Raw genomic sequence first — 107,376 nt, 5'->3', positions numbered from 1 at the left:
AGCTGGATGTGGTGTTCACCTTCTTCATCCACTTCGCCCTGATTATCGAGGCCTTATTAAGCGTTAACAGGCCCTAGGGAACGGCTGATCCGCCGCCCAGCGCGCCGCCGAGATTCAGGGGCCGGCCGTTGATGGTGAGGGTGCCCCGGTTCCAGGCCACCTTGGAAATGAACCGCTCTCCTTCGGCCTCCAGGAAGCCGAAGGCCTGCATCATGCCGAGGCGCTGGCTAACCGAGCGCTCCACCGCCCGCTCCATCTGTACCGGATTGGAGCGCGGCCCGGCCTCCTTCCGCAGCTGCTCCCGCGCCCGGTCCTCCAGGACCCCGATGACCAGGGATTTCCCTGCCCGTATCTCGGCCTCGGCCTCCAGCTCCTGGAGTAGTACGGCGGGGTCGTCCAGCGCCCGCTGGGCCTTACGGCCATCCCCCGTGTAGCGGGCGCGGGCGGTGCCGCGGAAGTCGCCGCCCGGCGCCTTGAAAGACAGCTCGGTGAGGGCGAGCTCCGGGGAGGAATCCAGGAAGCGGGGCAGCATCTCGCGGAATATGGCGAGCCCCTCGGCGGCCATGGCTTCCTCGGAGAGATTCCCCGTGTCCAGCGCGCGAAAGCGCCGGCTGATCTCCTGATAGGCGGCGGCGTCCAGCCGCCGAAGCTCCACGCCGAGTCGGGCGTCCCGAAGCTTGCGGTCGTCGGTCCGGGCCTGTTCGGCACGCAGCTCGCCGGCCAGGGTCAGGGAGTCGCCGTCCTCCGACAGCTCTGCCTGCTGGGTATAGTCCAGCTCGGCCAGCTCCAGGTGGTGGAGGGCGTCCGCGTCGGCATCGGGGAGCGCCATCTCGAAATGCGCCGCGGAGAGGGTGCTGTCCCCGAGCCACAGATCCGGGGCATGGCGCCGGAAATCGGAGCGCAAGGCCACGTCCTGGAGGCGCAGCCGGCCCTTGTCGTCCGAGACGCGCAGCTCCGGGACCTTCAGCCGCAGGGAGCCCTCCCCGCCATGGAACCGGCCCTCGCCGCTGAGACCGCCCCACTGGACCCGGGTGTCCGGGGCGCCGCGCGGGCTGCCCTTGAAGGCGGGCGAGGAAAGCACCAGGCGCTGGTTGCCGCCGAGGCCGATGGTCAGGTCCGCCGTAAGCGGGGCCCGCTCCCCGAAGTAGTGCGCGGCCGCTTTCCGGGCCTCGCCCTCGAGCGCGGGGGTGGTGGTTACCCGGGCCAGCGCCGGATTGGTCGGGGTGGGGCCATGGACGATCTGGTGGCCCAGGTGCATGGTAATCCGTTCACCGCCCGATTCCACGGTCAGCTCCGATTCCGCCTCCGCCCCGAGCCAATGGCGCTCGTAGCGTACCAGCCGCAGATCCACCTGGGGGTGCTCCGACACCGACCGCAGGTTTTCCCGGAAGGCCTGCTCCGCCCGCATCCCCGTAAAGTACGGGACGGCCGCCCCCGCCCCGCCGAGCACCACCAGGGCACCCGCAACCAGAGACTTTCTCATTTGCCGCTCCTTGCTTCGCGGAAGATTCCCGCCCACGAATCCCCTTTTCGGGCGGAATGTTGGCCACATAGTAGGCCGGGCCGGCCCCCGGAGCAACGCGCGTCCTTTCCCTTCGAGGAAAAATCCCCCATTCTTGGGGCCTGACCGTACGGTCAGCCCTGAAACCCCTGATTTATCGGGAGCCCCCGGATGCCCCTGCCGAAATTGCCGCGCTCCGTGCTCGTGGCCACGCTCATTGCCGTTGCCCTGGTGCTCTGGATGGCCAGCGGCCTGATTCTACCCGGCAAGGCGGATCGGAATGGCGAGAATGATCCGGGAGCGGATATCCGGGGCGCCCTGACCGTCCAGGTGCGCGGCCAGACCGCCCGTCCCGTGACCCGCTACATAATCAACCAGGGCCAGACGGAGACGGAACGGCTGGTGACGGTACGGGCCGAGACGTCGGGGCGGGTCGCCGAGGTGGCGGCACCCGAGGGAAGCCGGGTGGCGGACGGCCAGGTGCTCGTCCGCCTCGCCATGGACGACCGCGAGGCCAGGCTCCGCCAGGCGCAGGCGCTGGTCGACCAGCGGGAAACGGAATTCGAGGCCGCCAAGCGGCTGGGAAGCGGCGGCTTCCAGGCGCGCTCCCGGGTGGAGGAGGCCGAGGCCGCCCTGGAGCAAGCCCGCGCCCAGCTCGCCCAGGTGCGCGAGGACATCGCCAATACCGAAATCCGGGTGCCGTTCGCCGGCGTCCTGGAGCAGCGCGCCGTGGAAGTGGGCGATTACCTGCGACCCGGCGATCAGGTGGCGCAGGTGGCCGACCTCGATCCCCTGATCGTCTCGGTACGGGTCGCCCAGCAGCGCATTGGCGAGGTGCGCCGGGGCCGGCCGGCGGAGGTTCGGCTGGTGAACGGGCGCACGGTGAAGGGCACCATCCGCTATGTGGCCCGGACGGCGGACGAGGGCACCCGCACCTTCCGGGTGGAGGTGGCCGTGCCCAACGCGGAGGCGGCCAGCCCGGCCGGCATGTCCGCGGAGGTGCGCATCCCCGTGGGGCGCGTGGACGCGCACTTCCTGTCCCCGGCGCTGCTGACCCTGAACGACGAGGGGGAGCTGGGCGTGAAGACCGTGGAGGGCGAGAGCCGGGTCGCCTTCTATGCGGTTTCCCTGGTTCGCTCCACCGCCGACGGCGTCTGGGTCAGCGGGCTGCCCGAGAAGGCGCAGGTGATAACGGTGGGCCAGGGCTTCGCCCGGGAGGGAGAAACGGTCCGCCCGGTTCCCGCGCCCCGTTCCGGGGTGCCCATTCCGGAGAAGGCCCCCGAAGGCGGGCCGTTCCTGCCCGAGGTCCCGGGGGCGCGCCCGCAATGAACGCCCTGATCGCCGCGGTTTTCCAGCGTTCCCGCACGGTACTGCTCGGTTTCCTGCTCCTGCTCGGGTTCGGGGTGGTGGCCTACCAGTCCATTCCCAAGGAGGCGGAGCCGGACGTGGCCATTCCGGTGGTGTTCGTCTCCCTCCTCCACGAGGGCATCTCCCCGGAGGACGCCGAGCGGCTGCTGCTCAAGCCCATGGAGAAGGAGCTGCAGTCGGTGGAGGGTCTGGACGAGATGCGGGCCGTGGCCATGGAAGGCTACGCCTACCTGCGTCTGGATTTCGAGGCCGGGCTCGATCCGGACGCGGCGGTGCGCGAGGTGCGGGAGCAGGTGGACCAGGCGCGGCCGGAGCTGCCCCCGGAAACCGAGGAGCCGGTGGTCCAGGAGGTGGATACCAGCCTCTTCCCGGTACTGACCGTGGGCCTGTCCGGCCCGGTGGCCGAGCGCACCCTGGTTTCCTTGGCCCGCACCCTGCGCGACGAGCTGGAGTCCCTGGGCGGGGTTCTTGAGGTGAACATCGCCGGCATGCGCGAGGATGTGCTGGAGGTCCTCGTGGATCCGCTGGTGATGGAGACCTACAACCTTTCCTACGAGCAGCTCTACCAGCTCATCCAGCGCAACAACCAGCTCGTGGCCGCCGGCGCCATGGACACCGGCGCGGGGCGGCTGGTGGTCAAGGTGCCGGGGGTGCTGGAGACCTTCGAGGACGTCATGCGCCTGCCGGTGAAGTCCCTGGGCGGAACCACGGTGGCCTTCGAGGACGTGGCCACGGTGCGGCGCACCTTCAAGGACCCCGATTCCTACGCCCGGCTCGGCGGGCAGCCGGCCCTGGCCCTGGAGATCCGCAAGCGCAGCGACGCCAACATCATCGAGACCGTGGCCGCCGCGCGCTCCGTGATCGCCCGCCAGAGCGCCGGCTGGCCCGGGACGGTGCAGGTGGATTATCTCCAGGACAAGGCCGAGGACGTGCGCGGCCTGCTAGGCGACCTGCAGAACAACGTGCTCTCCGCCGTGGTGCTGGTGATGATCGTGGTGATCGGGGTGCTGGGCGTGCGCTCGGGAATCCTTACCGGGCTGGCCATCCCCGGCGCCTTCCTGACCGGGGTTCTGGGCCTGTGGCTGCTGGGCTCGGACATGAACATCGTGGTGCTGTTCACGCTGATCATGGTGGTGGGGATGCTGGTGGACGGTGCCATCGTGGTCACCGAGCTCGCCGACCGCAACCTGGGCGCGGGCATGGCGCCGCCGGTGGCCTATCGCGCCGCGGCGCAGCGCATGGCATGGCCGGTGACCTCCTCCGTGGCCACCACCATGGCGGTGTTCGTGCCGCTGCTGTTCTGGCCGGGGGTGGTGGGCGAGTTCATGCGCTACCTGCCCATCACGGTGCTGCTGACGCTGGCCGCCTCGTGGCTCATGGCCCTGGTGGTGCTGCCGGTGCTGGGCGGGGTGCTGGGTCGTGGAGGCGGCGGCAGCGGCGCCGGCCTGGGTCCGGCGGGCGAAGGGGCGGTGGGCCGCTCCTACCGCCGTCTGCTGGCGCACGCGGTGGTCCGTCCCGGCCTGGCCCTGGCCGCGTCCCTGGCGGTCCTGGCGGCCGCTTTCGCCGGCTACGCCTTCCTCGGCAAGGGGGTCACCTTCTTCGCCGACGTCGAGCCGGATATGGTCCAGGTCCAGGTCCGGGCGCGCGGCGACCGCTCCCTGGAGGAGAAGGACGTCCTGGTACGTCAGGTCGAGGAGCGCGTGCGCCAGGCCGCGGGCATCGATTCGGTCTACACGCGCACCCTCAATGCCTCCGAGGCCCGTCAGGATCCCAACCTCACCGAGGACGTGATCGGCGTGCTCAGCGTGGAGCTGGCGGAGTGGAGCGCCCGGCCGCCGGCCGCCGCCATCATCGGCGAGCTGCGTGGCCGCACTCGGGACCTGCCGGGCCTGCGCATCGAGGTGCGCAAGGAGGAGCAGGGCCCCAGCCAGGGCAAGCCGGTGCAGCTCGAGCTGCGTGCCGAGGAACCGGAATACCTGGAGCCCGCGGTGGAGCGGGTGCGCGTGGCCATGGCGGAAACGGGCGGCTTCGCCGACGTGGAGGACAGCCGCCCCGTGCCCGGCGTGGAGTGGCGGCTGGAGGTGGACCGCCAGAAGGCGGTGCTGTACGGCGCGGACGTGGCCCTGCTGGGCGCGGCGGTGCAGATGGTCACCAACGGCTACCGCGTGGGTGCCTACCGCCCCGAGGATACCGACGAGGAGGTGGACATCCGGGTGCGCTTCCCCTTCGGCGAGCGCAATCTGGAACGGCTGCAGCAGCTCCGGGTGCCCACGGAGCGGGGCATGGTGCCCATCGGCAACTTCGTGGATCTCCACCCGGGGCCCAAGGTGGGCACCATCGAGCGTAAGGACGGCCAGCGCATGCGCACCGTGTCCGCCGACCTGGAGCCGGGGCGGCTGGTGGCGGAGCGAGTGGCGGCCCTTCAGCGCACCCTCGGCGAGGACGGCCTGCCGGGCCCGGTGAAGATGCGCGTCGCCGGCGAGGACGAGGACCGCCGGGAGGCGGCGGGCTTCCTCTCCACGGCCTTCGTCACCGCCGTCTTCCTGATGACCCTGATCCTGGTGACCCAGTTCAACAGCCTCTACCAGGCGGCGCTGGTGCTGTCCGCCATCGTGCTGTCCTCGGCGGGCGTGCTCCTGGGCCTGCTGATCCGGGGGGAGCCCTTCTCCGTGGTGATGAGCGGCGTGGGCATGATCGCGCTCGCCGGGGTGGTGGTGAACGACAATATCGTGCTCATCGATACCTACAACGCGCTCCGGGCGGAGGGGCAGCCCCCGGTGGAGGCGGCACTGGGCGCCGGCACCCTCCGCTTCCGCCCGGTGGTGCTCACCTCCGTGACCACGGTGCTCGGCCTGCTGCCCATGGTCTTCGAGGTGAACCTGGACATCCTCCATCGCAACCTGGAGATCGGCTCGCCCTCCACCCAGTGGTGGGTGCAGCTCGCCACTTCCATCGCGGGCGGACTCACCTTCGCCACCCTCCTTACCCTGGTGGTGACCCCCGCCCTGCTGGTACTCGGGGCCCGGCTCGGCGCCCGGTTCGGAAGGGCCGGAGACTGAGGTTCCGGGCTGCCTCTCCGGTGCTCCAGCGGATGGTGGCGAGCATGCGCACCATGCCCCCATACCGCCCGCCCACTCGGTGACGGTGCGCCGCCATTGCAGGTGGTGCGGTAGCTTACCGGGATCCGGGACCATGCCGAGGCCGGTGGAGGGGAACCCGGCCCCTTCCCCAAAGAGCAGCAGATGCCCAGGGAGGCCAGGGCCATCAGGGCGGGCAGGTGCATGAGCGCTCCCGCTGCGTCCTATTCTGCACCGTAGACCCGGCCGCACCACCGTCGAAATGGGGAGGCTCCCAACCGTGGGCTGCCGCTCGGTTCGGTGTTTTGCACGCTTCCTTGTCGGTCCCTGTCCGCCCATCCCCCGCGGCATCCGCCTGTCCGGGGACTGTTCATTTTCCCGACGCGATTCCGCCATTCGCCCGCACCCCCGTCCGGAGAACCCCTAACCGGCTTTTGTCCCGCGCAGCCGGATAGTTGTAGCCCCGCACCGCCGGGATGGGCCCGGGCCGCTGGGGGAGAGCCGGCGGAGGCTAGGGGGCCGCCCTGTCTTGTCGCTCTACACAGACCGCCTACCTTGGAAATCAAGGAGCGGACACCGGGGGGCGCCGGGACAACCGCTCCCCGCCACGCGCCCGGGGCCTGTCCGGGCGCCCGCGCCGCCATCCGGCCAATACGGCAGAGACCGAACCACCATGGGAATGATCAAGAGAAAAGGTGTGGCAACCATGAATGTCACCTTCCGGGAACCACGGTTCGACGGCTCCGGGGGGTGGAGACTGGAGTTTCTGGCCGGAAAGGGAGCGCCGGAAGGAGTGGTCCCCTGGGATCCGGAGGGCGGAACGCCACCCGAGGCCTTCGTCCATTGCGTGCTCGACCAATGGGTGCCGGGGTTCCCGGTGCGCGGCTACATCCCGCGCGCGAAGGCGCTGATGCAGAAGGCCTCCCGGACCGGAGCGGATCCCCTTCCCGATTTTCAGGCGCTGGCGGACGATCTGCTGGCCAACGGCGAGGTGGAGGGCGAGCCGTTGTGGCAGATCCTGCCCCGGGACCTGATCGCCCACCTGCCCACCCGGAAGGTGTCCGGGCGGGCTCCCCTGAACTATCTGCGCTCCAAGCTGGGCCACGGCGCGGTGCGCTCCATGCTGGTGGTCCATTTCATCGATCTGGGCCGCGACGCGCTGGCGCCGGGCCGGGCCACCTGGTACGCGCGCGGCATGGATTACGAGCGGCGCGGGGCCATCGGTGAGGCCATGCGGGAGCTGTTCACCTGGATGGAAGGCACGGTGCACGAGCAGGGCTGGCGGGTGGCGCAGGGGGAGCTGGCGCTGGCCAACGACGTGGTGCGATTCCGGTTCGATTGCCCGGTGGTGCGGGAATGGGCGCGAGCCGTGGAGCCGGCCCGGACGCCGGAGGTGGTCTGAGATCGCTTCCGGGCGGGGCTATACCTCGGCCCCGCCAGCCGGTCCCGCTACCCGGGTCTCCACCTCCGGCGGCATCTCCAGGGTGTGGTGGAGGGTGCACTGCGCGGCGGCGCGCTCGGCGGCCTTGCGCCGGTTTTCCGGAAGCTCCGGCCACCGGATGTCCATGGTGATGCGGCCGATGCGCTTGGGGGATTCGCCGTACTCCCAGCGCATGCGTACCGCCAGCCCCTCCAGGCCGGCATCGATCCGCTCGGCGTAGGCGGTCAGCACCGAGGCGGTGCACAGGGCCAGGGAAGTGTTGAACATCTCCATGGCGCTGAAGTGGACGTCCTCGCCCCCGGCGCTGATCTGCAGGCCCTCCTCGGCGAGGTCGGAAAGGGTCAGGTCCTGGGGTGCGTGCAGGGTGATCCGCATGGCGTATCTCCGCGCATACCCGGGGTTTACTGGCTGACCCCCTGCAGGACCCGCATGGGGCCGGTAACCCGCAGGTGCTCCAGATCCTGGTGGTTACGGACCAGGAAGCCGCCGGCAAAGCCCAGGGCGTTGATCATGATCCCCTCGAAGCGCTCCCGGACGCGCGGCACCAGCATCATCCAGTGCCGGGTCGCCAGGAAGTTGTACGGGGTGCTCTCCTCCCAGATCCCCAGCGTTTGCCGAAGGGCGTAGTAGATCTCCTCCAGCTCCCCCGAGCTCCGATTGCGGACATCCACGCGGCACGCGGCATGCGGGAAGGGCAGCCGGGTATCCGTGGTGGGTGTCTCCGGGAGCTGTTCCGGCTCCAGCAGAGCGTCCACGGGCAAACGCGGTCCGGCGTCGTTGAAAGGCAGCGGCACCAGCTGCAGATGCTTGTGGGGCTGGCTGGCCCCCGCCGGGGGGCCGGCGTTGTAGAGGATGAGGCCGTCGATCTCCGAGAGTGCTACGTCCAGGGCCGTGAAATCGGGATGGGTCAGCAGGGTCTGCTGGTCCTCGTACCCCCATGTCACGATCAGCAGATGGTGCTCCAGGACCGGGAACTTGTTGAGCAGGGCGAAGTGGGCGGGCGTCAGGCTGCCCAGGTACAAATCCGGCTCTGGATCGGCGAAGGGGTCGGTCTTCTCTCCCGCCGCCTCCCGCTTCCGCTGATCGCGCACTTCGGCGATCTTCTGCTCCAGACTAGGTGCGATCCGGACCTGGAAGTCGATCCCTCCGTCCCGGAGGGTTTCGCATTCGGTGGGAATGGGCTGCAGGGCCCCGGTTGCCAGGGCATGCTCGGTACGCCCACGAATGCTGTCCCAGAGCGTGCCGGGCAGAAGTAGGTCGGTATGCTCGGTCATTGCGGTTGTCCGATCTTCTCCCCGCGGGGGTGCCCCCGGGGAGGGATGGTTATTCCATGGTCAGGACGGCCTTGCCCTGCATGTGCCCTTCCTCCAGAAGCCGATGGGCCTCGGCCGCCTCGGCGAGGGGAAAGGTCCGGTGAAGGTGGATGCGCAGCTCGCCGGCGTCGAACAGGCGGGCGCATTCCCCGAGGATCTTCGCCTGGTGCGCGCGGGCCTCGGCCAGACCGAAGAACAGGGGCGAGAGCATGAGCTCCAGGAAGACCCCCAGGTTGCGCAGCCGCGCCTGCTTGAGGCTAATGCCCTTGGGGTCCAGCAGGGTCACGGCGCGCCCGTAGAAGCGCACGGCGGGAAAGCTCGCCTCCAGCACCTCCGGGCCCACCGTGTCCAGGGCCAGGTCCACGCCGCGCTGGTCGGAGCAGGCCAGCACCGCGTCGACGAAATCCACCTCCTTGTATGGGATCGTCTTGTCCGCGCCCAGTTCGCGGACGAAGGCGGCCTTCTCCTCCGAGCCCACGGTAGTGCAGATCTCCGCGCCGGCGCGGCGGGCGAGCTGGATGGCCATGTGGCCCACGCCGCCCGCCCCGGCGTGGACCAGCACGTTCTCCCCGGACTGGAGGTTCCCCCGGTCGAACAGGGACTCCCAGGCCGTGATGGCCACCAGCGGCACGGCTGCTGCCTCGGCGAAGGAGAGCGCGGCCGGCTTGGCGGCCACGAAGCGCTCGTCCACCACGGTGTATTCGGCGTAGTTCCCGGGCTCGGTTCCGATCCCCCCGTTGAAGAAGTAGACCGCGTCCCCGGGCTGGAAGCGCTGGCAGCCGGGGCCGGCCTCCTCCACCACGCCGGCGCCGTCGCAGCCGAGAATCACCGGGGCGCCGCCGCTTCCATAGGACCCGCCACCGCGCATCTTGGTGTCCACGGGGTTGATTCCGGCGGCCTTCAGGCGGATCAGCAGATCCCGCTCGTCGGAGCGGACCGGATCGGCGACCTCCCGTTCCTCCAGGACCTCGGGTCCACCCGGCGTGGGCATTACCACGGCTTTCATCGCTTCCCTCTCGTCTCGGCTGGCTGTTGGTTCATGGCGCGGCGGCCCGCCGGATGATCAATCGGAGGGCGGCTCCTCCCCCTGGGCGGCCTTCCATTCCTCGTAGCCATCGTAAAGGCGGTTGAGGAGGTCTTTCCAGAGCGCCTCGTGGTGCTCCATCAAGGCCACGAGGTCGTCCCGGAGCCGATGGAACTCTTCCCGGAACCGCTCCAGGTCGGCGCCGCCGGTCAGGCCCTCCACCTCCTTTTCGGTGGCCTGGAGCTTGTCGCGGACATCGAGGCTGGCGGTGAGGATGCTCTTGATCTGGTCCCGGGGCTGGGGAATCCAGGAGCGGTCGTTGAACAGGGAGCGGATCTTCTCGCCATACTCGAGCAACCGCTTGCGGAGCTTGGGCAGGGCGCCCACTTCGCGCGCCTTCAGATCCCCCCACACCGCCAGCTCCATGAGCACGGACCAGCGGCGCCGGAATTCGGCCACCCGATCCACGTCAAAGGTCATCGATTCCTGTACTTCCCGGGGGTCGAGCTTCGCTTCCATGATCCGTTTCTCTGCAAGGGGTGGCGGCGGGACCCCTGAAGAACGGGCCCGGCTAAGGTAGAATCCTGCGGGAATCGTAACCAATCGGCTCCCCACCAGGATAGCCCGGGGCATGAATTTCGACCTCTTCTTCGAGCTGGCGGTCCCCGAGCACGGCGGACGCGGAGAATCCCAGGTCTTCGCCGAGACCCTGGAGGAGGTCGCCCTCGCGGACAGGCTCGGCTTCTCCACCGCCTGGCTGGTGGAGCACCATTTCATGCGCGAGTATTCCCACTCCTCGGCCCCGGAGCTGTTCCTTGCCGCCGCCAGCCAGCGGACCCGTGCCCTGCGCCTGGGACACGGGGTGGTGGTGCTCCCCTACAACCACGCCGTGCGCGTGGCGGAGCGTGCCGCCACCCTGGACCTGCTTTCGGGAGGGCGCCTGGAGCTCGGCGTGGGACGGGGCTTCTCGCCCAAGGAGTACGCGGTTTTCGGTTCCGACATGGCCGCCAGCCGTGCGATCGTCGACGAGTCGCTGGCGGTGGTCCGGCGGGCCTTTTCCGGGGAGCCGGTAACCTTCCGGGGCGACCATTACGCCCTGGAGAATATCGAGGTGCTGCCCGGCGTGGTGCAGGATCCGCATCCGCCCCTGTGGACGGCGGCCGTCTCCCCGGAGACCTTCACCTGGGCGGCGGGAGAAGGTCTGGGGGCGCTGGCCGGACCGTTCAAGCCCTGGTTCCTGGTCAAGCAGGACCTCAAGGAGTACCGGCGGGCCTGGCGGGAGGCCTGGCCCCAAGGGGCCCCGCCGGGAAGCAACCCGCGCTTCGGCATGACGGTGGGCGTGCTCTGCCTGGAGGATGGAGACCGTGCCAGAAAGCTTGCGCGCGAACCGTTCACTTGGTATTACGAGCGCCTGTTGGGTCAAACCCGGCCGGTCCTGGAGAAATTCCGGGAAAGCTACGATTACTATCAGAAGCTGGGGCGCCTGCAGCCCCTGCTCAAGCGCGCAGTCCGGCTATCCCTCCTGGAGGCCATGGGCATGGTGGTGGTCGGATCGCCCGAGGCGTGCATCGAGAAGCTGGAGAAATATCGGGCGGCCGGGGTGGACCATCTGCTGTGCGCCGTCGGCGCGGGCGCCCTGCCCACCGAGGTGGTGCAGGAATCCATGCATACCCTGGCGGAGCGCGTTATGCCCCATTTCCGGGAGCGTCGCTCCTGACCCCCGGTCGCCACCATGCCGAGGGCCGACCGGGCCAGGCCCTCCCCAGACGTCTGCCGAGCTGATATGCGAATCCTGGTAACCGGCGCCAATTCCCATCTGGCCCAGCCCCTCCTTCCCCGTCTGCTGGAGCGGCCGGGGGTGGAGGAGGTCATCGGGCTCGACTGGTTCCCGCTCACCTTTCCCCACCCGCGCTTCCGCTCCGTTCGCAGCGATATCCGGGCGCCCGAGCTCCGCGAGCATCTGGAAGGGGTGGACGCGGTGGTCCACCTCGCCTTCATCGTCATGGGCGCCTCCCTCGGGCGCCGGTGGAAGGAGCGCAACCTCATGCGCTCCATCAACCTGGAGGGCAGCCGAAACCTCTTCAGCGCGGCCCGCGAGGCGGGCGTCCGGCACGTGGTCTATCCGTCGAGCGCCGCGGTTTACGGTGCCTGGCCCGACAATCCGGTACCCATGGACGAGGAGTCGCCGCGCCGGCCCATGCCGGGGTTCGGATACAGCGAGGACAAGGCCGCCGTGGAATTCTGGCTGGACAGCTTCGAGCGGGAGCCGGATGCCCCGGTGGTCACGCGCCTGCGCATGCACGCGGTGGTGGGTCCCGACTCCCAGCCGCTCCTCAACCGGATCGCCCGCACTCGCCTCTATATCCGGGCTGCCGAGCCGCCCCCGGTGCAGTGCCTGTGGGAGAACGATGCCGTGGACGCCATTCTGCGCGCCCTGGCGACCCGCGCCCCCGGGGCCTTCAACATCGCCGGGGCGAAGCCGGAGCCGCTTCCCGACCTGATCGAGCGCCATCACCGGCGGGCCTGGGGGCTGCCCTATGGCCCGGCCGCCGCGGCGCACCGCCTGGTATGGCGGTTCTCCTCCGGATTCGGGGATCCGGGGTGGCTGGCCGGGCTGCGCTATCCCCTGGTGCTGGATTGCAGCCGGGCTGCCCGGACCCTCAATTGGCGGCCCAACTATTCTGTGGCAAACTGCATCGATCTATGCTGGGGTGAGCCCTTTCCAACGGACCCAGGCGGTGAAGCCGAGGCATGAGCCGAATCGCGACGATATCCTCCCTGCCGGAGCGGCTCAGCAGAAGCAGCTCGGACTACCGGGACCCGCTGGCCCAGGTGGCCTGGGAGACCCTGGATCCGGGCCTGCCCTGGATGCCGGAGGAGATGGTCTCGCTCTATGGTACGTCGGAATGGGCGGCTCTGAGTCCGGAGCGCCGGCGGCTGCTCGGCCAATACGAGCTCATCGCCTTCCTGGAGCTCGGGCTGTGGCTGGAGGCCCTGTTCATGCAGCGCATCGCGGCCCGGGCCAGCCGGGGTTCGGCGGCCGGCCTGGAGGATTTCACCTACCAGCTTCATGAGCTCCGCGAGGAGGCCGGCCACAGCCTCATGTTCGTGGAGCTCATCCGGCGCAGCGGTATGCCGCCCCTGTCCGGGGCGCTGCCCCGGCCCCGCATGGCCTCCGCCTTCGCCCGGCTCGCCCCGTTCGATTCCGCCGGCTTCTGGACCACTATCCTCATGGGCGAGGCGGTACCCGATCAGGTGAACCGCGCCCTCTATCGCGACGAGCGCCTTCCGGCTGCCGTGCGGGACGTGGTGGCGGTCCACATGCGCGAGGAGGCCCGGCATATCGCCTACGCCCGCGAGCGGGTGGGGGAAAAGCTGGACCACATGTCGGCCCTGCACCGGCGGGCTATGGTGCCGCTGCTGCGCCAGGTGTTCCGGCAGTTCATCGATCAGTGCTTCTATCCGCCGCCCGGGCTCTATGCCCGGGCCGGGCTGGAGGCGCCGCGCACCCTGGCCCGCAGGGTCCGTTCCAGTCCCCACCGGGGGCGGGTGGTGGAGCGGTGCGTGGCGCCGACCGTGAAATTCCTGGCCGAGCACGGCCTGCCCCTGTGCCGATTCGCGGCCTCGGAGCCCTGCTTCGCCCGGCAGGTCGATTGACACCCCCCGACCCCTTGCCTAGGGTCCAAAAAGAATACGCTGCCCGAGAAACCGTTCCGATTCCTCCCCTGAAGGGCCGATCCCATGGGTGAAAAAGTCGCTGCGCGCGCCGAATCCTCGGAGGCTACCCGACAACGGATCCTGGAAGCTGCGCGCCATCTCTTCACCGAGCGCGGCTACTTCAATACCTCCCTGCAGGACATCCGGCGGGAGAGCGGGCTTTCCATCGGCTCCATCTATCACCATTTCAGCGGCAAGGAAGAGCTCGCCCGGGAGCTCTTCTACGATACCCTCGCTTTCGTGGAGTCCGATATCCGGCAGATCTACGCGGGCTACGCCGCCGCCCGGGAGCGCTGTTACCAGGTGGTCCGGCATCTGTTCGAGACCACGGAGAGCTTCCCCGAGGTCATGGAGTACGTCCTGTACTTCAAGCATCGGGAGGTGCTGCCCAACGAGAAGCCCATCTGCGCTTCCCAGCCGTTCGAGCTCATCAAGATCATCATCGCCGAAGGGGTCGCGGCGGGCGAGATCCGGCCCATGGACGAGGTTCTGGCCTCGGCGACCCTGCTCGGGGGACCCATCCGGCTGGTCCAGCTGCGCCTCGAAGGGGTGCTGGACCGGCCGCTGACCGACTATCTGGAAGAAACCTGGGAGTGCGCCTGGCGCGGTCTGGCGTGCTGACCGACGGCAGGGCGGGGCGCTTCGGCCCCGGAGGCGCGTTGGCGAAGCGGCGGGCGCTGCCGTAAGGTGTGGGGCCGGTGAATCCTTCCCGGACCCGGGGAGGGGCCAAGCGAGCGACAAGGAGGCGTCCGCGCATGCAGCTCGGCAGGGCGGTGGTACGGTTTCTGGCGGGATGCGGCTTGCTGCTGGCCGGTGCGGCGGCGGCCCTGCCCACGGATATGAGCCTCATGGGGAATCTGCCCCGGGCTCCGAAGCTCCAGCTGACCGAGCTGGACGGCACCACCCACGCCCTTTCCCGGATGCGGGGCAAGGTGGTGCTGGTGAACTTCTGGGCGACCTGGTGCCCGCCCTGCCGGGAGGAGATGCCTTCCATGCAGCGCCTGTACGAGGCACTACGGAATCGGGATTTCGAGATTCTCGCCGTGAACGTGGGGGAGCGGGAGTCCGAGGTGTTCTCCTATCTTCACGGCGAGCTGGAAACGGAGATCACGTTCCCGGTGCTGCTGGACCCCGAGGCCAAGGCCATGGAGCGGTTTCCGGTGAAGGGCCTGCCCACCACCTTCCTGGTGGACCGGAAGGGACGTCTCGCCTACAAGGCCGTGGGTGGCCGCGCCATGGACAAACCGGCTTTCAAGCAGCGCATCCTGGACCTGCTCGAGGAGGGGTCGTAGCGCGCTATTCCGGAGTCGCGGCCGGGTACACGGCGTCCCGGCCGCCCTCCTTGGCCGCCAGCAAGGCGTGGTCCGCGCGCTGGAAGGCCGATTTCAGTGGCTCCTGCGGCGCGAGCTCCGCCACGCCGGCGGACAGGGTGATACGGAACCGCTCCCCCTGGGCGGTGAAGCTGGCTTCGGCCAGACGCGCCCGCATGCGGTCCACCGCGGCCATGGCCCGCTCGCTGTCCAATCCGGGCAGGACCACCACGAATTCCTCCCCCCCGTAGCGCGCCAGGGTGCACTCGGCATTGGGCAGCAGATCGCCCAGCAGCGCGCCGATGGTCCTCAGGGCCTTGTCCCCCACCTGGTGCCCGAAGCGGTCATTGAGCTCCTTGAAGCGGTCCACGTCCAGCACCGCCATGCTCAGGGACCCGCCCTCCGCCTGGTGTTGGGCCAGTACCCGGCGCGCCTCTTCCTCATAGCCCAGACGGTTGAGGAGCCCCGTCAGCGGATCGGTCTGGGCGCGCCGGTGCTCGGCCTGCAGGCGCTTGCGCAGGAACTGGGACTCCTGCTCCACCTCCGCCAGACGGGCGCGCAGCGTGTCGATCTCCGATTCGAGCTGATGGTCCCGTTCCTCCTCGGCGTGCTGATGGGCCTCGATGCGCTCGCGGACCGCCTCCAGGCGGCTCCGGACCACCCGCTTCAAGGACTCCAGCTCTTCGCTGTCCATGATCTCGCTTTCCAAGCCCTCCATCTGGGCCCGAAGATCATCGCTGTGCTGGCGGGCGGTGGAGCGAAGCATGGCCGCGCTCTGAAAGCGTTCTTCCAGATCCACCAGGTTCTGGAGGAGATGCTGCAGGAACGCTTCCAGATCGGCGCGTTCTTCTTCGAAGCGGTCCCGGACGCGGGCGGACAGGTCGGCGGCGTCGGTGAGGATGCCCGGCAGGTCACCGGCGCGGGGGCCGTCCGTGATCCGGGTCTGTAGCTCCTGCACGATCTCCTCGGTGTCCCCGTCCTCCACGCCCAGCGCTTCCACCAGGCGGGTTAGGGGACGGCGAAGCGCCTTGGAGGGCGGTGGGGCATCGGTGAGGTGGTCATTCAGCAGCCGGGCGATCTCCTCGGCGGCCCGTGCGGCGGTTTCCTCCCGGCCGTCGGCCAACTGCTCGGAAAGCCGACCCTGCGCTTCCTGGAGCGGCTCGGGCAGGATCAGCTCGTCGAGCAGCACGCGCAAGGGCCGCCCGGGGCTGGGGCCGGTTCCGCCGAGCAGATTGCGCAGGCCCCGCCGCGGCTCCGCCGCGCCCCCGGCCTCCTCAAGGAGCCGGGCCAGCTCGTCGATGCGCTCGGCGGGCAGGGTGGCGCTCGGGGCCCTGCGGAGACGGCCACGGAGGTCGTCCAGGTCCGGGGTCAGGTGGCGGGGAAGATGCAGCTTGGCGAGCAGCTGGAGGAGGGCTTCGCCGGGGGAGGTGATCGCCTCGCCGGGCTCGGCAGGCTGGTCGAGCTCCCGGATGGCGCTGTCCACGCTGCGCGCCAGCTCGGCGATCCGTTCGGCGGGCTGCTTGTTGCGGATGGCGGTGCGAAGCTCGGTCAGCAGGGCGTCGAGTCGGGAGTCCTGATCGAATGCCAGGAGGGCGATACGCGCCAGCGCCTGCTCCAGGTCATTCCGAACCGAGGCCGAATCTTGCTCCTGCTCCCGGAGCGCCTTCTGCAGCTCTTCGGCACTTCTTTCCGTTCGTTCCCTGGATCCCCGGTCGTTGGCGGCCATGCTGTTCCCCTGCCTTCTCGAAGGAGTTGACCCGCTTGCCGGAATGGTACCCCACGCGGGAACGGGAGCAACGGGTCAGGGGGCCTCGTCGGCCATGCGCAAGATATTCTGCACGATATCGCTCATGGAGATCAGGCCTTCCAGCCGATTGTTGTCCACCACCAGAAGCCGCTTGACGTTCTGCTGGATCATCATCCGCGCCACGTACTTGACGTTGAGCCCGCCGGATACGCTCAGGGCGGGCTTTACATGGAGATCGTAGACATTGGTTAGATCAATGTCGCCCTCCTCGGCGACGATCTCCCGGAGGATGCCCGTGTAGGTCAGGATGCCGTAGGCATCGTCTTCCTCCAGCTTTTCCACCACCAGGGACTTCACCGCGTTCTCGTGCATGCGGGTTAGCGCCTCGCGCACCGAGGCCAGCGGGGAGATGGTCTTCACGTCCGTTCGCATCAGGTCTTTAACCAGCATGGCCGCCCTCAGAGCTCTTCCTTGACGCTCTCCTCGAAATGGGAGAGCTCCTTGAAATTGATCCCGGCCAGATGCTCCACCGGGAAGGAAAAGGCATAGCCGTCCGAATGCTGCAGATCCAGGTCCGTGTGGAGGTTCTTGAGGACCCGCACCGACAGGCGGCGCTCGAGCACGAACAGCAGCACCGATTCCGCCCCTTCATAGGTCAGGCCGAAGAAGGTCTTTTGCTCCTCCAGTCCCTGACCACGCCCCTTCAGGACGGTGACGCTTCCCGCCCCCGCCTCCTTGGCCGAGGCCAGGGCCTTGTCCTCGTCCGCCTCCGGGACCACTGCCACGAGTACCGAGAATCTCATGTCGCTTGTTCCTTGCGCCGACGTAAAAGGGTTTCCTGGAGCCAGCCATACCCCAATACGGTAATCATGGGGAACAGGGAGGCGAAAGCGATCAGTCCGAAGCCGTCGATCAGCGGGTCGCGCCCCTCGATGTTCTTCGCCAGTCCCAGCCCCAGGGCCGCCACCAGGGGCACGGTGACCGTGGATGTGGTGACGCCCCCGGAATCGTAGGCGATGGGCACCAGGTAGCGGGGGGCGAAGAAGGTGAGACCGATGACGGCCGCGTAGCCGGCCATGATGTAGTAGTGGATGGGATCACCCGCCATGATGCGGTGGCAGCCCAGCGTGATCCCCGCACCGACGCCGATGGCCACCGCCACCCTGAGTACCAGCTGGCGGATGCCGCCCTGGCTCACCTCCTCCGCCTTCTCGGCGATGGCGATGAGCGAGGGCTCGGCCATGGTGGTGGCGAAGCCCACCAGGAAGGCGAACAGGTAAATGGCGGTGCGTCCGGCGGATTCCGTGAGCTGGAGGGCCATGGACTCGCCCAGCGGGAAGAGGCCCAGGTCCAGCCCCAGGATGAAGGCGTACAGACCGAGGATCACCATGCCGAAGCCGCCGGTCACCTTGCGCAGACGGGCCAGGGGATGGCGGATCACCAGGTATTGGGCGCCCAGGATGACCAGGATGATCGGCAGCGTGTCCCGGAAAACGCCGAGCAGGCCCTGGAGCACCACCATGACCCCCAGGTGGCTCAGGGCGGCGGGGCTCCCCCCGGGGGCGGGATCCGCCGCCGCGAGCCCCGCGGAAGCGGGCTCGGCCAGGGCATAGACGAGTATCCCGTACACTTGCACGAAGATCATGGGCAGCAGGGAAGCGAAGGCGATGAGCCCGAAACCGTCGATCAGCGGGCTCCGTCCCTTGATGCTGGAGGCCAGGCCCACCCCGAGGGCCGCCACCAGGGGAACGGTAACGGTGGAGGTGGTGACGCCGCCGGAGTCATAGGCCAGGCCGACGATCTCCTGGGGGGCGAAGTAGGTTGCCACCAGCACCAGGAGGTACCCGGTAATGATGTAGTAGTGGATCGGGTGCCCCAGCAGAATGCGCAGGATGCCGATCCCCAGGGCCGCCCCCACGGAAAGGGCCACGGTCATGCGAAGCCCCAGGGCATCCAGCCGGCCCTCGCTGATGACCTCCGCCCGGTCGGCGATGGCGATCAGGGACGGTTCGGCGGCGGTGGTGGCGAAGCCCACCAGGAAGCCGAACAGGAGCAGCCAGAATACGGAGCCCTTGCGGGCGAATTGGTCGGCCAGGCTCTCCCCCAGGGGAAAGATCCCCACCTCCAGCCCTTGCAGGAACAGCGCCAATCCGACTGCGACGATGACCAGGCCCGCAAGGATGGCCATCATGTCGGGCGGGGTGCGCTGGAGCACGCCGAACTGGAAGATGGCCACCACGGCCATGATCGGTGCCAGGTCCCGGCCGGCATCGCGCAGACGGCCCAGGAAGGAGAGGAAGGCTTGCATGGATGGGCTCTGGGCCTAAGGGGTTGGGGGCGTCGAGGCGGACAGATGGTAGGGAAAGCGGACGGCAATGTCCATACGCCGAAAGCGGGTATGCGGGGATGTTAGGCTCGGGCCTCCGGTCATCTGGAGGGTCTCCCGTGCTCCGTTTCGTCTCCCGCAATCTCGCCCCGCTCACGCTCGTCGCCTCCGTAGCGGCCTATGCGCACCCGCCGGCCTTCATGGTCTTCGAAGGGGTCTTCCTATGGCTGTTCGCTGCCACCATGCTCTGCCTGGGTCTGGTGCTGGATCCTGGGGACGTGCGGGATGCGCTGGGCCGACCGCTACAGATCGCCCTGGGCGTGCTCACCCAGTATCTGGTCATGCCCGTCCTGGGGCTCGGCGCCGCCTTGCTCGTCCAGCGGGCGGGTGGATCGCCGGCGCTGGCGCTGGGCTTCATCGTGGTGGGATCGGCCCCGGGCGCCATGGCCAGCAACGTGCTGGTCTATCTGGCCGGGGGCGCGGTGGCCTTCTCGGTGGCCATGACCACCGCGGCGACCTTCCTGGCACCGTTGCTGACGCCTTGGCTGGTGGAGGGGCTGGGAGGCCGGTTCCTGCCCGTTCCCTTCTGGCCCATGATGCAGACCATTCTCATGACGGTGGTGGTACCGCTGACGGCGGGGATGGCAGTCCGGCCGTGGCTCGGGCGAGTCCGGGCCGGGGTGGAGCGGGCGGCCCCCGCGGTGGCCTCCCTGGCGATCGTGGTGATCTGCAGCTACGCCATGGCCGCCAACGCGGACCGCATAGCCGAGGTGGGAATGGGTACGCTGGCGGTGGTGGCGATCCTGAACGGGCTGGGCTACCTGGCGGGCTGGGGCCTCGGCCGGCTGTACCGGTTCGATGGGCGCCACCGCCTCACTCTGGCCATCGAGATCGGCATGCAGAACGCCGGCCTGGGGGTCGCGCTGGCTCTGGAGCATTTCGCGCCGGAAACCGCCTTGCCGGGCGCCCTGTTCGCAGTATGGTGCATTCTGACTGCCGCCGGGGCCACGGGGTACCTGCGGAGGAAGGGGCGGCTGCCCGTCCGGGCCGGAGCGGCCTGAGAAAGGGTGCCCGCCGAGTCAGGCCTTCCGTGACGGAAGGTTAGGAGACCACCCGGGGCCGGGTGCCGAGCACGGGGTGGCCCAGGGCGAACAGCAGGGTCTGGATGGCGGTGCGACTGGCCTTGATGTCCCGCTCGATGAAGGCCGGGACCAGAGAGGGGCAGGTGGGCTCCTGATTGATTACTTCGTGATTCTGCGCCCGGACGGCGCCGCGGTGGCAATGGAGCTGTACGAGCTTGTTCAGCTCCTTGTGGAATCGGGGGACCCGTGGGGCGGCGAGGGGGAAGGCCACCGCCCGGTGCCAGGGAAAGGGGCTCTGCCGTTCGTTCCAGTGGAGGAGCTGGTGGGCCAGGTCGCTGGCGCTGCCGATGAAGACCCGGGGCTTGTCCTCCGGGCGGTGCCCCGGGCCGAGCAGGAAGTAGACGCCGCCGTCGGAGAGCTCCGGCAGGGCATTGGCCGGCTCCAGCGCCTTCCGTGGAATGCAGAGGGCCTTGAAGGGTCTCCCGGTGAGCTCCACCAGCGCGACTTCCTCCGGGGCTCCCTCGGGATGATGAGTTCGGATCTCCCCGAGCATCATGGCCGCACTCCTCCTGATAGAGATGAAAGGCGACACCGCCTCTCGACTATAGCCCAGGAAGAGAAGGGCAGGGAATCCCGAAAGCGGGGGTAGCCCTTAGGCCGGAACCCGCTCCCGCCGTGCGCGCACCTTGCCCGCCAGCTCCGCCAGGAGCTCCAGCGTCATGTCCCAGCCCATGCAGGCGTCGGTGATGCTCTGGCCGTATGTCAGGTTCGCTTCCGGAGTGAGGTCCTGGCGGCCGCCCACCAAGTGGCTCTCCATCATGAGGCCGATCAGGCGACGGTCGCCACCGGCAACGCGCTCGCCCAGGTCGCGGCAGACGTCGGCCTGCCGAGCGGGGTCCTTGCCGCTGTTGGCGTGGCTGCAGTCCACCATGATACGGGACTCCAGGCCGGCCTTATCCAGAAGGGCCGAGGCCTCGTCCACGTGGGCGGCATCGTAGTTGGGGCCCTTGCGACCGCCCCGGAGGATCAGATGACAATCCGGGTTCCCCGTGGTGGTGAAGATGGCGGAGTGGCCGTCCTTGGTCAGGGACATGAAATGGTGCGGGTGCGCCGCCGACCGGATGGCGTCCACCGCCACCTGCAGGCTGCCGCCGGTCCCGTTCTTGATGCCCACGGGACAGGAGAGCCCGGAGGCCAGCTGACGGTGCACCTGGCTTTCGGCGGTCCGGGCGCCGATGGCGCCCCAGCTCACAAGGTCGTCGATATACTGGGGAACCACCAGCTCCAGGAACTCGGTGGCCGCGGGGACGCCCAGCTCCGCCAGGTCCCGGAGCAGACGGCGTGCAATACGCAGGCCGTCATTGATGCGGAAGCTTTCATCCAGGCCCGGGTCGTTGATGAGCCCCTTCCAGCCGACCGTGGTCCGCGGCTTTTCGAAATAGACCCGCATAACCACCAGCAGATCGTCCCGGTACAGCGCCGCTTGCTCCTTGAGGCGCCGGGCGTAGTCCAGGGCGGCGTCCGGATCATGGATGGAGCAGGGGCCGACGATGACCAGGAGCCGGTCGTCGCTGCCGTTCAGAATGTCCCGAATGGCAGCACGCGTATCGTTTACGGTCCCCGCGCCCTGCTCATTCAGGGGAATTTCCCGGTGCAGGTCGGCCGGAGAGAGGACTTCCTGGATGGATGCGATCCGTAGGTCTTCGGTCGGGTATGTCACGATAACGGTCAGTAGCTAATGCCGGAGAGGAGGGTTGCGCAGGGCGGGGCCCTGCCGACTGACGTACAGGCACGAATCGTGGAAGCGAGCATGCCGCCTTCCGGGGCCGGCCTACCCGCCGACCACCCCGATCCTCGGATGGGAGATTGCCGTTCCGGATACTTCTTCAGGAAGCAAACAGTACCAAAGCCGCACGTTGCAGGCAAACCGGAGGGTACGGGGGACTGACAGGCCCCGTCAGGAAGCCCGCCGTACTCATGGGCGTGGTTCTCGACCATTTCGATCAACATTATGACGGATAATGTGATTTGAGCCCGGATGATTTGTTGGGAGCCGGGGGAAGGCATGGTAAGGTTAGCGCAGTCGTCATTAAAACCCGCAAAAATTTTGTGGGATTTAAGCGGACCCATTGTTCCACGCGGTTCAGGGTGTTTTGGTTTCATTCTCCGAAAGTGCAGGCGGAGGCTGTTCTTGAATCTATCTGACCAAATGATACTGAAAGCCTTTTCCGCCGGTGAAAGTGTTACCGAAATGCGTGAGCATTTTCTGCAGAAGCTCTACTGCAATAGCCAGGAGTTCAGTGACAAGCTGGCTTCTCTGTTGCAGCGGGGATATCTGGAAAGCAGCGGGGAAGGGCTCTGTCTCAGTAAACGGGGAGAAGCGGTGCTCGCCTCCCTGGAGCAGGAGCAGGAAAGCGTCTCCGGCCCGCAGTCTCCTTCCCACCATTCCTGACTCGCTCCACGCTTCCCTCGTCCCCCAAAGACCGCTCTGCTCAACGCCGCTTCATGCTCCCGCCCGTTCCGGCTCGGTGAAAATCGCGTTACGCAGGCAGCTCTCCCGACTCATTGACATCTCCCGGATTTTCACAGAACTTTCCGAATTGGAATCTCCCCCTTTTTCAGGGCTTCGGAGCCCGTCCATCCCAGCGGGGACACATGTCCAAAGCCCCATCCGGGTCCGTTGGGGCTGAATTTCACTCGGCGGCTCGCGCGTGAAGGGGGGCGGGACAAAAAAAGCCCCCGGCAATGCCGGGGGCTAAGCTCGTGTGGTGCGCCCGGGAGGATTTGAACCCCCGACCTACTGATTCGTAGTCAGTTGCTCTATCCAGCTGAGCTACGGGCGCTTAAGGAGTCTTGGCGGTTTCGTCGACGCCAAGAAGTTGGAAAGTATAACGCATATTGGAGGGCTGAAACAAGTGGGGAGCCTTCTGAAAAATCCAGCTGGAGCCCACCAGCTGATTGCCCCGATAGAGCTTCAGAAGGGCCGCGGGGTTTTCCTCCCCGGCCGCCCGGGGCACCGGCTCCGGCTTTTTCGACGGCCCCCAGTCCTGCGGGACCAAGGGGGAGTCGTCCGCGATCGGAATCGCTTCCGGATCGCTTTGGCCCGGCGCTTCCCCGTTCTGCCGGGGCCCCTGTGCGGGTTCCGTCCGGGGCGGTTCGGCCAGCGCGAAATCCTCGGTGAAGCGTGTGACCCGGATGCTGTGCACGGTATCCGGAAGGGGGATGGTCACCGCTAGCGGCAGGGTCATGGTTCGCCGCTTGCCTTCCACCTTGTCCAGGACCTGGATGCGAACCAGCTCAGCCGGGCCGGCCTCCTGCTGCGCCCGCGTCCCTTCCGGATGGACGGCCGCCAGCACATGCGCCGGAGCCGCAAGCGCCATGAGAATCACGGCGAGCGCAAAAAATGGCGGAGAGGGAGGGATTCGAACCCTCGATGCGGGATCAACCGCATACTCCCTTAGCAGGGGAGCGCCTTCAGCCACTCGGCCACCTCTCCATAACGGTTGGAAGACGAATAATGTAAAGAAGTGGCTTCTCCCTGTCAAAATGGGCGGTAAAAATCGGCCCCGAGCGAGGATCTCCGGACCCCCGCCAGGGCGGGAAGGCGGCCGGTGCGGAGCCGCTACCTCTCCCGCACCGGCGCTCCCTAGAATGCGGCCGTCCCGTTGATCGACAGGGCCCGCATTTCCACCCCCTCGTCCAGGCGCTTCTGGAGTGCTTCGGGGCGGCCCTTGAGCACGGGATAGGTGCCGTAGTGCATGGGGATGACCACGTCGGGCTGGATCAGGCGGTTCACGGCGTAGGCGGCCCGCTCCGGGTCCATAGTGAAATGGCCGCCGATAGGGGCGAGCATGACGTCCACCGGCGAGAGCTTCCGGATCAGCTCCATGTCGCCGAATACGTCCGTGTCGCCGGCGTGGTAGACGGCGGGGCCGCCTTGAATCGCGAGGCGGTAGCCCACCGGGTTGGACCCGTAGAAATGGGAGGGCCCGTCCTCGCCACTTGTGCTCAGTCCGGAGCTGTGCACGGCCGGGGTCATGAGGACCTTTACTTCGCCATCCAGCAGCTCGATCTCCCCGCCGATATTCATGAGTCCGTCCATGCCCACCTGGTCCTCGGGGTATCCCTGGGCGACCAGCTGCTGGCCCAGCTCGAAGGGTGCCACCAGCCGCGCGCCGGTCTTCTTAGCCAGGGCCACGGTATTGCCCACGTGGTCGGGGTGGGCGTGGGTGAGCAGGATCCAGTCCACCCTGCCCGGATCGCTGAGGAGTCGCTCTCCCTCGGGATTCTTGGGGTTCTTGAGCCAGGGGTCGATCAGCATCACCCCGCCGTTCGGGGCTTCTACCTTGAATGCGGCGTGGCCCAGCCAGGTGATCCGGGTTTCCTCGGTGGCCGAGGCGGAGGTACTGGTTAGGAGGACCAGCGAGAGAAGGGCGATAAGCCGGGGCAATGCGCGCACGGCGAATCTCCTGCTAGTGGTTGTAATGGAACGATTTTCCACTATACAGGCGGGGAAGCGGCTATCGCTATCCTTCCTCCATCTGCAGCTCCTTGATCTTCCGGGTCAGGGTGTTCCGACCCCAGCCGAGAAGCGCGGCTGCCCGCTGGCGGTGTCCGCCGGTGTGGGCCAGGGCTTCGCGGATCAGGACCCGTTCAGTATCCGCCTGAACGCGGTCGCCCACTTCGCTTTGGCCGTTCTGGAGGGCGGCGCGGACCCACTGGGCGAGTGCCGATTGCCAGTCGCCGCTGCTCTCCTCGGGCGTGGAATCACGATAGGGGGGAGGTAGATCCTCCGGGAATATGGTGGTGCCCGGCGCCATGAGGGTGAGTCGCCGGCACAGGTTCTCCAGCTCGCGGACATTACCCGGCCACCCATGCCCCTGCAGCACCTCCAGGGTCTCGGCGGAGAGCTGCTTGGGCTGCAGGCCGAGCTCATTGGCCACCTCCTCCAGGAAGTGGCGCACCAGCTGCGGGATATCCTCCCGCCGGTCGCGCAGCGGGGGCAGGTGGATGGGTACCACGTTGAGGCGGTGGTAAAGGTCCTCCCGGAAGCCCCCATCCCGGATCAGGGCGGACAGGTCCTGGTGGGTGGCGGCGATGATCCGGACGTCCGCGTGCAGGAGCTGCCGGCCGCCCACCCGCTGGAATTCCCCTTCCGCCAGCACCCGGAGCAGCCGGGTCTGCAGCTCGGCCGGCATGTCGCCGATCTCATCGAGGAACAGCGTGCCGCCGCTGGCCTCCTCGAATCGGCCCACCCGGCGTTCCACGGCGCCGGTGAAGGCGCCGCGCTCATGCCCGAAGAGCTCGGATTCCAGGAGCTCGGCCGGGACCGCGGCGGTATTCAGGGCCACGAAGGGGCCGTCGGAGCGCGGGCTGTGGCGGTGCAGGGCGCGGGCAACCAGCTCCTTCCCGGTTCCGGATTCGCCGGTGATCAGGACATTGGCTTCCGAACTGACCAGACGGCCGATGATCCGGAAGACCTGCTGCATGGCCGGCGCCTCGCCGAGGATCTCCGGACGCTTCTCCGCCGCGGGCTCCTCCTCCGCGGCGGGCGCCTGGGCGATGGCGTGGCGGGCCAGGGACACCGCCTCGGCCACGTCGAAGGGCTTGGGGAGGTACTCGAAGGCCCCCTCCTCGAAGGCGGCCACAGCGGCATCCATGTCGCTGTAGGCCGTGGTCAGTAGCACCGGGAGGTTGTGGTGATCAGCCTGTATGCGGCGCAGGAGGGCGAAGCCGTCCTCGCCGGGCATGCGAACGTCGGAGATGACGAGATCGGGGCGCTCCCCGTCCAGCGCCTGGAGCACGGGCGCCGCTGATTCGAAGGTGCGCACCTGCATGCCCGCCTCGCTCAGCGCCTTCTCCAGCACCCAGCGGATCGAGGAATCATCGTCGACCACCCAGACAGTGGGTTTCATAAGCTGCGGTTCCCGTTTTCGTTGGCCTCCCCGTTCGCCGGGGGAGTCAAGGGGAGGGTTACCTGGAACACGGTGTGACCCGGCGCGCTCTGGAGATCGATCACCCCGCCGTGGGCGGTGATCAGGTCCTGGGCGATGGACAGTCCCAGACCGCGCCCTTCGGCGCGGCTGGTCACGAGCGGGTAGAAGATCTGGTTCTGCTCCGCTTCCGGGATCCCGGGTCCGTTGTCGGCAACCTCAACGCGCAGGGCGAGGGGATGCCGGTTGCCCTCGATGGTGTAGTTCCGCTCCACCCGGGTGCGGAGGATGACCCGGCCTTCCTCCTGCTGGGATACGGCCTGCACCGCGTTCTGGGCGAGGTTGAGGAATACCTGGACCAGCTGGTCGAAATCCGCCGTGATCTCCGGAAGGCTCGGGTCGTAGTCCTGGAGGATGGAGACCTCCTGGGGCGCTTCCGCGCTGACCAGCCGCCGCACCCGTTCCAGGACCTGGTGAATGTTCACCGGTTCCCGGTGCCGCGTGTGCCGGGGGCCCTGGAGAGAATCCAGTAGCTTGAGGAGGCGGTTGACCTCGTGCTCGATCACCTCCGTGTACTCGGTGAGGTCGGGGTCGGGGAGGTGGGCCGCGAGCAGCTGGGCTGCCCCCCGCAGACCACCGAGCGGGTTCTTCACCTCGTGGGCCAGCCCGCGGATGACCCGGCGGAGTGCGCGCTGCTCCTCGATGCGCCGCCCCTCCTGGGCGATGCGGGACCGCCGGTCGGAGAGGGTGGCCTCCACGAGCAGTCCGAGCCGGTCCCCCTCCAGCGGTAGTGGGGATAGGGTGATGTCCACGAGGCGCCCCGAGTCGCCCGGACATTGGAGCCAGACCTCCCGCTCGCTGACCACGCGCGGCTGGGCGAGCACCTCCTGCGCCCGTTGCACCAGATTGGTGCGGTCTGGGAACAGGCCCTCGAAATCGCGGTTCTGTCCCTGACGTAGGCCGATGGCGAAAAGCTCCTCGGCGGCGGGATTCATCCAATCCAGATGCAGCCGGTCATCGAAGGTCAGCACCGCCGTGGCCAGGGAGTCGAGGATCTGCATGGGATTCGGCTGTTTCATGGCTGCCCGCTCCCAGCCCGGAAATTGCGCCCCGGACCGGACCGGCGAAGTGCCACGCGGGGCCGGCCGATTGGCCGGGCCGGCGGAAAACGGGCGGTCTCGATGGAATAATCGGGCATCATTCTGTCCCGCAGTGGCTTGGACGCAATTTCCGGGCTGGGCCCGAAATAAGGACGACCTCCCCGGCTGCCGGGGAGGTCGTCGAAGCTGCGGAGCCGGAACATGGGCGCTTCGTGGCCCGTTCCCGGGTTAAACGCTGTAGTACAGGGCGAATTCCACCGGATGGGTGGTCATGCGCACCTGGTCCACCTCCTCGCGCCGCAGCTCGAGATAGCCGTCGATGGCATCGTCGGTGAATACGCCGCCCTTGGTCAGGAATTCGCGGTCGGCGTCGAGGGCGTCGAGCGCTTCCTCGAAGGAGGCGGCGACATGGGGCACGTCCTCGAGCTCCTCGGGCGGCAGGTCGTACAGGTTCTTGTCAAGCGCCTCGCCGGGATCGATCTTGTTCTCGATGCCGTCGATGCCGGCCATCAGCAGCGCCGAGAAGGCCAGATAGGGGTTGGCCGTGGGGTCCGGGAAGCGGACCTCGATGCGCCGGCCCTTGGGCGAGCCCACTGCCGGGATGCGGATGCTGGCGGAACGGTTGCGGTTGGAATAGGCCAGCAGCACGGGCGCCTCGAAGCCGGGAACCAGGCGCTTGTAGCTGTTGGTGGAGGCGTTGGTAAAGGCGTTGAGTGCCTTGGCGTGCTTGATGATGCCGCCGATGTAGTAGATCGCCTCCTGGGACAGCCCCGCATACTTGTCGCCGGCAAAAGTGTTGTTGCCGTCCTTCCAGATGGACATGTGCACATGCATGCCGGTGCCGTTGTCGCCCACCACCGGCTTGGGCATGAAGGTGGCGGTCTTGCCGTAGGCGTGGGCCACGTTGTGGACGATGTACTTGAATTTCTGCAGCTGATCGCCCTGCGCCACGCCCTCGGCGAAGCGGAAGCCCACCTCGTTCTGGTTGGCGGTGGCCACCTCGTGGTGGTGGATCTCCGGGGTGATGCCCACCTCTTCCATCACCAGGCTCATGGCGGAGCGGATGTCCTGGCTGGAGTCCACGGGGGGAACCGGGAAGTATCCGCCCTTCACCGCGGGACGGTGGCCCCAGTTGCCGCCCTCGAAATCGGCGCCGGAGTTCCAGACGCCTTCCTCGGAGTCGATCTCGTAGCCGCACTTCTCCATCTTCACGTCCCAGCGCACCGAATCGAACATGAAGAACTCGGGCTCGGGGCCGAAGAAGGCGGTATCGCCGATGCCGCTGGATTTCAGGTAGGCCTCGGCGCGCTTGGCCACGGAGCGGGGGTCACGGTTGTAGCCCTCCATGGTGTCCGGCTCGGCCACGTCGCAGGCCAGCACGATGGTGGGCTCCTCGAAGAAGGGATCGAGGAAGGCGGTCTCCGGGTCCGGTACCAGGAGCATGTCGGACTCGTGGATCTCCTTCCAGCCGTCGATGGAGGAACCGTCGAAGGTGAAGCCTTCCTCGAAGGTATCCTCATCCAGACCGTGGGCGGGAAGGGTCATGTGCTGCCACTTGCCGCGGGGGTCCGTGAACCGGAGATCAACGAAGCGCGCGTTGTGCTCCTCGATCATGCGAAAGACTTTGTCGGCGCCTTGGGCCATGGGAGTGCCTCCTGATGGAAAAGCCGTGCGTTGCTCGTTGCACTGGGATTGCATGGGCCATGCCAAGTGCGGGTGGCCCAAAATGGGGCATTTTGGCGGGCCGCATGCACCACTATAGGGCGAGCGGAGGGGGTGGTGCACCAATTTGATGCGTTTCGGGGCCCGTTGCCGGGGTTGCGCCGTAGTAGTATATTAACGGATTTACATTTTCACCCCGGGGTGCACCCGGGAGGAGCATGCATGGCGTATCTGATACTGGAAGGGTCGGCCCGTCCCGATAGCCGGACGGGGCTGGTGGCCCGCCATCTGGCCGGCGCGCTGGAGGAAACCGCCGGCCAGGCCGTGCAGCGCTTGCAACCGGGATCGCACCTCGATGCGCTCATGGACGGCACCGTGGCCGGAGGGCCGGTGGAGGCCTTCCGCCCCGTGGTGGAGCGGGTGGGGGCCGCCGAGGGCGTGATCCTGGTCACCCCCGAATACCACGGCAGCTATTCCGCGGTGGTCAAGCTGGTGCTCGACAACCTGGGCTATCCTTCCGTGCTGCGGGGCAAGCCCGTGGGCGTGGTGGCCCTGGGCGCGGCCCGCTTCGCCGGCACGCGCGCCGCGGATGCCCTGCTCTCGGTACTGGCCCATATTCGCGCCCGGCCTTTCGGGCGCTACCTGTTCTTCCCGGCGATCCAGGAGCAGCTCTCCGAGGCGGGCGACCTGCACAATCCCGAGCTCCAGGCTGAAGTGGCCGACTACATCGCCGAGTTCCACCATTTCTGTTCCTGCACGCATGAGGCGGAGCGCCGCTCGGTCTCCTGAGGGCCGGGAATCCGACTACTCCCCCGCCAGCCAGAGCCCCGCGCAAGGGTTCGGTCTCCGATTTCCGGGCCCAACGGCTCTGTTGTTCTGAAGGCTAAGGGGCTGCGCACCTCGGCTGCATTTCCGCTTCCTCGCGCTCCCGGAAGAAACGCAGGGGAGCCGGTATGCTTTCTCTCTTTTCTCTCCGGCACAATGCCGTCCGGTTTCTTTCCGGCAAAAACCCCTGCTACCCAATGCTTTTCTGGTATTGGGTGAAGGGAGGGTTTTGTTTGTAGGCGGGTCGGCCAGCGAGTGGCTTATGCTGCCTTGGGGGTTGCAAGGGCATGGCGAGTATCGCCGGGGTCCGGAGAAGACTGAACGACGCACGTGCATTCTGTCGGGTAATGAACAAGCCCAAGGTGTTCTGTGTGGGGTTGAACAAGACCGGGACCACCTCGCTGGAAAAGGAGATGCTGCGCCTGGATTACGTGGTGGGGGACGAGATGAAGGGCAAGGCCCTGATCGACCCGTGGGCACATCGGGATTTCCGCCCCATCATACGGCTGTGCCGGACGGCGCAGTTCTTTCAGGATGCGCCTTTCAGCTGGCCCTATACCTTCGTGGCCCTGGACCAAGCATTCCCGGGCAGCAAGTTCATGCTGACCGTTCGCGATAGCGAGGAGGCGTGGTACCACTCACTGATCCGGTTTCTGGGGCAGAAGTGGGGAAACGGCAAGGTGCCGCCGGATGCGGAGGATTTGAAAGCCGCCCCCGGACCGTATCCGGGCTTCCGGTTCCATGTGCACATGATGCTGCAACAGGTGCCGGAGTCCGACCTCTTCAATAAGGATGTGCTGCTCGACTTCTACCGTACCCACAACAACCTGGTCAGGGACTACTTTCGGCACCGCCCGTCGGACCTGCTGGTCCTGAACGTGAAGAGGGATCGCGATTACGTCCGCTTTTGCGAGTTCCTGGGGGTGGTCCAGGATCGGGCAGGTTTCCCCTGGGAGAACAAGACCTAAGGGGCGGGCCGCGGCGGGGCCTTCCGCCTGCCTCCGCAGCAAAAAGGCCCGGCCGATCGGCCGGGCCTTTCCACGGATAGGGCCGGATTCAGTTCTTCTTTTTCATCAGCTCGTGGATAATGGGGTTCAGGATCAGCTCCATGGCGAAGCCCATCTTGGGGCCGGGCACCACGAGCGTGTTCGGGCGGGACATGAACGAGCCCTGGATCATGGACATCAGATAGGGCCAGTCCTGATCCTTGTAGGCGTTGAAGTGGATTACCACCATGGACTCGTCCGGCGTGGGGATGTCCCGGGCGATAAAGGGATTGGAGGTGTCCACCAGCGGCACCCGCTGGAAGTTGATATGGGTGCGGGAGAACTGCGGCGTGATGTAGTGCACGTAATCGTGCATCCGGCGCAGGATGGTATGGGTCACCACGCTGGCGTCATAGCCGCGTTCCGCGGTATCACGGCTGATCTTCTGGATCCACTCCAGGTTCACCGCGGGAACCACGCCCACCAGGAGGTCGGTCCACTGGGCGACGTCCACGCCCGCCTCGGCATTCGCCACGCCGCCGTGGAGTCCCTCGTAGAAAAGCAGGTCGGACTGGGGCAGGTCTTCCCAGGGGGTGAACTGGCCGGGCGCCTTGTCGATACCCAGACGCTCGTTGTGCTCGGTGGCCTCTTCATCGCTATGGATGTAGAAGCGGCGCTGTCCGGAGCCGGTCTCGCCGTAGGTCTTGAACAGCTCCTCGAGCTTGTCGAAGTGGTTGGCCTCGGGGCCGAAATGGCTGAAGTTCTCGCCCTTGGACTCGGCGGCCGCCATCTTCTCCTTCATCTCGGAGCGCTCGTAGGCGTGGAAGCTGTCGCCTTCTATGACCGCCGGCGTGATGTTCTCGCGGCGGAAGATGTCGTTGAACGCGTTCTTGACGGTGGTAGTACCGGCACCGGAGGAGCCCGTCACCGCAACGATCGGGTGCTTTGTGGACATGCCATCCTCCCAGACTGACGTAGAAGGGTTTCAAGAATATGGTTCACGCCCGGGATCGCCGGGAATCGGCCCGATGCCCGCGGCCTCGGCGTCAATACAGAGCCCGCTCGGCGGCCGAACGGCCGCCGAGCTTGAATTCGGCAAGCGCGGAATAATAACAGGCTCGCTCGGCTCTGGATAGCCGGGCCTATTCGGCCATCAGGGTGCCCACCTGCCGGGCAGCTTCCAGGAGCGGATGGTCCAGTGGGACAGGGCGGAATCCGCCGGCCACCTGTTCCAGGGGAACGGTACCGATCCGCTCCCGGTTGTAGGCGACCATACAGCTGTGCTCGCCCCGCGCCAGCGCATCGACGGCGGACACCCCGTATTGGGTGGCCAGCAGCCGGTCCTGGGCCACCGGGCTACCGCCGCGCTGGACATGGCCCAGGACCGTGACCCGGGTTTCCAGCCGGGTGACCCCGCGCAGCTTCTCGGCCACCTGTGTGCCGATGCCGCCGAGCTGGGGCTGATAGACCCCGGAGCCTTCCTGGAGCACCGAAACGTCCCCTCCCTTGGGCTTGGCCCCCTCCGCAACGGCGATGATGCTGAAGGTGGCGCCTTCCCGGGCGCGCTCCTTGACCTGTTCGCACAGGGAATCCGCGTCGAAAGGCAGCTCGGGTATCAGGATGGCGTCCGCCGCGCCGGCGATTCCGGCCCGCAGGGTGATCCAGCCCGCATAGCGGCCCATGAGCTCAACCACCATGATGCGGTGGTGGCTCTCCGCGGTGGTGTGCAGGCGGTCGAGCGCGTCGGTGGCCGTGCTCACGGCCGTCATGTGGCCGAAGCACAGCTCGGTGCCCGGGATGTCGTTGTCGATGGTTTTGGGGGTGCCGATCACCGTCACCCCCTTCTCCGCCAGGCGGTGCGCGATGCTCAGGGAGCCGTCACCGCCGAGCACCACCAGGGCGTCTATTCCCAGCTCTGCTATGCGCGCCACCGCCGTGTCCGAACAGTCCGCGTACTGGTCGTCGCCTACCGGATACTGGAAGGGATTGGCGCGGTTGGTGGTGTGGAGGATGGTGCCTCCCTCGTTGATTAGTCCGCGCGTGGTATAGGGGGTAAGCTCGATGGGATCGATCCGTTCCACGAGGCCCTTGAATCCCTCGGGAATGCCGAGAACCGCGGGCCAGCCGTAAGTACGCATGGCGGCCCGGACGACCGCGCGGATGACGGCGTTTAGGCCGGGGGCGTCCCCCCCGCCCGTGAGAATGCCGAGACGCATGTTTTCTCTCCCGAGCCTTCCGGTGCTTGAATGAAGGGCGGCCGGCGCGCGGCGGAAGCGGGCGGGAAATCCGCCCATATTCCACAATATTGTAGAAGCCGGCCGGCTTTGCCAATGTGGGACGATGACACCGCCCAGGCCCAAGGGGAGCTTCCATGAAAAAGATCGTTCTGGCCGTGACGGGGCTGCTGATGGGGCTCGTGCTCAGCGCGTCGGCCGGGGCCCAGATGGGAATGGACGGCCCGAAGCCCAAGGTGGTCTTCCATGTGGATTACCCGGGCGTTCGCCGTTTTTCGGGGCAGCTCACCAGCGTCTACAACATGGTGCACCATTACCGGAACCAGCTCATCGATTACGACGTGCGCATCGTGGCCAATTCCTTCGGGGTGCGCTACTTCACCGACAAGCCCCTCGAGAATACCCCCTTCGAGGCTGGAAAGGCGCTGCGGGAGCGCCGGGAGGATCTCCGGGGGCGGGTGAAATCGCTGATGAGCACCTACGACGTGCAGGTCGCCATCTGCGACATTACCCGGGAACAGCTGGGCATCTCCAAAGACGCCTTCTATGAGGGGGTCACCTTCGTTGAGTCGGGCGTGGTGGAGGTGGCGAAGCTCCAGCAGAAGGGATTCGCCTACATCAAGGCGGAGTGAGCGGGCACCGCTGGGTTGCCGCGCAAAAAGGGCCGGCAGCCTGGGCTGCCGGCCCTGCCCGTTGTGACTCGCGGCTTCCGCGGTCAGCCTTCAAGCCGTTCCACGTCCGAGACGCGATCCGCCGTGCTGCGGGCGCCCGGATGCCGGATTCGCGGAAGAAGGGCTGCAGGTAGAAGGGGGCTGGTTCGATACGCGGTGGGAAGCGGCTACTCAGCGCTCGAGCTGGTCGTACTTCTCTTCCACGTCGGCCCATTCGTCGGCGTCCGGCGGCGGGTCCTTCTGCTCGGTGATGACCGGCCAGTCCTGGGAGAGCTCCGCGTTCAGCTCCGTATAGTGCTCCCATTTATCGGGTAGCTCTTCTTCCCGGAAAATGGCCGTCACCGGGCACTCGGGCTCGCAGAGGGTGCAATCGATGCACTCGTCGGGGTCGATGACCAGGAAGTTCGGGCCTTCGTGGAAGCAATCGACCGGGCAGACCTCCACGCAGTCGGTGTATTTGCACTTGATGCAGGGCTCGGCCACGACAAATGCCATGCCTTCGCTCTCCTTGTTCCAGGGCTAAAGGGGATATTGTAACGTGCGGAATCGAGGACCCGTTTCGTAAAGCCTTAAAAAGTTGCGACAGTCGGGGCCGGGTGTCAACCTGCCCGGACTTGCACACGCTCCCCGATTGGACCAAATTCTGGGGAGTAAGTGCCAGCCGCACATGAGGTCCTGTCATGCGAACCATCGAGATCCGTCCCGAGTCGGTTCATCCACGCACCATGGAGCAGGTGGCCGACGCCCTCCGGGATCGGGAAGCGGTTATCGCTTTCCCCACGGATACCGGTTATGCCTTCGGCTGCGCACCGGGGGCCGCCCAGGCCCTGAAGCGCATCCAGCGGATCCGGGGGCTGAACGCCGGCCATACCTGGACCCTGCTTTGCGGAGACGAGTCCTGCCTGGGAACCTATGCCCGCATGGACACCCCGATTTTCCGGCAGATCAAGCGGGTGGTCCCGGGTCCCTACACCTTCGTATTCGAGGCCACCGCCGAGGTTCCCCGCCAGCTCCAGCAGAAGAATCGCCGGACCATCGGCATCCGGATCTCCGCCGACCCGGTGGTCCAGGCCCTGGTCCAGGCCCTGGGGACACCCCTGGTGACCACCACCGCACGCCTAGCGGGGGACGAATGGGCCTTCGAGGACGCGGCGAGCATCGGCGAGGAATGCGGCGACAGCATCGACCTGCTGCTCGATGCGGGGCCCGTGCCGCCCAATCCGTCCACGGTGGTGGATCTGACCCCGGAGGATCCGGAAATCCTCCGCTACGGCGCGGGGGATCCCGGACCTTTCGGCGGCTAGGCGGGGTGCCGGCCCTTCAGGAGGGGGCCGTTTCCGGCTCGAATTCTCGCCGGATGGCCTCGGCCAGGGCCCGACGGCGCGCATCCCTGTCTTCCGGCGGGCCCTGGTGGGAAAGCTCGAAGGTGTCCTCGGTGCGCTCCCCGAAGGTGGCCACCTTGGCGGCGTGGATCTGGCAGCCGAACTCCGAGAATATGCGGGCGATGCGGTAGAGAACCCCCGGGGCATCGGGTGCGATCACCTCGGCGACAGTTTCCTCGGGAGTGCTTCCCCGATAGAACTGTACCCGAACCGGGGTGTGGAAGTGGCGCTGGGCGCGCTCCCTGTACCCCTGGCGGCTCGGTGCCGGCGGCAGATGGGCGGGCTGGGTCAGCGCGGTGTACAGGTGCCCGCGGATCCTTTCACGGTCCCGCGGGTCGGCGACCGGGCGGTCCTCCTGGTCGAGGACGATGAAGGTGTCCAGCGCCCAGTGATCGCGCGTGGTGTGGACTTTGGCCTCCATGATGTTCAGTCCCAAACCCGCCAGGGTGCCGGTAGCCAGCGTGAACAGGCCTGCCCGGTCCGGCGTGTAGAGCAGTATCTCCGTGCCCCCCGCCCGGCTGTGCGGGGCCACTTCCACGATGGTGGGTCCGGAGCCGTTCAGGAGGATGCGCGTGTGCTGGGCCAGCTCCTCCGGATGGTAATGCAGCAGGTAGTCCTGACCGGTCCGTTTCAGGTGCGCGCGCACCTCCTCCCGCCCGAATCCCTCCGCGCTCAGCGTTTCGATTATCCGGTGCCGGATTCGCCGGGCGCGTGCCCGGGTGTCGGCGGGAACCCCGGTACGCAGCGCCTGGCGGACATTGAAGTAGAGGTCCGTGAGCAGCTGGGCCTTCCAGGTGTTCCAGACCTTGGGGCCGGTGGCCCGCATGTCCGCCTCGGTCAGCAGGAACAGGAGGTCCAGACGCTCCTGGGTGCGGACCCGGTAGGCCACCTCGGCGATCACCTCGGGATCGTGGATGTCGCGCTTCTGACTGGTCTGGGACAGGTAGAGGTGGTACTGCACCAGCCAGGCCGCCGTTTCGGCGTCCTCGGGGTCCAATCCCAGGCGGCGGCCCATACGGCGGGCCACCCGGGTACCCAGCAGGGAGTGGTCGCCGCCCTGGCCCTTGGCGATGTCATGACAAAGCAGGCCAAGGTAGAGGATCTCCGGGTGGCGGATGGTCCGGGCCAGCCGGCAGGCCAGGGAAGACTCCCCAAGCACGGAGGGATCCTCGCGGTAGAAATAGTCCGCCATCTCCATGGCGCGCAGGGTGTGCTCGTCAACGGGATAGATGTGGTAGAGGTTGTGCTGGGTCTGGCCGACGATACGGCCGAACTCCGGGATAAAACGGCCCAGCAGGCCGTAGGTGTTCATGCGCCGCAGCACCCCGGCCACCCGGCCGGGAACGCTCAGCAGCCGGATGATCCCCTCCTGCACGCGCTCGTCGCTTCGCACCGTGCTGTCCACCCTGCGCGAGCCGGACCAGAGGGCGCGCAGGGTGCCGGCCTCCAGGGGCGGCATCTGGTCCAGCTGCTGGAGGTTGGTGAAGAAGGTCAGGATGTGGGCGGGATCCGTCTGGAAACGCAGAGGGTCGGTGGCCTCCAGGTACTCGCCCCGATAGCGCATGCCCGGCCCCGCGGGGCGGGTGGCCGGGGCCGGCCCGGTCTGCTGCAGGGTCTGAAGGCCGATATTGGTGAGCGCCACCACCTGTCGAAGCGTCCGGTAGTAGCGCTTCATGAACTTCTCCACCGCCAGGGTGGCGGCGGTATCCCGGTAGCCGAAGCGGGCGGCCAGGGTGCGCTGATGGTCGAACTGCAGGCGGTTCTCGTTGCGCTCGGTGAGATAGTGCAGTCCGTTGCGCACCCGCCACAGGAATTCCTGGGCGCGGGACAGGGAGCGGAGCTCGGCCGCGGACAGGACGCCCTGCTTCACCAGGTCGCGCAGGGTGGCGGCGTCGTAGAGGTGCCGGGCCACCCAGAACAGCAGGTGCAGATCGCGCAGACCGCCCCAGCTCTCCTTGACGTTGGGCTCCAGGTTGTAGACCGGCCCGCCGTAGCGCTGATGGCGCTGCCGCTGCTCCTCCTGCTTGTCGGCGATGAAAGCCGCCGGATCGCCCCTTCCCCGCTTCCGGAAGTCGCGCCGGAAACGGTCGAAGAGGTCGCGGTCCCCGGCCAGGAGTCGCGCCTCCAGCATGGTGGTACGGATGGTGACGTCGGTTTCCGCGTCGCTCACGCACTCCGCCGGGGTGCGCAGGGCGTGGCTGACGGGCAGGCCCATGTCCCAGAGGAAATGAAGGAAGGGCTCCGCGAAGGCGGCGGCTGTTACGGCCGTGTCGTCGTGCAGGATCAGCAGGTCGATATCGGAGTGCGGGTGCAGCTCCGCCCGGCCGTATCCGCCCACCGCCAGGATGCACAGCGGCGCCGCCCGCCTCGCGTCCTCCAGGTAGTCCGGCATCAGGCGCCAAAGCTGCTGGAGGAGACGGTCGGTCAGATAGGCGTGGCCGCGGACGATCTCCCGGCCGGTGGCGCCTTCCTCGAAGCGCTGTCGGAGGAAGCCCCGGCCGTCCTCATAGGCGTCCCGGAAGAGCTCCAGGAAGGAGGCCTTGACCGTGCCGGTCCAGCCGCTGGGGGGCGGGTGCAGACGCTGCAGTCCGGCCACCAGCTTGGGGAAGTCGCGCTCGGCGAATATCCGCTCGCGATGGGGCAGCCGGTAGGGTGGCTGGGGGCCGGGAAGCATGGACGTTCTCCCCTGGGGCGTCCTCCTGCGCTGCTAGAGGGGGTCGCCCGATAGCTGGGTAAGCACCTCGTAGCCGTCCTCGGTGACGACCAGGGTGTGCTCCCACTGGGCGGAGGGCGAGTGGTCCTTGGTGACCACGGTCCAGCCGTCCTTGAGGAGCTTCACGTGGCGCTTGCCGAAATTGATCATGGGCTCGATGGTGAAGACCATCCCCGGCTCCAGGCTCAGCCCTTCCCCGGGGCGTCCATAGTGCATTACCTGCGGATCCTCGTGGAAGCCCTGGCCGATGCCGTGGCCGCAGTATTCCCGGACCACGCTACAGTGCTGGGATTCGGCGTAGGTCTGGATGGCGTGGCCGATGTCTCCCAGCGTGGTGCCGGGACGCACCTGCTCGATGCCCCGGACCATGGCCTCGTGGGCCACCTCCGAGACCTTCCGCGCTTTCTTGCTGGGCGCTCCCACGTAGAACATCTTGCTGGTGTCGCCGTGCCAGCCGTCCTTGTTGACGGTGATATCGATGTTGAGGATGTCCCCGTCACGCAGCTCCCGGTCCCCGGGAATGCCATGGCAGACCTGGTGGTTGACGGAGGTGCAGACGGATTTCGGGAAGCCGTGGTAGTCCAGCGGCGAAGGGTAAGCGCCCTGCTCGTTGACGATGTAATCGTGGCAGATGCGGTCCAGCTCGCCGGTGGTGACGCCCGGCTTTACATACGGGGCGATCATCCGCAGAACCTCGCCGGCGAGACGGCCGGAAACGCGCATCTTCTCTATTTCTTCAGGGCTCTTTATGTGAACCGACATGACCGATCCGTTAGCGGGTGGCTCAGGGTTTCGTTACAGGGGGATTATAGGGGTAAACCGCCTAAGAGGGGGACAGCTCGTGTGCGGGCCGCAAATCGACGGCCTCGGGGGTGCCGACCTCCATGCCCTCGGGCGTGATGCTCGTGCGATAGGCCAGCAGCTCCACGCCGGCCTCCGCCGCCTCGCGAAGCCGCTTGCCGTAGTCCGGATCGATATGATCCGCGGGACCGAACCCTTTTCCGTCAGTCCGGTTGACCAGGAAGAACATGACCGCGCGCCCGCCTTCCGCCGCCAGCTCCATCAGCTCGTCTAGGTGCTTGCGGCCGCGCTCCGTCACCGCGTCGGGAAAGCGCACCATCCCGTCCGGAGCCAGCAGGGTGCAGTTCTTCACCTCCACGTGGCAGGGGCCCTTATCGGGATCCTCGAGGAGGATGTCAATGCGGCTGTTACGGCCGTACTTCACCTCCCGGCGCATGCCCGCGTAGCCGGCCAGCTCGGGAACGCTTCCGGCGGCGATGGCCTCGGCCACCAGGGCGTTGGGGCGGTGGGTATTGACCCCCACCCAGCAGCTGCCGCTGTGGTACAGCTCCCAGGTGTATTTGAGCTTGCGCTTGGGCGAGTCCGTGGGGAGCAGCAGCACGGGCTGGCCCGGGTCCTTGCAGGTGGCCATGGAGCCCGAATTGGCGCAGTGGGCCGTAACCACCGAGCCGTCTGGCAGCTCCACGTCCGCCATGAACCGCTTGTAGCGGCGTATCAGATTTCCCTCGAGAAGGGTCTGCTCGAAGCGCACCGGCATCCTCGCCTATGGTTGCGGTCCAACCCGGGGTTGGTCCGGGCCCGGAAAAGTGGGCTATCCTAACGTAATCGGGGACCGTACCCCAACGAACGGCTCGATTGCCGTAAAAGGCCGTGGGTGGTATAAAACCGCCTTTACCGCGCGTCGGTTCGAATCGGCGCAAAAACGCACGTCCGCCGTCACATCCGGTGGGGTGCCCCGCTTGCCGCTCCAGGTAGGCGGGGTGACCGGATGCGGGCGGGCGGAGGCTCAACCCCCATCAGGAGCTATTCCATGGCGGCACAATACGTTTCCATGCGGGAAATGCTGGAAGCCGGCGTCCATTTCGGACACCGGACCAGCCGTTGGCACCCCAAGATGGGCCCCTACATCTTCGGCGCCCGCAAGAAGATCCACATCATCAACCTCGAGAAGACCGTACCGCTGTTCCAGCAGGCCATGACCTTCCTGCGGGACCTCTCCCATAACGGCGGCAAGGTGCTTTTCGTGGGTACCAAGAGCCAGGCGCGTGACGTGGTGGCCGAGCAGTCCCAGCGCTGCGGCATGTACTACGTGAACCATCGCTGGCCCGGCGGCATGCTCACCAACTGGCAGACCATCCGCAATTCCATCCGCCGCCTCAAGGACATCGAGCGCATGGCGGAGGACGGCACCTTCGAGATGCTGCCCAAGAAGGAATCCCTGCTGCTGGAGCGCGAGCGCACCAAGCTGGAGCGAAGCCTGGGCGGTATCAAGGACATGAACGGCGTGCCGGACGTGCTGTTCGTGATCGACATGGAGCGCGAGGGCATTGCCGTGGCCGAGGCCAAGAAGCTGGGCATTCCGGTAGTGGCCGTTGCGGACACCAACGTGAACCCGTCGCAGGCGGACTACATCATCCCCGGTAACGACGACGCTGTGCGGGCCATCAAGCTTTATGTGACTGCCGCCGCCGACGCCATCCTCGAGGGCCGTCAGGAGCGCGAGGTGGAGATGACCTCCACGGTGTCGGGTGACGAGGAGATGGTCGAGGTGACCGACGACGACGCCGGGGCCTCTTCCTGAGCCCGACTTCGGGAATCGCATGGCCAGCCGCCGGTCCGCCGGCGGCTTTGGCCGTCTCAAAGGGCCCGTGAAGGCCCGGCAGAGATCAACCGGATTGCAGGGAGTACAGTAGGGTTATGAGTATCAGCGCGCAGGACGTGAAGACCCTCCGCGAGCGCACCGGCGCCGGCATGATGGAGTGCAAGAAGTGCCTCACCGAGGCCGAGGGTGACATGGAAAAGGCCATGGAGATCCTCAAGCAGAAGGGGCTCGCCCAGGCCGAGAAGAAGGCGGGCCGCACCGCCGCCGAGGGCGTGGTCACCTCCTATATTCACGGTAACGGCCAGATCGGCGTGCTCCTGGAGGTGAACTGCGAAACCGACTTCGTCGGCAAGAACGACGACTTCCAGGCTTTCGCCCGGGACATCGCCATGCACGTGGCCGCCTCCAATCCCGAATACGTGCGCCGCGAGGACATCCCCGAGGAGCGGGTCGAGGAGGAGAAGGCCCTCATCAAGAGCCAGTCCGAGGAGACCGTGGCCGGCAAGCCCGACCACGTGGTGGAACAGATCCTCGAGGGCAAGCTCAACAAGAACCTCTCCGCCATTACCCTGCTCGATCAGCCCTTCGTGAAGGACCCCGACAAGACCGTGGGCGAGCACACCAAGGAAGTGGTGGCCAAGCTGGGGGAGAATATCCGCATCCGCCGCTTCGAGCGGTTTGAGGTGGGCGAAGGCATCGAGGTGGAGCAGAAGGATTTCGCCGAGGAAGTGAAAGAACAGCTCGGGGAGTAAGCCGAGGTGAGCGACCCGGACACACGGGAGCCGGCATACCGGCGCGTGCTTCTAAAGCTTTCCGGCGAGGCCCTGATGGGGGACGAGCCCTACGGGGTCAGTCGCTCCGTGCTGGAGCGCATTGCCAATGAGATCCAGGAGGTGGCCGCCGTCGGCGCCCAGGTGGCCGTGGTCATCGGCGGCGGCAACATATTCCGGGGCGTGGCCCCGGCCGCCGAGGGCATGGACCGGGCCACCGCCGACTACATGGGCATGCTGGCCACGGTGATGAACGCCCTGGCCCTACAGGACGCCCTGGAGAGCCAGGGGCTTCCTACCCGGGTGCAGACCGCCATCGGCATGCAGCAAATGGCGGAGCCCTACATCCGGCGCCGGGCCATCCGGCACCTGGAAAAGGGCAGGGTGGTCATTTTCGGCGCCGGGACGGGAAATCCGTTTTTCACCACGGACACGGCTGCCAGCCTGCGCGCCATGGAGATCGGGGCGGAGGTGGTTCTTAAGGGCACCAAGGTGGACGGTGTCTACACCGAGGACCCCATTACCAATCCCGATGCCATGCGCTACCGGCGGCTCACCTACATGGATGTCATTGCCCAGGACCTGAAGGTGATGGACGCCACCGCCATCACCCTCTGCCGTGACAACCGTCTGCCCATCGTGGTGTTCAACTGCGTCAAGCCCGAGGCCCTCATGCGGGTGGTGCTCGGGGAGGACGAGGGAACCCGGGTAGAGGGGGAGGAGGCAAAGTCATGATCGAGGAGATCGAGCTAGACGCCGAGGACCGGATGCAGAAGAGCGTCGAGTCGCTCAAGGACGACCTGAGCAAGGTGCGCACCGGGCGCGCTCATGCCAGCGTGCTGGATCCGGTCACGGTGGAGTACTACGGTAGCGACGTGCCGCTCTATCAGGTCGCCAACCTGACGGTCCCGGACGCCCGCACCATCAACATCAAGCCCTACGAGAAGGACATGATCCCGAAGATCGAGCGGGCCATCCACAACACCGATCTGGGGCTCAATCCTTCCGCTTCCAGCGACGTGGTCCGCGTGCCCATGCCGGAGCTTACCGAGGAACGGCGCAAGGAGCTGGTGAAGCACGTGCGGCAGATGGGCGAAGGGGCCCGGGTGGCCATCCGGAATGTGCGCCGGGACGCCAACCAGGATCTGAAGAAGCTCGAGAAGGACGGCGAGGTCGGCGAGGACGACGTGCGCCGCTCCGAAAAGGAGATCCAGGAGCTCACGGACCGCTACATCGCCGAGGTGGATGCCATCCTGGACGCGAAGGAAGCAGACCTCATGGAGGTGTAGCCCGTTGACGCACGAGCAGGGGGAAACGGCCCTTCGCATCCCCCGCCATGTCAGCGTGGTGATGGACGGCAATGGTCGTTGGGCCAAGCAGCGGCGCTTGCCGCGCGTGGAAGGACATCGCCGGGGTCTGGAGTCGGTGCGTGCCATTGTCCGCGGTTGCGGAGAGGCCGGGGTGGAGGCCCTTACCCTGTTCGCCTTCTCCTCCGAGAATTGGCGCCGTCCGGCCAGCGAGGTCAGCGCCCTGATGGGGCTGTTCCGGTTCGTGCTGGAGCGCGAGGTGGATGGCTTGCACCGCAACGGCGTCCGCCTCCAGGTGATTGGCGACCGGGAGGGTTTGGGGGACAATCTGCGGCGGCTGATCGAGCGGGCAGAGCAGGCCACCGCCGACGGCGACCGCATGACCCTCAACATCGCCGCCAATTACGGCGGCCGCTGGGACCTGACGCAGGCCACCCGGCAGCTGGCCCGGGAAGCCGCTGAAGGGCGGCTGGATCCCGCCGAGATCACGGAAGAGGGCATCCGTTCCCGCCTCGCCCTGGCGAGCCTGCCCGAGCCGGATTTGTTCATCCGGACGGGCGGAGAGCAGCGCATCAGCAATTTTCTGATCTGGCAGCTGGCCTACACCGAGCTGTACTTCACGCCCACCCTGTGGCCCGACTTCGACGAGCAGGCGCTACAGGAGGCCTTCAAAAGCTTCAGCAACCGGCAACGCCGCTTCGGACGTACAGGTGAACAAGCCAACGCGCTCACAGGCAATTAGATCCCGAACCCTTACCGCCCTCGTCCTGATTGCACTGATCCTGGCGGGGCTTTTCTATCTTCCCCCCCAAGGAATCCTTGCACTCGGCGTCGCCCTGGCGCTTGTCGGCGGCCTGGAATGGGCGAGCTTGATCCATATCCACGGCAGGGGGCGCTACCTCTACGCCGCCCTCATGGGCGGGGCCACTTACATCCTGACCCTGCTGGATCCGGTCGGGGTGGCCCTGGGGGCGGGCCTCTGGTGGCTCCTGGTAGCCGCCGAGGTCCCCGTCTTCCGGCCGCAGACCGATGAGCCGGTGTATCGCTCCCCCAACGCTTTGGCCGGATTGGTTACCCTGCCGCCCGCCATGGCCCTGCTGGTGCACCTGGTGCAGACGGATCCCTGGCAGGGGCTGGCGGTGCTGGTGGTGATCTGGACGGCGGATATTGGTGCCTATGCGGTGGGCAAGGCTTGGGGCAATCGCAAGCTGGCACCGCATATCAGCCCCGGCAAATCCTGGGAGGGCCTCGTGGGCGGGATGGCGCTGGCCGCCGCGGCCGGTGGCCTCCTTGCCTGGAAGTCCCCCCTGGCGGGCCCGGCTCCGGGGCTCCTCGCGGGGGTGGCGGTGCTGGTGGCGTTGATCGGCCAGGTGGGCGACCTGCTGGAGTCCATGTTCAAGCGCCGTGCCGGGATGAAGGATTCCGGGCAATGGCTGCCGGGCCATGGCGGGCTTCTGGATAGGATCGATAGCCTGACGGCCGGCGTGCCGGTGTTTGCGCTGTGCCTTTGGGGACTGGGGGTATGAGGCGCATCGTCGTCCTCGGGGCCACCGGCTCCATCGGTACCAGCACCCTGGACGTGCTGGCCCGGAACCCCGGGCAGTACGAGGTGCTGGCCCTGGCGGCCAACCGGAGCGGGGAGGCGCTGCTGGAGCCCTGCCGGCGCCATCGGCCGCGCTACGTGGTCCTGCGAGAGGAGGAGGCCGCCCGTAATCTGGCCTCCCGTCTCGAGGAGGAGGGGGTTGGCGGGATCGAGGTCCGCTGGGGGGATGCGGCCATGTGCGAGGTGGCCGCCCACCCGGAGGCCGATCAAGTGGTGGGCGGCATCGTGGGGGCCGCCGGGCTGGAGCCGACACTCGCGGCGGTGCGTGCCGGTAAGCGGGTGCTCCTAGCCAACAAGGAATGCCTGGTGATGGCCGGCGCCCTGTTCATGGACGAGGCGCGCCGCGCCGGCGCCACCATCATCCCGGTGGACAGCGAGCACAACGCCATCTTCCAGGTTTTCCCGGAAAACGGGAACATAGACGGGGTGCGACGCATCCAGCTCACCGCCTCCGGGGGGCCGTTCCGGACCCGCGCGGCCGATACCCTGGCGACGGTTACCCCCGAAGAGGCGGTGGCGCACCCGAACTGGGACATGGGGCGCAAGATCTCCGTGGACAGCGCCACCATGATGAACAAGGCCCTGGAGGTCATCGAGGCCCACTGGCTCTTCGCCCTCCCCCCGGAGCGGATCGCCGTGGTGGTCCATCCGGAGTCCATCGTCCACTCCCTGGTGGAGTACCTCGACGGCTCGCTGCTCGCGCAGCTCGGCCACCCGGACATGCGGACCCCCATCGCGGCCGCCCTGGCCCATCCGGACCGGGTCGAGAGCGGCGTAGCCTCCCTGGATCTGGCGAGCATCGCCGCCCTGCATTTCGAAGCACCGGATTTCGAGCGGTTTCCGGCCCTGGCCCAGGCCTACCGGGCCCTGCAGGTGGGCGGAACCGCGCCCGCCATCCTCAACGCGGCGAACGAGGTCGCCGTGGACGCTTTCCTCGACGAGCGGCTGGATTTCCCCGGAATCACCCGGGTGATCGCCGCCACCCTGGATGCTTCCTGTCCGGGGCCCGCCGACTCCCTGGACACGGCACGAGCCGCCGACGCGGAGGCCCGGCGCCTCGCCCGGGACGTGCTGGCCCGCGAGGGTCGGTAGCCCGGATGGTAAAGCGCAAATAAGCAAGGACGGCCCGCACGGATGGACATCCTCCATACCCTCCTAATGTTCGTGGTGGCCATCGGGGTCCTGATCACGGTCCACGAGTACGGACACTTCTGGGTCGCGCGCCGGGTGGGCATCAAGGTGCTCAAGTTCTCGGTGGGATTCGGCCCCGCGCTGCTTACCCGCAAGGGCAAGGACGGCGTCCAGTACGTACTCGCCGCCCTGCCTCTGGGCGGATACGTGAAGATGGCCGGGGAGGTGCCGGGGGAAGAGCCGGACCTGGCCCCGGAGGAGGCCCACCGGGCCTTCAACCGCAAGCCGGTTCCGCAGCGCATGGCGGTGGCTGCTGCCGGGCCGGTGATGAATTTCCTGTTCGCCGCTCTGGTCTTCGTGGCGGTCTATCTGATCGGGGTGCAGGGGCTGACGCCCCGCATCGGATACGTCGCGTCCGCCACCCCCGCCGCACAGGCGGAGCTGCGGGTTGGGGAGGAGATCCGCTCGGTGGCTGGGCAGCCGGTCCAGTCCTGGAACGAGGCCCGGGTGGCCCTGATGCAGGCCGCCATGGACCGGGAATTGGTTGAAGTCACCGTGGCCGACGGCGGGTCCAGCCGGCAGACGCGCCTGGATCTGACGGGGGTGGGCGGCGGCAACCTGCAGTCGGACTTCCTGTACAAAGCGGTGGGCCTGGGGCCCTACCAGCCAGTGGTGGTTGGCGAGGTGGTGCCGGATTCGCCGGCCGCCGCGGCGGGTCTCCAGGCCGGGGATCGGATTCGGGCCATCAACGGGGAAACCGTGGCTTCCTGGCAGCGCTTCCTGGACCTGGTCCGGGAAAGCCCCGGGGAGAAGCTCTCCGTGCAGGTGGCGCGCGACGGCCAGACGCGCACGCTTTCGGTGATGCCCGAAGCGGTATCCACGCCGGATTCCGGCAAGGTCGGCCAGATCGGCATGCGACCCCGGCCATTGCCGGCGGATCTCCAGGTGACGGTGCGCTACGGTCCCCTCGGCGCCCTCGTGGAGGGCATCAAGAAGACGGGCGAGATGCTGTGGCTGACCGTGGAGATGCTCGGCCGCATGGTGACGGGCTCGGTCTCAAGCGATAACCTCGGCGGACCCATCGCGATCGCGCAGTTCGCGGGGCAGTCCGCGGAAGCCGGGCTGGTGCCATTCCTCTGGTTCCTGGGCATGATCAGTCTGAGCCTGGGCTTTCTGAACCTGCTGCCGATTCCGGTGCTGGACGGCGGGCACCTGCTGTTCCAGGCCATAGAGGGAGTGCGCGGCCGGCCCCTGGACGAAGAGACCATGGCCCGCTGGCAGCAGGCCGGAATCATGGTGCTGCTCGCGGTGATGGTCTTCGCTTTCTATAACGACATTCAACGGCTGTTCCAATAATGCACGGCCTACGGGCAGTAGTGAGTACGGTGGTGGTCCTGATCGGGGTGCTCGTGGCCCCGGCGGCTTCGGCATTCACCGTGGACGCCATCGAGATTCGCGGTACCGGGCGGATCGAAAAAGGGACGGTGCGCAACTACCTGCCGGTGGAAGTGGGTGACGAGCTGGGCGCCGCGGCGGCGCGGCGGGCCATCCATTCCCTCTACGACACGGGCTTCTTCCGGGACGTACGCCTCCTACGGGAGAATGGCACCCTGGTGGTGGAGGTGGTGGAGAAGCCGGTGGTCACGGAGATCACCTTCGAGGGCCTGGAACAGCTCAAGGAGGAGCAGGTCCGCAAGGCCTTCAAATCCTTCGGTCTGGAGGACCGCAAGATGTTCTCCCGATCGGCGCTGCGCCGGGCGACCCTGGAGCTGGAGCGGCAATACAACGCCCAGGGCTACTACGCCGTCCAGGTGAACGCCGAGACCAAGTCGGCTGGCGAGGACGGGGTGCGGATCGCGTTCAAGATCCAGGAGGGAGAGCCCGCCAAGATCGCCCAGATCGAGATCGTGGGCAATCAGCGGTTCAGCGACGAGCTCCTGAAGGACCAGTTCAGCCTGACGGACTCGGCCGCCTTCGCCTTCCTCTCCGGCAAGGACCAGTATGCCCGCCAGCGCCTGATGGGGGATCTGGAGTCGCTGCGCTCCTACTACATGGACCGTGGCCACTTGAACTTCCAGATCGACTCCAGCCAGGTTCAGCTCTCCCCCAACCGCCAGCATGTCTTCGTCACCATCAACATCACCGAGGGCGACAAGTACCGGGTCAAGGGGCTCAGCTTCACCGGCAACACGGTGGTGCCCGAGGAGGAGCTATGGCCGCTGGTGCCCATGGAGGAGGGTGAGCTCTTCTCGCGGAGCCAGGTGCAGAAATCCGTGGAGGCCGTTTCCCGGCGGATCGGCGATGAAGGATTCGCCTTCGCCAATGTCACGCCTGTGCCCGATGTGGACGAGGAGGCCAATACGGTGGAGCTGGCCTTCCGGGTCTCGCCGGGACGGCGGGTCACGGTGCGCAGGATCCGCATCGAGGGCAACAGCCGCACCCAGGATCGGGTGATCCGACGGGAATTCCGCCAGATGGAGTCCGCCCGCTACCAGACCAGCAAGATCCAGCGCTCCAAGGAGCGCATCAACCGGCTCGGTTACTTCGAGGGGGTGAACCTGGAGACCCCCAGCGTTCCGGGGTCCGACCAGGCGGTGGATCTCAATCTGTCGGTGAAGGAGCGTCCAACGGGCCAGTTCAGCGTCGGCGTCGGCTATTCCGACGTCGAGGGGCTGCTGTTCACAAGCTCCATCAAGCAGAACAACCTGTTCGGGAGCGGGCAGCGGCTTTCCCTTCAGGCCGACGTGGGCGGCGTTAACCAGACCTTCAACCTCTCGCTCACGGAGCCCTATTTCACGGTGGACGGCATAAGCCTGGGTGCCGACGTCTACTACACGCAGCGCGATACCGACCGGCTCACCCTGTTCCGCTACAGCCAGGACCGTGCCGGCCTGGCCGGGCGGCTCGGCTTCCCCCTCTCCGAGTACTGGCGCGACAGCCTGCGGCTCGCCTTCGAGCAGACCGACACCAAGAGCGGCACTTTGGAGCTGGGCTCGCAGGAGGAGGAATTCCTGGGCCGGCAGGACCACATCCTGCTGCGGAACACGCTGACCTACGATTCGCGCGACTCCACCATCTTCCCGCGGGACGGCTGGAAGAACATCCTGCGCACGGAGGTGGCGCTCCCCGGCGGGGATACCCGCTACTTCAACCTGGGGGCGGAGTCCCACGTCTATTTCCCGGTGTTCTCGGCCTCCACCATCACGCTGGGGCTCCAGGTGGGCCGTCTCGAAGGCTACAACGGACAAGCCGTGCCCTTCTATGAGCGCTTCTACCTGGGCGGCGCCCGGAGCGTTCGCGGATTCGAAACCTACAGTCTCGGGCCGGAGGACGCGGACGGCGACCCGGTCGGCGGTGTGACGAAGCTGCAGGGGAACACGGAGTTCATCTTCCCCATCCCGGGTGCGCAGACCGCCCGGGGCATTCGCGGGGCGGTGTTCGCCGATACCGGATGGGTCTACGGGGATGACGAGTCCATAACGTCGGACAAGCTCCGGGCCTCGATGGGCATCGGTTTCCGCTGGTTCTCCCCGATGGGTCCGCTGCGGTTCGACTACGCGTGGCCCGTGGTCACCAAGCCCGGGGACGAGCTCCAGCGCTTCCAGTTCACCATCGGTACGCAGATCTAGGAGCTCGCTCCCGGCCTCGGACGGGCCACCCCCACAGGGAACCACCGGTGGACGTGCCGGAGCGCGTGCCACCGACCGGCTGCGCCGCAGGCCCGGCGCGCCGGGTCCGTGGCGAAGGGCGGACGGCGCCTCCCGCGGCGGAAGACGCATGGAAATACGCTGGCCCGAGGGCTTGCCGGGCTCGATACGAGAAGGAGCTAGATATGGGACGTTTTCTGGGTGCGGTATTCCTTCTGATTGCTGCCGTCGGCCTCGGGCCGGGTGCCGCTGCGGCGGCCGAGTACAAGATTGGTTATGTGGACGTTCGGCAGGTGGTGGAGAACTCCAGCAAGGCCCAGGCGGCACGCCAGGATCTGGAGACCAGGGTCCAGGACCGCCAAGCGGAGCTGAAGGAAAAGCAGCAGAAGATCCAGGAGCTCCGGAAGCAGCTAAAGCAGCAGTCCAGCCTCATGAGCGAGGAGCAGCGCAAGCAGAAGCAGCGTGAGCTCCAGCAGGCCATGCGGGAGCTGCGGCGCGCCCAGCAGGCGGCCCAGGAAGACATCGACGCCCAGAAGAACCAAGTCCTCCAGGACCTGTACGATCGCGTTTCCCAGATCATCAACCGAATCGGGGAGAATCAGGGGTACGATCTGATCCTTACCGGTCCGGCGGCCATGTACGTGGCGAACCGGGTGGATCTGACCCAGCGGGTCCTGGAGCAGCTCAACGCCAAGGGCGGCGAATAATGCCCCGAGCACCGCAAGCCCACACGGCCGGCGGTCTGGCCGAGCAGCTGGGACTGTCCCTCCGCGGCGACCGGGAGCGACCGGTCTCCGGAGCGGCACCCCTGGACAAGGCGGGCCCCGAGGACCTCTCCTTCCTGGCCAATCCCCGGTACCGGCAGCAGCTACTGGAAACCGCCGCCGGAGTGGTGATTGTCGCGCCCCAGGTGGCGGAGGCATCCCCGGCAACCGCCCTGGTGGCCGAAAACCCCTATGCCGCCTGGGCCCGGGCCCTGGAGTGCTTGTTCCCCGAACCCCGTCCGGAGCCGGGAATCCACCATTCCGTGGTCCTGGGCACCGATGCGGAAGTGGCCGAGGACGCACGACTGGAGGCCAACGTGGTGGTGGGTGCGGGCACCCGCATCGAGGCGGGTGCCTGGATTGAGGCCGGCAGCGTGGTGGGCGCCGATTGCGTGGTGGGCGCGGAAAGCCGTGTGGGCCCCAATGTGACCCTTTATTCCGGCACGGAGCTGGGCAAGCGGGTCCGCCTGCATTCGGGGGTGGTGCTTGGGGCCGACGGCTTCGGTCTCGCCCCGGAGGATGGTGCCTACCGCAAGATCCCTCAAGTGGGCCGGGTGGTGATCGAGGACGATGTGGAGATCGGGGCCAACAGCAGCGTGGACCGGGCGGCGCTGGAGGAAACCCGCGTCGGCCGCGGCACCAAGATCGATAACCTGGTGCAGATCGGCCACAATTGCCGTATAGGTGCCCACTGCATCCTGTCCGGACAGGCGGGCATTTCCGGCAGTACGGAGATCGGCGAGCACTGCACCCTGGCCGGGCAAACGGGCGTGGCCGGCCATCTGCACATCCCGCCCGGAACCACGCTTACCGCCAAGGCCGGCGTGATCAGCGAGATCCGGGAGCCCGGAGTATATTCCGGATTTCCCCACCAGCCCCATGGGGAATGGCGCCGGAGCCTGGCCGGACTGCGCCAGCTCCGGGGCCTGCGGGAGCGCCTCCAGGCATTGGAGCGAGCGGTGAAGGGAAACCCTGAAGGAGGAGATACCTAAAGTGGAGGCGAAATCGGACGATATGGGGATCGAGGGGATCCTAAGGCACCTGCCTCATCGATACCCCTTCCTGCTGGTGGACCGGATCCTGGACTGGGAGCCCGGAACCCGGATGACGGCCATAAAGAACGTGACCTTCAACGAGCCGTTCTTCGAGGGACACTTCCCCGATTTTCCCATAATGCCGGGGGTGCTCATCGTGGAGGCGCTGGTTCAGGTGGGTGGGCTGCTGGCCTGCAAATCCGAGCCCGAGGCGACCCAGGATAAGCACGTCTATTTCATGGGAATCGACAAGGCCCGTTTTCGGAAACCGGTCGTCCCCGGGGACCAACTGCACATGGAAGTCTCCGTGACCAAGCACCGGGGAAAGGTCTGGCAGTTCGATGCCGCCGCTTACGTCGACGGTGAGCGCGTGGCGGACGCCCAGCTAATGGCCACCATCACGGCGGACTGAAACCATGATTCACGAAACGGCATGGGTGGACCCCGCAGCGGATTTGGCTCCGGATGTGGAAGTCGGTCCCTTCTCGGTAATCGGACCGAACGTATCCCTCGAATCGGGTGCCTGGGTGGGTCCCCACGTGGTCATACAGGGCCACACGCGGATCGGTCCTGGCGTCCAGATTTTCCAGTTCGCCTCGGTGGGCGCCCCGCCGCAGGACAAGAAATTCGCCGGGGGGGAGACCCATCTGGAGGTGGGGGAGGGCACCATCATCCGCGAATCGGCCACCCTCCACGTGGGCACCGAGGAAGGTGGCGGCGTGACCCGGGTGGGCGAGCACGTACTTGTGATGGCCTACGTGCACGTGGCCCATGACTGCCAGGTAGGAGACAACGTGGTGCTTTCCAACGCGGTGACGCTCGCCGGGCACGTCACCGTCGGGGAGCGCGCCATCATCGGCGGCATGACCGCTGTGCACCAGTTCTGCGACATCGGTCCCTACGCCTTTGTCGGCGGGGCATCGGCGGTCTCCATGGACGTGCCGCCATTCGCCTCGGTGGCCGGCAATCGCGCCCGCCTGTACGGCCCTAATACCGTGGGCCTGGACCGGGCCGGGTTCCCCAAGGAGACCATCGATGGCCTGAAACGGGCCTTCAAGGCGCTGTTCCATCGGCGCCGGCCCCGGGAGGAGGCGCTGGCCGAGGTGGAGGCCAGCAGCGACGCCGAGATCCCCGAGGTGCAGCAGGTGATGACCTTTCTGCGCAAGTCCGAGCGCGGGGTGGTGCGGTGACCTCTGCGCACCACCCCGGTGTGATTGGCCTTATCGCCGGGTACGGACGCTTCCCGCTCCTCTACGCCGACAACCTCCGCACCCAGGGATACCGGGTCTTCTGCGCGGCCATCCGCGAGGAGAGCGACCCCGCCATAGGCGAGCACGTGGATGAGCTGGTGTGGCTGCGCCTGGGCCAGCTCGGCAAGCTCATCGAGGCCTTCCGCAAGGCGGGCGTGGAAGAAGCGGTCATGGCGGGCAAGGTGCACAAGACCCGTATCTACAAGCTCCGCCCCGACCTGCGTGCCGTCAAGCTCATGGCCCGCGCTCCCGACTTCAAGGACGACACCCTCCTCGGTGCGGTGGCCGACGAGCTGGATCGGGCCGGTATACGCTTGGTTTCCTCCATCGAGCACGCCGGCGTGCTGCTGCCCGGACCGGGGACCCTGACCCGCCGTGAGCCGAGCAAAACCGAGCGGGGGGACATCGCCTTCGGCTGGGGATTGGCCAAGAACATCGCCGGCCTCGACATCGGCCAGAGCGTTGTGATCAAGGAGCGCTCCGTCATGGCTGTGGAGGCCATCGAGGGCACCGATGCCGCCATCCGCCGGGGGGCCGAGCTGGGCGGGGGCGGCGTCACCGTGGTGAAGGTGGCCAAGCCCGGCCAGGACGTGCGCTTCGACGTGCCCACGGTGGGCGTGGACACCATCGAGATCATGGCGCGGGCGGGAGCCACCTGCCTGGCCCTGGAGGCGGGCCTGACGCTGGTTCTGGATCGTTCGGAAATGGTGGCGGCCGCCGAAGCGGCGGGCATCAGCATTGTACTGGAAGCGCCGCAGGCGGATGCCGCCCGCGGCCAGGAAGGGAGCCGCATTCCATCATGAGTGAGTCGTTGAGAGCCGGGGTGGTGGGAGTGGGCAGCCTGGGCCGCTATCACGCCCAGAAATACGCCGCCCACGCCGGCGCCGAGCTGGTGGGCGTCTTCGATCCCGACTCCGATCGGGCCGCCGACGTTGCCGGCGAGATTGGGTGCCGGTCCTACGGGGATCTGAACGCCCTGCTTGCGGAGGTGGATGCGGTCACCGTGGCCGCCCCCACCGAGGTGCACCGGGAGCTGGGGGTGGCGGCCCTGGAGGCCGGGGTGCACGTGCTCATGGAGAAGCCCCTGGCCGCCACCCTCGAGGAAGCGGATGCCCTCCTCGAGGCCGCGGACCGTTCCGGGCGGGTGCTGCAGGTGGGACACCTGCTGCGCTTTCACCCGGGCGTGCGGCGGATCGCGGAGCACGGTTGGGACCGCCAGCCGCCCCGCTATCTGGAGGCCAGTCGGCTCAATACCTTCCAGCCGCGCTCGCTGGACATCGACGTGATCCTGGACCTCATGGTCCACGATCTGGACCTGATCCTGAACTGGGTGCAGGCGCCCGTGGCGGAGGTGCGCGCCATCGGCATTCCCGTGGTCACCGAAAAGGTGGACATGGCGAATGCGCGCATCGCCTTCGCCAACGGGGCGGTGGCCAACGTCACCGCCTCCCGGGTGGCCCGCAAACAGGTCCGGGAGGTGCGCATGTTCCAGCCGCATCGCTATGTCTCCGTGGATTTCGTGGACAGCGCCATGGGCGTGTACGAGCTGGACGATGGCGCCGCCGAGGGCCCGGTGCCCGGGGCCCGGGGCACGCAGGAGGCCCTGGAGGCCCGGGATCTGCTCGCCGAGGAGGTGGCCATGTTCCTGGCTGCCTGCCGGGGGAGGATTTCCGACGGCGTTTCCGGCATCGAGGGCCGCGCCGCGCTGGACCTGGGCCTGCGGGTGCGCACCGCCATCGACGATCACTTTCAGCGCTACGGCATTCCAGCCGACCTCGAGGAGGAATCGTTTTGAGCATCCCCATGGTGGACCTGAAGCAGCAGATGGCTTCCCTCATGGAGGAGGTGGAGCCGGAGGTGCGCGAGGTCCTGGAGACGGGCCAGTTCATCATGGGGCCCCGGGGCAAGGCCTTCGAGAGCGAGGCGGCCGAATTCCTGGGCGTGCAGCGGGCGGTGGGGGTGGCCTCCGGGACGGACGCCCTGCACTTGGCCCTGCGGGCCGCCGGCGTGGGACCGGGAGACGAGGTGATCACGAGCCCTTTCACCTTCGCCGCCACCGCGGAGGCCATCCTCTACACGGGCGCCCGCCCCGTGTTCGCCGATGTGGATCCCCACAGCTACAACCTCGACCCGGAGGCGGTGGCCGCGGCGGTGAGCAAGCGGACGCGCGCCCTGCTGCCGGTGCACCTGTTCGGCCAGCCGGTGGACATGGAGGCGCTGGACGCCGTCGCGGCGAAGCACGGCCTGGCCGTCATCGAGGACTGCGCCCAGAGCTTCGGCGCCGCACGGCAGGGCCGCACCACGGGAGCCTGGGGGCTGGCCGGCGCCTTCAGCTTCTTCCCCAGCAAGAACCTGGGCGGCGCGGGAGACGGCGGCCTCATCACCACCAATGAGGAGGACGTGGCCGACCACCTGCTTCGGCTGCGCAATCACGGCTCCAGCCGGCCCTACTTCCATGACGAGCTGGGCTTCAACAGCCGCCTCGACGAGCTGCAGGCGGTGGTGCTGCGGGCCAAGCTCAAGCGCATCCGCGCCTACAACGAGGGCCGCCGGCGGGTGGCCATGGCCTATCGGCGTAATCTGGCTAGCGCCGCGGTGACGCTACCCGCCGAGGTAGAGGAGGGGGCGCACGTCTACCACCAGTTCGTGCTCCAGGCGGAGAACCGCGAGGAGATCCGGGAGGCCCTCCAAGCCGCGGAGATCGCCTCGGCCGTCTACTATGCCGTGCCGCTCCACCGCCAGCCCGCCTTCGCCGACGCGGCGGGCGGTGATGCCTGTCCCGTGGCCGACCGTCTGGCGGAGCGGGTGCTGGCCCTGCCCATGTTCCCCGAGCTGAGCAAGGAGGACGTGGAGCGGATCTCCACCGTGGTAGCGGAGACCGCCCGGTCGTGAGCGGACCCACCGCCTCCCTGGCCGAGCGGTCCGACGCAGCAGGTGCGTCGGTTGGAGGCCCACGCCGGGTAATGGTGGTCGCCGGGGAGGCTTCCGGCGACCGCATCGCCGCCGGGCTTATCCGCGAAATGAGGGCCCGGGAGCCCGAGGTTCGCTTCGAGGGCGTGGCCGGCCCGGCCATGGAGGCCGCTGGCTGCCGGGCGCTGTTCCCCTCGGATCAGCTTGCAGTCGTGGGCCTTACCGAGGTGCTGCGCCATTTCGGCGATATCCGACGGGTGTTCAAGGGGCTCAAGTCCCGGCTCCGCGAGGCTTCGCCCGACCTGTTGGTGTGCGTGGACGCGCCCGACTTCAACCTGCGCCTGGCCAAGGTTGCCCAGAAGTTCGGCGTGCCGGTGGTCTATTACGTGAGTCCCCAGGTATGGGCGTGGCGACGCGGCCGGGTGCACAAGATTGGCCGGATCGTCGACCACATGATGGTCATCTTCCCCTTCGAGACCGAGGTCTACGAACAGGCGGGAGTGCCAGTCACCTACGTGGGCAACCCCCTGATCGAGCGCATCCCGGCCGTTCCGGACCGGGAGCAGGCGCGGGCTGCCCTCGGCCTGCCGGCGAATGCGCCGGTGGTGGCCCTGCTTCCGGGAAGCCGGCGGTCCGAGGTGCTGCGCATGGGGCCGGTGCTGCTCCGGACCGCCGAGCTGCTCGCGGATCTTCACCCGGACGCGCATTTCGTGCTCCCGGTGGCCGGGCCCGCCGTGGGCGAGGTGCTCGACGAGCTTTTGACCGAGTATGCGCCGCCCAATTTCCACCGCGTGGAGGATAGTCTGTCCGCCACCGCGGCGGCCGATTGCGCGGCGGTGACCTCGGGCACGGCCACCCTGGAAACCGCGGTGGTGGGGACACCGCTGGTGGTGCTCTACAAGCTGTCCCCGATCACCTTCTGGCTGGCCCGGCGCCTAGTGCAGGTGCCCCATATCGGCATGGTCAATCTCGTGGCGGGCCGGGAGGTGGCGCCCGAGCTCATCCAGGAGGACGCCGAGCCCGAACGGCTCGCGGAGGAGCTGGGAAGATATCTGGCCGACCCGCAGGCGCGGGAGCGGGCACGGGCGGATCTGGCCGGCGTCCGGGCCACCCTGGGCGAGAACCCCTCGGCGGGGGCCGCCGAGGTGGTGCTCCGCTACGTGCGGAGGGAGGCCTGAAAGTGGCCGGCACCGAGCCTCCGACACAGCTCGGCCTCGCTCTGGAGGAGGCGGACGGTGCGTGCTGCAGCGTGCTGGTGCGCCCGCGCGGGACGGCCGGGGAATTCCGTCCCGTGGTCGGCGTCGACGAGGCGGGCAGGGGGCCCCTGGCCGGTCCTGTGGTGGCCGCCGCGGTGGCGTTGCCCACCCCCAACACGGTGGCCGGACTGACGGACTCCAAGAAGTTGTCCCAGAAACGGCGCGAAGCCCTGCACGGGGCCCTGCTGGCGGGGGCGGCCGCCGCGGGTCTGGGCTGGGCGGAGCCGGACGAGATCGATGCGGTGAACGTCCTGCAGGCCACCCATCGGGCCATGGAGCGGGCCGTGTCCGCCGTCGGCCTTCCCGGAGCCCACGTGCGGATCGACGGCAGCTCCCGCCCGTCGGGTCTTCCCGACGCCGAGTGCATCGTCGGCGGGGATCTCAGCGACCAGGCCATTTCCGCCGCCTCCATTCTGGCCAAGGTGACCCGGGACCGCTGGATGGCGGCATACGACACCCGGTACCCGGGGTACGGCTTCGCGTCCCACAAGGGCTACGGGACCGCCGACCACCGGGCGGCCCTGGCGCGGCTGGGCCCTTCGCCCATCCATCGGCGCTCCTTCAAAACCTCCTGATTCCCTTGCCCTCTCGGCGGTCCGCAAGCAGCCGCCCCGGTCGTCGTCGTCGGCCTGTTGGTTTAAAGTAGTGGGGCGAAGCGGGCAGGACCGGCCCGGCGGCCATCCGCGCCTTTCTTTCCTTCAACGCCGAATCCGGGTAGCAGGTGCCCATGACCACGCCTCCCTTCGTCCATCTCCATGTCCATTCGGAATTCTCCCTGGTGGACGGCACCCTGCGGGTGCCGGAGCTCATCAAGCGCGTCAAGGACATGGGCATGCCCGCCGTGGCCCTCACCGACCACGGCAACCTGTTCGCCCTGGTGAAGTTCTACAACAAGGCCCTGGCGGCCGGCATCAAGCCCATCATCGGCTCCGAGGTGTGGGTGGAGGGCGAGGGCAAATCCCCCCTGTCCCACCTGGTCCTGCTCGCCCGCGACCGCACCGGTTACGACAACCTGGTGCAGCTCTCCTCCAAGGGCTACCTGGAAGGGCAGGAGCGCGGCCAGCCGAGGGTCTCCCACCAGTGGCTCCGGGAGTACGGACAGGGCATCATCGCCCTGTCCGCCAACCTGGAAGGGGAGGTGGGCTACTGGCTGGCGCGCGGCAACATGGAGGCCGCCGAGGCAGCGGCCGCCTACTACGCGGAGCTGTTTCCCGCCGGCTTCTACCTGGAGCTGCAGCGCACGGGACGGACCGGCCAGGAGGCGGTGAACCAGGGGAGCATGGAGATCGCCCACCGGCTCGATCTCCCGGTGGTGGCCACCAACAACGTACATTTCGCCGAGACCGACGAGATGGAGGCCCACGAGGTGCGGGTGGCCATCGCCGAGGGCACCACCCTGGAGCGCCGCGGCGAGGACGCCCGACGCCATACCGAGCAGAATCACCTGCGCACCGGCGACGAGATGATCGCCCTGTTCGAGGACGTGCCGGAGGCAGTGGCCAACGCCGGCCATATCGCCGCACGCTGCAACGTGGAGCTCTCCTTCGGCACTCCGTACCTGCCCGACTATCAGCCGCCGGACGGCAGCAGCATTGAGGCGTACTTCCCCGAGGCGGCGCGCGACGGCCTGAAGGAGCGCTTCCCGCAGATCCTCGCGCGGATCCCGGAGGAGCGGCACGAGGAAGTCCGCGACGAGTACTGGCGCCGCCTGGAGCGCGAGATCGGCATCATCGACCAGATGGGCTTCCCCGCCTACTTCCTGATCGTGGCCGACTTCATCCAATGGGCCAAGGACAACGACGTGCCGGTGGGGCCCGGGCGGGGCTCCGGTGCCGGCTCGCTGGTGGCCTTCGCCCTCAAGATCACCGACATCGACCCCATCCGCTACGGGCTGCTGTTCGAGCGCTTCCTGAACCCGGAGCGGGTCTCCATGCCGGACTTCGACGTGGACTTCTGCATGGAGAAGCGCGACCGGGTCATCGATTACGTGGCGGAGAAGTACGGTCGCGACAAGGTGGCGCAGATCATCACCTACGGCGCCATGAAGGCGAAGGCGGTGGTGCGCGACGTGGGCCGGGTGCTGGGCCATCCCTACGGCTACGTGGACAAGATTGCCAAGCTGGTGCCCGGGGATCTGGGCATGACGCTCAACAAGGCGCTGGAGCAGGAGGAGGACCTGCGCGAGCGTTACGACAACGAGGAGGACGTGGCCACCCTCATCAACCTCGGCTGCAAGCTGGAGGGTCTGGCGCGCAACGCCGGCACTCATGCCGGCGGCGTCCTGATCTCGCCCTCGACGCTCACCGACTTCGTGCCGCTGTTCAAGGAAGCCGACGGCGAAACCGTCACCTCCCAGTTCGATAAGGACGACGTCGAGGAAGCCGGGCTGGTGAAGTTCGACTTCCTGGGCCTGCGCACCCTGACGGTGATCGACAAGGCGGTGAGCCTGGCCAACCGGACCCGCGCCAACCACGGCGAGGCTCCGCTGGACATGGACGAAATCCCCATGGACGACGGGGATACCTTCCGGCTCCTGCAGCGCTGCGACACCACCGCGGTGTTTCAGCTGGAGTCCTCGGGGATGAAGGAGCTCATCCAGCGCCTGCAGCCGGACCGCTTCGAGGACCTCATCGCCCTGGTGGCGCTCTATCGCCCGGGCCCGCTGGAGTCCGGCATGGTGGACGACTACGTGGAGCGCCGCCACGGCCGCGACCGCGACTGGGACTATCCGCTGCCGCAGCTGGAGCCGATCCTCAAGGAGACCTACGGCGTCATCCTGTACCAGGAGCAGGTGATGCAGATCGCCCAGGTGCTCGGCAACTACAGCCTGGGCGCGGCCGACCTGCTGCGCCGGGCCATGGGCAAGAAGAAGCCCGAGGAGATGGCCAAGCAGCGCGAGATCTTCCTGGCCGGGGCCCGCGAGAACAGCATCGACGACGCCAAGGCTACCTACATCTTCGACCTGATGGAGAAGTTCGCCGGCTACGGCTTCAACAAGTCGCACTCGGCCGCCTACGCGCTGCTCTCCTACCGCACCGCCTTCCTGAAGGCCCATTATCCCGCCGAGCTCATGGCCGCAGTGCTGTCCTCGGACATGAACAACACCGACAAGGTGGTGAACTTCATCGGCGACTGCCGGCAGATGGACATCGAGGTGCTGCCGCCCGATATCAACGCCTCGGATCTGGAGTTCACCGTGGAGGACCCGTCCCTGCACGATCCGGAGGGCGAGGGGCGGGCCCGGGGCTATGTGCGTTACGGTCTGGGCGCCATCAAGGGCGCCGGGGAAGCCGCCCTGGAGGCCATTCTCGCCGAGCGCGCTGCTAACGGGTCCTTCAGCGACCTGTTCGAGCTGGCGAGCCGGGTCGATCTGCGCAAGGCCAACAAGCGGGTGGCCGAGGCCCTGATCCGCGCGGGGGCCATGGACTGTCTGGCGCCCAGCCGGGCGGCCCTGCTGGAGGTGCTGGACGACGCCTTCGAGGAAGGGGTCCGGGTCCAGCAGGACATGGCCGTTGGCCAGGACAGCCTGTTCGGCGATGCGGAGCCCGTCACCGTCGGCGTCTACCCGGAGGTGGAGGAGCTGCCCAGCGCGGTGCGGCTGCGGGGCGAGAAAAGCACGCTCGGCCTGTACCTCTCCGGCCATCCCCTGGACGACCGCATGGAGGAGCTTGGCGAGCTTACCCCGGGACGCATCCGCGACATCGCCCCGGCGGAGGGGGACAACGTGGTGATCGCGGGGCTCGTGGCCAGCCTCAAGGAGATCAATAACCGGCGCGGCGAGCGGATGGCCTTCGTGAACCTGGAGGACCCCTCCGGACGGGCGGAGGTGGTGGTGTTCGCCGAGGCCTACGGCGCCGTGCGGGACTGGCTGCGCGGCGACGAGCCCCTGGCGGTGGTGGAGGGACGCGCCGCCCCGGACGAGCAGACGGGGGGCTACAAGGTTACCGCCGAACGTGTCATGACCCTGGAGGAGGCACGGATCGAGCGGGCCCGGCAGCTGGAGCTGGAGCTCTCCGGAACGGCGCTGGGGCCCGATGAGGTGCAGCGCCTGGGCATGCTGCTTGCCGATTACCCCGGGAACTGCCCGGTGACCATCGATTACCGGATCCCGGGCCGGGCCCTGGTGCGGCTGCGCATGCCCGATCCGGTGCGCCCCGAGCCGGCCCTGCTGCAGTCCCTGACCCCGCTTGTAGGGGGGGCGGGTATGCAGCTCCGCTTTCATCGGGAATCCTAGGACGGTTATAATCTTGCGGTTTATGTGACCGTCCCGCGCGGCAAAGGGGGAGGGTCCGCGAACGGACCCGTAAAGGGTAGCAACCGAGGGCGTCAGGGTATGAATAATCGTTTTCTCGATTTCGAGCAGCCGATCGCCGAGCTGGAGGCCAAGATCGAAGAGCTGCGCTATGTCACCGATGAGCCCGACCTGAACATCGGTGAGGAAATCGAGCGTCTGGAGCGGAAGAACCGTCGTCAGACCGAGAAGATCTACGGCAGTCTGACGCCCTGGCAGGTGTCCCAGGTGGCCCGCCATCCCCTTCGTCCCTACACCCAGGACTATCTGAGCCGGATGTTCGAGGGGTTCCGCGAGCTCCACGGCGACCGGGCCTTCGGCGACGATCCGGCGATCATCGGGGGCATTGCCCGCCTGGACGGACGCTCGGTCATGATTATCGGCCACCAGAAGGGTCGGGACACCAAGGAGAAGATCCGGCGCAACTTCGGCATGCCGCGTCCGGAGGGGTACCGCAAGGCCCTGCGCCTGATGAAGCTGGCCGAGAAGTTCCGCCTGCCCGTGCTGACCTTCATCGACACCCCGGGGGCCTACCCCGGCGTGGGCGCGGAGGAGCGGGGCCAGAGCGAGGCCATCGCCCGCAACCTGCGCGAGATGGCACGCCTGCGCACGCCCATCATTGCCACCGTCATCGGCGAGGGCGGAAGCGGCGGGGCGCTGGGGATCGGCGTGGGCGATCAGGTGCTCATGCTCCAGTATTCCACCTATTCGGTCATCAGCCCCGAAGGCTGTGCCTCCATTCTCTGGAAGGACAGCGGCCGGGCGGAGGAATCCGCCGAGGCCATGGGCATCACCGCCGAGCGCGTACACCGCTCCGGCCTGATCGACGAGGTGATCGATGAGCCCCTCGGAGGGGCGCATCGGGACCCCGAGGGCATGGCGCAGCGGCTGCGTACCGTGCTGGCCGGGCACGCGGAACGGCTCCTGGCCCGCCCGGTGGATGAGCTGCTGGAGGAGCGGTACCGGCGGCTGATGTCCGCCGGGTCCTTCGACGAGGAAGCCTGAGGCGGACGCGCGGACTCCCGCCTTCGGGGCATCGCCGGGCTTCGGTCGCAGCGGTGGTTGCCGCCGCGTACCGCGACTTCGTTCTCTGTCCTTTCGGGGAGCCCGCCGCGCCGGGACACTACCGCCTCGAGCGGGGGTCGCCATGCTGCCCAAGCATCCCCTGCGGGACCGCTTCCTGGCCCGCCTGGATTCCCACTTGCGCCGGGATCTGGCCGTTCCGGACGGCAGCCGGTTGTGGATCGCCTTCAGCGGCGGAGTGGATTCCACCGCGCTTCTGGCCGGGCTGGCCGCCCTGGGGCCTGTGCGCGGTTACGACCTCCGGGCGGCGCATGTCCATCACGGCATGAATCCGGAGGCTGATTCCTGGGCGCGTACCTGCGCCGAGACTTGCGCGCGCCTGGGCGTCCCCCTGGAGCCGCTGCGCTGGACCGGCGAGGTTCCGTCCGGGCAAAGCCCGGAGGCCGCTGCACGGACGGGGCGCTATGCCCTACTGGCCTCGGTGCTCGCCTCCGGAGACTGGCTCCTGACCGCCCATCAGGCCGATGACCAGGCCGAGACGGTGCTGATGTTCCTCGCCCGCGGCGCCGGCCTGGATGGTCTGTCGGGTATCGAGCGCAAGCGGGCGTTCGGTGTGGGCTGGCTGGCCCGACCATTGCTACCGTTCACCCGGGCCGAGCTCCACGGGTTCGTGGCGGCCTGCAGCCTCCCGGCCGTGGCCGACCCCACCAATCGCGACCCGCGACTGGCCCGGGCGCGTACCCGCCACCAGCTTCTCCCCTGCCTGCGTGAAGCCATGGGGCAGGGGGTGGCGGAATCAGTGGCCCGCTCCGCGGATCTCTTGCAGGACGCCCGGGCGGTCCTGGAGGACGCCGTTGGTGGCCACCTGGCGGAGGTGCGTCCGGACGCCGCGGCTCCCGGGCTCCTGGATGCGGAAGCGCTCCGCGTCCTGGAGCCCCACTTGGGCCGTCACGTACTGCGGGCGGCCCTTCGCGAGGCGGATCTGCCCTTGCCGGAGCGGGCCATACTGGAGCAAGTGCGTGATCTGGCCGCCCCAGAAAAGGGCAGCGGCACCGTGGTCTGGTCCGGGGGCTCCGCCTACCGTGCCGGGAGCCGCCTGCTGCTCGGGGCTGCGCCCCGCGGCGGGGCTGCGCCCGGGGCCTGGGAGCTTGCGGCGGGTCCATTGTTCTGGGAGCCGCTGGGCCTCACCCTCCAGGCGGAGCTGGGCTGTGCCGAAGGCCCGCTACCGGATCCGGAGCGGGGCCTGATGCTGGACGCTGGCGCGGCGGGCTCCGTGGTGGGGCTCCGAGCCCCGTGGCCCGGGGAACGGGTACGGCCTGCCGGGGGCGGCCCGGATCGTCCCCTGCGGGAGCTGTTGCGGGCGGCCGGTGTGCCGGTGGCGATCCGCGACCGGGTGCCCTTGTTGACGGACGAGGCCGGGCGCACTCTTGCGGTGGCCGGCGTGGCCACCACGGAAGCGGGAGCCGTCCGGCCGGGGTGTCCCGCTTGGCACATTACGCTTTATTGGCAAAACGGGCCCTGGCTGAGGGCGGTCTCCGCGGAATCGGGGACAGGTGCCCCGCAGAGCGGCACGAGCGAGGAACGGAAAGGCGAATGAGCGAAAGCATGGGTCCACAGGCAGAAGGCCGCCACACCAAATTCATCTTCATCACCGGCGGGGTGGTTTCCTCCCTGGGCAAGGGGATCGCATCCGCCTCGCTCGGTGCCCTGCTGGAGGCCCGGGGGCTGAAGGTGACCTTCCAGAAGCTGGATCCCTACATAAACGTGGATCCGGGCACCATGAGCCCCTTTCAGCACGGTGAGGTGTTCGTGACCGCCGACGGCGCCGAGACCGATCTGGACCTGGGGCATTACGAGCGCTTTTCCCATACCCGCATGTCCGCCCGTAACAATTTCACGACGGGGCAGATCTACGATTCGGTGATCAAGAAGGAGCGCCGGGGTGACTACCTGGGCGGGACCGTGCAGGTGATCCCCCATATCACCGACGAGATCAAGGACTGCATCCTCGCGGTGGGCGACGGCGCGGATGTGGCCCTGATCGAGATCGGGGGCACGGTGGGCGATATCGAATCGCTGCCCTTCATGGAGGCGATCCGCCAGCTGGGCGTGGAGCTGGGCCCCGGGAACTGCCTGTACATCCACCTCACGCTGGTCCCCTTCATCCCGTCGGCCGGCGAGATGAAGACCAAGCCCACCCAGCATTCCGTGAAGGAGCTGCGCGAGATCGGTATCCAGCCGGATGTGCTGCTGTGCCGGGCGGATCGCGAGATCCCCGCCGACCAGCGCCGCAAGATGGGGCTGTTCTGCAACGTGCCGGAGCGGGCCGTGATCACCGCCCTGGACGTGGACACCATCTACAAGGTGCCGCTGGTCTACCATGGCCAGGAGCTGGACAGCATCGTCCTCGACAAGCTCGGTGTCGAGGCGGGGCCGCCCAATCTGGCTCCCTGGGAGCGGATCGTGGACGCCCTGGAGCGGCCGGATGCAGAGGCCGAGGTGGCCATGGTGGGCAAGTACGTGGAGCTCACCGAGTCCTACAAGTCCCTCAACGAGGCCCTGACGCACGCCGGCATTCAGCACCGTGCGCGGGTCAAGGTCCGCTATGTGGATGCCGAGGCCATCGAGCGCGACGGCGCGGCGGCCCATCTGGATGGCGTGCACGCCGTGCTGGTGCCCGGCGGCTTCGGCGAGCGGGGTAGCGAGGGCAAGATCGCCGCCATCTCCCATGCCCGGACCCGGCAGGTGCCCTATTTGGGGATCTGCCTGGGCATGCAGCTGGCGGTGGTGGAGTTCGCCCGCAACGCGGCTGGGCTGGAAGGCGCGGGCAGCACCGAGTTCAACCAGGAGGTGGCCCACCCGGTCATCGCCCTGCTGACGGAGTGGATGACCGAGGAAGGGCATCTCATCACCCGCGAGGCGGAGAGTGACCTAGGCGGCACCATGCGCCTCGGCGAGTACCCCTGCATCCTGGAGGAGGGCTCTTCGGTGCGCGCCGCCTACGGGGAGGAGGAGATCGTGGAGCGCCACCGCCACCGGTACGAGTTCAACAACCAGTACTACCATCTGCTCCACGATGCCGGCCTGCAATTCACGGGGAGCACCGTGGACGGGACCCTCAAGGAGGTGGTGGAGGTGCCGGACCACCCCTGGTTCGTGGCCTGCCAGTTCCACCCCGAGTTCACATCACGGCCCATGGAGGGTCACCCACTGTTCACGGCCTTCCTGGGTGCGGCGCTCGCCCACCGGAAGCGTACGGAGGAGTCTGCATGAAGAACCTCTGTGGTTTTCCCATCGGCGGCGACCAGCCCTTTTTCCTGATCGCCGGTCCCTGCGCCATCGAGGGACGCGGCCACGCCCTGGAGACCGCCGCGCGGCTGCGCGACATCTGCGAAGGGCTGGGCATCCCGCTCATCTACAAGTCCAGCTTCGACAAGGCGAACCGCAGCTCCACGAAGTCCTTCCGCGGCGTGGGCATGGACGAGGGCCTGGAGATCCTGGCGGCGATACGCCAGGAGGTGGGGGTTCCGGTGCTCACCGATGTCCACACCCCGGACCAGGCCGGTCCGGTGGCGGAGGTGGTGGATGTCCTGCAGACCCCCGCGTTCCTGTGCCGGCAGACGGATTTCATCCAAGCGGTGGCGGCCACCGGCAAGCCGGTGAACATCAAGAAGGGGCAGTTCCTGGCCCCGTGGGACATGGGCAACGTGGTGGACAAGGCCCGGGAGGCGGGCAACGACAGCATCATGGTCTGCGAGCGCGGGGCGAGCTTCGGCTACAATAATCTGGTCTCGGACATGCGCTCCCTGGCGGTGATGCGGGAGACGGGCGCGCCGGTGGTGTTCGACGCCACCCATTCCGTCCAGCTTCCCGGTGGACAGGGGGGCGCATCCGGCGGACAGCGGGAGTTCGTCCCGGTGCTGGCGTCCGCGGCCGCCGGTGCGGGGGTGGATGGCCTGTTCATGGAGACCCACGAGGACCCCGATTCCGCGCCCAGCGATGGTCCGAACATGTGGCCCCTGGACCGGATGGAGGGGCTGCTTAAGCGCCTGCTTGCGATCCACAACGCGGCGCGGTCGGTGCCGAGTCCCTGAGTCCGAGCCCAGAAAATAAGAATACGCCAAGAAGCCAAGGTGCCGAGAAGACAAAACAGAAAGATCCGGATGGCCTTTGCAGGGCCGGCCAGGTCGCTACCGGTAGAATGGCCTGGGGCCTCCTGGAATGCGGCCCTATAGTGTTTCGGCCTTATGCCGCCCTCGGCTTCTTGGCGCCTTGGCTTCTTCGTTTCGTCGTCGTTTCTTTTACCAATCAACCCGGAGTAGAAGCCCGTGAGTGCCATTGTTGAGGTTCGTGGTCGCGAGATCCTGGATTCCCGGGGCAACCCCACCGTGGAGGCCGAGGTCCGCCTGGAGAGCGGCGCGGTGGGTGTCGCCGCGGTGCCGAGCGGCGCCTCCACCGGCGAGCGCGAGGCCGTTGAGCTGCGCGACGGGGGAGACCGCTTCCTCGGCAAGGGCGTCCGTCAGGCGGTGGCCAATATCGAGACGGAACTGCGCGAGGCGGTTCTGGGCCTGGAGGGCGGCGAGCAGCGCGCCATCGACCGTGCCATGATCGACACCGACGGCACGGAGAACAAAGGCCGCCTCGGGGCCAACGCCATTCTCGGCGTCTCCCTGGCCACCGCCAAGGCTGCGGCTGCGGAGAGCGGCCTGCCGCTATACCGTTACCTGGGTGGGGCCGGTGCGAGCATCCTTCCGGTGCCCATGATGAACGTCATCAACGGCGGCGCGCACGCGGATAACGGCCTGGACTTCCAGGAGTGCATGCTCATGCCCGCGGGCTTCGACCGCTTCTCCGACGCCCTGCGCTGCGGCGTGGAGATCTTCCACCATCTGAAGAAGCTCCTGGCCGACGAGGGGCGCGTCACCGCGGTAGGCGACGAGGGCGGCTTCGCCCCCTCGCTGCCCTCCAACCGCGCGGCCTTCGAGACCCTTATGCTCGCCATCGACAAGGCCGGCTACAAGGCGGGCGAGGAGGTCTTCCTGGCCATGGACGTGGCCGCCTCCGAGTTCCACGGTGACGCAGGCTATGCCCTGGCCGGCGAGGCGAAGACCCTCTCGTCGCACGAGATGCTGGAATTCCTCGAGGACCTGGCCAGGAACTTCCCCATCGCCTCCATCGAGGACGGCATGGACGAGAACGACTGGGACGGCTGGGGGGCCCTTACCGATCGCCTCGGCGGCTCCCTGCAGCTGGTGGGCGACGATCTGTTCGTCACCAACACCGCCATTCTGGCCCAGGGCATCCAGCGCGGGGTGGGCAACTCCATCCTCATCAAGGTGAACCAGATCGGGACCCTCTCCGAGACGCTGGAGGCCATCGACCTGGCCAAGCGGGCGGGCTACACGGCGGTGGTCTCGCACCGCAGCGGTGAGACCGAGGACACCACCATCGCCGACATCGCCGTGGCCACCAACTGCGGACAGATCAAGACCGGCTCGGCCTCCCGCAGCGACCGGGTGGCCAAGTACAACCGGCTCCTGCTGATCGAGGAGGACCTGGGACCGCAGGCCCAGTTCCTGGGGTCGGCGGCCCTTCCCGATCGGCGCGGGTAAACCGCCGATGGTGCTGGGAACGGCGGGCGCCGTGGCGGTGGGCGGGGTGGCCGGTGTGCTTGTGGGGATCCTGTATTTCCGGGCCCTGCGCCTGTTCGCCGGACGCATGACCGGCGAGGGGGAGGGACGGGGCGCCCTGTTGCTGGGCCTGAGCTGGCGTCTCGCCGTGGTGGTGCTGATGGCCGGCCTGGTGGCCTATCTGGGCGGTACGGAAGGTACCGTGGCCATGCTGGTGGGCCTGATACTGGCCCGGGTAATGGTGCCCCGCCGGTCCGGCTCCGGCTGAGCCCGGGCTACGCCCGAGAGAGGTGTACCCATGCGGATCGGGGTCGTGGTGCTGGCGGTGCTCCTGTTGGGTCTGCAGTACAGCTTGTGGCTGGGCGAGCGCAATTTGCGGGACATCTGGGAGCGCCGGGCGGCCCTCCGGGACCTGAAGGAAACCGTGGAGCGTTTCGAGGCCCGCAACCGGCAGCTACGAGCGGAGGTGGAGGATCTTCGCCGGGAGGGGGCGGCCATCGCCGAGCGGGCCCGCGAGGACCTTGGCATGATCCGGGAAGGGGAGATCTTTATCCGCATCGTCCGGCCGCGGAACGGGGCCTCCACGGAGGAAGACGGCGGAGGCTGAACGGGCCGCCGGGCCCTGATCGGGATCCTAGCCCGCCCGGTCCGCCCTCGGGAAGCGCTCCACATGGCGGCGCTCCCCCGCGGCGAGCCAGTCCGTCAGCCCCGAAAGCCGCACCGCCTCAGCCAGAACCGCTTCGAATTCCTCCCTGCGCGGCTCCGCGACCGGCTCGTAGACCTCCATCCAGGTCCGGCCGTCGGGCGCCGGCCCGTAGAGGCGACCCTCGACGCCTGTGCGCTCCGCCACCTCCGCGAACAGGGAATCCCAGGGGATGGATGAAGCGGCGGCCGGGTCCAGCCGGTAATAGATGAAATAGCCCCAGGCAGGGCGGCTCATCCGGCCGTCTCCGTAACCGAATAGGGCAGGTCCAGCAGCTCCAGGTCCGTCTCCGCCCCTTCCCCGCGCAGCGGCGCTTCGCCTTCGGCGGCCTCGATGCGCAGCACCGCCAGTGCCTCCCAGCCACCATCGGAGCGCGGCGCCGCCTGGACGATCCGACCCTGGGTCTGGTCCTGCCCCGCGGCGTGGACGGCCTGCCCCGCTTTCAGCGGACCCGGCGAGGCGATCCGGTACAGACGGCGCTTGAGGCGGCCCAGGTGCTTGGTGCGCGCCACCACCTCCTGGCCGGTATAACACCCCTTGGTGTAGCTGATGCCGCCCAGCGGCTCCAGATTGGCCTCCTGCGGGATGAAGGACTCGGAGACCGTCGCACCCAGATCGGGCACGCCGGCGCGGATACGGGCGAGCTCCCAGGCGGGCTGGCCCACGGGCCGGGCGAGCTCGCGGGCGGCATCCAGCGCCGCCGGGGCCTGCTGCGCGGCCACCAGGGCAAGGAAGGCGGGCCCGGGGCCGGGCAGGGGAGCCAGGGTGCCCCGGTCCGCCCGGGTTACTCGGTCGGCGGCCGGTTGGTCCGCACCAACCGCAGCGGCGGCGGCCCGTTCCGCGCCATTTCCGGAAAAGCCCAGCCGGACCCACTCCTCCCGCGCATCGTCCAGACGGACATCGGCGCGCAGCACGAACATGCGCAGGCGCTTGGCCAGCGTGTCGAACAAGTCGTTGGGGAACTCCAGGGCGTAGCCGTCCTCAAAGGCGAAGACAAGCATACCCGCCAGAACCCGGCCCTTGGGGCTCAGGTGGGCAGCCAGAACCGGGCTGCCGTGCTCTGCGGGATGCACGTCGTTGGTGAGCTGGCCTTGCAGGAAGGACAGCACCTCGGTCCCGGTGGCCGTCAGCAGGCCGCGCCCGGTAAGATCGGTGACCACCGGATCGCCGGCCTCCACCGCCGCCAGCTCTGTTCCAGGGTCTCCGAAGTCCCGGATCCGGTCTCCTTCCAAACGGGCTCCCCGGGCTTCCAGGGTGGTGCGCCATTGAGCGTCCATGAGCTCCTTCCTCGGCCGCGTATCCGAATATCCCGCTCGGGATTATGCCGCATGGGGCATTGCCGTTCCAAACGCGCCTTGGCCCAATTGTTCCCTGCGCGCGAGTCCTTCTATACTGACGCCATGGCAATGAAGCCCACCGATCCCTTCCGTCGCCCGATCTTTCTCGATCTCCTCCGGATCCGCTTCCCGGTGGGGGCGTGGGCGTCCATCCTCCACCGGATCACGGGCATCCTCCTCATCCTGGCCATCCCCGCGTCCCTGTTCTTGATGGCCTACAGCGCCCGCTCCGCCGCCCATTTCCGGCAGACCGCCGCCTGGCTCGAAAACGGCTGGGTGGAGCTGGTCCTCGCCCTGGTGCTCGGTGCCGTTACCCACCACCTCCTTGCGGGGGTCCGGATTCTGCTCATGGACGCCGGAATCGGTCTCGCGCTTCCCGCCGCCCGGCGCACCGCCTGGGGGAGTCTGGTTCTTGCGGGCTTGGCCGTGGTGGGCGCCCTGATTCTCTTCTGGGCCTACCCGGGGGGCGCTCATGTTCCGTGATCTGGGGGCTTCCCGGACCGGGCTGGGGGCCTGGTGGTGGCAGCGGGTCACCGCCGTCTACCTGGCCGGCTTTCTGGTGGTGGGCCTGGTCTGGCTGGGGGTGGCTCCGCCGGAAAGCTACCAGCAGTGGCGGAGCTGGCTGGCCAATCCTGGCCTGAAGGTGGCCCTGATGCTGTTCGTGGTAACGGTGGCCGTCCATGCCTACGTGGGGCTCCGGGACGTCTTCATGGACTATGTGCCGCGCGGTCCGGTGCGCATTGCGGTGTTCGTCCTCTGGACCGCCGCCGTGGCCGCCTTCATCGCCTGGGGAATGCTCTGGGTTACCGGCTTGTAAGTGCCGAACAGGATACTGGACATGGCAGATCGGGCAGTGAAGGGAAACATCCCCGTGCGGCAGTTCGACACCCTGGTCATCGGCGCCGGAGGGGCGGGGCTTCGGGCCGCCCTGCAGCTCTCCCGGGCCGAGGCCTCCACCGCCGTCCTTTCCAAGGTGTTCCCCACCCGGTCCCACACCGTGGCCGCCCAGGGCGGCATGAACGCGGCCCTGGGCAATGTGCGGGAAGACCGCTGGATCTGGCATATGTACGACACCGTCAAGGGCAGTGATTATCTGGCGGATCAGGACGCGGTGGAGTACATGTGCCGGGCCGCCCGGCGACTGGTGGTGGAGCTGGAGCACGAGGGCGTGCCTTTCTCCCGGACGGACCAGGGCTTTATCTACCAGCGCCCCTTCGGCGGCCAGAGCCGGGATTTCGGCGGCGACCAGGCGGCGCGCACCTGCGCCGCGGCCGATCGGACTGGCCACGCCATCCTGCATACCCTGTATCAGCAGAACATCCTGGCCGGGACCTACTTCTTCGACGAGTATTTGGCGCTCGACCTGATCCGCGACGATTCCGGCTGCGTGCTGGGTGCCGTGGCCATGGAGATCGCCACCGGCAACCTGGTGGTCATACAGGCCAAGGCCACCCTGATCGCCACCGGCGGGGCAGGGAGGATCTTCCGAACCAGCACGAACGCCGAGATCAACACCGGGGATGGCCTCGGCCTCGTGCTGCGTGCCGGCTTGCCGGTGGAGGACATGGAGTTCTTCCAGTTCCACCCCACCGGCATCGCCGGGGCGGGCATGCTGATCACCGAGGGGGTGCGCGGCGAGGGCGGATACCTCGTTAACAGCCACGGCGAACGCTTCATGGAGCGCTACGCGCCCCACGCCAAGGATCTGGCCAGCCGCGATGTGGTGAGCCGGGCCATCGTCACCGAGGTGCGGGAAGGGCGCGGCTGCGGCCCCGAGGGCGAACATGTGCTGCTGCGCCTCGATCACCTCGGCGAGGAGCTCATAAACCAGCGTCTTCCGGGCATCCGGGAGAGTGCCAAGCGGTTCGCGAAGATCGATCCGGTCCATCAGCCGATCCCCGTGTACCCGACCAGCCATTTCACCATGGGGGGCATCCCCACCAACCGCTTCGGCGAGGTGGTGATCGGCCCGGACGGCGCGGACCACAACGAGGCCGTCCCGGGGCTGTACGCCATTGGCGAATGCGCCTGCGTCTCGGTACACGGCGCCAACCGCCTGGGCGGGAACTCGCTGCTGGATATCCTGGTCTTCGGTCGAGCGGCCGGGAACCGGATCCAGGACTTCCTGGCGCGCAACCGCTACCATCGGCCGCTGCCGAGGGACGCGGCGGAGTCCGCCCGGATGCGTCTGGAGAAGCTGGACGCGCCCTGCCCGGAGGGGGAAGCCCCCGGGACCCTGCGCCGCGAGCTGCAGGCCTTGCTGGAGCAGCAGTTCGGTGTCTTCCGGACGCCGGAGGAAATGGAAAGCGGTCTGGAGCGCCTGGAGGCGCTGGGCCCCCGTATCGAGGCCATGGACATCGGGGACCGGACGTCGGTGTTCAATACCGCCCGGGTGGAGGCCCTGGAGCTGCAGCACATGTACCTGGCCGGGCTGGCCACGGCCTATTCCGCCCATGCCCGCACCGAGAGCCGGGGTGCGCACCTACGCTCCGACCACCCGGAACGGGATGACCGGGAGTGGCTCAAGCACACCCTGTTCTATCTGGAAGGGCGGCGGCTGGCCTACAAGCCGGTGCGGCTGCAGCCGCTTACGGTGGAGTCCTTTCCGCCGAAAGAGCGCGTATATTAGTAGCGGACGCAGGCCGGGCCCGAACAGGCAGCGCCCGCCGCCGGCCGCGCCATCCCGCAGTTTCCCAGCCCCGTACGGGGGGAGCCATGCGCTTCAACATCTACCGGTATGATCCCGAGCGCGACGACCAGCCGCGCATGCAGGAATACGAGCTCGATCCGCCCGGGCCCATGCTCCTGGACGCCCTGGAGGCGTTGAAGGAGCAGGATCCCACCCTGACCTTCCGGCGCTCGTGCCGGGAGGGGATCTGCGGCTCCGATGCCATGAACATCAACGGGCGCAACGGGCTGGCCTGCATCACCCTGCTGGCGGAGCTCCGCGAGCCAGTGGCCCTGAGGCCCCTGCCCGGGCAGCCGGTCATACGCGACTTGGTGGTGGATCTGTCGCGGTTCTACGCACAGTACCATTCGGTGCAGCCCTACCTCCGGAACGACACGCCGGAGCCCGAGCACGAGCGCCTGCAGAGTCCCGAGGAGCGGGCCAAGCTGGACGGCCTCTACGAATGCATCCTGTGCGCCTGCTGCACCACCGCCTGCCCTTCCTACTGGTGGAATCCGGACCGCTTCCTGGGCCCGGCGGCGCTGCTTCAGGCCTACCGGTTCATCGCGGATAGCCGGGACACGGCGGAAGGGGAGCGGCTGGATCAGCTGGACGACGTGTTCAAGCTGTACCGCTGTCGCACCATCATGAACTGCGCCGAAGTGTGCCCCAAGGGGCTCAACCCCACCGCCGCCATCGGCGAGATCAAGAAGGCGCTGCTCAAGCGGGAGAGCTGAACGACTCCGGGAAACGCCAAGGGGCCAAGGGGACGGGGTACATAGGAGAGGTGGCCTGCTTGAACGGGCGAAGAGCGGTGGGTCCTGGGTTATGACCATTCCGGAGCCCGGGCCGAAACGGGAAGCTGCCGGTGCGGTGCTTCCTCAGTCGTCCTCGGCATCTTGGTGGTTTGGCGTTTTCTCGCTCTTCCCGCCGTGGCTGCCGCCAGCGATGGGTAGGTCCTCCGTGCGACCGTGGCCGTCCGGGGTGCGGTACACCACCGTATCCCAGGGCGGGCGGCCCGTTTCCGGACCGGGATAATCCTGGTTGTAGTGCAGCCCCCGGCTCTCGCGTCGCGAACGGGCGGAGCGGATGATGAGGTCCGCTACCAGGGCCAGGTGGCGCAGCTCTATGAGATCCTGGGTCACGGTGAAGCGGGCGTAGTACTCTTCCACCTCGCCGAGGAGCATGTCCAGGCGTCGCTTGGCGCGCTCCAGGCGCTTGTCCGTGCGCACGATACCCATGTAGTCCCACATGAACTGCCGCAGCTCCGCCCAGTCGTGGGCCACCACCACCAGCTCGTTGGATTCGGTGACCCGGCTGGTATCCCAGCCGGGGATATCGGGCATTTCCCCGGCATCCTGCGCCGTGCGCTCGCGCATGGCCTGTTGCGCGGAATCTGCGAGAACCAGTCCCTCCAGCAGTGAGTTACTGGCCAGGCGATTGGCGCCGTGCAGGCCGGTGTGCGCCGTCTCGCCCACGGCGAACAGGCCGTCCAGGTCGGTATGCCCCTGCAGGTTGGTGACGATGCCGCCGCAGGTATAGTGGGCGGCGGGCACCACCGGAATGGGCTCCGTGGCTATGTCGATGCCGTACTCCAGGCATTTCGCCCGGATGGTGGGAAAATGGTGCTCCAGGAACTCCTGCGGCTGATGGGTGATGTCCAGGTAGACGCAGTCGGCGCCGGTGCGCTTCATCTCGTAGTCGATGGCGCGGGCGACGATGTCCCGGGGGGCAAGCTCCGCCCGCTCGTCGTGGCGGGGCATGAACCGGTCCCCGTTCGCCAGCCGCAGGATGCCGCCCTCGCCGCGCACCGCCTCCGAGATGAGGAAGGATTTCGCCTCCGGGTGGTACAGACAGGTGGGGTGGAACTGGATGAACTCCATGTTGGCCACCCGGCATCCCGCCCGGTACGCCATGGCGATGCCGTCGCCCGTGGCCGTATCGGGGTTCGTGGTGTAGAGATAGACCTTCCCGGCGCCACCTGTTGCGAGTAGGGTGGTGCGCGCCCCGAATCCGGTGACCTGGCCGCTGGGGGCATGGAGCGCATAGGCCCCCCAGCAGCGATCCCGCTCCGGCGCCTTCCCGGCCACCTTGGCGGCGGTTATCAGCTGAATCGCCACGTGCTGGTCCAGTAGGCGGATATTGGGGTGGGCCCGGGCCGCCTCCAGCAGGGTCGTCTCCACGGCCCGGCCGGTGGCGTCGGCGGCGTGGATGATGCGCCGGTGGCTGTGCCCCCCTTCGCGGGTGAGATGGAATCCCGACAGGGGGCCCTCCTCCCCGGCCTCCCGGGTGAAGGGTACGCCCATGGCGATCAGGCGCTGAATGGCCCCCGGGCCGTGCCGGACCACGAAGTCCACGGTTTCCGGATGGCACAGGCCGGCCCCCGCCTCCAGCGTGTCGTGGACGTGCTCCTCGAAGGAATCCGCGGGGTCCAGAACCGCAGCGATTCCGCCCTGCGCGTACAATGTGGCCGACTCCCCGGCCCGGCCTTTGGTGAGGAGAGTGACCTGATGATCGCTGGCCAGGGCCAGCGCCGCAGAGAGTCCGGAAATTCCCGCACCAATGATCAGGGTATCGCTGTAGTCACTATTTGGGGGCTGCGCAATCATGGCCCTCAAGGTACGCCAAGGAGCCCGAAAAGGCCAAGTTTCAGGGCAACAAAGATAGTGGGGAGGGGGGGCTGGTCTGCTAATATGGTTATTTTCGGCTTGTTTCGGCCGGTTCTAATGGAAACTCCCAGACGCAGCCGGTGTCTGATCAATCAGTCCACCGGCTTCCGTCCCCTAGTCCGGGAAGCGCGAAGCGAATATGGGCGATCGTCAAACCGATCAGCAGCTGGTTGAGCGGGTCAAGAGTGGTGAGCAGCAAGCATTCGACCTTCTGGTCCGCAAATACCAGCATAAAGTTTATGGCTTGGTGAGCCGGTTCATCTCCGACCCTGCTGCGGTGGAAGATGTCGTTCAGGAGAGCTTTATCAAGGCCTATCGCTCCCTCGACCGGTTTCGGGGAGACAGTGCCTTTTATACCTGGCTCTACCGGATCGCCGTGAATACCGCCAAGAATTATCTCGTGGCCAAGGGACGCCGGCCTCCCGACGCCGACATCGATGCCAGCGACGCGGAGCAAATGAGCGGAGCCGATGTGATGCGCGAGGTTGGCACTCCCGAGGATGTCACGCTGTCCAAGGAAATGAGCGAGAAGGTCCTGCAGGTGATCGAGGAGCTTCCCTCCGACCTGCGCACGGCGCTTACGCTACGCGAGATTGACGGTCTGACCTACGAGGAAATCGCCAAAGTCATGGACTGTCCCATCGGGACAGTCCGGTCCCGTATTTTCAGGGCGCGTGAGGCCGTCAATAACGCCCTTGAAGCCCTTTCTCAGGAAAAGGAGGAGCAATAGCCGATGGGGTCCTGTGACTTCGAAGCCGTTTCCGCGCTAGTGGACGGCGAACTGAGCGAGAGCGAAAGCGACGCGGTCCTTCGACATCTGAACGAATGCCGGGATTGCTGCCGCCTATTCGAACGATTCCATACGACCCGGACCCTGGTGCGCGGGGAAGGCGATGTGGTTGTCCCGGAGGGGTTCTGCGAGCGTGTGGCTGCGGCCATAGCGGAGGAGAGGCCCGGGACCGGTCCGGAAAGCTTACCCGGAGGCGGACCCACCCGGCCCTCCTCCAGCCGGGGCTCCTTCCCGTCCTCGCAGTGGGGCTGGCTGGCCACGGCCGCCGGCGTGGCCGGCATAGCGGTAGCAGGTACACTGTTCTGGTCCCAAACCGCCTTCAGCCCCGCCCCAGGTTCCGGTTCCTCGCCCTCCCCGACCATCGCCCAATCCTCTGAATCCGGCTCGGAAAACCCTGAAAGCCCTGTGATGAAAACGGGGGCCGGGGCCGAGAACAACATGGCCACCATCCGGCGCTATCTCCCCGAGCACTCCAGTCTGGTACCCAGCGGCCCCGAGGCCGAGTTCCAGCGGACAAGGCTCGAGGTCAACGAGCGCTGATGGCTCCGGTGCGTTTATTTCCCATCTTCGCCGTCCTGCTTGCCGCCGTTCAGGTCTCCATCGCGGAGGCGAAGCAGGGCCAGGTCGAGGCCGAAGTGAAGCGCATGATCCAGGCCGCCCGGGAGATGAGCTACCAGGGCGTGCTCGTCCACGGGGTGCCCGTGGGCGTGGAGTCCATGCGGCTCTTCCACCGTGGGGGTCCGGACGGAAGCTTCCGGGAGCGCCTGGTGATGCTGACCGGCCCGGCCCGGGAGCTGGTCCGCGAGGATGACCAGATAAAGCGGTACCATCCGGATATCGGTCAGGTCATCTCCGGGCCCCGGCGAAGCGGTACGGCTATCTTCAAGCTGGCGGAGAAGGATCTCGATCGGGTCCGTAAGTACTACAGCCTGACCACCGGGCCCACCGGCCGTGTGGCCGGGCGCCAGGCCCGCGCGGTGGAGTTCCGTGCTCAGGACGACCACCGCTTCACCTACCGGGTGTGGCGGGATGTTTCCAATAATCTGCCGCTGCAGACCGAGATCCTCTCCGAGGACGGCCGGGTGATGGAGACTTTCATGTTCGCGGTGGTCTCGCCCAACAGTTCTTTGGATGAGGAAGACCTCCGCATGAAGGTGCCCGAGGCGGCGCGCCACCTGGAGCGCCGGGCGCTCGAGGAGGGGAATCATCCGGAGGTGCTTTCGCGGATGAAACTGCCTCCCGGCTTCCGCCTGGACGCCCGTTTCGGCGTTCCCGGTGAGGCGGGCGGTACGCATCTGTTCTTCACTGACGGCCTCGCCACGCTTTCCGTGTTTCTGGAAAAGGTGAAGGGCAATGTCGATCTGTCCGGCAAGGCGGGGGACATCCTGCAGCGGGGTGCCCTGCATGCCTGCTCCGTGCACCAGGGCCGATACCGGATCACCTTGCTGGGCGAGCTGCCCGGGCCGGCGATCCGCCGGATCGCCGCAAGCCTCGCCGCCCCCTCGCGCAAGGGGGCCGAATAATGGTCGAGGCCGAGGCCACCGTGGTGTCCGTGGAAGGCGGGCTGGTGGAGGTGGAGGCTTCCGGTGACGGCGAGGGGTGCGGCAAGTGTCATACCGCGGGGGGCTGCGGGGGCAGCGCCGGTCGGACCATCCTGGGTACCCGGGTCGGTACCGCCAGCCGGCTGCGGGTGCCGACCGATCTGGCCCTGCAGCCGGGCGACCGGGTGCTGGTCGGATTGCCCCAGGGCGGGTATCTCCGGGCCTCTGTCGCCCTCTATCTGGTCCCCTTGGTGGGCCTGTTCGCTGCGGCCGGGATGACGGAATGGCTGCTCGCCCAGCTCGCCCTGCGGGAAGCGGCGGACGTGCTGACCTTGCTGGCAGGTCTCGCCGGCCTGGGCGGCGGCTTCCTGTGGCAGCGGGGCTTCGGGCGCCGGTTCGCCGATGACCCCCGCTACCGTCCCCGGGTCCTGCGGCGCGTCGCGAATCGACCCCCGGAAGCGAAGAAGGTGTCCGCTCCCGCCATAGGCACCTGAGCCTCGCGGACGGCATCCGGAAGTCCGTCCTATACCAATGGGAGATTGGCGTTGAATCGATTCCAAAGCTTGCCAGGAATGGCCGTATGGGGGCTTTTCCTTCTGTGCTTGGGGCTGGCTGCCCCGGCTCCCGTGGCGGCACAGAATGAAGCGCTTCCGGATTTCACCCAGATCGTCGAGGAGCACGGTGAAGCGGTGGTGAACATCAGCACCACCCAGAAAGTCCAGGCGCAGGGTGCGCCCAATCTCCCGCCGCAGTTCGAAGGCACGCCCTTCGAGGACTTCTTCCGGCGCTTCTTCGGCGAAACGCCGCAGCGGGAGTTTGAAACCCACTCCCTGGGGTCCGGTTTCATCATTTCCTCCGACGGCTACGTCGTCACCAATGCCCACGTGATCAAGGACGCTACCGAGATCGTGGTCCAGCTCACCAACCGGCAGCAGTTCGAGGCCGAGGTGGTGGGGAGGGACGAGGCCCTCGACGTGGCGCTCTTGAAGGTGGATGCCCAGGATCTGCCCACGGTCAAGGCCGGGGATCCTGACGATCTGGAGGTTGGCGAATGGGTGGTGGCCATCGGCTCGCCGTTCGGTTTCGAGAACAGCGTGACCGCGGGTATCGTCAGCGCCAAGGGGCGCAGCCTTCCGACGGACAACTACGTCAATTTCATCCAGACTGACGTGGCCGTGAACCCGGGCAACTCGGGAGGGCCGCTGTTCAGCATGGCCGGCAAGGTTGTGGGCATCAATGCCCAGATCTACTCCCAGTCCGGCGGCTTCATGGGCCTGTCCTTCGCCATACCCATCGACATCGCCATGGATGCCGTGCAGCAGCTCAAGGAGTACGGCAAGGTCCGGCGGGGCTGGCTCGGCGTCTATATACAGGATGTCTCCCCGGAGCTGGCCGAGTCCTTCGGCATGAAGAAGCCGGTGGGCGCGCTGGTGGCCCGCGTGGTGGAGGGTAGCCCCGCCGCCGGGGCCGGCCTGCAGTCCGGCGACGTCGTTGTGGCGGTGAACGGCGAGGAGATACGGACCTCCGGGGATTTGCCGCCCAAGATCGGCCGCCTCAAGCCCGGCACCGAGGTAACCCTGACCGTGATGCGCGGCGGAGAGCAGCAGAAGATCCAGGTCACCGTGGGCTCCCAGGAAAAGGCCCAGCGGGCTCGTGAAGGGCAGCCCCAGGAGGTGCTGGGTATGCGCGTCCGACCGGTTCCTCCCGAGGCCCGGGAGGAGCTCGGACTCCCGGAAGGCCAGGGCGTCCAGGTCGCCGAAGTGACCGGCGATCCGGCCCGTTCCGCGGGGGTGCGGAGCGGGGATATCATCCTCAAGCTGGGGAACGAGCCGGTCAAAGGCCCGGCCAGCATGTCCGGGATAGCTTCGGAGCTGCCTTCCGGGCGGGCGGTTCCCATGCTGGTGCGGCGCGGGCAAGGGGCCCTGTTCCTGCCCATTCAGGTTCCCTGAGTCCCTGAACGGGACAGGCCGACAAAGGATCGGTGCCGGCCCGGCCGGTGCCGATCCTTGTAGTGTTCTGGCCCGGCGACGGCCGGGTGGGATCCCGCGAGTACCAGCCAAATTGTTGACCAGGAATCAGGCGGAGGACCGTTGAAGCTCGAGAATATCCGGAATTTTTCCATCATCGCCCACATCGACCACGGCAAGTCGACGCTGGCGGATCGCTTCATCCAGGCCTGCGGCGGTCTCGCCGACCGGGAGATGGCCGACCAGGTCCTGGACGGCATGGACCTGGAGCGGGAGCGCGGGATCACCATCAAGGCGCAGAGCGTCCGGCTGCTCTATACCGCCGACGACGGGGAAACCTATACCCTCAACCTGATCGACACCCCGGGCCACGTGGACTTCTCCTACGAGGTTTCACGGTCCTTGGTGGCGTGCGAGGGCGCCCTGCTGGTGGTGGATGCCTCCCAAGGGGTGGAGGCCCAGAGCGTGGCCAACACCTACCAGGCGGTGGAATACGACCTGGAGGTGATCCCCGTCCTCAACAAGATCGACCTGCCCAGTGCCGAGCCTGCCCGGGTGAAGGGGGAGATCGAGGAAGTGATCGGCATCGAGGCGGAGGATGCCGTGGAGGCCAGCGCCAAGGAGGGTGTCGGCATCCACGAGATCCTCGAGCGCCTGGTGCGGGATGTGCCCCCGCCGGAAGGGGCGCCGGAGAATCCCACCAAGGCGCTGGTGGTGGATTCCTGGTACGACAAATACCAGGGCGCCGTGGCGCTGGTGCGGGTCATCGACGGTTCGCTGCGCAAGGGGCAGCGCATCCAGATGATGGCCACCGGCCGGAGCTTCACGGTGGGCACCGTGGGCGTCATGACCCCCAAGCCCCTTGAGGTGGACGGCCTGAACGCCGGCGAGGTGGGCTTCGTCATTGCCGGCATCAAGGACGTGGACGGGGCCAAGGTAGGCGATACCATCACCGACGCGGACCACCCGGCGCCCGAGCCGCTGCCCGGGTTCAAGGAGGTCAAGCCGCAGGTCTTCGCCGGTCTCTATCCAACCGAGTCGGATCAGTACGAGGAGCTGCGGGACGCCCTCGGGAAGCTGCGGCTCAACGATTCGAGCCTGCAGTATGAGCCGGAGACCTCCCATGCCCTGGGCTTCGGGTTCCGCTGCGGGTTCCTCGGCAAGCTGCACATGGAGATCATCCAGGAGCGCCTGGAGCGCGAATATGACCTGGATCTCATCACCACCGCCCCCACCGTGGTCTATATGGTCCATACCCACGAGGGCGAGACCCTGCGGGTGGAGAACCCGGCGGAGCTGCCGGAGGCGGGAGCCATCGAGTCCATCGAGGAGCCCTTCATGCTCGCCAACATCCTGGTTCCCCAGGAGCTGGTGGGCGAGGTGATCCGTCTGGCCGAGGAGAAGCGCGGACGACAGAAGAACCTGCACTACACCAACGCCGGGCAGGTAATGGTCACCTACGAGCTGCCCATGAACGAGGTGGTCACCGACTTCTTCGAGCGGCTCAAGTCGATGACCTCCGGCTACGCGTCCATCGACTACGAGCTCAATGGCTATCAGGCCTCGGATCTGGTGCGCCTGGACATCCTGGTGAACGAGGATCGCGTGGATGCCCTCTCGCTGATCGTGCATCGCGACCATGCCTACTACCGGGGCCGGGAGCTGGCCAAGAAGCTCAAGGAGATGATTCCCCGCCAGATGTTCGACATCGCCATCCAGGCGTCACTGGGCTCCAGGATCATCGCCCGCGAGACCGTGAAGGCCATGCGCAAGAACGTTACGGCCAAGTGCTATGGCGGCGACGTCACCCGGAAGCGCAAGCTCATCGAGAAACAGAAGGAAGGCAAGAAGCGCATGAAGCAGGTGGGCTCGGTGACCATCCCGCAGGAGGCGTTCCTGGCAGCCCTTTCGGTGGATGAAGAATGAATTTCACCTTACTGCTTGTGGTCCTCCTGGCGGCCACCGGGGCGGTTTGGCTGGCTGGATGGCTCTATCAACGGGTCCGGGGCCGCGCCGGCCCGGAGCGGCCGGTGGTGGTGGAGTACGCCCGCTCCCTGTTTCCGGTGATCCTGGTGGTGCTCCTGATCCGGTCTTTCGTGGTGGAGCCCTTCAAGATCCCGTCCGGCTCCATGCTCCCGACCCTGCGGATCGGCGATTTCATCCTGGTGAACAAGTTCGAGTACGGCCTGCGGGTGCCGCTGCTGGGCTGGAAGCTCACCGACGGCGATCCGCCCCAGCGCGGTGACGTGATCGTATTCCAGTACCCCGAGGACGAGAGCGTGGATTACATCAAGCGCATCGTTGCGGTTCCGGGGGACCGCGTCGCCTTCCGAGACCATACCCTGATGGTGAACGGGAAGCCGGTGCCGCATTCCTATGATGGTCAGTTCGTGTACCAGGGGCCGCGGGGGGGCTTGGTGCACGCCAACCGGTATCAGGAGCGCACCGAGCATCACCTGTATCATGTCCTCTATACCGAGAAGCGGAGCGGCCGGACTATTACCGACCCCATCCGGGTTCCCGAGGGAAGGTATTTCGTCATGGGGGACAACCGCGACAACAGCAATGACAGCCGCTACTGGGGGACCGTCCCGGCTCAGAACATTCTGGGCGAGGCCTTCATGATCTGGTGGTCCTGGGACAGCGGAGACAGCGCACCGCGCTGGAGCCGCCTGGGCAACTGGGTCAATTGAGCCGGAGGGGCGCCCGAAGTCCGATCGAGACCGAATGAGGGGGGGAAATGGGGGCGGATCGGCATTCGCAGCGTGGCCTGGGGCTGTGGGGGATTCTGTTCTGGCTGGCGCTGATCGGGATTCTGTTCTGGCTCGGCGCCCGGATCGTTCCCCTTTATTACGAATACTGGAACATCCAGACGGTTTTCCAGGAGCAGATCCAGAAGGGATCGCTCTACGGTACCCCGCAGGAGCTGCGGCAGGAGGTCCTCAAGGAGCTGCGCTTCCAGGACCTGCAGCGCCTGGATGCGAAGGAGATCCAGGTGAAGAAGGTGGCGTCCGGGGATCGTTACCGTGTCTGGGCCGAATACCGGGCAAGGGTGCCCCTCGCCCGCGGCGTGGAACTGGTGTTCACTTTTAAACCGGAGGCAACTGAGGGTGGATGAGGCGAGTCTGCAGGCGCGAATCGGCTATTCCTTCCGGGAAACCGATCTGCTGCGCCGGGCTTTGACCCATCGGTCGGCCGGCACCCAGAACAACGAACGGCAGGAGTTTCTGGGGGATGCCGCGTTGAACTTTACCGTGGCCCGGTGGCTCTATGAGCGCTTCCCGAAGGAGCGCGAGGGCGTGCTGTCCCGGCTCCGGGCGCGGCTGGTCTGTACCGAAGCGCTGGCCGAGATCGCCGAGGAGCTGGAGCTCGGCAGGCTGGTGTATCTCGGACCCGGAGAGCGCAAGGCGGGCGGCCATCGGCGCGAATCCATCCTCGCCGATTCCGTGGAGGCCCTGGTGGGCGCCGTGCTGCTGGATGGCGGGGTGGAGGCCATGCAGAGCATGGTGTACCGGCTCTGGGAATCCCGGGTAACGAACCTTGATCCGCGCTCGGTGAACAAGGACCCCAAAACCCGCCTCCAGGAACATCTCCAGAGTCAGGGGCAGCCCCTCCCCGAATATCAGCTGGTGGAGACGGTGGGCGCCGAGCATCAACGGCTTTTCTACATCGAATGTACGGTAATCGGGCACGAGCCCGTGCGTGGCGAAGGCAGCAGCAAACGCCGCGCGGAACAGGAGGCGGCTCAGCGCATGCTGGATTTCATGGGCGTGGAATATGAGTGAGGGGTCGGGCTTCCGTAGCGGTATGGTGGCGCTGGTGGGTCGGCCGAACGTGGGAAAATCCACGCTCATGAACGCCATCCTGGGCGAGAAGATCTCCATCGTCTCGCGGCGTCCCCAGACCACGCGCCACCGGCTCCTGGGGGTGCACACCGCCGAGGACGCCCAGATGGTCTTCGTGGATACCCCGGGGATTCACCAATCCAAGAAGAAGATCAACCAGTACATGGTCCAGGCCGCCATCAGCGCCCTGGACGGTGTGGATGCGGTGGTCTTCGTGGTGGAGGCCTTGAGCTGGACGGATGGGGATGCCGCCATCCTGGACCGGCTGAGCGAGGTGGGCACCCCCGTCATTGCCGTCATCAACAAGTCGGATCGGGTCTCTCCCCGGGAACGGCTGCTGCCGTTCCTGGAGGAGATGCAGGACCGCCATGCCTTCGCCGCTCTGGTGCCGCTTTCCGCCGAGCGTCGGGATAACCTGGAACCGCTGCTGGCGGAGATCGCCGGGCATTTGCCCGAGGGCCCGCCCCTGTTCCCGGAGGACCAGATCACCGACCGCAGCCTCCGTTTCCTCTGCGCGGAGCTTATCCGCGAGCAGGTCTTCCACCAGCTCGGCGAGGAGGTTCCCTACGCCACGGAGGTGCAGGTGGAACAGTTCCAGGAAGAGGAAGGCTTGGCGCGCATCAACGCCACCGTCCTGGTGGAGCGGGAAGGACAGAAGGCCATCGTGCTCGGCCGCGAGGGACGCCGAATCAAGGCCATCGGAACCCAGGCCCGGCAGGCCATAGAGCATCTCCTCGAGGCTCGGGTCCATCTGGAGCTGTTCGTCCGGGTCCGGGAGGGGTGGACCGGCGACGACCGGGCCCTGCGGGAGCTGGGCTACGAGGATTGAGTCTCCGCCCGCAGTCGCGAGGCGCGAACCTTGACCGCTACCGAGCCCCAGAATGCGTACATTCTTCACCGCAGGCCCTACCGGGAGACGAGCTTGCTGGTGGAGCTCTTCGCGGAACGGGACGGCCGGGTGGGAGTGGTGGCCCGCGGCGGCCGCAAGCCGCGTAAGGGGGGCACGGTCCTGGAGCCCTTCAGACCGCTTCGGGCCTCCTGGGCGGGCCGCTCGGAGCTGCGCAGCCTGGGGAACGTGGAGCCGGCCGGGCGGGCCCTGGTCCTCGGTGGAGAGGCGCTCTACCTGGGCTTCTATCTGAATGAGCTCCTGGTCCGCCTTTGCCCCCGATTCGATCCGTATCCCCGCATGTTTCGAATCTACGAATCAGCCCTCGCGGCCCTGGCTGCGGGAGAGCGGGACCAGCCGCTCCGGGCCTTCGAACGATGCCTGCTACAGGATCTCGGGCTGGCTCCGGACTGGGGACATTGCGCCGGGTGTGGAGTAGCGGTAAGCGGCGATAACGCCTATGCGTGGGAGGCCGAGCAGGGGCTCCTGTGCGAAACGTGCAGCCACGGCGCCGCTCCCTTCTCCGGCCATTCCGTCCGGTTTATATCCGGGGTGGAGGAGGCCCCCGATCCCGAAGCGCGCCGCCAGGCCCGGGATCTTATGCGGAAGGCTCTGGCGCCCCATCTGGGAAGCCGGCCCCTGGAAAGCCGGGCGCTACTCCGGTCCCTCCGGCGTGGGAAGACCCCTTCCTGATTCCGGCCTTGTGTTACCCTTTCCCCTTTCCGGTTCCAGTACCGAATCCCGCCACGGGAACCGTTTGTCCATGGAAGTGCCACTATGATCGAGCTCGGCGTCAATATCGACCACATAGCCACGCTCCGGCAGGCGCGTCTGACCCGCTACCCGGAGCCCATCCAGGCCGCTCTTGAAGCGGAGCGGGCGGGCGCGGACGGCATCACAGCCCATCTGCGGGAGGACCGCAGGCACATCCAGGACCGGGATATCCGGTATCTGGCGGAGACCGTGCAGACCAAGCTCAACCTCGAGATGGCCATGACGGAGGAGATGGTGGCGGTCGCCGAACAGGTCCGTCCCGAGGACTGTTGCCTCGTGCCGGAACGGCGCGCCGAGCTGACCACCGAGGGCGGCCTCGATGTCGCCTCCGAGGTAAGCGCGGTCCAGTGGGCGTGCGAACGGCTGGCGGCCGCCGGGGTTCGGGTATCCCTGTTCATCGATCCGGACATCGAGCAGCTGGAGGCCGCGGCCAAGGCCGGGGCGCCGGTGGTGGAGCTGCATACCGGTACCTATGCCAACGCTGCCTCCAGGGAGGAGCGTCAGCGGGAGCTCGAGCGCATCGAATCCGCCGTGGTCCGGGCGCACGGTCTCGGTCTGCGCGTCCATGCCGGGCACGGCCTGGACTATACCAATGTGGAGCCGGTGGCTGGGCTGTCCGGGGTCCGGGAGCTGAATATCGGCCATGCGATCGTGGCGCGTGCGGTTTTCGACGGGCTGGGACCGGCGGTGCGTGAAATGAAGCGGCTGATGCGGGAGGCGGCCGGATCCGGTGGTTCCTGAGCGCTGGGGAAAGGTGGGGTGATCGTGGGCCTCGGAAATGACCTGGTGGCCGTTGACCGGGTCCGACGCGCTCTGGAGCGCAACGGGGAACGCCTTCTGGAGCGCCTCCTGACGACGGAAGAGCGCCGTGCCGCCGAGGCACGCCGGGACCCCGGGCTGTACCTGGCCTCCCGCTTCGCCGCCAAGGAGGCCGCGGCGAAAGCCCTGGGGACCGGGATCCATCAGGGGGTGCGCTTCCTGGATCTGGAGGTTTGCCGCGCGCCCGGGCGGCCCCCGGAGCTGTTCCTGCACGGGGCGGCCGCCGAGCACGGGCGCCAGCTGGGCGTCGTCCGGACGCACCTGAGCCTTTCGGACGAAAGGGATTATGCCTTGGCCACGGTGGTTCTCGAGGGGGCCTAGTCTGTCTTTTTGGTTAACCATTGACAGCAATATCAGGTGTCTGGCAAAAATTAACTTCCTTAAAAATCATTGAAAAGGGGGAAGAAGATGCGCCAGCATCTGGTCGCACTCGTACTGGCGGTAGCCACCTGCCTGCCCACTCTGGGCCACGCGGCTGAGCCCGTGAACCTCAACCAGGCTAATTCCGAGGAGCTGATCGCTCTGAACGGGATCGGTGAGGTGCTCGCCGAACGCATCATCGCTTTCCGGGAAGATAATGACGGCTTCGATTCGGTCGCCCAGCTGGCGGAGGTCGACGGCATCGGGGCCAAGACGTTGGAAAGCATGCGAGACAAGGTTACCGTGGGCCAATAAGCCTACGGAGCTTTTTGTCTTCAAGGCCGCGCCCAAGGCGCGGCCTTTATAATTGCTTGTTCCCATTGAACATGTCGGAGAAACGGATGCCGCGTCCCAACCTGATCGCCGCACTGGCTTACCCGAACACGGACGCGCTGCCTGCGGATGGGGCGGCGCGGGTGGGGCCCGCGGACCTGGTGGAGGTGCGTCTGGACGCGGTGGAAGGCGGAAACGAGGTGGCCGTTTCGCTCTGTCGGACAATCGCGGGATGGGACCGTCCGTTGCTGCTGACTCCGCGCAGTCCCGGCGAGGGGGGAATGCGGGAGTGGGGAATGGGCGAGCGCCAGGCCATGCTTCTGGATGTATGGGCGGCCGTCACGCCGGTCGGGGTGGATGTGGAGCTCCGCGATTCCCCGAAGCTGCTGGAATGGACCCTGGCGCACCGTCCGCATGGGACGGAGGTGATCGCCTCCTACCATAATTTCGATCAATTCCCCGGCGTGGGCTGGCTGGAGGTGCTGGCGCTGGAGGCGCAAGCGCAGGGGGCCGACCGGTTCAAGGCGGCGGTCCGCGTGGATGGGCCGGCGGAGATGGCCGATCTGGCATGCTGGACCCGGGAGCGGAGCAAGCATTTCTCCCTCATCACCATGGCGGTGGGGGAGCAGGGAAGCCTTTCGCGCGTCATGAACGGGATCTTCGGAAGCTGGGCGTGTTACGCCCACATCGAGGAGGCCACCGCCCCGGGACAGCTTCCGGTGCAGGAGCTCGGCCCCCTGCTGGAGCGGTTTTACGTCTCCTGATCACCGTATTTGCGGCCGAGCTGCTTGATATACCGGATCACAGCGCGGCGTTCGGCCTGGTCCAGCGGTACCTCGATCATGGAGGTTCCCGGCTTCATCCCCTTGGGATAGCGGAGCCATTGGTCCATGCGCGCATCGCTCCACCGGCCCAGGCCGATCTGGGAATCCCGCCAGCCCCCTTTCTCCTCGTAGAGGGTCCACAAGGGTACCGCCCCGGGACGCGCCTTGTACCCGGGCCCGTCCTCCATGCCGGGCGAGTCGGGGTGGCAGAGCAGGCATTTGGTTTTGTAAATGGCTTCCCCGGATAGGCCTGTCCGTTCCGCAGCGGCTATCGAGCCGGACAGCAAGGCCGCGGTCACCAGGATCAGACAGGTGGTTGCCGGGAGCAGGCGGGGCATGGGCGCCTCCGGTTCGGGATGGGGGAAGGGGTGACGCGGCAACCTAGCATAATTTCCGCATTCTTCATAAGGTCATGTCCGGCCAGCCGGCGGCCTTTGGTCGGGCCATCCCGGGATTCGTCCGGCGGGGCAGGCCCGCCGGTTTATGCAACGTTCCTCCTGCGGTGCCTTAAGGCCGGGACCGGGTTTTCAGGGACCGCGTTGCCCTGACGGGGAAAATGGGCTACAGGTGGGCTTGATGACCGGTTTCTTTCAACGGGGGGCGCCGGGGGCCGGATACGGGGCTTCCGGGACGGAAGTCCGTCCGTCGAGCGTTTCGGGGGAATCCCCTCGAGGTGGACGCTCCGGTATAATGCTTGATCCGGTTGACAGCGGGCCGGTCTCCGAACCGGACCCTGAAGCAAACGTAGACAGAGGAGGGCCGCGATGCGGACCATCCGCAAGGCCGTATTCCCGGTCGCCGGCATGGGCACCAGGTTTCTGCCCGCCACCAAGGCCATGGCCAAGGAGATGCTGCCGGTAGTGGACAAACCGCTCATCCAGTATGCCGTGGAGGAAGCGGTGGCGGCCGGTATTGATCAGGTGGTGTTCGTAACCGGCCGCGGCAAGCGGTCCATCGAGGACCACTTCGACCATCAGAACGGCCTGGAAACCCTGCTGCTCGACCAGGGCAAGGAAGAGCTCGCCCGGGTATACCGGGAGGTATCGGATATGGCCGATGTCACCTACGTGCGCCAGAAGCAGCCCCTTGGGCTGGGACATGCGGTCTGGTGCGCTCGGCACGTGGTGGGGGACGAGCCGTTCGCGGTGCTGCTCCCGGATGATCTGATCGATGCGGAGCCGGGCGCCATCGCGCAGATGAAAGCGGCCTACGAGGCCAGCGGCGGGGCGAGCCAGGTGGCCGTGGAGCCCGTGGAGCCCCAGGCGGTCAAGTCCTATGGGGTTGTGGACACCGACGCGCAGGAGGGGGCAAGCTATCCGGTCCGCGGGCTCGTGGAGAAGCCGGAGCCGGCGGTGGCCCCGTCCAACCTCGGGGTGATCGGCCGTTATATCCTAAGCCCCACGGTATTCGAGCCCTTGAGCCGGGCCCGGCGCGGTGCCGGCGGCGAGATACAGCTCACCGATGCCCTCCAGGCCCTGATCACGGATTACGGGGAGGCCCTGCACGCCTTTCCCTTTCAGGGGGTGCGCTTCGACTGTGGTTCCAAGGCCGGCTATCTCAAGGCGCAGATGGAGTTTGGGCTGCGGCATCAGGAATTCGGAGAAGAATTGACCACATATCTCCGGAACCGCCTCAAGGAATTGGAGAGCAGGGCGGTTTCCGGGGTAGAGTAGGCCTCTTGTTGCGCGGGGGCCGCGGTTAACGGGCTGTCTGTCCTGTAGTAAATCGAGGAGTATATGGACCATCTGATTGAGCCCCACGGGGGGACGTTGTGCGACCTGCGGGTGAGCGAGGATCGGGCGGAGGCACTGAAGGCGGCCTCCCTCGACTACCCGTCGCTGACCTTGAGCGACCGGCAGCTGTGCGACCTGGAGCTGCTGGTCAACGGCGGCTTCTCGCCGCTCACCGGCTTCCTCGGCGAGGAGGACTACCAGGGGGTGGTGGAGCGCTGCCGGCTGGCGGACGGCACCGTGTGGCCCATGCCGATCACCCTGGACGTGACCGAGGAGACCGCGGCGGGGCTGGAAGTGGGGGCGCCGGTGGCGCTGCGCGACGCCGAGGGCTTCATGCTCGCCGTGCTGCATGTCGAGGAGGCCTACCGCCCGGACCGGGCGCGCGAGGCGGAGGCGGTGTTCGGCACCACCGACCGCCACCACCCCGGCGTGGCCTACCTGCTCGACCACAGCGGGCCCGTCTACCTGGGCGGCCGGGTGGAGGGGGTGCAGCTGCCGCTGCACTACGACTTCACCGAGCTGCGGCTGACCCCCGCCGAGGTGCGCGCCGAGTTCGCCCGGCGCGGCTGGCGGCGAGTGGTGGCCTTCCAGACCCGCAACCCCATGCACCGCGCCCACCAGGAGCTCACCCTGCGGGCGGCGAGCGAGCAGGAAGCGGGGCTGCTCATCCACCCCGTGGTGGGCATGACCAAGCCCGGCGACATCGACCACTACACCCGGGTGCGCTGCTACCAGGCGCTGGCGGAGCACTACCCCGACAAGATGATGACCCTCTCCCTGCTGCCGCTCGCCATGCGCATGGGCGGCCCGCGGGAAGCCCTGTGGCACGCCCTGATCCGCAAGAACTACGGCTGCACCCACTTCATCGTCGGCCGCGACCACGCCGGCCCCGGCAAGAACGGCGACGGCGAGGACTTCTACGGCCCCTACGACGCCCAGGCGCTGGTGGCCGAGTACGCCCACGAGCTCGGCATCCGCATGGTGCCCTTCCAGGAGATGGCCTACGTCGAGGAGCGCGCCGAGTACCTGCCCGTCGACGAGATCCCGAGTGACGCCACCGTCAAGAAGATCTCCGGCACCGAAGTGCGGCGGCGCCTGCGCGAAGGCCTCGACATCCCCGAGTGGTTCTCCTACCCCAACGTAGTGGCCGAGCTGCGGCGCAGCCATCCGCCCAAGCACAAGCAGGGCCTGACCATCTTCTTCACCGGCCTGTCCGGCTCCGGCAAATCCACCGTGGCCAACGTCCTGCTGGCGCGCTTCCGGGAGCTCGGCGGGCGCCCCGTGACCCTGCTCGACGGCGACATCGTGCGCCAGAACCTGTCCAGCGAGCTGGGCTTCTCGCGGGACCACCGCAACCTCAACGTGCGGCGCATCGGCTTCGTCGCCAGCGAGATCACCAAGAACGGCGGCATCGCCATCTGCGCGCCGATCGCCCCCTACCGGGGCGTGCGCGAGGAGAACCGCCAGCTGATCGAAGGCTACGGCGGCTTCGTGGAAGTGCACGTCAAAACGCCCTTGGAGGTGTGCGAAGCGCGCGACCGCAAGGGGCTGTACGCCAAGGCGCGGGCCGGGCAGATCACCGAGTTCACCGGCATCGACGACCCGTACGAGGCGCCCGTCGATCCGGAAGTGGCCATCGACACCACCGACCTGACCCCCATGGAGGCCGCCCAGGAGGTGCTGTTCCATCTGGAAAATGAGGGGTACCTGCGCTAGCTCCCTCCAGGGGAAATCGTCGGAAAAGGCGAAACGGCGGCCTGCCTGGGCCGCCGTTTTCCGTTCCGGGCGGGTTCTTGGCCGTGCGCGTCGCTTACGGTATCCGGCCGTTGACGGGATAGGCTGCACGTATACGCCAAACGGGGTATGCCCTGGCAGGGACGGCCGTTCCGGTCTTCGCTCCAAGAAAAATTTTTACGGCGAGTGCCCCGATTCGCGGTGCTTCGGGAGCGGTGACTACCCCTTCGCGTGGGGTAGTGGTAAACCCTGAATAACAAGCGTGTAAGTTAGCAGTCACTACAATTTAACCCCTCCTGATCAAGCAAAATCCTACCGGCTAATCCCTCGGTGCAGGGTGCCGATCCCCCCTTTAACAGGGCCCCCGAAGTGGTTTAAAACGATATAGGGATTTCACGTAAGCCAGACCGGAGTGGCGGCCCGGTCTGCTGCCGGTTATGGAGTGCCCCGAATTTCCACCTCCCGGTCCCTGAACATTGAACGGAAGCATGGGCTTGCGACTCTAAACCGGTAGATAGGCAACGGCCGCGTCGAACCCAAGGAGGGTCGCATGGCAGGTAACGGCGGTAAGCAGGAATCCGAAAAGCAGAACCGCTTTCTGGACTCCCTGGTGAGCTTTACCCAGGAGCATAAGGCGCGCCACTGGGAAGGTTCCCTTGCGGAGTTCCTCCAGGACGTGCTGCCCACGGACCCGGTGGGCATTACCCGTACCAGCCACCAGTACATGTGGGACATGATCCAGTGGTACGGCTCCGAAATTTCCGACGAGGGGGATCACGTCACCCGCTATAACCTGTTTGCCAACGACCTGTTCGGCGTGGATGAGGCGCTGGAGCGGGTCGCCAACTATTTCAAGGCCGCGAGCGAAGGCTCGGAGGTGGGACGCCGGCTGCTGCTTCTGCTGGGTCCGCCCTCCGGTGGTAAATCCTCCCTGGTGATCCTGCTGAAGCGCGGCCTGGAGGAGTACAGTCATACCGACGACGGCGCCCTGTATGCCATCAAGGGCTGCCCCGTCCATGAATCACCCCTGCATCTGGTGCCGCAGACCAAGCGCGCCGAGTTCCGCGAGACCTACGGCGTGGAGATCAACGGCGACATCTGCCCCTATTGCCGCACCCGGCTCGAGGAAGAGTTCGACGGCGATTTCATGAAGATGCCCGTGGAGCGGATCTTCATCAACGAGGCGGGCAGGAGCGGAGTGGGCACCTACGCACCTCACGATCCCACCACCGCCGATATCGCCGACCTGGTGGGCTCGGTGGACCTCTCCAAGGTGGCCGAGTACGGCGACGAGGGCGATCCGCGCGCCTGGTCCTGGTCGGGCGCGGTGTACGCCGCTAGCCGCGGCATGCTGGAAATGATCGAGATCCTGAAGGTGAAGCGGGAGTTCCTCTATCTCCTGCTGACCCTGACGCAGGAAAAGAACGTCAAGGTCTCCCGATTCCCGCTCATCTACCTGGACGAGACCATCGTCGCCCACACTAACCTGGCGGAGTTCCGCAAGTTCCTGCAGGAGAAGGAGAACGAGGCACTCCTCGACCGCATGGTGATCGTGCAGGTGCCCTATACCCTGCGGTATCACGACGAGGCCCGGATCTACGAGAAGCTGATCTCCTCGACGCCGACCTTCCAGGAGGTGCACCTGGACCCCCATGCCCTGAACGTGGCGGCCACTTTCGCCGTGCTCACCCGCCTGCATCCCTCGGAGCGGGAGGACCTGGACCTGTCCAAGAAGGTGCGGCTCTATGCCGGCGAGGATGTGGAAGGCACCTCCCAGACCGAGGTGGACCGCATCAAGGCCGAGCACCCCGAGGAGGGGCTGGAAGGAGTAAGCCCGCGCTTCGTGGTCAATGCCCTGGCCGGGGCCATCTCCCGCTCGGAGAAGAAGAGCCTCACCTCCATGGATGTGCTGCTGGCGCTCAAGGACACCATCGAGTCCGATGCGCGGATGGACTCCAAGCAGAAGAAGAACTGGGTGGACTTCCTGGTCACGGTGCGCAAGGACTTCTACAACCGGTGGGTCAAGGAGGACGTCCACAAGGCGCTGTTCGTCTCCTTCGAGGATGAGGCCCAGGAGCTGCTCGACAAGTACCTCGACGAGGTGGAGGCGGTGCTCGACAACCGCAAGGTGACCGATCCCATAACCGGGGAGGACCGGGAGCCGGACGAGCGCTTCCTGCGCTCGGTGGAGGAGAAGATATCCATCTCCGATTCGGGCAAGCAGTCCTTCCGCCAGGAGGTGGTGCGCAAGGCCATGGGTGCCTACAAGCGCGGCGAGAAGTTCACCCTCGACAGCCACGCCCGGCTGCACGACGCCATCGAGCAGTACCTGTTCGAGGAGCGGCGGGACGTGCTGCGGCTGGTCACCTCCAGCGCCCGGCCCGACGAGGAGGCGCAGCAGAAGATCTCAGCGGTGGAAGACCGGCTGGTGGCCGAGTACGGCTACAACGCCCATTCCGCCCGCGAGGCCCTCAATTACGTCACCACCCTGCTCTCGCAGGAGTGATGCTTGGCGGATTGCAGATCCTTCCCCTCGGTGCCAAAGAGCCGGTCCCACGGGGCCGGCTTTTTTTCCGCCTTCCGGCGGGGAAGACCGACGCGGGCCGGAGGGTCTAAGGTGGGAAGAAAAGGGATGCGAAAAAGATCATGCCCCGCATGGTGTGGTCTAACCACCGGGATGGCCGGTCCACTGAATCAGGCACGGCCCAGGTGGCAATCACGAGGAGAGTCATGAGCGAGCGCACCGAATACAGATACCCCTCCCGGATGGCCACGGAGAACCGCTGGTACGACCTGTTCTCGCGCGGCTCCCGGGATTGGCTGCGCCACAACGAAAAGGTGCGGGAAACCGTAAAGGAGGAGCTACCCAATCTGATCTCCGGCTCCGATGTCCTTTCCCGGCCCTCTGACCGAACCGTACAGGTGCCGGTGCGGTTCCTGGAGCATTATCGGTTCCGCCTGCGCGACGAGCAGGACGAGGGAGAGGCCCAGGCGGGGCAGGGGGACGGGCAGCCGGGAGACGTCCTGCGCCGCGCCAAGCCCGGCGAGGGAGAGAGCGGCAGCGAGGGGGGCAGTGGCGGCGGCGAGCTGCGCTTCGTCCTGGAGCTCAAGGTGGACGACATCGTCGACTGGATCTGGGAAGAGCTTGCCCTTCCCGACCTCCAGCCCAAGACCACCGACGCGCTAACCGACGAGGACCTCATACAGGAGGGGTGGGACAAGCGCGGACCGCGCGCCCGGCTGGATCGGCGGCGGACGGTGAAGGAGGCCATCAAGCGGCGCTCCGTGCAGGAGGAGCCCACGCCCTTCTCCAACGAGGACCTGCGCTTCCGGCAGCTCGCTCGGCGCAAACGGCCGGCCACCAACGCCGTGGTGTGCTTCCTGCTCGACGTTTCGGCATCCATGGACGAGACACGGCGCAAGCTGGCCAAATCCTTCTTCTTCTGGGCCATGCAGGGGCTGCGGCGGCAATACGGCGACGTGGAGGCTGTCTTCATCGCCCACACCAACCAGGCCTGGGAGTTCTCGGAGGAGGAGTTCTTCCAGGTGTCCGCCACCGGCGGCACCGTGGCCTCCAGCGGCTTCCGGCTCGCCCTGGACATCTTCGAGGATCGCTACGACCCGGCGCAGTACAATCAGTACCTGTTCTATGCCTCGGACGGCGACAACTTCGGCGACGACCGCCGGAGCGCGGAGGCCCTGCTCGCCGAGATGGGGGCCATGGTCAACTTCATGGGCTTCGTAGAGACGCCCCAGAATCCCCTGGAAGCCTCCAAGTCGGAGATGGGGCGCTTGTTCAAGGCCCTGGCCGCCCGAGATTATCCGGTGGGCAGCTATACCGTTCACGAGGAGGGCGATATTTGGGATGCCATCCGCCAGTTCTTCCAGCATCAGTCGGAAGAGGTGGCCTGAAAAACGCCAGGAATCGGTACCGGGCCATGAAAAGAGCGGCGTGGCAGCCGTCGGGCCGCTCGCGGGGAAGCCCGGTCAACGGGTGGGGACGAGGAGGAAATTCACGTGCCATTCGGTCCCAAGAGTCCCATGAGTAACGCCGAACTCGCAGAATTCACGCCAAAACTGGAAGGGCTGGCCCAGGATCAGGGGCTGGATTTCTACCCGGTTGACTTCGAGGTGGTGCCGCCGTCCTTCATGATGGAGGTGGCGGTGTACGGCCTGCCCGTGCGCATGCCGCACTGGTCCTTCGGGGTGCGCTACATCTATCAGTACATCCAGCACCGCATGGGTGGCTCCCGAATCTTCGAGGTGGTGTTCCCCGGCAATCCCAACCGGGCGTATCTGGTGAACAACAACTCCCTGCCGGAGAATACCCTGGTTACGGCCCACGTGCTCGGCCACGCCGACTTCTCCAAGAACAATGAGCTGTTCGCCCGCATGCAGTCCCAGGTGGGCTATCACATCGTGGAGCAGGCCGCGGAACGGGCGCACCGGATCGACGAGGCCATCAACGAGCACGGCCAGAAACGCGTGGAAGCGGCGCTGGATGCGGCGCTGGCCCTGGAACAGAACATCGACATCAATTTCCCCATCAACCGCGCCGAATTCCCCGAGCGCATGGAACGGCGCCGCCGGGAGGATCCGCACGAGCACGGCGAATTCCAGGGCCGCTTCAGTGACCTCCCGGGCGAGCAGGAGGAGCTGGACACGGAGGGCGGCAGCGGCTCCGTCCGGGCTCCCATCCCGCCCCGGCCGGAGTACGACCTGCTCTGGTTCATCGCCCACTACGCCCCCGACCTGGAGGGCTGGGAGCAGGATATCTTCCTCTCCGTTCGGGAGGAGTCCTTCTATTTCTATCCGGTGTTCGCCTGCCAGATCATGAACGAGGGCTGGGCGTCCTACTGGCACGCGCGCCTGCTCCGCGAGGCCGAATTCCTGCCCCAGCAGCTCTATCTCGATGCCATCAAGGCCCATTCCGACGTGGTACGGCCCTATGCCGGGGACAAATCCGTTTCCCTGTCCATCAATCCGTATCACGTGGGCTTTCAGATGTGGGAGAAGATCATCGAGGAGCACGGACTGGATACGGCGCTGCGCCTGCGCGCGGAGGAGGACGACTTCAGCTTCGTCCGCAACTGGCTCGACGAGAACCTCGCCGAGGAGCTGCATCTGTTCTCCTACAAGACCCGTCGCGGCCGGGGCGGCGAGGAGCAGTACGTCATCCAGGACCGCGATATACACGCGCTCCGCGAGGCCATACTGCACCCCAAGTTCAACTACGGCGCGCCCCGGGTGTACGTCTCCGAGATGGGTACCGACGGTAGCCTGATGCTCCAGCACGACCACCAGACCGACGGCAAGGGGCTGGACGTGGACCGCGCCCAGAAGGTGCTGGAGTACATCCAGCGGGTATGGCGCCGGCCGGTCCGGCTCTCCACCCTGGACGGCAAGGGCAAGGAGCAGATCCTGGAACGGAGCTGACCGGGCGTTCGGGTCGGCGGGGTACGCTTCGCCCGGGTGTTGCCCCGCGCCCCGGATTGCACATGCGGTTTGCTATCCTGGATTGCGCCGCTGGTCGGGATGGGGGCTCCGGGCTCCAAGGGGGCCCGCCGCCCTTCGGGCATCCCTTCCAATCGTCCTGCGACCAACCCCCGGCCAACGGCTTGGAGCCCCGCGCGGGACCGTCCCGCGCCGTCGATCCCCCGGGCAGCCCCTCGGTCAGGCGACCCGGGTTACCGGCTCCCCGGAGGTTTCGGGCAGCACGTCCACCGAGGATTTCAGGGCCTGCTTCTCGTCCCCCCAGTGCAGGATCTGTAGGTCTCCTCCGTCCCCCTCCACCAGGGCAGTGCAGCTCTCTACCCAGTCTCCGCAGTTACAGTAGAGCACCCCGTTGATGGGGGTGATCTCGGCGCGGTGGATGTGGCCGCAGACGAGGCCGTCCGCGCCCTGCTTGCGCGCCTCGTGCGCGATGGCGTGCTCGAAGTTGGAGATGTAGTTAACCGCGTTTTTCACTTTGTGCTTCAGATAGTTGGCCAGGGACCAGTAGGGGAATCCGAATTTGCGGCGCACCCAGTTCACGTAGCGGTTGAGCCGTATCAGGGTGTCGTAGACGTGGGCGCCCAGAAGGGCCACGAGCTTGCTACACTGAACCACGCTGTCGAACTCGTCGCCGTGCATGATGAGCAGGCGTCGGCCGTCGTCGGTGGTGTGGACCGCCTGGCGGCGGATGTGGACGTTGCCGAGCTCGGTCTCGTCGAAGTCCCGTAGCAGTTCGTCGTGGTTGCCCGGGACCAGGGTGACCTGGGTGTCACGCTTGGCCTTCCCCAGAACTTCCCGGACCACGTCGTTGTGGCTCTGCGGCCAATGAATGCCGCTTTTCATCTTCCAGAAGTCGATTATGTCCCCTACCAGGAACAGTTGGTCGCAGGTGGTGGATTGTAGGAAATCCAACAGGAATTCCGCCTGACAGCCCTTGAATCCCAGGTGCACGTCGGAAATCCAGATGGTGCGGTAGTGTGGTTTGCCCGGATGCGGCGCGTTGTCCATGGGTCTCCCCCTGGCGACGGGATGTTGCGGGCATCCTCGGGGGAGCGGATTGCGTCGGTATGACGAAACGGTTGCGGTTTTTTTACTGTCAGCATACGGGGTTGCGGAAGCCGCGGAGAATGCTTTATCAAGAAGGAATGCCTTCCCGAAGCGAGTACTTCAGTCCGGAAAGGAGCGCATGTCCATGGCGGCGGTTTCCCTGAAGGTGAACGGAGAAGCCCGCGAGGTGGATGTCCCCTCCGATACCCCGTTGTTGTGGGTGCTGCGGGACAATCTCGAATTGACCGGGACCAAGTACGGCTGCGGAATCGCCCAGTGCGGTGCCTGCACGGTCCATCTGGACGGTCAGCCGGTGCGTGCCTGTGTGACACCGGTCAGTGACGTGGGCAGCCGTGCGGTCACCACCATCGAGGGCCTTTCCGCGGACGGCAGCCACCCCCTGCAGCGGGCCTGGATCCGGGCGAACGTCCCGCAATGCGGCTTCTGCCAGTCCGGACAGCTCATGACGGCTTCCGCCCTTTTGCGGCGTAACCCCGATCCCTCCGAGGCGGAAATCAACGCGGCCATGAGCGGCAATCTCTGCCGGTGCGGGACTTATCAGCGGATCCGCCGCGCCGTGCGGATGGCGGCCGAAGACATGCAGGAGCAGGGCTGATGTCCGGGAATCGCGCTACCACGTCACGCCGCTCCTTCCTAAAGGCCAGTGCCGCCGTGGGCGGCGGGCTGGTGCTCGGCCTCCGGCTTCCAACGGGTGGCCGCTACGCCGAGGCCGCGGATATGCCGCCCGGTCAGGGGGACTTCGAGCCCAACGCCTGGATCCGCATCAGTAGCGACGACCAGGTCACCATCATCGTCGGCCGTTCGGAGATGGGACAGGGGGTGCTCACCGCCATGCCCATGCTGGTGGCCGAGGAGCTGGAGGCGGATTGGACACGGCTGACCACGGAATTCGCCCCGGCCGACAGGGCCTATACCAATCCGCTGCTGGGCCGCCAGGCCACGGGCGGCAGCACCGCTGTCCGGGGCGCGTGGCGTCCCCTCCGGGAGGCGGGCGCCACCGCCAGGGCCATGCTACTCGCTGCAGCCGCCGAGCGGTGGGGCGTGCGTCCCGAGGCTTGCAGGGCGGAGAACCAGGTGGTCCGCCATCCGGAAAGCGGTCGCCGGGCCACCTACGGCGAGCTGGCCGAGGCGGCGGCCGGACAGCAGGTCCCAGAGGCCGTGTTCCTGAAGGAGCCGGGCCAGTTCCGCCTGCTCGGCAAGCCCACGGACCGGCTGGATGCCCCCGAGAAGGTGGACGGCTCGGCCGTCTACGGCATGGATGTGACGCTTCCCGGGCTACTCACAGCCCAGGTGGCGCGCTGCCCGGTGATCGGCGGGCGCCCCGGGCGGTTCGACGCCGAGGCTGCCCGGCGGGTACCGGGCGTCCGGGACGTCTTCGAGATCGAATCGGGCGTGGCGGTAGTGGCCGAGGGCTTCTGGCCGGCCCAGAAGGGCCGGGAGGCCCTGCAGGTGGAATGGGACTACGGCGAGCACGCCGATCTCTCCACGGCAGGGATCCAGCGCCAGTTCCGGGAGGCGGCGGACTCCGGGGAGGCCGTCTCCGCCCGCGGCGAGGGGGATATCCGACAAGCCCTGAGCTCGGCGGCCAGGACCGTGGAGGCGGAGTACGAGGTGCCCTTCCTCGCCCATGCCTGCATGGAGCCCATGAACTGCACGGCGCGCATCGAGGAAGGGATCTGCGAGGTGTGGGTGCCTACCCAGGACCAGTCCTCCACGCAGCAGGTTGCCGCCGAGGTCAGCGGTGTGGACCCGGACCGGGTGTATGTCCATACCACCTATCTGGGCGGCGGGTTCGGCCGGCGCTCGCACACGGATTTCGTGGCGGACGCCGTGGAGACGGCCAAGAAGGCGAAGGCGCCGGTAAAGGTGATCTGGACCCGGGAGGACAGCACCCGGCACGACCGCTATCGGCCGGCCACGTACAACCGCCTCGCTGCGACCCTGGACAGCTCGGGCGCGGTCACCGGCTGGAAGCACCGGATCGCCGGCCCGTCCATCATGGCGTATAACGGCATGCTCCAGGAGGATCAGAAGCTCGACCCCTCCTCCCTGGAGGTGGCGCAGGACGTACCCTACGCCGTGCCCAATATCCACGTGGATTATGCCATGTCCAACACCCCGGTCCCGCTCTGGTGGTGGCGGTCCGTGGGGGCCTCCCAGAACGGCTTCATACGCGAGGCCTTCTTCGACGAGGTGGCGGCGGCCGCGGGGGCCGATCCCTTCGAGCTGCGCCGCCGGCTCCTTCGGGATCATCCCCGCCATCTCCACGTGCTGGAGCTGGCCGCCGAGAAGGCGGGCTGGGGCAGCCCACTTGCTGAGGGGCGGTCCCGGGGCATCGCCGTGGTGCACTCCTTCGGCAGCTATTGTGCCGAGGTGGCGGAGGTGTCCGTGGGTGCGGACAAGGCCGTCCGGGTGCACCGCGTGGACGTGGCCATTGACTGCGGGCAGCGGGTCAACCCCGAGATCATCGCCGAGCAGATGGAGAGCGGCGTGGCCTATGGCCTGTCCGCAGCCTTGCAGGAGGCGGTCACCGTCCAGCGCGGACAGGTGCAGCAGTCCAATTTCGACGACTATCCCATACTGCGCATGGACCAGATGCCGGAAGTCCACGTGCACATGGTGGAAAGCGACCAGGATCCGGGGGGGATCGGCGAGCCGGGCACGCCGCCCATCGCGCCGGCCCTGGCCAATGCGGTATTCGCCGCCACCGGCGATCCGGTTCGGCGCCTGCCCCTGACGCGGTCCGGCTACCGGCCCGCCTGAAAGGGGTTCCGATGATGACCGGGGAGGATGCGCGCGGCACGGATCGCCCGGTGGTCGAGACCGTCCTGCAATGGCTGCGGGAAGGTGGGCGGCTGGCCCTGTTCACGGTGCTGCGGACCTGGGGCTCCTCCCCCCGCCCGCCCGGCTCCCTGCTCGCCATCCGTGAGGACGGCCGCCTGGTGGGGTCCGTATCGGGGGGCTGCGTCGAAGACGACCTGCGTACGCGGATGCTGGATGGGCGCCTGCCCGGGACGCAGCCCCATACCCGGCGCTATGGCGAGGACGGGGAGGAGGCGGCGCGTTTCGGGCTTCCGTGCGGCGGCACCCTGGAGCTTCTGGTGGAGCCCCTGGCCCCCGGCCAGGAGCACGGCCTGGAAACGGTCAGCGCGGCAATGGAGGCGGGCCGCTGCGCCCGGCGCACGGTACGGATGGCGTCCGGGGCGGTGGAGGTGGATCCGGAGCCGCGCGCCGATCCCGCGCTGGCGTTGGAAGCGGAGACGGTGGGCAAGCTCTTCGGGCCCCGCTGGCGGCTGATGATCATCGGGGCCGGGCAGCTGGGGGGCCAGCTTGCGGACATGGCGGGCCGCCTGGATTACGGGGTGACCGTCTGCGAGCCGCGCCGGGAATACGCGGAACGGTGGCAGCAAGCCGGCAGCGGAATCTTTCTGGACACCCGGATGCCGGATGACGCCGTGGCTGCCTGGAGGCCGGATGCGCGCAGCGCGGTGGTGGCCACCACGCACGACCCCAAGCTGGACGACCTTGCCCTGTTGGAGGCGCTGAGCACTTCCGCTTTCTACGTGGGCGCCCTGGGCTCCAAGCGGAACAACGACCGGCGCCGGGAGCGCCTGGCCGGGCTGGGCCTGGACCGTTCCGCCGTGGATCGTCTGCGGGGGCCCATGGGACTGCCCATCGGCAGCCGGACGCCGCCGGAGATCGCCGTTTCGGTGATGGCGGAGGTTACCGCGATCCGCAATGACCGGGATCACCGAGCGGCCGCCCCGCCAACGGCATCCGGTGCCGGGTATCCGGTGCCATGATCCAGGGCCTCCTGTTGGCCGGAGGAAGCGGCCATCGGTTCGGCGGCCAGAAGCTCTTGGCCCGCCTCCCGGGCGGCGAGCCCGTGGTCGTGGCCGCCGCCCGGGCCCTGCAGGCGGGGGCCGACCGGGTGCTCGCCGTTACGCGGCCGGGAGAGCGGGAGCTGGCGGCAGTCCTGGAGCGAGCCGGGGTGGCAGTGGCGCCCTCGACGAAGTGCGCGGAGGGGATGGGCGCCAGCCTCTCCGCAGGGGTCGCCGCGGCCCACGGCGCCGACGGCTGGCTCGTCGCCCTGGGGGACATGCCCTGGGTGCGGGACGGGACGGTGGTGCGGGTGGCCCGGTGCCTTCGGGAGGGCGCGGCCATTGCCGTGCCGGAACATGTGGGTCGAGGCGGTCACCCTGTGGGATTCTCGCGGGCGTATGGGCCGGTCCTGGAACGGCTGGGAGGGGACCGGGGCGGCCGGGATGTGCTGCGCGCCGCGTGCGACCGGATCGTCCGCGTTCCGGTGGACGATTCCGGCATCCTCCGGGACGTGGATCGCCCGGAGGATCTCGGTTGGCGCGGTGCGCACCGGCGGCGGACCATCGTGGCCTCCGGATCGGCTGGCTCCTGAACGGCTCAGGGGAAGGCGGGTATATGCGGGTCCACGCCGCGATCGGAAACCTCCGGGTGGTGCTTCTTGACCAGCTCCCGGATTTCCTCCATGCGGCCCTCGGGTATGTCCACCATGAGCAGCACCCTTCCCGCATCCAGGTCCTTCTGGAACTGCTTCAGGCGGGAGTTGGGCACGGAAGTGCCGATGATCCCGGAGGCCCACATGCCGACCATGGCCCCCACCAGGGCGATGGCCAGAATCAGGCCTCCGCTCTCGGCCCAACCGGAGGGCTGAAAGAATATGGTGGTCAGACCCGCAACGGCCCCCGTGGCGCCGCCGATTCCCAGCCCCATGCCGGCGCCGTGGATGATGTCGCTGCGTTGAAACAGATCCGCCTGGGGCAGGTCCTCGAGGTCTGTATCATCCCTGGCCAGGGCGTGCAGATGGCGCTCTTCCACCCGGGCTAGCAACAGTTCGTTGACCACCTGGCGGGTGATTTGAACGTCGGGGAGGATGAAGTATAGTCGCCGTTTCCTGTAGCGCAGAGTCATAGCTGCCTCCTCCCGCGTGCGGGAATTGTTTTTTACGCGTTAGCACCAGGAGCGGAGGGGGTCAAGGGGCGGGACGCACGGTTTTCCGGAAAATACGGGCCGCCGCTAACGGCTCGTTCGAGCAGACAGCAAGCCAAGCAATTCGGGGGTTGGAATGAAGGTTTCCGTGGTCGGCACGGGCTATGTGGGGCTGGTGACGGGGGCGTGCCTGGCCGAGGCCGGCAACGACGTGGTGTGCATGGACGTGGACGCGGACAAGATCGCGGCGCTGGAGCGCGGTGAAGTGCCGATCTACGAGCCGGGCCTGGAAGGGCTGGTGGCCGAGAACGTGGCCGCGGGGCGGCTGCGCTTCACCACCGACATGGCGGACTGCGTGGACCACGGGCTGTTCCAGTTCATCGCCGTGGGCACCCCGCCCGACGAGGACGGCTCGGCGGACTTGCGCTACGTGCTCGATGTGGCGCGGGCCATCGGGCAGCGCATGGGCGAGTACCGGGTCGTCATCGACAAGTCCACGGTGCCGGTGGGCACCGCCGACAAGGTGCGCTCGGCGGTCGCCGAGGAGCTGGCGGGCCGGGGTGTGGACCTGGAGTTCGACGTGGTCTCCAACCCGGAGTTCCTCAAGGAGGGCGCGGCGGTGGACGACTTCATGAAGCCCGACCGCATCATCCTCGGCTGCGACAACGTGCGCACCGGCGCCCTGCTGCGCGAGCTCTACGCGCCGTTCAACCGCAACCACGAGCGGGTGCTGACCATGGACGTGCGCTCCGCGGAGATGACCAAGTACGCCTCCAACGCCATGCTCGCCACCAAGATCAGCTTCATGAACGAGGTGGCCAACCTCTGCGAGCGGGTGGGGGCGGACGTGGAGATGGTGCGCCAGGGCATGGGCTCGGACCCACGCATCGGCTTCGCCTTCATCTATCCCGGCGCCGGCTACGGGGGCTCCTGCTTCCCCAAGGACGTGGCGGCGCTCGAGCGCACCGCCCGGGAGCACGACTACACCGCGCGCATCCTGCAGGCGGTGGAGGCGGTGAACTTTGATCAGAAGCGGGTGCTCGAGCGCAAGATCGTGGCGCGCTACGGCGAAGACCTCTCCGGCAAGACGTTTGCCCTGTGGGGCCTGGCCTTCAAGCCGAACACCGACGACATGCGGGAGGCCCCGGCCCGGGCCCTGATGGAGGCCCTGTGGGCGCGGGGGGCGGTGGTGCGCGCCTACGACCCCGAGGCCATGGACGAGTGCCGGCGCATCTACGGCGAGCGCGATGACCTGACGCTGGTGGAGGAGCGCTACGAGGCGCTCGCGGGCGCCGACGCCCTGGTGCTGGTCACCGAGTGGAAGCCCTTCCGCAGCCCGGACTTCGACCACATCGCCGCCACCCTGCGCGATCCGGTCGTCTTCGACGGCCGGAATATCTACGATCCCGCCATCCTGGCGCCCCACGGCCTGACGCACGTGGGCATCGGCCGGGCACCCGACGAACCGAGCAAGGGGTAGGGCATGCGCATACTGGTTACCGGCACCGCCGGCTTCATCGGCAATCACGTCGCCGAGCGCCTCCTAGCCCGCGGCGACGAGGTGGTGGGGCTGGACAACGTCAACGACTACTACGACGTGCGTCTCAAGGAGGACCGCCTGGCGCGCATCAAGGACCAGGCGGGCTTTACGGAGGAGCGGGTCTCCCTGGAGGACCGGGAGGCCGTGGCGGCGGTGTTCGCCCGCCACCAGCCCGAGCGGGTGGTCCACTTGGCCGCGCAGGCGGGGGTCCGTTACAGCCTGGAGAACCCCCACGCCTACGCCGACAGCAACCTGACCGGCTTCCTGAACATCCTGGAGGGCTGCCGCCACCACGGGGTGGCCCACCTGGTGTTCGCCTCCTCAAGCTCGGTATACGGCGCCAATACCACCATGCCCTTCTCGGTGCACCACAACGTGGACCATCCGGTGTCGCTGTACGCGGCCACCAAGAAGGCCAACGAGCTGATGGCGCACACCTACAGCCACCTCTACGGCACCCCCATGACCGGCCTGCGGTTCTTCACCGTCTATGGTCCCTGGGGGCGGCCGGACATGGCCCTGTTCATGTTCACCAAGGCCATCCTCGAGGGTCGGCCCATCGACGTCTACAACCATGGCCAGATGCGGCGCGATTTCACTTACATCGACGACATCGTCGAGGGGGTGGTCCGAACCGCTGACAAGATTCCCGAGCCCAATCCCGACTGGTCCGGCGATGCTCCGGACCCCGGCAGCTCCTATCTGCCCTACCGGGTCTACAACATCGGCAACCACAGTCCCGTGGCGCTCATGGACTTCATCGCCACCCTGGAGGGCGCCCTGGGCAGGGAGGCCGAGAAGCGCATGCTCCCCATGCAGCCCGGTGACGTGCCGGCCACCTACGCCGATGTGGCCGACCTGCAGGAGGCGGTGGGCTTCTCGCCGGATACGCCGCTCGAGACCGGCATCGGGCGGTTCGTGGATTGGTATCGGTGGTATTACGGCGCTTGAAAAAGGGCGGAGTGCTCCCGAATTCCATTGGCGGCTTCGAGGAGTCCCAAAAGCCCCGGCATCGCCGCCGGGGCTTTTCCGTTTCGGGGTAAGGCTCGGTAGGCCTAGCGCACGCCGGACTCGTTCGGCTCGCCGCCCTCCTCGTCGCCCCCGTCCCCCGCTTCCGGGAGCTCGTTCCGGGCCGGGGGCTGAGCCTCCTCCGCTTTCCTGCTACTCCGCCCGGATTCCCCGTTACCTGGCCAGGGGGAGAAGGGGAAGGGCTTGATCTCGCTGCTGTAGGTCAGAAAGGCGGCCATCTCCCTGAGATAGCGTGCCAGGTTATCCCCGAAATCCCGGAGCCGCTGGTTGGGAGCCCCGGACAGCAGGTGGGCGGCGAACTGGAACAGGGCCACGGCGGCGAGCACCAGCTCGGCGAGGTTGAAGATCACGGCGAACAGGAGCATGTACAGGCCGCGCAGCCAGGTCGCCCCGCTCGACAGGTTTCGGCGTATTTCCGAGCTCATGCCCCCTCCGAATCGGCTTTGTCCAGCACTCGCCGGACATAGGTGTCGATGGCAAATTTGCGGCGCAATCCGCGGGCGTTCATATAGCGTACTTTGCCGAAAACGGGCCGCTCCGGCCAGCCGCGATCGTGCAGCCCGAAGCACCAGGCGACGTTGGCGTAGGAGCTGGGGTCCCGGCCGTCGAGGAAGTACTTGTTGTTCAGGGCGAGAAGGGTGGCGAAGGCCGTCTCCGGATCGGCCATCCATTCCAGGACCTTCTTGCCCCAGTACATGCGCATGTAGTTGGGCATGAAGCCCCGGGTGCGCATGTCCGTCATGGCCGCGTTCCAGTAGGGGTCGCCGGTTTGGGCCTGCTCCAGCTGCTCGGGCCCGTAGCAGGGGTCCCGGGGATCCGCCGCGTGGTGCCGGAGCGTTTCGCGGGCCCACGCGGGCAGGCCGGCGTAGCGGTCGTAGTCCGCGTTGAACCAGGCGTGGTTGAAGGTCAGCTCCCGCCGGACGATGAACTGTTCCAGGTAGGCCTCACGGTCGCCCTCGTCGGCCTCCGCCCCCTGAATGGCCCGCGCGACCTCGATCGGCCCGATCTGGCCGAAGTGCAGGTAGGGCGAGAGGTGGGAGGTGGCCTCGGCCACGGGGTCGGAGCTCCGGTCGGCGTAACCGCGCAGATGGTCCCGGATGAATTGGCCGAGGTGGCGGCGGGCCTCCCCGTAGCCGCCCCGCAGATCGGATACGGGAGGTACCGATCGGTCCAGTGGGAGCCGGTCCAGGACGTCCGCGGCCTGCTCGACGCGAAAATCGCCCTCCATACCGGAAGGGCGATCCGTCACCAGCGGTTCCACGGACTCCCGGGCGGCCAGGAACTGCTCCCGAAGCCGGCGGATCTTGGGCCGAAGGGTGCGGGCGGCGGTCTCCGCCTTGTCCGACGCGGTCTCCACCGGTACCACCGCCTCCGTCTCCACCTCGGTCACCGGGCAGGGGGCCTCGACGGCCACTTGCTCGCGCCATCGGCGCTGGTGCCGGAGGTATCCACGGTCGCAGACCAGCAGCGCGGCTTCCCCGGCCAGGGAGAGCGCTGCTTCCGGCGGTTGGCGGAGCAAGGGGACGAAGGCAATACCCCGCTCTTTCAGGTCTCCAGCGGTTTCCGCCAGGCCCTCCAGCAGGAAGGCATAGTGCCGGAGGTTGGCTTCCGGATAGTCGGCGGTGAGGCCGAAGACCACTACCACCGGTATCCGGAGGGCGTTCGCCCGGACAACCGCATGGTCCAGGGCGGCATTGTCGAAGGCCCGTTGGGCCTGCTGCATCCAATAGAGAACATAGCGCCCCTGGCGTGGCGCACCGGGACCCGGCTCGTGAATGCGCTCGGGGGCCACCATGCTCCGGGTCAGTCCGCGGGCTCGGGATGCACGTAGACGGTGCCATCCGCCACCTGCACCGGGTAGGTGTCCAGTCCCTCGAAAGCCGGCGGTGTAAGGGCCTCGCCGGTGCGCACGTCGAAGCGGGCCCCGTGCGCGGGGCATTCCAGCTCGCCCTCGGGATCGAGCTCTCCGTCGTGGAGCTCCACCTGCATGTGGGTGCAGATATTGGATAGCGCGAAGAAGGTGCCGTCGAGATTCACCACGGCAATCGGGGTGTCGTCGGCGTCCACTTGCACCACCGTGCCCGGCGGAATCTCCTCGGCTCGGGCCACTTCCCACCAGTCGCTCATGCTGCGCGCCTCCTTGGACGTAGAAAAAGCCTTTTCCCGCCGGGAAAAGGCTCTTCAGGGTCGATCACCGGAAGGATCAGTCCCAGCGGTCGTCCGCCACGTAGATGCGCCCATCCTCCACGCGAATCGGGAAGGTGTCCACCGGCTCGTAGGCCGGGGGCGTCAGCGCCTCGCCGGAGGTGATGTCGAACTTGGCTCCGTGGCGCGGGCAGGCCACCTGGCAGCCTTCCATCTCACCGCCGGTGAGCTGGCCGTAGTCATGGGTGCAGACGTCCTCGATGGCGTAGTAGGTGCCGTCGCAGTTGAAGACGGCGATCTGCACGTCGTCCACGTCCACCGAGGTGTAGGAGCCCGGCGGCAGGTCTTCGGTGGTGCCTACCTCGACCCAGTCGGCCATGCGCGATCTCCTCTTTGGTTAAGGAAAGAGAAAACGCCAAGAAGCCAAGGTGCCAAGAAGGAAAAACTCGGAATACAGGCGCTATCCGGCATGCCGGCTGGAATTCGTCCGTAGATCGCGGCCTGGAGGCCGCTCCAACAGGGACTTTGCTCTAGTATGTCTTGGTGTGTTGGCGTTCTTGGCGCTTTCTGGTTTTCCGTCGTTACCAGATTCCCAAGGCCAGCTTAACGTCCTCGGACATGTGGTCCGGCGTCAGTGGCGCAAGCCCCGTGCAGAAAGACTAAAAATCAGGGGCTTACATTTGGGTCTGTCTCGGTCGAAATTCACGGGGCCACGGGTTTTGTGGCCCGAAATGGTGACCGAGAAGGGACCCAGAATGCCAACCAAACGACTCACCCCGAAAAATGTTGAGGCCGCGAAAAGCCACGGTAAGCGAGTCGAGATTTCCGATTCTAGCACTCGGGGCCTTGCCCTGAGAATCAGCGAGAAGGGTCGCAAAACGTGGGTGGTGGTCTACCGCTTCAACGATAAGAAAAAGCGGTTCACGCTCGGCAGGTATCCGGCCAAGGACCTAGCCACCGCCCGCCGTGAAGCCCTGGACGTAATGGACAAGGTGGATCGGGGCGTGGACCCCATGGCGGAGAAGGCCCACCGCGAGCCAACGGTGGTGGAGGCCCTGGAGCAATTCGAGGCCCGCTATCTGGTAACGCTCAAATCCGGGGATGAAGTTAGCCGTATCCTTCGGAAAAAGATGATCCCCCACCTTGGCGACAAGGCCCTATCGGAAGTCCAGCGCGGGGACGTGGTGGCCATGTTGGATGCTCTCCAGGATCAAGGGCTATCCACGGGAGCCAATCGGGCCTTGGCCTGGACGCGGAAGTTTTTAACTGGCTTATTGAGCGAGATATGCTCCGGGCCACCCTTGCGCGGGCCTCAAGCGGCCAGCTAAGGAGAAGGCCAAGGAGCGGATTCTGTCGGACGATGAAATCCGGGTTTTCCTTGAGGCTACCCACCAAATCGGAAGCCCGTTCGGTACACTTTGCCGCGTGTTGCTCGGGACCGCCCAACGGCGGGGGGGGGGGGGAATCAACGTGGCGCGGTGGGCTAATATTCGGAATGGGTG

At 67.2% G+C, this 107,376-nt stretch carries 103 protein-coding genes, 2 tRNA genes and 1 pseudogene; 72 read left to right on the top strand and 34 right to left on the bottom strand.

All coding sequences use genetic code 11. The features are described from left to right. Window positions 1-73: 73 nt before the first annotated feature. Window positions 74-1,483 (bottom strand): YdgA family protein, encoded by a 1,410-nt coding sequence (locus tag ACERLL_RS13315; protein WP_373656577.1) that lies wholly within the window; start codon window positions 1,481-1,483, stop codon window positions 74-76. Window positions 1,484-1,672: 189 nt separating this feature from the next. On the opposite strand from ACERLL_RS13315, the gene ACERLL_RS13310 reads away from it, so the two are divergent. The 3 genes from ACERLL_RS13310 to ACERLL_RS13300 all read left to right on the top strand — a co-directional run bounded on the left by ACERLL_RS13310 (window position 1,673) and on the right by ACERLL_RS13300 (window position 7,348). After that, window positions 1,673-2,830, top strand: coding sequence for an efflux RND transporter periplasmic adaptor subunit (locus ACERLL_RS13310; protein WP_373656576.1), 1,158 nt, complete (start codon window positions 1,673-1,675; stop codon window positions 2,828-2,830). Continuing rightward, window positions 2,827-5,928 (top strand): efflux RND transporter permease subunit, encoded by a 3,102-nt coding sequence (locus ACERLL_RS13305; protein WP_373656575.1) that lies wholly within the window; start codon window positions 2,827-2,829, stop codon window positions 5,926-5,928. Before ACERLL_RS13310 ends, ACERLL_RS13305 begins: the two co-directional genes overlap by 4 nt. Before the next feature lie 715 nt (window positions 5,929-6,643). Continuing rightward, window positions 6,644-7,348, top strand: a complete 705-nt coding sequence (locus ACERLL_RS13300) for a hypothetical protein (RefSeq protein ID WP_373656574.1) — start codon at window positions 6,644-6,646, stop codon at window positions 7,346-7,348. An 18-nt stretch (window positions 7,349-7,366) separates the two neighbouring features. Here the strand turns inward: ACERLL_RS13300 and ACERLL_RS13295 are convergent, their stop codons facing one another. From ACERLL_RS13295 to ACERLL_RS13280, 4 genes are read right to left on the bottom strand one after another with little or no spacing between them, the layout of a single operon-like run. Next, on the bottom strand, window positions 7,367-7,762 hold the full coding sequence (locus tag ACERLL_RS13295) for an OsmC family protein (RefSeq protein WP_373656573.1): 396 nt from the start codon (window positions 7,760-7,762) through the stop codon (window positions 7,367-7,369). 26 nt (window positions 7,763-7,788) lie between these two features. Then, window positions 7,789-8,661 carry an ATP adenylyltransferase family protein gene (locus ACERLL_RS13290; RefSeq protein ID WP_373656572.1) on the bottom strand — a complete coding sequence of 291 codons (873 nt, stop codon included), beginning with the start codon at window positions 8,659-8,661 and terminating at the stop codon, window positions 7,789-7,791. 49 nt (window positions 8,662-8,710) lie between these two features. Then, complete coding sequence (locus tag ACERLL_RS13285) at window positions 8,711-9,706, bottom strand: zinc-dependent alcohol dehydrogenase family protein (protein WP_373656571.1); 996 nt, start codon at window positions 9,704-9,706, stop codon at window positions 8,711-8,713. Window positions 9,707-9,763: 57 nt separating this feature from the next. Next, window positions 9,764-10,243, bottom strand: a complete 480-nt coding sequence (locus ACERLL_RS13280) for a hypothetical protein (protein WP_373656570.1) — start codon at window positions 10,241-10,243, stop codon at window positions 9,764-9,766. Between the two features lie 112 nt (window positions 10,244-10,355). On the opposite strand from ACERLL_RS13280, the gene ACERLL_RS13275 reads away from it, so the two are divergent. The 5 genes from ACERLL_RS13275 (at window position 10,356) to ACERLL_RS13255 (ending at window position 14,733) form a co-directional block, all read left to right on the top strand. Further along, a complete protein-coding gene (locus ACERLL_RS13275; RefSeq protein ID WP_373656569.1) occupies window positions 10,356-11,441 on the top strand; it encodes an LLM class flavin-dependent oxidoreductase in 1,086 nt (361 codons plus the stop codon). Window positions 11,442-11,507: 66 nt separating this feature from the next. Beyond that, window positions 11,508-12,479 carry an NAD-dependent epimerase/dehydratase family protein gene (locus tag ACERLL_RS13270; protein ID WP_373656568.1) on the top strand — a complete coding sequence of 324 codons (972 nt, stop codon included), beginning with the start codon at window positions 11,508-11,510 and terminating at the stop codon, window positions 12,477-12,479. After that, window positions 12,476-13,381 carry a diiron oxygenase gene (locus ACERLL_RS13265; RefSeq protein ID WP_373656567.1) on the top strand — a complete coding sequence of 302 codons (906 nt, stop codon included), beginning with the start codon at window positions 12,476-12,478 and terminating at the stop codon, window positions 13,379-13,381. The genes ACERLL_RS13270 and ACERLL_RS13265 overlap by 4 nt, the downstream gene beginning before the upstream one ends. An 84-nt stretch (window positions 13,382-13,465) precedes the next feature. After that, window positions 13,466-14,062, top strand: coding sequence for a TetR/AcrR family transcriptional regulator (locus tag ACERLL_RS13260; RefSeq protein WP_373656566.1), 597 nt, complete (start codon window positions 13,466-13,468; stop codon window positions 14,060-14,062). 134 nt (window positions 14,063-14,196) lie between these two features. Next, the gene (locus tag ACERLL_RS13255; protein WP_373656565.1) at window positions 14,197-14,733 is read left to right on the top strand and encodes a TlpA family protein disulfide reductase; all 537 of its coding nucleotides are present in this window, start codon (window positions 14,197-14,199) and stop codon (window positions 14,731-14,733) included. A gap of 4 nt (window positions 14,734-14,737) precedes the next feature. Here ACERLL_RS13255 and ACERLL_RS13250 read toward each other — a convergent pair whose 3' ends face one another. The 4 genes from ACERLL_RS13250 to ACERLL_RS13235 form a co-directional block, all read right to left on the bottom strand. Then, window positions 14,738-16,477 (bottom strand): diguanylate cyclase domain-containing protein, encoded by a 1,740-nt coding sequence (locus ACERLL_RS13250; protein WP_373656564.1) that lies wholly within the window; start codon window positions 16,475-16,477, stop codon window positions 14,738-14,740. A gap of 75 nt (window positions 16,478-16,552) precedes the next feature. Next, window positions 16,553-16,948 carry a CBS domain-containing protein gene (locus tag ACERLL_RS13245; RefSeq protein WP_373656563.1) on the bottom strand — a complete coding sequence of 132 codons (396 nt, stop codon included), beginning with the start codon at window positions 16,946-16,948 and terminating at the stop codon, window positions 16,553-16,555. An 8-nt stretch (window positions 16,949-16,956) separates the two neighbouring features. After that, the gene (locus ACERLL_RS13240) at window positions 16,957-17,301 is read right to left on the bottom strand and encodes a transcriptional regulator (RefSeq protein WP_373656562.1); all 345 of its coding nucleotides are present in this window, start codon (window positions 17,299-17,301) and stop codon (window positions 16,957-16,959) included. Next, window positions 17,298-18,806, bottom strand: a complete 1,509-nt coding sequence (locus ACERLL_RS13235; RefSeq protein WP_373656561.1) for a DUF1538 domain-containing protein — start codon at window positions 18,804-18,806, stop codon at window positions 17,298-17,300. The genes ACERLL_RS13240 and ACERLL_RS13235 overlap by 4 nt, the downstream gene beginning before the upstream one ends. A 137-nt stretch (window positions 18,807-18,943) precedes the next feature. Between ACERLL_RS13235 and ACERLL_RS13230 the strand changes: the two genes are divergently transcribed. After that, complete coding sequence (locus ACERLL_RS13230) at window positions 18,944-19,885, top strand: bile acid:sodium symporter family protein (RefSeq protein WP_373656560.1); 942 nt, start codon at window positions 18,944-18,946, stop codon at window positions 19,883-19,885. A 40-nt stretch (window positions 19,886-19,925) separates the two neighbouring features. Here the strand turns inward: ACERLL_RS13230 and ACERLL_RS13225 are convergent, their stop codons facing one another. Then, window positions 19,926-20,462 carry a hypothetical protein gene (locus tag ACERLL_RS13225; RefSeq protein WP_373656559.1) on the bottom strand — a complete coding sequence of 179 codons (537 nt, stop codon included), beginning with the start codon at window positions 20,460-20,462 and terminating at the stop codon, window positions 19,926-19,928. Between the two features lie 96 nt (window positions 20,463-20,558). After that, on the bottom strand, window positions 20,559-21,626 hold the full coding sequence (locus ACERLL_RS13220) for a 3-deoxy-7-phosphoheptulonate synthase (RefSeq protein ID WP_373656558.1): 1,068 nt from the start codon (window positions 21,624-21,626) through the stop codon (window positions 20,559-20,561). A gap of 531 nt (window positions 21,627-22,157) precedes the next feature. Here ACERLL_RS13220 and ACERLL_RS13215 point away from each other — a divergent pair. Next, window positions 22,158-22,358, top strand: a complete 201-nt coding sequence (locus ACERLL_RS13215) for a hypothetical protein (protein WP_373656557.1) — start codon at window positions 22,158-22,160, stop codon at window positions 22,356-22,358. A 314-nt stretch (window positions 22,359-22,672) separates the two neighbouring features. Here the strand turns inward: ACERLL_RS13215 and ACERLL_RS13210 are convergent. The 7 genes from ACERLL_RS13210 to glnA all read right to left on the bottom strand — a co-directional run bounded on the left by ACERLL_RS13210 (window position 22,673) and on the right by glnA (window position 28,583). Beyond that, a tRNA-Arg gene (locus ACERLL_RS13210) sits at window positions 22,673-22,749 on the bottom strand. Continuing rightward, a complete protein-coding gene (locus ACERLL_RS13205; protein ID WP_373656556.1) occupies window positions 22,750-23,286 on the bottom strand; it encodes a hypothetical protein in 537 nt (178 codons plus the stop codon). A gap of 24 nt (window positions 23,287-23,310) precedes the next feature. Continuing rightward, window positions 23,311-23,402: transfer RNA gene (locus tag ACERLL_RS13200), tRNA-Ser, on the bottom strand. A gap of 150 nt (window positions 23,403-23,552) precedes the next feature. Beyond that, entirely contained in the window at window positions 23,553-24,365 is an 813-nt protein-coding gene (locus ACERLL_RS13195) for a metal-dependent hydrolase (protein WP_373656555.1), read from the bottom strand. Window positions 24,366-24,432: 67 nt separating this feature from the next. Next, window positions 24,433-25,821, bottom strand: a complete 1,389-nt coding sequence (gene ntrC / locus ACERLL_RS13190; RefSeq protein ID WP_373656554.1) for a nitrogen regulation protein NR(I) — start codon at window positions 25,819-25,821, stop codon at window positions 24,433-24,435. Then, entirely contained in the window at window positions 25,818-26,918 is a 1,101-nt protein-coding gene (gene glnL, locus ACERLL_RS13185; protein ID WP_373656553.1) for a nitrogen regulation protein NR(II), read from the bottom strand. The genes ntrC and glnL overlap by 4 nt, the downstream gene beginning before the upstream one ends. Window positions 26,919-27,167: 249 nt before the next feature. Continuing rightward, window positions 27,168-28,583: a type I glutamate--ammonia ligase gene (gene glnA, locus ACERLL_RS13180; protein WP_373656552.1), complete on the bottom strand. Its 1,416-nt coding sequence runs from the start codon at window positions 28,581-28,583 to the stop codon at window positions 27,168-27,170. Between the two features lie 240 nt (window positions 28,584-28,823). On the opposite strand from glnA, the gene ACERLL_RS13175 reads away from it, so the two are divergent. Together ACERLL_RS13175 and ACERLL_RS13170 are read left to right on the top strand one after the other, a co-directional pair. After that, the gene (locus ACERLL_RS13175; protein ID WP_373656551.1) at window positions 28,824-29,390 is read left to right on the top strand and encodes an NADPH-dependent FMN reductase; all 567 of its coding nucleotides are present in this window, start codon (window positions 28,824-28,826) and stop codon (window positions 29,388-29,390) included. Window positions 29,391-29,773: 383 nt separating this feature from the next. Next, window positions 29,774-30,394, top strand: a complete 621-nt coding sequence (locus ACERLL_RS13170) for a sulfotransferase (protein ID WP_373656550.1) — start codon at window positions 29,774-29,776, stop codon at window positions 30,392-30,394. 88 nt (window positions 30,395-30,482) lie between these two features. Here the strand turns inward: ACERLL_RS13170 and ACERLL_RS13165 are convergent, their stop codons facing one another. Beyond that, window positions 30,483-31,367 carry a phosphoribulokinase gene (locus ACERLL_RS13165; protein ID WP_373656549.1) on the bottom strand — a complete coding sequence of 295 codons (885 nt, stop codon included), beginning with the start codon at window positions 31,365-31,367 and terminating at the stop codon, window positions 30,483-30,485. 187 nt (window positions 31,368-31,554) lie between these two features. Then, complete coding sequence (locus tag ACERLL_RS13160) at window positions 31,555-32,628, bottom strand: 6-phosphofructokinase (RefSeq protein ID WP_373656548.1); 1,074 nt, start codon at window positions 32,626-32,628, stop codon at window positions 31,555-31,557. 155 nt (window positions 32,629-32,783) lie between these two features. Between ACERLL_RS13160 and ACERLL_RS13155 the strand changes: the two genes are divergently transcribed. After that, window positions 32,784-33,278 carry a DsrE family protein gene (locus tag ACERLL_RS13155; RefSeq protein ID WP_373656547.1) on the top strand — a complete coding sequence of 165 codons (495 nt, stop codon included), beginning with the start codon at window positions 32,784-32,786 and terminating at the stop codon, window positions 33,276-33,278. A gap of 210 nt (window positions 33,279-33,488) precedes the next feature. On the opposite strand, the gene fdxA is transcribed toward ACERLL_RS13155, so the two are convergent. After that, on the bottom strand, window positions 33,489-33,812 hold the full coding sequence (gene fdxA, locus ACERLL_RS13150; protein WP_373656546.1) for a ferredoxin FdxA: 324 nt from the start codon (window positions 33,810-33,812) through the stop codon (window positions 33,489-33,491). A gap of 185 nt (window positions 33,813-33,997) precedes the next feature. Between fdxA and ACERLL_RS13145 the strand changes: the two genes are divergently transcribed. After that, window positions 33,998-34,621: an L-threonylcarbamoyladenylate synthase gene (locus ACERLL_RS13145; protein WP_373656545.1), complete on the top strand. Its 624-nt coding sequence runs from the start codon at window positions 33,998-34,000 to the stop codon at window positions 34,619-34,621. 16 nt (window positions 34,622-34,637) lie between these two features. Here ACERLL_RS13145 and glnD read toward each other — a convergent pair whose 3' ends face one another. From glnD to sfsA, 3 genes are all read right to left on the bottom strand, one after another. Then, window positions 34,638-37,373, bottom strand: coding sequence for a [protein-PII] uridylyltransferase (glnD, locus tag ACERLL_RS13140; protein WP_373656544.1), 2,736 nt, complete (start codon window positions 37,371-37,373; stop codon window positions 34,638-34,640). A 33-nt stretch (window positions 37,374-37,406) separates the two neighbouring features. Further along, window positions 37,407-38,174: a type I methionyl aminopeptidase gene (gene map, locus ACERLL_RS13135; protein ID WP_373656543.1), complete on the bottom strand. Its 768-nt coding sequence runs from the start codon at window positions 38,172-38,174 to the stop codon at window positions 37,407-37,409. Between the two features lie 61 nt (window positions 38,175-38,235). Next, complete coding sequence (gene sfsA, locus ACERLL_RS13130) at window positions 38,236-38,970, bottom strand: DNA/RNA nuclease SfsA (protein WP_373656542.1); 735 nt, start codon at window positions 38,968-38,970, stop codon at window positions 38,236-38,238. A 273-nt stretch (window positions 38,971-39,243) separates the two neighbouring features. On the opposite strand from sfsA, the gene rpsB reads away from it, so the two are divergent. From rpsB to ACERLL_RS13000, 26 genes are all read left to right on the top strand, one after another. Continuing rightward, window positions 39,244-40,014 carry a 30S ribosomal protein S2 gene (gene rpsB / locus ACERLL_RS13125; protein WP_373656541.1) on the top strand — a complete coding sequence of 257 codons (771 nt, stop codon included), beginning with the start codon at window positions 39,244-39,246 and terminating at the stop codon, window positions 40,012-40,014. 116 nt (window positions 40,015-40,130) lie between these two features. Further along, window positions 40,131-40,787, top strand: coding sequence for a translation elongation factor Ts (gene tsf, locus ACERLL_RS13120; protein ID WP_373656540.1), 657 nt, complete (start codon window positions 40,131-40,133; stop codon window positions 40,785-40,787). Window positions 40,788-40,832: 45 nt separating this feature from the next. Beyond that, complete coding sequence (gene pyrH, locus ACERLL_RS13115) at window positions 40,833-41,540, top strand: UMP kinase (protein ID WP_373656539.1); 708 nt, start codon at window positions 40,833-40,835, stop codon at window positions 41,538-41,540. Then, window positions 41,537-42,094 carry a ribosome recycling factor gene (frr, locus tag ACERLL_RS13110; RefSeq protein ID WP_373656538.1) on the top strand — a complete coding sequence of 186 codons (558 nt, stop codon included), beginning with the start codon at window positions 41,537-41,539 and terminating at the stop codon, window positions 42,092-42,094. Before pyrH ends, frr begins: the two co-directional genes overlap by 4 nt. 4 nt (window positions 42,095-42,098) lie before the next feature. Beyond that, window positions 42,099-42,854 carry a polyprenyl diphosphate synthase gene (uppS, locus tag ACERLL_RS13105; protein ID WP_373656537.1) on the top strand — a complete coding sequence of 252 codons (756 nt, stop codon included), beginning with the start codon at window positions 42,099-42,101 and terminating at the stop codon, window positions 42,852-42,854. Continuing rightward, entirely contained in the window at window positions 42,823-43,638 is an 816-nt protein-coding gene (locus ACERLL_RS13100; protein ID WP_373656536.1) for a phosphatidate cytidylyltransferase, read from the top strand. Before uppS ends, ACERLL_RS13100 begins: the two co-directional genes overlap by 32 nt. After that, window positions 43,635-44,807 carry a 1-deoxy-D-xylulose-5-phosphate reductoisomerase gene (locus ACERLL_RS13095; protein ID WP_373656535.1) on the top strand — a complete coding sequence of 391 codons (1,173 nt, stop codon included), beginning with the start codon at window positions 43,635-43,637 and terminating at the stop codon, window positions 44,805-44,807. The genes ACERLL_RS13100 and ACERLL_RS13095 overlap by 4 nt, the downstream gene beginning before the upstream one ends. A 42-nt stretch (window positions 44,808-44,849) precedes the next feature. Beyond that, on the top strand, window positions 44,850-46,202 hold the full coding sequence (rseP, locus tag ACERLL_RS13090) for an RIP metalloprotease RseP (protein ID WP_373656534.1): 1,353 nt from the start codon (window positions 44,850-44,852) through the stop codon (window positions 46,200-46,202). Between the two features lie 20 nt (window positions 46,203-46,222). After that, window positions 46,223-48,475: an outer membrane protein assembly factor BamA gene (bamA, locus tag ACERLL_RS13085; protein WP_373656533.1), complete on the top strand. Its 2,253-nt coding sequence runs from the start codon at window positions 46,223-46,225 to the stop codon at window positions 48,473-48,475. A 203-nt stretch (window positions 48,476-48,678) separates the two neighbouring features. Next, window positions 48,679-49,200, top strand: a complete 522-nt coding sequence (locus ACERLL_RS13080; protein WP_373656532.1) for an OmpH/Skp family outer membrane protein — start codon at window positions 48,679-48,681, stop codon at window positions 49,198-49,200. Further along, the gene (gene lpxD, locus ACERLL_RS13075; protein WP_373656531.1) at window positions 49,200-50,249 is read left to right on the top strand and encodes a UDP-3-O-(3-hydroxymyristoyl)glucosamine N-acyltransferase; all 1,050 of its coding nucleotides are present in this window, start codon (window positions 49,200-49,202) and stop codon (window positions 50,247-50,249) included. Before ACERLL_RS13080 ends, lpxD begins: the two co-directional genes overlap by 1 nt. Window positions 50,250-50,271: 22 nt before the next feature. Beyond that, entirely contained in the window at window positions 50,272-50,703 is a 432-nt protein-coding gene (fabZ, locus tag ACERLL_RS13070; protein WP_373656590.1) for a 3-hydroxyacyl-ACP dehydratase FabZ, read from the top strand. A gap of 4 nt (window positions 50,704-50,707) precedes the next feature. After that, a complete protein-coding gene (gene lpxA, locus ACERLL_RS13065; protein WP_373656530.1) occupies window positions 50,708-51,481 on the top strand; it encodes an acyl-ACP--UDP-N-acetylglucosamine O-acyltransferase in 774 nt (257 codons plus the stop codon). After that, the gene (locus ACERLL_RS13060) at window positions 51,478-52,344 is read left to right on the top strand and encodes an LpxI family protein (RefSeq protein WP_373656529.1); all 867 of its coding nucleotides are present in this window, start codon (window positions 51,478-51,480) and stop codon (window positions 52,342-52,344) included. The genes lpxA and ACERLL_RS13060 overlap by 4 nt, the downstream gene beginning before the upstream one ends. Continuing rightward, window positions 52,341-53,336 (top strand): Gfo/Idh/MocA family protein, encoded by a 996-nt coding sequence (locus tag ACERLL_RS13055; RefSeq protein WP_373656528.1) that lies wholly within the window; start codon window positions 52,341-52,343, stop codon window positions 53,334-53,336. The genes ACERLL_RS13060 and ACERLL_RS13055 overlap by 4 nt, the downstream gene beginning before the upstream one ends. Window positions 53,337-53,344: 8 nt before the next feature. Continuing rightward, a complete protein-coding gene (locus tag ACERLL_RS13050; protein ID WP_373656589.1) occupies window positions 53,345-54,433 on the top strand; it encodes a DegT/DnrJ/EryC1/StrS family aminotransferase in 1,089 nt (362 codons plus the stop codon). Beyond that, on the top strand, window positions 54,430-55,629 hold the full coding sequence (lpxB, locus tag ACERLL_RS13045) for a lipid-A-disaccharide synthase (protein ID WP_373656527.1): 1,200 nt from the start codon (window positions 54,430-54,432) through the stop codon (window positions 55,627-55,629). The genes ACERLL_RS13050 and lpxB overlap by 4 nt, the downstream gene beginning before the upstream one ends. Before the next feature lie 77 nt (window positions 55,630-55,706). Next, entirely contained in the window at window positions 55,707-56,282 is a 576-nt protein-coding gene (locus tag ACERLL_RS13040; protein ID WP_373656588.1) for a ribonuclease HII, read from the top strand. Between the two features lie 152 nt (window positions 56,283-56,434). Beyond that, window positions 56,435-59,941, top strand: coding sequence for a DNA polymerase III subunit alpha (gene dnaE, locus ACERLL_RS13035; protein ID WP_373656526.1), 3,507 nt, complete (start codon window positions 56,435-56,437; stop codon window positions 59,939-59,941). Between the two features lie 99 nt (window positions 59,942-60,040). Continuing rightward, window positions 60,041-61,003: an acetyl-CoA carboxylase carboxyltransferase subunit alpha gene (locus ACERLL_RS13030; protein WP_373656525.1), complete on the top strand. Its 963-nt coding sequence runs from the start codon at window positions 60,041-60,043 to the stop codon at window positions 61,001-61,003. 142 nt (window positions 61,004-61,145) lie between these two features. Next, window positions 61,146-62,618, top strand: coding sequence for a tRNA lysidine(34) synthetase TilS (tilS, locus tag ACERLL_RS13025; RefSeq protein WP_373656524.1), 1,473 nt, complete (start codon window positions 61,146-61,148; stop codon window positions 62,616-62,618). Continuing rightward, the gene (locus ACERLL_RS13020; protein ID WP_373656523.1) at window positions 62,615-64,294 is read left to right on the top strand and encodes a CTP synthase; all 1,680 of its coding nucleotides are present in this window, start codon (window positions 62,615-62,617) and stop codon (window positions 64,292-64,294) included. The genes tilS and ACERLL_RS13020 overlap by 4 nt, the downstream gene beginning before the upstream one ends. Continuing rightward, window positions 64,291-65,115 carry a 3-deoxy-8-phosphooctulonate synthase gene (kdsA, locus tag ACERLL_RS13015; RefSeq protein WP_373656522.1) on the top strand — a complete coding sequence of 275 codons (825 nt, stop codon included), beginning with the start codon at window positions 64,291-64,293 and terminating at the stop codon, window positions 65,113-65,115. The genes ACERLL_RS13020 and kdsA overlap by 4 nt, the downstream gene beginning before the upstream one ends. A 234-nt stretch (window positions 65,116-65,349) precedes the next feature. Then, window positions 65,350-66,633 carry a phosphopyruvate hydratase gene (eno, locus tag ACERLL_RS13010; RefSeq protein ID WP_373656521.1) on the top strand — a complete coding sequence of 428 codons (1,284 nt, stop codon included), beginning with the start codon at window positions 65,350-65,352 and terminating at the stop codon, window positions 66,631-66,633. A gap of 7 nt (window positions 66,634-66,640) precedes the next feature. Next, entirely contained in the window at window positions 66,641-66,919 is a 279-nt protein-coding gene (locus ACERLL_RS13005; RefSeq protein WP_373656520.1) for a hypothetical protein, read from the top strand. 30 nt (window positions 66,920-66,949) lie between these two features. Further along, window positions 66,950-67,258 carry an FtsB family cell division protein gene (locus ACERLL_RS13000; RefSeq protein WP_373656519.1) on the top strand — a complete coding sequence of 103 codons (309 nt, stop codon included), beginning with the start codon at window positions 66,950-66,952 and terminating at the stop codon, window positions 67,256-67,258. A 27-nt stretch (window positions 67,259-67,285) separates the two neighbouring features. Here the strand turns inward: ACERLL_RS13000 and ACERLL_RS12995 are convergent, their stop codons facing one another. Then, window positions 67,286-67,591 (bottom strand): DUF4936 family protein, encoded by a 306-nt coding sequence (locus ACERLL_RS12995; RefSeq protein WP_373656518.1) that lies wholly within the window; start codon window positions 67,589-67,591, stop codon window positions 67,286-67,288. Continuing rightward, the gene (gene ygfZ, locus ACERLL_RS12990) at window positions 67,588-68,631 is read right to left on the bottom strand and encodes a CAF17-like 4Fe-4S cluster assembly/insertion protein YgfZ (protein WP_373656517.1); all 1,044 of its coding nucleotides are present in this window, start codon (window positions 68,629-68,631) and stop codon (window positions 67,588-67,590) included. Before ygfZ ends, ACERLL_RS12995 begins: the two co-directional genes overlap by 4 nt. A 78-nt stretch (window positions 68,632-68,709) precedes the next feature. Here ygfZ and sdhC point away from each other — a divergent pair, with 78 nt between their 5' ends. From sdhC to ACERLL_RS12970, 4 genes are all read left to right on the top strand, one after another. Then, a complete protein-coding gene (gene sdhC / locus ACERLL_RS12985; RefSeq protein WP_373656516.1) occupies window positions 68,710-69,174 on the top strand; it encodes a succinate dehydrogenase, cytochrome b556 subunit in 465 nt (154 codons plus the stop codon). Then, window positions 69,164-69,508, top strand: coding sequence for a succinate dehydrogenase, hydrophobic membrane anchor protein (gene sdhD, locus ACERLL_RS12980; RefSeq protein WP_373656515.1), 345 nt, complete (start codon window positions 69,164-69,166; stop codon window positions 69,506-69,508). The genes sdhC and sdhD overlap by 11 nt, the downstream gene beginning before the upstream one ends. A gap of 21 nt (window positions 69,509-69,529) precedes the next feature. After that, complete coding sequence (gene sdhA / locus ACERLL_RS12975) at window positions 69,530-71,320, top strand: succinate dehydrogenase flavoprotein subunit (protein ID WP_373656514.1); 1,791 nt, start codon at window positions 69,530-69,532, stop codon at window positions 71,318-71,320. An 86-nt stretch (window positions 71,321-71,406) separates the two neighbouring features. Continuing rightward, entirely contained in the window at window positions 71,407-72,096 is a 690-nt protein-coding gene (locus tag ACERLL_RS12970) for a succinate dehydrogenase iron-sulfur subunit (protein ID WP_373656513.1), read from the top strand. Between the two features lie 144 nt (window positions 72,097-72,240). Here ACERLL_RS12970 and nadB read toward each other — a convergent pair whose 3' ends face one another. After that, on the bottom strand, window positions 72,241-73,968 hold the full coding sequence (nadB, locus tag ACERLL_RS12965; protein ID WP_373656512.1) for an L-aspartate oxidase: 1,728 nt from the start codon (window positions 73,966-73,968) through the stop codon (window positions 72,241-72,243). Between the two features lie 199 nt (window positions 73,969-74,167). On the opposite strand from nadB, the gene rpoE reads away from it, so the two are divergent. The 16 genes and pseudogenes from rpoE to ACERLL_RS12885 all read left to right on the top strand — a co-directional run bounded on the left by rpoE (window position 74,168) and on the right by ACERLL_RS12885 (window position 86,107). Beyond that, window positions 74,168-74,758 (top strand): RNA polymerase sigma factor RpoE, encoded by a 591-nt coding sequence (rpoE, locus tag ACERLL_RS12960; RefSeq protein WP_373656511.1) that lies wholly within the window; start codon window positions 74,168-74,170, stop codon window positions 74,756-74,758. Between the two features lie 3 nt (window positions 74,759-74,761). Continuing rightward, window positions 74,762-74,968, top strand: a pseudogene (locus tag ACERLL_RS12955) (sigma-E factor negative regulatory protein); the annotation flags it as partial. 258 nt (window positions 74,969-75,226) lie between these two features. Then, window positions 75,227-75,358 carry a hypothetical protein gene (locus tag ACERLL_RS12950; protein ID WP_373656591.1) on the top strand — a complete coding sequence of 44 codons (132 nt, stop codon included), beginning with the start codon at window positions 75,227-75,229 and terminating at the stop codon, window positions 75,356-75,358. After that, on the top strand, window positions 75,358-76,341 hold the full coding sequence (locus ACERLL_RS12945; protein WP_373656510.1) for a MucB/RseB C-terminal domain-containing protein: 984 nt from the start codon (window positions 75,358-75,360) through the stop codon (window positions 76,339-76,341). The genes ACERLL_RS12950 and ACERLL_RS12945 overlap by 1 nt, the downstream gene beginning before the upstream one ends. Further along, window positions 76,341-76,853: a SoxR reducing system RseC family protein gene (locus tag ACERLL_RS12940; protein ID WP_373656509.1), complete on the top strand. Its 513-nt coding sequence runs from the start codon at window positions 76,341-76,343 to the stop codon at window positions 76,851-76,853. The genes ACERLL_RS12945 and ACERLL_RS12940 overlap by 1 nt, the downstream gene beginning before the upstream one ends. A gap of 78 nt (window positions 76,854-76,931) precedes the next feature. Further along, window positions 76,932-78,308 carry a DegQ family serine endoprotease gene (locus tag ACERLL_RS12935; RefSeq protein WP_373656587.1) on the top strand — a complete coding sequence of 459 codons (1,377 nt, stop codon included), beginning with the start codon at window positions 76,932-76,934 and terminating at the stop codon, window positions 78,306-78,308. Between the two features lie 141 nt (window positions 78,309-78,449). Then, window positions 78,450-80,252, top strand: a complete 1,803-nt coding sequence (lepA, locus tag ACERLL_RS12930) for a translation elongation factor 4 (RefSeq protein ID WP_373656508.1) — start codon at window positions 78,450-78,452, stop codon at window positions 80,250-80,252. Continuing rightward, entirely contained in the window at window positions 80,249-81,019 is a 771-nt protein-coding gene (gene lepB / locus ACERLL_RS12925; RefSeq protein WP_373656507.1) for a signal peptidase I, read from the top strand. The genes lepA and lepB overlap by 4 nt, the downstream gene beginning before the upstream one ends. A 47-nt stretch (window positions 81,020-81,066) precedes the next feature. Next, window positions 81,067-81,444, top strand: coding sequence for a DUF4845 domain-containing protein (locus ACERLL_RS12920; RefSeq protein ID WP_373656506.1), 378 nt, complete (start codon window positions 81,067-81,069; stop codon window positions 81,442-81,444). Next, on the top strand, window positions 81,437-82,111 hold the full coding sequence (gene rnc / locus ACERLL_RS12915; protein ID WP_373656505.1) for a ribonuclease III: 675 nt from the start codon (window positions 81,437-81,439) through the stop codon (window positions 82,109-82,111). The genes ACERLL_RS12920 and rnc overlap by 8 nt, the downstream gene beginning before the upstream one ends. Further along, window positions 82,104-83,000 (top strand): GTPase Era, encoded by an 897-nt coding sequence (gene era / locus ACERLL_RS12910; protein WP_373656504.1) that lies wholly within the window; start codon window positions 82,104-82,106, stop codon window positions 82,998-83,000. Before rnc ends, era begins: the two co-directional genes overlap by 8 nt. A gap of 30 nt (window positions 83,001-83,030) precedes the next feature. Beyond that, a complete protein-coding gene (recO, locus tag ACERLL_RS12905) occupies window positions 83,031-83,750 on the top strand; it encodes a DNA repair protein RecO (RefSeq protein ID WP_373656503.1) in 720 nt (239 codons plus the stop codon). An 84-nt stretch (window positions 83,751-83,834) separates the two neighbouring features. After that, complete coding sequence (gene pdxJ, locus ACERLL_RS12900; RefSeq protein WP_373656502.1) at window positions 83,835-84,572, top strand: pyridoxine 5'-phosphate synthase; 738 nt, start codon at window positions 83,835-83,837, stop codon at window positions 84,570-84,572. An 18-nt stretch (window positions 84,573-84,590) separates the two neighbouring features. Then, window positions 84,591-84,971: a holo-ACP synthase gene (gene acpS / locus ACERLL_RS12895; protein ID WP_373656501.1), complete on the top strand. Its 381-nt coding sequence runs from the start codon at window positions 84,591-84,593 to the stop codon at window positions 84,969-84,971. An 87-nt stretch (window positions 84,972-85,058) separates the two neighbouring features. Further along, a complete protein-coding gene (locus ACERLL_RS12890) occupies window positions 85,059-85,325 on the top strand; it encodes a ComEA family DNA-binding protein (RefSeq protein WP_373656500.1) in 267 nt (88 codons plus the stop codon). A gap of 86 nt (window positions 85,326-85,411) precedes the next feature. Next, window positions 85,412-86,107: a type I 3-dehydroquinate dehydratase gene (locus ACERLL_RS12885; protein WP_373656499.1), complete on the top strand. Its 696-nt coding sequence runs from the start codon at window positions 85,412-85,414 to the stop codon at window positions 86,105-86,107. Here ACERLL_RS12885 and ACERLL_RS12880 read toward each other — a convergent pair. Beyond that, window positions 86,095-86,505 (bottom strand): c-type cytochrome, encoded by a 411-nt coding sequence (locus ACERLL_RS12880; RefSeq protein ID WP_373656498.1) that lies wholly within the window; start codon window positions 86,503-86,505, stop codon window positions 86,095-86,097. The genes ACERLL_RS12885 and ACERLL_RS12880 overlap by 13 nt on opposite strands. Before the next feature lie 426 nt (window positions 86,506-86,931). On the opposite strand from ACERLL_RS12880, the gene galU reads away from it, so the two are divergent. The 5 genes from galU to ACERLL_RS12855 all read left to right on the top strand — a co-directional run bounded on the left by galU (window position 86,932) and on the right by ACERLL_RS12855 (window position 95,070). Beyond that, window positions 86,932-87,840: a UTP--glucose-1-phosphate uridylyltransferase GalU gene (galU, locus tag ACERLL_RS12875; RefSeq protein ID WP_373656497.1), complete on the top strand. Its 909-nt coding sequence runs from the start codon at window positions 86,932-86,934 to the stop codon at window positions 87,838-87,840. A 63-nt stretch (window positions 87,841-87,903) separates the two neighbouring features. After that, a complete protein-coding gene (locus ACERLL_RS12870) occupies window positions 87,904-89,616 on the top strand; it encodes a bifunctional sulfate adenylyltransferase/adenylylsulfate kinase (protein ID WP_373656496.1) in 1,713 nt (570 codons plus the stop codon). Between the two features lie 568 nt (window positions 89,617-90,184). After that, on the top strand, window positions 90,185-92,140 hold the full coding sequence (locus ACERLL_RS12865) for a PrkA family serine protein kinase (RefSeq protein ID WP_373656495.1): 1,956 nt from the start codon (window positions 90,185-90,187) through the stop codon (window positions 92,138-92,140). A gap of 224 nt (window positions 92,141-92,364) precedes the next feature. Further along, window positions 92,365-93,546 (top strand): DUF444 family protein, encoded by a 1,182-nt coding sequence (locus ACERLL_RS12860; protein WP_373656494.1) that lies wholly within the window; start codon window positions 92,365-92,367, stop codon window positions 93,544-93,546. Window positions 93,547-93,675: 129 nt separating this feature from the next. Next, the gene (locus tag ACERLL_RS12855; RefSeq protein ID WP_373656493.1) at window positions 93,676-95,070 is read left to right on the top strand and encodes a SpoVR family protein; all 1,395 of its coding nucleotides are present in this window, start codon (window positions 93,676-93,678) and stop codon (window positions 95,068-95,070) included. 237 nt (window positions 95,071-95,307) lie between these two features. Here ACERLL_RS12855 and ACERLL_RS12850 read toward each other — a convergent pair whose 3' ends face one another. After that, window positions 95,308-96,135: a UDP-2,3-diacylglucosamine diphosphatase gene (locus tag ACERLL_RS12850; RefSeq protein WP_373656492.1), complete on the bottom strand. Its 828-nt coding sequence runs from the start codon at window positions 96,133-96,135 to the stop codon at window positions 95,308-95,310. A 184-nt stretch (window positions 96,136-96,319) separates the two neighbouring features. On the opposite strand from ACERLL_RS12850, the gene ACERLL_RS12845 reads away from it, so the two are divergent. Genes ACERLL_RS12845 through ACERLL_RS12830 form a run of 4 tightly spaced genes read left to right on the top strand, consistent with a single transcriptional unit; the run spans window position 96,320 to window position 100,609 of the window. After that, window positions 96,320-96,790 (top strand): (2Fe-2S)-binding protein, encoded by a 471-nt coding sequence (locus tag ACERLL_RS12845; RefSeq protein ID WP_373656491.1) that lies wholly within the window; start codon window positions 96,320-96,322, stop codon window positions 96,788-96,790. Further along, entirely contained in the window at window positions 96,790-98,958 is a 2,169-nt protein-coding gene (locus ACERLL_RS12840) for a xanthine dehydrogenase family protein molybdopterin-binding subunit (protein WP_373656490.1), read from the top strand. The genes ACERLL_RS12845 and ACERLL_RS12840 overlap by 1 nt, the downstream gene beginning before the upstream one ends. A 14-nt stretch (window positions 98,959-98,972) precedes the next feature. After that, window positions 98,973-99,998 (top strand): XdhC family protein, encoded by a 1,026-nt coding sequence (locus ACERLL_RS12835; protein ID WP_373656489.1) that lies wholly within the window; start codon window positions 98,973-98,975, stop codon window positions 99,996-99,998. Then, window positions 99,995-100,609, top strand: coding sequence for a nucleotidyltransferase family protein (locus tag ACERLL_RS12830; protein ID WP_373656488.1), 615 nt, complete (start codon window positions 99,995-99,997; stop codon window positions 100,607-100,609). The genes ACERLL_RS12835 and ACERLL_RS12830 overlap by 4 nt, the downstream gene beginning before the upstream one ends. Window positions 100,610-100,614: 5 nt before the next feature. On the opposite strand, the gene ACERLL_RS12825 is transcribed toward ACERLL_RS12830, so the two are convergent. Beyond that, the gene (locus ACERLL_RS12825) at window positions 100,615-101,142 is read right to left on the bottom strand and encodes a DUF1269 domain-containing protein (RefSeq protein WP_373656487.1); all 528 of its coding nucleotides are present in this window, start codon (window positions 101,140-101,142) and stop codon (window positions 100,615-100,617) included. 154 nt (window positions 101,143-101,296) lie between these two features. Between ACERLL_RS12825 and ACERLL_RS12820 the strand changes: the two genes are divergently transcribed. Further along, complete coding sequence (locus ACERLL_RS12820; RefSeq protein WP_373656486.1) at window positions 101,297-102,640, top strand: UDP-glucose dehydrogenase family protein; 1,344 nt, start codon at window positions 101,297-101,299, stop codon at window positions 102,638-102,640. 3 nt (window positions 102,641-102,643) lie between these two features. After that, on the top strand, window positions 102,644-103,651 hold the full coding sequence (locus ACERLL_RS12815) for an NAD-dependent epimerase (protein ID WP_373656485.1): 1,008 nt from the start codon (window positions 102,644-102,646) through the stop codon (window positions 103,649-103,651). A gap of 104 nt (window positions 103,652-103,755) precedes the next feature. Here the strand turns inward: ACERLL_RS12815 and ACERLL_RS12810 are convergent, their stop codons facing one another. From ACERLL_RS12810 to ACERLL_RS12795, 4 genes are all read right to left on the bottom strand, one after another. Further along, a complete protein-coding gene (locus ACERLL_RS12810) occupies window positions 103,756-104,154 on the bottom strand; it encodes a DUF4389 domain-containing protein (protein WP_373656484.1) in 399 nt (132 codons plus the stop codon). Next, a complete protein-coding gene (locus ACERLL_RS12805; RefSeq protein ID WP_373656483.1) occupies window positions 104,151-105,524 on the bottom strand; it encodes a deoxyribodipyrimidine photo-lyase in 1,374 nt (457 codons plus the stop codon). Before ACERLL_RS12805 ends, ACERLL_RS12810 begins: the two co-directional genes overlap by 4 nt. Window positions 105,525-105,532: 8 nt before the next feature. Then, the gene (locus tag ACERLL_RS12800; RefSeq protein ID WP_373656482.1) at window positions 105,533-105,856 is read right to left on the bottom strand and encodes a Rieske (2Fe-2S) protein; all 324 of its coding nucleotides are present in this window, start codon (window positions 105,854-105,856) and stop codon (window positions 105,533-105,535) included. Window positions 105,857-105,932: 76 nt separating this feature from the next. Beyond that, complete coding sequence (locus tag ACERLL_RS12795) at window positions 105,933-106,253, bottom strand: Rieske (2Fe-2S) protein (protein ID WP_373656481.1); 321 nt, start codon at window positions 106,251-106,253, stop codon at window positions 105,933-105,935. 352 nt (window positions 106,254-106,605) lie between these two features. Here ACERLL_RS12795 and ACERLL_RS12790 point away from each other — a divergent pair, with 352 nt between their 5' ends. Beyond that, window positions 106,606-107,202, top strand: a complete 597-nt coding sequence (locus ACERLL_RS12790) for an Arm DNA-binding domain-containing protein (protein WP_373656480.1) — start codon at window positions 106,606-106,608, stop codon at window positions 107,200-107,202. Window positions 107,203-107,376: the final 174 nt, after the last annotated feature.

The sequence above is a fragment of the Thiohalorhabdus sp. Cl-TMA genome, assembly GCF_041821045.1.
GTDB classification, from domain to species: Bacteria; Pseudomonadota; Gammaproteobacteria; order Thiohalorhabdales; family Thiohalorhabdaceae; genus Thiohalorhabdus; species Thiohalorhabdus methylotropha.
The sequence above is the reverse complement of the archived record's forward strand: the minus strand, read 5'-3'. Positions and strand labels throughout refer to the sequence as shown.

What these genes read in the sequence shown, in the direction of transcription:
- ACERLL_RS13315 (WP_373656577.1), bottom strand. Translation starts at nt 1,483, where the DNA reads ATGAGAAAGTCTCTGGTTGCGGGTGCCCTGGTGGTGCTCGGCGGGGCG.
- ACERLL_RS13310 (WP_373656576.1), top strand. Translation starts at nt 1,673, where the DNA reads ATGCCCCTGCCGAAATTGCCGCGCTCCGTGCTCGTGGCCACGCTCATT.
- ACERLL_RS13305 (WP_373656575.1), top strand. Translation starts at nt 2,827, where the DNA reads ATGAACGCCCTGATCGCCGCGGTTTTCCAGCGTTCCCGCACGGTACTG.
- ACERLL_RS13295 (WP_373656573.1), bottom strand. Translation starts at nt 7,762, where the DNA reads ATGCGGATCACCCTGCACGCACCCCAGGACCTGACCCTTTCCGACCTC.
- ACERLL_RS13290 (WP_373656572.1), bottom strand. Translation starts at nt 8,661, where the DNA reads ATGACCGAGCATACCGACCTACTTCTGCCCGGCACGCTCTGGGACAGC.
- ACERLL_RS13285 (WP_373656571.1), bottom strand. Translation starts at nt 9,706, where the DNA reads ATGAAAGCCGTGGTAATGCCCACGCCGGGTGGACCCGAGGTCCTGGAG.
- ACERLL_RS13280 (WP_373656570.1), bottom strand. Translation starts at nt 10,243, where the DNA reads ATGGAAGCGAAGCTCGACCCCCGGGAAGTACAGGAATCGATGACCTTT.
- ACERLL_RS13275 (WP_373656569.1), top strand. Translation starts at nt 10,356, where the DNA reads ATGAATTTCGACCTCTTCTTCGAGCTGGCGGTCCCCGAGCACGGCGGA.
- ACERLL_RS13270 (WP_373656568.1), top strand. Translation starts at nt 11,508, where the DNA reads ATGCGAATCCTGGTAACCGGCGCCAATTCCCATCTGGCCCAGCCCCTC.
- ACERLL_RS13265 (WP_373656567.1), top strand. Translation starts at nt 12,476, where the DNA reads ATGAGCCGAATCGCGACGATATCCTCCCTGCCGGAGCGGCTCAGCAGA.
- ACERLL_RS13260 (WP_373656566.1), top strand. Translation starts at nt 13,466, where the DNA reads ATGGGTGAAAAAGTCGCTGCGCGCGCCGAATCCTCGGAGGCTACCCGA.
- ACERLL_RS13255 (WP_373656565.1), top strand. Translation starts at nt 14,197, where the DNA reads ATGCAGCTCGGCAGGGCGGTGGTACGGTTTCTGGCGGGATGCGGCTTG.
- ACERLL_RS13250 (WP_373656564.1), bottom strand. Translation starts at nt 16,477, where the DNA reads ATGGCCGCCAACGACCGGGGATCCAGGGAACGAACGGAAAGAAGTGCC.
- ACERLL_RS13245 (WP_373656563.1), bottom strand. Translation starts at nt 16,948, where the DNA reads ATGCTGGTTAAAGACCTGATGCGAACGGACGTGAAGACCATCTCCCCG.
- ACERLL_RS13240 (WP_373656562.1), bottom strand. Translation starts at nt 17,301, where the DNA reads ATGAGATTCTCGGTACTCGTGGCAGTGGTCCCGGAGGCGGACGAGGAC.
- ACERLL_RS13235 (WP_373656561.1), bottom strand. Translation starts at nt 18,806, where the DNA reads ATGCAAGCCTTCCTCTCCTTCCTGGGCCGTCTGCGCGATGCCGGCCGG.
- ACERLL_RS13225 (WP_373656559.1), bottom strand. Translation starts at nt 20,462, where the DNA reads ATGATGCTCGGGGAGATCCGAACTCATCATCCCGAGGGAGCCCCGGAG.
- ACERLL_RS13215 (WP_373656557.1), top strand. Translation starts at nt 22,158, where the DNA reads ATGCGTGAGCATTTTCTGCAGAAGCTCTACTGCAATAGCCAGGAGTTC.
- ACERLL_RS13205 (WP_373656556.1), bottom strand. Translation starts at nt 23,286, where the DNA reads ATGGCGCTTGCGGCTCCGGCGCATGTGCTGGCGGCCGTCCATCCGGAA.
- ntrC (WP_373656554.1), bottom strand. Translation starts at nt 25,821, where the DNA reads ATGAAACCCACTGTCTGGGTGGTCGACGATGATTCCTCGATCCGCTGG.
- glnL (WP_373656553.1), bottom strand. Translation starts at nt 26,918, where the DNA reads ATGAAACAGCCGAATCCCATGCAGATCCTCGACTCCCTGGCCACGGCG.
- glnA (WP_373656552.1), bottom strand. Translation starts at nt 28,583, where the DNA reads ATGGCCCAAGGCGCCGACAAAGTCTTTCGCATGATCGAGGAGCACAAC.
- ACERLL_RS13175 (WP_373656551.1), top strand. Translation starts at nt 28,824, where the DNA reads ATGGCGTATCTGATACTGGAAGGGTCGGCCCGTCCCGATAGCCGGACG.
- ACERLL_RS13170 (WP_373656550.1), top strand. Translation starts at nt 29,774, where the DNA reads ATGAACAAGCCCAAGGTGTTCTGTGTGGGGTTGAACAAGACCGGGACC.
- ACERLL_RS13165 (WP_373656549.1), bottom strand. Translation starts at nt 31,367, where the DNA reads ATGTCCACAAAGCACCCGATCGTTGCGGTGACGGGCTCCTCCGGTGCC.
- ACERLL_RS13160 (WP_373656548.1), bottom strand. Translation starts at nt 32,628, where the DNA reads ATGCGTCTCGGCATTCTCACGGGCGGGGGGGACGCCCCCGGCCTAAAC.
- ACERLL_RS13155 (WP_373656547.1), top strand. Translation starts at nt 32,784, where the DNA reads ATGAAAAAGATCGTTCTGGCCGTGACGGGGCTGCTGATGGGGCTCGTG.
- fdxA (WP_373656546.1), bottom strand. Translation starts at nt 33,812, where the DNA reads ATGGCATTTGTCGTGGCCGAGCCCTGCATCAAGTGCAAATACACCGAC.
- ACERLL_RS13145 (WP_373656545.1), top strand. Translation starts at nt 33,998, where the DNA reads ATGCGAACCATCGAGATCCGTCCCGAGTCGGTTCATCCACGCACCATG.
- glnD (WP_373656544.1), bottom strand. Translation starts at nt 37,373, where the DNA reads ATGCTTCCCGGCCCCCAGCCACCCTACCGGCTGCCCCATCGCGAGCGG.
- map (WP_373656543.1), bottom strand. Translation starts at nt 38,174, where the DNA reads ATGTCGGTTCACATAAAGAGCCCTGAAGAAATAGAGAAGATGCGCGTT.
- sfsA (WP_373656542.1), bottom strand. Translation starts at nt 38,970, where the DNA reads ATGCCGGTGCGCTTCGAGCAGACCCTTCTCGAGGGAAATCTGATACGC.
- rpsB (WP_373656541.1), top strand. Translation starts at nt 39,244, where the DNA reads ATGGCGGCACAATACGTTTCCATGCGGGAAATGCTGGAAGCCGGCGTC.
- tsf (WP_373656540.1), top strand. Translation starts at nt 40,131, where the DNA reads ATGAGTATCAGCGCGCAGGACGTGAAGACCCTCCGCGAGCGCACCGGC.
- frr (WP_373656538.1), top strand. Translation starts at nt 41,537, where the DNA reads ATGATCGAGGAGATCGAGCTAGACGCCGAGGACCGGATGCAGAAGAGC.
- ACERLL_RS13095 (WP_373656535.1), top strand. Translation starts at nt 43,635, where the DNA reads ATGAGGCGCATCGTCGTCCTCGGGGCCACCGGCTCCATCGGTACCAGC.
- rseP (WP_373656534.1), top strand. Translation starts at nt 44,850, where the DNA reads ATGGACATCCTCCATACCCTCCTAATGTTCGTGGTGGCCATCGGGGTC.
- ACERLL_RS13080 (WP_373656532.1), top strand. Translation starts at nt 48,679, where the DNA reads ATGGGACGTTTTCTGGGTGCGGTATTCCTTCTGATTGCTGCCGTCGGC.
- lpxD (WP_373656531.1), top strand. Translation starts at nt 49,200, where the DNA reads ATGCCCCGAGCACCGCAAGCCCACACGGCCGGCGGTCTGGCCGAGCAG.
- fabZ (WP_373656590.1), top strand. Translation starts at nt 50,272, where the DNA reads ATGGGGATCGAGGGGATCCTAAGGCACCTGCCTCATCGATACCCCTTC.
- lpxA (WP_373656530.1), top strand. Translation starts at nt 50,708, where the DNA reads ATGATTCACGAAACGGCATGGGTGGACCCCGCAGCGGATTTGGCTCCG.
- ACERLL_RS13055 (WP_373656528.1), top strand. Translation starts at nt 52,341, where the DNA reads ATGAGTGAGTCGTTGAGAGCCGGGGTGGTGGGAGTGGGCAGCCTGGGC.
- ACERLL_RS13050 (WP_373656589.1), top strand. Translation starts at nt 53,345, where the DNA reads ATGGTGGACCTGAAGCAGCAGATGGCTTCCCTCATGGAGGAGGTGGAG.
- dnaE (WP_373656526.1), top strand. Translation starts at nt 56,435, where the DNA reads ATGACCACGCCTCCCTTCGTCCATCTCCATGTCCATTCGGAATTCTCC.
- ACERLL_RS13030 (WP_373656525.1), top strand. Translation starts at nt 60,041, where the DNA reads ATGAATAATCGTTTTCTCGATTTCGAGCAGCCGATCGCCGAGCTGGAG.
- tilS (WP_373656524.1), top strand. Translation starts at nt 61,146, where the DNA reads ATGCTGCCCAAGCATCCCCTGCGGGACCGCTTCCTGGCCCGCCTGGAT.
- ACERLL_RS13020 (WP_373656523.1), top strand. Translation starts at nt 62,615, where the DNA reads ATGAGCGAAAGCATGGGTCCACAGGCAGAAGGCCGCCACACCAAATTC.
- kdsA (WP_373656522.1), top strand. Translation starts at nt 64,291, where the DNA reads ATGAAGAACCTCTGTGGTTTTCCCATCGGCGGCGACCAGCCCTTTTTC.
- ACERLL_RS13005 (WP_373656520.1), top strand. Translation starts at nt 66,641, where the DNA reads ATGGTGCTGGGAACGGCGGGCGCCGTGGCGGTGGGCGGGGTGGCCGGT.
- ACERLL_RS13000 (WP_373656519.1), top strand. Translation starts at nt 66,950, where the DNA reads ATGCGGATCGGGGTCGTGGTGCTGGCGGTGCTCCTGTTGGGTCTGCAG.
- ACERLL_RS12995 (WP_373656518.1), bottom strand. Translation starts at nt 67,591, where the DNA reads ATGAGCCGCCCTGCCTGGGGCTATTTCATCTATTACCGGCTGGACCCG.
- ygfZ (WP_373656517.1), bottom strand. Translation starts at nt 68,631, where the DNA reads ATGGACGCTCAATGGCGCACCACCCTGGAAGCCCGGGGAGCCCGTTTG.
- sdhD (WP_373656515.1), top strand. Translation starts at nt 69,164, where the DNA reads ATGTTCCGTGATCTGGGGGCTTCCCGGACCGGGCTGGGGGCCTGGTGG.
- sdhA (WP_373656514.1), top strand. Translation starts at nt 69,530, where the DNA reads ATGGCAGATCGGGCAGTGAAGGGAAACATCCCCGTGCGGCAGTTCGAC.
- ACERLL_RS12970 (WP_373656513.1), top strand. Translation starts at nt 71,407, where the DNA reads ATGCGCTTCAACATCTACCGGTATGATCCCGAGCGCGACGACCAGCCG.
- nadB (WP_373656512.1), bottom strand. Translation starts at nt 73,968, where the DNA reads ATGATTGCGCAGCCCCCAAATAGTGACTACAGCGATACCCTGATCATT.
- rpoE (WP_373656511.1), top strand. Translation starts at nt 74,168, where the DNA reads ATGGGCGATCGTCAAACCGATCAGCAGCTGGTTGAGCGGGTCAAGAGT.
- ACERLL_RS12950 (WP_373656591.1), top strand. Translation starts at nt 75,227, where the DNA reads ATGAAAACGGGGGCCGGGGCCGAGAACAACATGGCCACCATCCGGCGC.
- ACERLL_RS12945 (WP_373656510.1), top strand. Translation starts at nt 75,358, where the DNA reads ATGGCTCCGGTGCGTTTATTTCCCATCTTCGCCGTCCTGCTTGCCGCC.
- ACERLL_RS12940 (WP_373656509.1), top strand. Translation starts at nt 76,341, where the DNA reads ATGGTCGAGGCCGAGGCCACCGTGGTGTCCGTGGAAGGCGGGCTGGTG.
- ACERLL_RS12935 (WP_373656587.1), top strand. Translation starts at nt 76,932, where the DNA reads ATGGCCGTATGGGGGCTTTTCCTTCTGTGCTTGGGGCTGGCTGCCCCG.
- lepB (WP_373656507.1), top strand. Translation starts at nt 80,249, where the DNA reads ATGAATTTCACCTTACTGCTTGTGGTCCTCCTGGCGGCCACCGGGGCG.
- ACERLL_RS12920 (WP_373656506.1), top strand. Translation starts at nt 81,067, where the DNA reads ATGGGGGCGGATCGGCATTCGCAGCGTGGCCTGGGGCTGTGGGGGATT.
- era (WP_373656504.1), top strand. Translation starts at nt 82,104, where the DNA reads ATGAGTGAGGGGTCGGGCTTCCGTAGCGGTATGGTGGCGCTGGTGGGT.
- pdxJ (WP_373656502.1), top strand. Translation starts at nt 83,835, where the DNA reads ATGATCGAGCTCGGCGTCAATATCGACCACATAGCCACGCTCCGGCAG.
- ACERLL_RS12890 (WP_373656500.1), top strand. Translation starts at nt 85,059, where the DNA reads ATGCGCCAGCATCTGGTCGCACTCGTACTGGCGGTAGCCACCTGCCTG.
- ACERLL_RS12885 (WP_373656499.1), top strand. Translation starts at nt 85,412, where the DNA reads ATGCCGCGTCCCAACCTGATCGCCGCACTGGCTTACCCGAACACGGAC.
- ACERLL_RS12880 (WP_373656498.1), bottom strand. Translation starts at nt 86,505, where the DNA reads ATGCCCCGCCTGCTCCCGGCAACCACCTGTCTGATCCTGGTGACCGCG.
- galU (WP_373656497.1), top strand. Translation starts at nt 86,932, where the DNA reads ATGCGGACCATCCGCAAGGCCGTATTCCCGGTCGCCGGCATGGGCACC.
- ACERLL_RS12870 (WP_373656496.1), top strand. Translation starts at nt 87,904, where the DNA reads ATGGACCATCTGATTGAGCCCCACGGGGGGACGTTGTGCGACCTGCGG.
- ACERLL_RS12865 (WP_373656495.1), top strand. Translation starts at nt 90,185, where the DNA reads ATGGCAGGTAACGGCGGTAAGCAGGAATCCGAAAAGCAGAACCGCTTT.
- ACERLL_RS12860 (WP_373656494.1), top strand. Translation starts at nt 92,365, where the DNA reads ATGAGCGAGCGCACCGAATACAGATACCCCTCCCGGATGGCCACGGAG.
- ACERLL_RS12855 (WP_373656493.1), top strand. Translation starts at nt 93,676, where the DNA reads ATGAGTAACGCCGAACTCGCAGAATTCACGCCAAAACTGGAAGGGCTG.
- ACERLL_RS12850 (WP_373656492.1), bottom strand. Translation starts at nt 96,135, where the DNA reads ATGGACAACGCGCCGCATCCGGGCAAACCACACTACCGCACCATCTGG.
- ACERLL_RS12845 (WP_373656491.1), top strand. Translation starts at nt 96,320, where the DNA reads ATGGCGGCGGTTTCCCTGAAGGTGAACGGAGAAGCCCGCGAGGTGGAT.
- ACERLL_RS12840 (WP_373656490.1), top strand. Translation starts at nt 96,790, where the DNA reads ATGTCCGGGAATCGCGCTACCACGTCACGCCGCTCCTTCCTAAAGGCC.
- ACERLL_RS12835 (WP_373656489.1), top strand. Translation starts at nt 98,973, where the DNA reads ATGACCGGGGAGGATGCGCGCGGCACGGATCGCCCGGTGGTCGAGACC.
- ACERLL_RS12830 (WP_373656488.1), top strand. Translation starts at nt 99,995, where the DNA reads ATGATCCAGGGCCTCCTGTTGGCCGGAGGAAGCGGCCATCGGTTCGGC.
- ACERLL_RS12825 (WP_373656487.1), bottom strand. Translation starts at nt 101,142, where the DNA reads ATGACTCTGCGCTACAGGAAACGGCGACTATACTTCATCCTCCCCGAC.
- ACERLL_RS12820 (WP_373656486.1), top strand. Translation starts at nt 101,297, where the DNA reads ATGAAGGTTTCCGTGGTCGGCACGGGCTATGTGGGGCTGGTGACGGGG.
- ACERLL_RS12815 (WP_373656485.1), top strand. Translation starts at nt 102,644, where the DNA reads ATGCGCATACTGGTTACCGGCACCGCCGGCTTCATCGGCAATCACGTC.
- ACERLL_RS12810 (WP_373656484.1), bottom strand. Translation starts at nt 104,154, where the DNA reads ATGAGCTCGGAAATACGCCGAAACCTGTCGAGCGGGGCGACCTGGCTG.
- ACERLL_RS12805 (WP_373656483.1), bottom strand. Translation starts at nt 105,524, where the DNA reads ATGGTGGCCCCCGAGCGCATTCACGAGCCGGGTCCCGGTGCGCCACGC.
- ACERLL_RS12800 (WP_373656482.1), bottom strand. Translation starts at nt 105,856, where the DNA reads ATGAGCGACTGGTGGGAAGTGGCCCGAGCCGAGGAGATTCCGCCGGGC.
- ACERLL_RS12795 (WP_373656481.1), bottom strand. Translation starts at nt 106,253, where the DNA reads ATGGCCGACTGGGTCGAGGTAGGCACCACCGAAGACCTGCCGCCGGGC.
- ACERLL_RS12790 (WP_373656480.1), top strand. Translation starts at nt 106,606, where the DNA reads ATGGTGACCGAGAAGGGACCCAGAATGCCAACCAAACGACTCACCCCG.